Here is a 115,343-nt window from a genome sequence, read left to right as displayed (position 1 = left end):
GGCGTTGCCGGCACGTGCCCAAGCCGTCTTATCCACATGCCTAAACCCGTCCTGCTTCGCTCTGGTTTACTGACGGCGGCGCTTGAAGAATGGCGGTTGATCGTCTCCAGCGTCGTCAGGGTCTTGCGACGGCTGGCTTTCGAAGATGTCGAACTCTGTCTTCTTAACGTTGTCAAAGTTACGATCGTTAGCCGGCTTATTTTCTTGGTGCTTAGCCGGTTCGCGACGCAGATCCCAGTTGCCAAACGGATCGTCGTTCTTTGGAGCACCTTGTGCCTTAGGCGCGTCAGTTTGTGCCTGAGCGGCCTGAGCACGCTTGGTGCGCTTGGCTGCTTCAGCACCGTCGATCCCGGTCGCCACAACGGTCACGACAACAGAATCGCCGAGGTCTTCGTTGATCGACGTCCCAAAGATGATGTTGACGTCATTGCTTGCCGCTTGGGCAACGATTTCAGAAGCGTCTTGCGCTTCGAACAAGGAAAGGTCTGGGCCACCGGTGATGTTCAACAGCACCTGCTTGGCCCCTGCAATCGACACTTCAAGCAGTGGCGAAGAAATCGCCTTCTTGGTCGCTTCGATCGTGCGGTTTTCACCGTTAGCAGTCCCGATTCCCATCAATGCAGACCCTTGGTTGGCCATAACGGTTTTGACATCAGCAAAGTCCAAGTTAACAAACCCTGGGCTGGTGATCAAATCAGAAATTCCTTGCACGCCTTGGCGTAAGACATTGTCTGCAGCATGGAAGGCTTCCATCATTGGCGTCTTCTTATCAACGATTTCGAGCAACCGATTGTTGGCAATGATTACCAAAGTGTCAACGTGCTCTTTAAGATTGGCGATACCTTCCGCGGCGTTTTTGGCACGGCGTGGCCCTTCAAAAGTGAATGGCCGTGTGACGACGCCAACGGTCAACGCCCCCATGTCCTTGGCGATTTTAGCGACCACCGGTGCCGCGCCAGTCCCAGTGCCGCCACCCATGCCGCAGGTGACGAAGATCATATCAGCGCCTTGCAAGGCCTGTTGGATTGCCTCTTCGCTTTCTTCAGCGGCCTTTTGCCCAATTTCAGGCGTTGCGCCGGCACCTAAACCGCGTGTCAACTTGTTGCCAAGTTGAATCTTGGTTTCAGCGTTTGAATTAGATAAGGCTTGCACATCGGTGTTGGCCGCGATGAACTCGACGCCTTTAACATCTTCTGCGATCATTCGGTTAACGGCGTTGCCACCGGCCCCGCCGACGCCAATCACCTTGATTGCGGCGCCTGTATCATTTTGTGCATCAAGTGAGAATTCCATTGTCGTTCCTCCTAGAGTTCGTGGTTATTCGAAGAAGTTACCGAAGAAGCGCCGCAGTGCACTTGGCTTCTTCTCAGCCGGTGAATCTTCCGCGACCGGTTCTTCTGCCGGTGCGGTTTCATGGGTAACCGGTATTGCTGGTGTTGGCTGCGCTACAGTCCCAGTCGGTAACACGCTACCAACCAGCAAATCGATATCCGTAAGGCCGCTGGCGTACTGAATCAAGCCCAACGCCTGTGTGAAGGCCGGATGCCGCAATCCCATTTCACCTGGGATATAGCGGCGTACCGGCGCCGAAAAAATATCTTGCGCCAAGTCAACAATGCCGGGAATTGCTGTCGTGCCACCGGTAATCACGATGCCACCAGGCAGATCCAAAGCGTTAGCCTGTTGCAACGCACCGTTGAGACGCTTAAAGATCTGTCCCAAACGCGCCTCGATAATTTCCGAAAGATATTTTTCGGAGATCATGACCGGCTCAGTTTTGCCCACCACGGTGACTGGGAAGGTTTCGTCCTCACTGGTTGCCAGCGAATCCGCGTTGCCATAATCCCGCTTCAACTTCTCAGCATCTTTGAACCCAGAGTTCAACACCACCGAGATGTCTTTGGTCACATATTCGCCGCCTTCTTGATCAACATAGGCGAACTTCAATTTGTGGTCGTGGATGACCGCAGCGGTACTTTGACCGCCACCGACATCGACCAACACCGTGCCAAAATCTTGTTCCCCGTCGCTCAAGGCAACTTGGGCAGAGGCCAGTGGGTTGATCACCACGTGGCGGATCGTCAACCCGGCCTTAGCCAGCGCCTTTTTGGTATTATGTAACACCGTCTTCGGCACCGTGAACAGGATCCCGTGCATCTCAAGCCGCACACCAATCATGCCACGCGGGTCTTTGATGTCGTCGAAGCCATCGACGATGAACTCGGTTGGTGAAAGCTGCAAGCTTTCACGCTCCGGGGGTAGGTTGCGCACCAACGCAGCGGCCGCAACGGCCTTCACGTCAGCATCTGTGATTTCTTTAGATGCATCTCCCACCGCGATCATGCCAGTGACAGATTCGATCTGCAACAGGTTCGCAGGCACGCCCACGACCACTGAATCAATCTTGATACTTGCTTTTTCTTCTGCTTGACTCACGGCTTGGCGGATTGCTTGCACCGCCTTGTCGATATCGACGATCACGCCACGGCTGAGACCGGCGGAACGCTGACTACCCACACCAATAATGTTCATCTGACCTTGAATATACTCGGCGACAATGACTTTTATTGAGGTGGTCCCGATATCAAGTCCAACGTAGATGTCTTGATTTCCCATGACGACGGAACCTCCTGGACTGGAATTAATTAACTGATTGAAAACGTAATACTGGTTTGATTTTACCACACAAAGCCTTGTCACCTCACTAAATCGAAGCAAAGATTAAGGATTTTGCGTGTTTACTTGTATGGGACGAAAAATGCGCCAACTTCTAAGTCAATTTTACCCTTCTTCGACACATCCGCCAACAGCTTCGGATAATACCGGATCTTTTGACCAACCGTCCGTGAATCCGCCACCACTAAGTTGCCATCGGCCATCGAGATCGTGATCTGGTATGGATTAGCCGCCCCACGCGTCGCTTTCACCTCAGACACCCCACGCCGGACCGCGGTGGGAAATTTGGCGACGGTTCGCGCCATCTTGAACGCCTCTTTGCGCGTGAAGCCGGTGAAGATCGGATAGGTGCTCTTGGGACTACTTGTTGCAGTCTTCAACACTTGCCCGCTGGCTAACAGCACATGATAGCTGCCGTGCTCTTGGATATAGCTGAGGCTAGCAAATTCATGTACCTGCAGCGTGATCTGGTTGAAAGCGTGAACGTGCACCGTCACGTTTTTGACCTGCGGCAGGGCTTTGGTGATCCGTTTTTCGACCCGGTTACGATGCAGCATCAAGTCGATCACGACCTGCGAATGGCCAAGCTTGCTGGCACTGATCACGTCTTGTGCCGGCAGGGTGTTTTCACCACGGACAGACAGCTCACCGACCTTGGATAACGGCGACACCATATACAGCATCAAGATGACGACGATGGCCAAGGGCGTCAGCAACAACGCGAGGTTGCGGCGCCGGCGATGTTGCCGCGTATGCGCCACCGTCGGCAATGGCAGATGCCTTTTGGGAGCGGCTTTTTCAGCATGTTTGGCCTGATAAGCCTCCCAAGGCGTCAATGGATCTTGTTTTTTGTCGGGCTTTGAAAACCACGCCATCATGTCACCTCGCTCTCTTCGTGGCAAAAAATCAGTGCTTGGCCGCGATCGCTTCTTGCATCAGCGCGATCAGCCGATCAGCGGCATCTGGTACCCCGAGTTGTTTGGCGGCGCGGGTCATTTCGACTAAACGCGCATCATCGTGCATCAAATCAACGACCTTGGTGGCAAACGTCGCATCAAGCTCGCTTTCCGGAATCACCAACGCCGCGCCGGCCTTGGCCAAGCTAGACGCATTGATGAACTGGTGGTTGCCCGTGACGTTCGGACTTGGAATCAAGATTGCCGGGATTCCCAGCGCTGTCAACTCCGCGATCGAAGTCGCCCCAGAGCGCCCGATCACCAGCGCGATGTCTGGTAAGATCGCTGGCATGTCGTCGACATAAGGGACGACGCGGACATTATCCGGCAACTCCCCGACTTCAGCCTGAATCGTGTCAAAATGCCGGCGGCCGGTGACAAACAGCGTCTGGAAGCGGGCCTTGGCGAATGCGGGCAACGCGTTGACAGCCGCCTGGTTGATCATCGGCGCGCCTCGTGACCCACCAAAAATCAACAGTGTCTGGCGCTTAGGATCTAACCCAAAGTCAGCCAAACGGTCGTTAGCCCGCAATCCCGCCACTTGTTGGGCGCGGGGGTTGCCGACTTTGGCGACTTTACTGGCAGGAAAACTTGATGCCACTTCGGGAAAAGCGATCCCGATCTTGTCAACATAGCGGGCCAAAAAGCGGTTCGTTACGCCAGCAACCGAATTCTGCTCGTGAATGACGGTCGGAATGTGCAACCGGGCGGCTTCGAACAAGATCGCACCAGAAACATAACCACCGGTGCCGACGACCACATCGGGCTTAAAGTCACGCAAGATCTTCTTGGCCTTGCGTAATCCGCTGATGAACTCAGTGACAGTTTTGACGTTTTCCAGACTGAGACTGCGCTTGAAACCTTGCAGCTCAATGGTGTTAAACGGGATCTTGGCGTTAGGGACGATGCGGCTTTCGAGCCCGCGCTTGGTGCCGATGTACAACACGTCATCTAGTAGGTCACGCTTTTGCAACTGCTCAAGTAAGGCCAGCGCCGGGTAGATGTGCCCCCCGGTGCCGCCACCAGAGACGATCACTCGCATCTTAGACTTCCTCGCTTTCTGCCAGTTGCTTGATCGCGTCGATGAAGACATCGCCACGAACCTCGAAGTTCGGGAACTGATCCCATGACGCCGCGGCGGGTGACAGCAAGATGACGTCGCCAGGCTGGCTGGCCTTATACGCTAACGGCACCGCCGTCTTAACGTTGTCGGTTTGCTGGTAAGGAATGCCGGCAAGTTTTGCAACTTCATTCATTAACGGCGCGGTTTCCCCGAATGTGATCATGGCATGAACATGCTTTTTAACCAAGGGTACGAGATCATCCATTGGCAGATGGCGATCGAGTCCCCCTGCCAGCAAGACGATTGGTTGAGCAAAAGCGTTCAACGCGACACTAGCCGCCTCAACGTTGGTGGCCTTGGAGTCGTTATAAAACTTGCGCTGATTGACTGTTTGGACATATTGGATCCGGTGCTTGACGCCGGTAAAGCGCGTCAGTACCGCCACGATCGCAGCGTTATCGACGCCGGAAAGCTTAGCAGCTGCGATGGCGGCCAAGGCATTTTCGATGTTGTGAGTACCTGGGATCTGCATCTCTTCTGCCTTCATAATGCGCTCGTTATCAAAGCACAACCACCCATCTTGTAACATCGCGCGGGCCCCAGCAACGCCGGTACGAGAAAACGGCACGATTTTGGCTTTGCTTTGCTTGGCCAGCTCTTGCATCTCTGGCAGATCCCAATTCATGATGAAAAAGTCATCTGCAGTTTGGTTCATCGTGATCCGCATCTTGGCCGCCACGTAGTTTTTACGGTTACCGTGCCAATCCAGATGGGCCTCATAGATGTTGGTCAACACCGCGATGTGCGGATGGAGCTGATCGATCCCACAAAGTTGGAAGCTGGACAGTTCAGCGACGATGGTATCGCTTTTGCCTGCTTTTTGGGCAATGCGACTGGCCGGAATCCCGATGTTGCCGGCATCATAGGCGGTTTGCCCGGCCTCGTTGAGCATCAACCCGATCAGTGTCGTCGTCGTGGTCTTGCCATTAGAGCCGGTGACGGCGATCCAGTTACTTTCAGAGATCTGATAAGCGAGTTCCGGCTCGGTAATGATCGGCAAATGAAGTTCCTGGGCCCGCTTGACCATCGGATTGGTGTAAGGAATCCCTGGGTTTTTGACCATCAATTCAAAATGCTCATCGAGCAGCTCGATTGGATGGTACCCAGTGATGACCTTGATGCCGTCAGCCAACAAGGCTTGGGCGTCTTTGTTGTCATCGAATTTCTTCTTATCGTTCACAGTCACTAACGCGCCAAGCTGATTGAGCAGCCGGGCCGCGTTGACCCCGCTCATCCCCAAACCTAAAACCAGTACTTTTTTATTCTGATACGTCTTGATATCCAACATTGCCCTTACTTCTTTCTACAAGAAAATGATTAAATACAACGCGCTTGCGACAATTCCAACCAGCCAGAAGGTGATATCGACCCGCCATTCAGACCAGCCCAACATCTCGAAGTGATGATGGATCGGACTCATCTTGAACACCCGGTGGCCGGTGGTTTTAAACACTGCCACTTGAATGATGACACTGGCGGTTTCACAAACAAATACCAGCCCGACTAACAAGAGCGACCACTCACGATTCAACAAGATCGCCACCGTCGCCAGCATCCCGCCTAAAGCCAAGCTACCAACATCACCCATGAAGATCTGGGCCGGTTTGTGGTTATACAGCAAAAACCCAATCATCGCGCCGATAGTAACCAAGCAAACGATCAAAACATCTACCCGACCGTCATGAGCGGCAATGATGGCATAGGTGCCAAACGCAATCGTTGATAAACCGCCAACGAGACCATCCAACCCGTCGGAAAGATTCACCGCGTTGGAGAAGCCCACCAGCCACACGATTGCAAATATCACGAAGAACCACAACGCGTTAACTTCGCCGATGAAAGGTACCGGAATGCCATGACTGAAACCGTCGTGCAAGTAGGCGATCACAACAACGATCGCACCGATAATCTGCCCGAGCATCTTCTGCCAAGCACGCAAGCCTTGATTTTGATGATGAAACAACTTCACAAAATCATCGATGAAACCTAAGATGCCGTACAGGAACAAAATAAACAGCGCCACCCAGACGCTAGTTGTCAGCGCATGCTGCCAGATCGCCGTTGCGATCGCTGCGATGATGATCGCAAGGATGAAAACCACCCCGCCCATCGTCGGTGTCCCGCTTTTTTTCGCATGCCAGGTTGGCCCTTCCTCGCGGATCATTTGGCCTTCTTTTTTGAATCGCATGTAGCCGATAAACAACGGCAACACCATCACCGTGATGGCAAAAGCCGCCACCATCGGGATCAACATTTGTGCTAACTGCATGATATGCCCCTTTGAATAGATTTATGTTGCTATATGTTATTGTTGGGCAAATTGGATCGTGACACTCTGGTCACCAAGCAATGCGCCTGCCTTCAATGATTGTTGCGTTGCATATCCTGAACCCGTTAGTTTGAAGTTTTTGCCCGTCAATTGTTGCAATTTTAACACATCGCTCTTAGACCAGCCAGACACGTCAGGCATCGTCATCGCGCCATTGGTCAACAAAACCACATGCGCGTTTTTCAAGGCATTGCCACCGCTGGTCGGTAACTGTTGCACGACCCGCGTACCGGTGCCGACCACCGCCGCTTTGAAACCGGCATTAGTGAGCTTTTGCTGGGCGGTCGCCAGCGCATCGTTAGTAACGTTGGGCACCGTCGCGGTTTCATCGGTAGTTGATGCGACACTATTACTCCCATCGAGCGCCAACGCCCGCGTCATCATCGGCTTGAAAATCTGGGCCATGATCGATTCAGCGGCTTCAGTCAGCTTTTGCGGCTGCTTCATCGCAATGTATAAGACATACTTCGGATTTTTGGCTGGTGCCATGCCCATGACGGAGAAGATATAGTTGCTGTTGCCGTTAAGGTAGCCGCCACCATTGCTCGACGCGATCTGCGCCGTCCCGGTTTTGACCGCCAAGTCAACGCCTGGCATCTTGTACGCCGCACCGGTACCATAGCTGGCGTTGACGACCTCTTTCATCGCCGAAATCACTTGCTCAGCAGTATCAGCACTGATTGGCTTATTGACCACTTGCTTGCCATAACGCGTCGTTTTGCCTTGCTTGTTCACGATCTTCGAAATGATCCGTGGTTTGACCATCTCACCGCGGTTGGCAATCGCCGTTGACGCTTGCATCAGTTGCATCGCGTTGACGTCGATACTCTGGCCAAAGCTGGCCATCGCGGAATCGAGGTAAGAACCAAAATCAAAAGTGCCGCTGGTTTCACTTGGCAAGGCAATCCCTGTCTGCTGACCGAACCCAAACTTGCGCAGGTATTCCGAAAATACCGTCGCGCCCATCGTCTGTTCGATCTTGACCATCCCGACGTTACTAGAACGCGGGAACGCCTGACTCAGCGGAATGGTCCCCCAATTGGTCCCATTCATGCTGGTCGACCAGTCGCGGATCGTTGTGTCTGCGACTTTCACCGTCCCTGATTTGTAATATTGATTAGGATGATAGTTGCCGCTTTGGATCGCACTAGCAAGGGTGAACATTTTCATGACCGACCCTGGTTCGTAGTTATCTTCCACCAAGATGTCACGCCACATTGAACTCATGCCTTCACCGGTGCTGGGGTCGAAGGTCGGCCGCTGTGAAGCCGCCAATATCTCCCCGGTTTTAGGATCTTCGAGCACCGCCAGCAGCGACTTGGGCTGATATTTGGTGGCGACATTCGTCATCAGTGTTTCCAGATAAGTCTGTAGGCTCGGATCGATTGTTGTATAGATCGACCCACCGTTGACGGCCGCTTTAGTCTTCACTTTGGATTCTGGCAATTGATAGCCATAAGCATCAGTTTGCGAGCTACGGTAGCCGTTAGTCCCCTTGAGAATGCTATTGAACTGCTTCTCCAAGCCCATCACACCCACCAGTTGGTCGGTGTCGCTTGCATGCACGGCCGGTTGCGCCAGTCCGATCACATGCGACGCGAAGATGCCATTGGGATACAGGCGCGATGGCGAATCCGTAAAGTTGATCCCAGGCAGTTTTTCGGCCTGAATCGCCTGCTTTGTCGCCAAGCTCAGTCCAGTGCCGGCGGTGCCAAACTCAACTTGGAACGTGTGGCTGTTTTTAGGCGTCAAAATTGCTTGGATCTTAGCTACAGACAGCGGTAAATATTTAGCCAACACCTTGGCCGTTTTTGCTTTGTCTTGCACGTATAGCTTCTTCTTGCCACTGACATAGTTGTGGTCGACCACGGCATAAATCGTATAGGTATTCGAGTCTTCTGCGATCACGCCGCCGTCGCGGTCATAAATCGAGCCACGTTTGGCTTTAAGGACCGTTGATTTACTGACGACCTTTTGCCGATATTTGCTCAAATTGGCCGAATCGATCTTCCCGCCGGCGGCAATATACGCAAAACGACAGCCAAACGCAACCAACCCCAACACCGTGAGCCCCATCAGTATGATGCCGAAGCACCGACGGTTACGGGTCGGATGAATCGCTTTTGTCTGTCGTTTAGAGGTTGATTTCGCCATTACTTGTTCACACGCTTTATGTTGCCTTCGATCACCGTCAGGCCATGGGCCTTCGCAAAGTTATTCAATCGATTCGAGTTAGAGAGTTCACCAATGGTCTGCTTGAGATCAGTCACGTTTTGATTTTGAGTCGCGATCTTGGCTTGGACATCTTGATATGTACGGTTGCTGTTTGCAAGCTGATTTTGGCCGCCAAGATAAAACAGACACATGACCGTCGCCAGGATCCCGCAGGCGCACACGAGCAACTTTTCAAACGGACTAAAGCTTGTGGCCTGCGGTTTAGCTTCTGGAATATGTTGAGGTGTTTGAACCGGCGCAGTCGGCGTGGTCGGTGTCGGCTGCGGTGCGAGCTGTCGGGCTGTATTATCAAGCATTAGCGTCCCCTCCTTTGGCAATTCTTTCGATGACGCGTAATTTTGCGCTATGTGCGCGATGATTATGTTCGAGCTCTGCTTCTGATGGCAAGATCGGTTTGCGACTGACCAAGCGGTAATCCGGCTGCAGGCCTTCAGGAATCACCGGTAAGTCACGCGGCAAATCTTGAATGGTCGTCAGCTCTTTGAACATCGTCTTGATCAGCCGGTCTTCGAGCGACTGGAAGGTAATCACACTGATGCGACCACCAGGCGTCAACATCTTCACGGCTTGGGTGAGACTTTCTTCCAGCGCCCCGAGTTCATCGTTAACGGCGATCCGCACCGCTTGGAAGACCCGCTTGGCCGGATGGCCGCCGGTGCGTCTCGCCTTGGCCGGGATGCCTTGTTTGATCAACTCGACCAGTTCAAACGTGGTTTCGATCGGTTGCTTGGCGCGCGCGGCTTCGATCTGGCGGGCGATAGATTTGGCAAACTTCTCTTCCCCATAACGGTTGAAGATCCGGACCAAATCATTGAACGGCCAGTCGTTAATCACCGTTTTGGCAGACAATGCCTGGCTTTGGTCCATGCGCATGTCTAACGGGGCATCGAAGCGATAGCTAAAGCCTCGCTTGGAGTCATCAAACTGCGGTGACGACACGCCTAAGTCGTACAACACCCCGTCAACCTGGGCAACCTGTTCGTCAGCTAAAGCGGCCTGCAGGTTGCGGAAGTTGGTGTGGATCAGGTGTAAGTTCTCAGGCATCGGCACCATCGCTTGGCGAACCGCCGCGATTGCTTCTTCATCTTGATCGAATGCATACAACTGGCCGCTTGTCAGCTGCCCCAAAATCTGGCGTGTGTGCCCGCCGCGCCCGAGCGTGGCATCGACATACACCCCATCTGGGCGAATCGCAAGGTTGGCCGCTGCTTCGTGGAGCAGCACAGTTTCGTGAGTGAATTCAGTCATGATCACAGTCCAAAGTCAATTAGATTTTCAGAGATATCGTCGAAGTCATCTTCGGCTTCTTCGGAATATGCCGCCCAACGTTCAGCGCTCCATATTTCGATTCGCGTGGAGACCCCAATCAAGACACACGCTTTGGTCAACGCCGCATGTGCGATCAGGTTGTTGGGTAAGTTGATTCGCCCTTGCTTATCAAGCTCGCACTCCGCCGCTCCAGACAGGAGCAGGCGGGAAAACGTCCGAGCACTTTTTTTAGCAAGGGGTAATCCGGCCAATTTTTCTTGTAGTTTTTGCCACTCTGATAATGGATAGCCGAAAAGGCAACCATCCATGCCCCGGGTCAGCACAAATGCGGGACCGAGCGCTTCGCGAAATTTCGCAGGAACGATCAGTCGACCTTTGGCATCAATGCTGTGATGAAACTCACCCATGAGCATGGGATCACCTCCCAACGTTGATTTTAGTCTACCACAATCCCCCACGTTCCACCACAACAACCCCCACATTCCCTTAACCGACGTTAAAATTTTAACAATTGTAACAAAAAAGCCCCTACAACGCTGTGGTTGCAAGGGTTTGTCCATGTGGATAATTGTGGGGTGGCGTCCCTATTTCGAGAAGAAAATCGCCGCTAGCCACCAGCAAGTGGAGGCGATGGTCAGGACTCGAGAAAGCCAATGCCAATAGCGGCGAAACAGTAGATCATGCTCATCGATGATCACGAGCCAAGCGACCAAACCACCGCTCACCGCAGCCGCCAGTAGCACCCACCATAAGTAATCGCCGGCGGTAAACTGCGTCAATTGCCAAATCGCCACAAAATTGATGAAAGTCAGTAGAAAAAAGCAAAAATCTTTCCGATAATGTGCCTTGCTGATCAGGACTAACAACAAGCCCCACAACACTATCGGAATGCTGATTGCTAGGATCCGAATCATCGCACACCGCCTTTTGCACGTTTGCCGTGCCGTTCTTCTTTAATCATACCGGTTTTTGGTCAAAAGCAAAAGCCGTAGCGATTTGATTTGCCGCATCTTTAAGAAACGGGTACACTATAAGAAAACATGGCACAAGGAGGTCTCTCGGCTAATGAAGAAAGAGCGCACCAAATTCTGGTGGATCACCCATATTGCCGCATGGGCAATGCTCATCGTCACCATTTTGGGTGCGATCCTGGGCTCCGTGGCAGCATTCGGGTAACTTAATAGAGACACAAACAGGCACGCCACAAGGCGTGCCTGTTTGTGTTTGCGCAAGAGCACTTCTTCACGATCTTAGTTCAGAGGATCGGCGCCAGCAATCGGGCGAGTTCTGCCCCCAGCTGCTTGTAGCGCGAACGCTTCAAGACGGTCTTCAGCTGATATGGTGTGGCCTTGGTCAAGTCTGCCGAAAATAGTTCCTGAGCTTGTTTGGCCAGCTGCTCATCATAAAGGAAGGCCGTGATCTCGAAGTTCAGCTTGAAGCTGCGGATGTCAAAGTTGGCTGTACCGGTGGCCAAGATCTTGCCATCAACAACGAAGGTCTTGGCGTGCAAAAAGCCGTCTTCAAAATAAAACGCCTGCCCCCCACCAGCAACCACGCGATCAATATAAAAACTCGACGCCGCAGCCATCAGCGGCTGGTTAGTATGGCGCGGCACCATAATCCGCACGTCGATGCCTGCGTTAGCGGCGAAGATCAGCGCATCAAGCAGACTCTCGTCGGGTACAAAATATGGCGTCTGAATCCAAATACTTGATTTAGCCATCGCGATCAGGCGCAGATAGCCGAGTCGCAGGGTGTCGTAATCTTGTTCCGGGCCGCTGGCCACAATTTGCATCGTTGTCTTTCCGTCATCCTTAGCCGGAGGGAAATAGTTCTCTTGAAAATGAACCTTTTTGATTTTTGCCGTCGTGTTCCAGTCTGTGAAAAATCGTGCCTGGAGCACTGCGACGGCTTGTCCTGTCAATCGTAATTGGGTGTCTTGGCGGATGGGCAAATGCCGTGGTGAGTTCCCGATGTCAAAACCGCCCATGTAGCCGATCTTGCCGTCGATCACTGTCAGCTTACGGTGATTGCGGAAGTTGATCCGGGGGTTCAACCGGGCGGCACGCGTCGCAAAAAACGGCGTGACCTGGCCGCCGGCGGCTTCCAGTGGCCGCCAAAAGCGCGCGTTTAACCGGTGGGAGCCGAAAGTGTCATACATCACCCGCACTCGCACGCCGGCTTGGGCTTTGGCGACCAGCAAATCCCGCAAGTGCAACCCAATGGCATCTGGTTCAATCGTGTAGGCTTCCAGATGCACATGGGACTCAGCGCTGGCGATATCTGCAAACAACGCCTTGGTGAAGCGCCGGCGTGAGGACTCTAGCGTCACCGAGTTCATTGTCGTGATCAAGGCACCATCGATCTGCAACAGCGTTCGTACCAGCTCTGGTACCCCGGCAGCTTGCTGCTGACCAATCAATCCGGAACCGACGTTAATCGCTTCTTGTTGCGAAGCCACCATCTTATCGATCCCCAGACGCTGCTGGGTCGCCAGCGCGTTAAGCTTGTTGGCAGACAACTTCCGGCCAAAAATCCAGTATAAGAGCAACCCCACCACTGGTAACAGGAGCAACACCAACAGCCACGCCCAGGTTGCGGCAATGTCTCGCGGCTGATAAAACACGGTGATCATGGCCAAGATTGCGTTGATCACGACCACTGCCACGCCGATCCCCAAGAACCACATCGGCCATTCCTCCTTTCACCAGACTAAAAAAGTGTACCGCTCAGCGATACACCTTCATTTTATCATAACCGATCAGTCGGCACCTTCACCAAACCACTTGTGCTTGAGCTTAGCCATCGTGCCGTTTTTCTCAAGGGTCTTGAAGCCTTCATTGATCTTGGTCTGCAATTCTGTATCAGATTTGCGCATCCCCACAGCAAAGGCTTCAGAATCAAAGCCTTTGGAGGTCAAAATCTTGTAGCTCGACGGGTCCGGCTGGTGCGCGACATAATACCGCGCATAAACTTCATCCATAAAGATCCCCTGAATCCGTCCCGCGTTGAGATCCAAAAACGCATTGGTGAACGTATCGTATAACACCGGGTCTTGGCCTTTGATATATTGCTTCAAAAGCTTGGGCTTGGCGTCTAAGGCCGCCGCACCACTAGAACCGGTCTGCACCCCGAGCGACTTGCCTTGCATGTCCGCAAACGAGTTGATGTGATCTTTGGTCTTAGTCACCAACAACTGGTGGTTGACTAGGTAGTCGTTCGAAAAAGCGACTTTTTGCTCCCGTTCCGGCGTCTTGGAATAGCCGTTCCAAATCAAATCGATGGTTTGATTCTTGATCTCGGTTTCTTTCATCGACCATTCGATCGACTGAAAGTCTGGCTTGACGCCGTATAACTTAAACACCGCCTTGGCCAAATCGATATCAAAGCCTTCAAGCTTCCCGCTCTTCTGGCGAAAACCCATCGGCACAAAGGAATCATCAAGCCCGATCACGACTTTTTTGGTTTGCTTGATCCGCGGCCAGGAATTCTGCTCCGCTCGCCTTGCACAACCGGTAGCGCCCACGGCCAAAACCGCAATCAGCGCGACCAGCGTTAATCTTAACCAGCGTTTCATTGCGCGTCACCGCCCAGCTTGTTGACGGTGAAGGTCGTATCCGCGACTTCTTTGGCGAAATCCATGTCATGGGTAACAACCACTTGGGTCATGCCGTCTGCCTTGAACCGGTTGACCAGCTTAGCAACGCTGTGGCGCAAGTTGGGATCCAGCGCGGAAGTTGGCTCGTCGTATAACAAGATCTGCGGGTTCAACGCCAACGCTCTGGCGATGGCGATCCGCTGCTTTTGCCCGCCAGACAAGGAGTAAGGATAGGCATCGGCTTGTTCGGATAGTTCCAGCTGTTCAAGCAGATTGCGCGCCTGCTTTTCCGCTTCTGCTGGGGCAATTCCTGACAGCGTTGGTGCCAGCGTGATGTTGCGCAACACGGTCATGTTTGGGAACAGCTCGAAGCCTTGGAAAACGACCCCAATGACGCCGTCTTTGCGCAACTGCTGAGCGGTGGTCGGCTGGCCTTCCCAGATGAACTCACCAGAATCTTTATCGATCAACCCGGCGATGATCCGCAACAGGGTCGTTTTGCCGGCACCAGACGGACCGACGATGGCAAGGGTCTTGTGGTCTTCAATCGTGACATTGATGTCGGCGAGTACCTGCTGGCCGTCGAACGACTTATTGATATTTTTCAGTTCTAACATAGCACTTGCCTCCTAGCGGTAATACGAGAACGACTTCTCGACTTTCTTCTGAGCCCAGGTCAACACGGCGGTCATGACTAGGTAGATCGCGGCAACTAAGACCAGCGGTACCAAGGTGACATCGCGCGCGGTGGCCACGTTACCGGCACGGAGCAAGTCGCCCAAGCCGATGACATAAACCAAACTGGAATCCTTGACCAAGTTGATGATTTCATTCCCCATCGAAGGCAACACGATCTTCAAGACTTGTGGAATCACCACGTAACGCAGGGTCTGCCAGCGCGTCAGGTTCAAGACTGTCGCGGCTTCAAACTGCCCTTCTTCCACGGCGCCAAAACCGCCACGGAAGATTTCTGCAAAATAAGCGGCGTAGTTCAAGATGAACGCGAAGATCGCGGCGTTGAACCGGTCAAACACGATCCCGATCAGCGGCAAGCCGTAGAACACAAAGATCAGCTGTAATAGCAGCGGCGTGCCTCGGAACAGCCACACATAGGCGGTCAACAGCCAGTTGCCCAGTTTGCCCAGCCAGCTCTTGGCCTTGTGGATCAAGCCGACCGACAACAGCATCCCAAGTGGAATCGAGCCGATCAACGTCAGGAAGAACACGCTCAGCGTGGTTTTCACGCCAGCTAATAATGCCGGTAAAATTTCGAATATGTAGTGCATGGTATACCCTCCTCTAAACAACGTGCCGCAAAACCGCAACGACAAAAAAACGTCCACTCATACAAATAATGTACGAGAGGACGCTTCGTGCGTGGTGCCACCTCACTTCGCCACAGCATCACCACTGCGGCCTCAGGTGGTTGAAAAACGCTGTCCGCAAAAAAAGTCCTCAAACAGCCTAAGCTGTTTGAGGACGACTTGAATGCCGCGGTGCCACCTCATGTTCGTTGCTGCCTCACGACACCAACCTCATTGTGTTTTTCAACCACGGCGATAACGAGCCAACCGGCACGACCTACTTCATTCAGCCATGCACTCGTGGATGTGAGGCCCTGAGACGACCACCTGGCTTGCACCATTCCAGGTTCGCTTAACATCGTGACTCAGTCCGTTTCCACTCAACGCATTGAATTATTATGGGACTAACACTAATCAATTTTTAATCGATTGTCAACCCCCTACCGGTAATTTTACCTCGCGGTCGCTGTCCGGCGGCGTAAGCATTTTGTGCTGGGTAGACCAGTAAGCTGTCGTGTGTGGGCAAAAGCGACTCCAGCAGGCTTCAATCTGTCGTGGAGAGGGTGCTCGGCGGAGCTAACTTGGCCGTGCCGGCCAAGTGGATCTCCACCTGTGCCTTGCTGTAAGCGACAAGTCGCTAACAGCAATCTCACCACGTCAGATTGACCTGCTTCCGTCACTTTCGCCCACACCCTAGATTCTGCGTATCAGAATAATTTAGCATGGTGGTAAAACAAGTTTCTCGTTGATCATAATTCTGTCCATGGAATCCACAATACATATCCCATGCAGACAATTATCTTTGAAAATTTGCACCATGTTTAGCACGTTGAGTGGATGTTTATATTCACCCGGGATGTGAGTCCGGAAGGAGGAAGTGGGCTAGTGGCGCGGAGGCGGAAATGGCAGTATGCAGTGACAACGCCAACGCCTGTGAGACAGCTCTGCTGGCTTACCGGTGTTGGCGTCGGCAATTTTGAAGACGCGAAACGGCTTCGAAATTAGTCGTAAGACTGCGAAGCAGGCTGCAGACGGCCGCACAGCATACTGCCATTTCTGCCGTAGCAGAGCTAGACGCTTCCTCCTAGAGGACGGCCGACACACTTACGTTGCCGGACAACGATTGCTTAGCTACGATGGAAGAGACGGGACCAGAAGCCGACTTTCTTTTGTTCGAGTTTCATTAAAGGTACGGACTCACCTAACAGACGGCGAGCAATGTTACGGTACCCGCGGCTAGCGAGGTTGTCGGGATCCATCACGACGGTTTCACCTTTATTTGACGTGGCGATAACATCATCGTCATCGATGATGATACCCAACAAATCGATACCAAGGTGCTGGGTGATCTCATCGACATCCATCGAACGGCCATCGTCCATCATGTGCTGGCGGATTCGATTGATCACAAGGCGTGGCGGATAAACCATGTCGCGTTGTTCCAGCAACCCAACCACTCGATCAGCGTCGGAAACTGCACTGATTTCTGGCGTCGTGACGACGATTGCGCCGTCAGCGCCTTCCACGGCGTTGCGGAAGCCTTGTTCGATCCCCGCCGGCGAGTCCAAGATGATGAAGTCGAACTCTTCTTTCAGCTGCGTGACGATCTCTACCACTTGTTCCGGCTCTAGCGCATCTTTTTCTGCGTTTTGGGCTGCTGGCAACACATATAACAAATCGTCAAAGCGCTTGTCTTTGATCAACGCCTGATGCAACTTTGCGCGCCCGGTGGTGACATCGACAATGTCATAGATGATCCGGTTGGACAATCCTAAAACCACATCAAGGTTACGTAACCCGATGTCAAGATCCAACAACACCACCCGCTTGCCTTGAAGTGCCAAGGCTGTCCCGATGTTTGCACTAGTGGTCGTCTTACCGACGCCACCTTTACCTGAAGTGACAACTAATGCTGTTCCCAATTACAAGTCCTCCAGTTTCCGGAAAAGTTTTGGTCGCATCTTCGCTAAGGCGTCGATCGACCCATGTTCTAAGATATGTAGATCGTTAATATAGCTCAACGTCTGCGCGTTGTAATCGTTGGCGTCGATGATTTCTAGCGTGTCAGCGATCCGAATCTGTCCGGCGTGACTGATATCACCAGCGATCACCGCCCCGGTGTCCCCATTGGCACCGGCGATCAACAACCCTTCGACCGACCCCATGACAAAAATGCTACCGGTGGCTTTCAACGTTCCGGACCGGTGTAGTACCCCGGCAAATAAAACGTCTCCCGTATACTCAAGCAACTGGCCTGAGCGGATGATGCCACCGACGAGATGGATACTCCGTGCCCGCAACCGTGCGCGCAACGTCGCCCCATCTTCGACCGTCGCTTGAATCGCCTTGATTTCAAAACGTGAGAACCGATCGAACACCCGTTGGATCTCTGTTCTTTGGTCCGCAGACAACAGCCGGTTACCTGTGGTCAACAAGAAATCGACTTGCCCTTCTGGGGTGTCTTGGGCGAGCTTTTGGAGTAATTCTTCCAATCCCCCCAAGATGTCCACCCAGCTAGCGGTGTCGGCCAGCTGTAGCTCAAAGCCGTCCTTGCGCCCCTTCAAAATCACTGCATCCACACTCTCACCTCACGATACGGGCAACGCCCGCTATTAAAACACCACCGGCAAGCCGGTGGCATTCACTAACTTCTTCTTAAGTTTATCAATAATCGGCTCAAAGGCAAATAAACAATCGCAAAGCCAATCAAATTCACCACCAACGATGGCCCCAAATGTACGGCCACTAGTTGGGTGATGCTGTCAGGCCCGTAGCCGATCAACTCATTCATCGCATAATTTGCAACGGAAAAGATAGTCACCGAGATAACGACCAACGAGCCCACAAACAGCGGCGCCCGCGGGACGAAGCCACGCAACTGAACCGCGATATAAACGATCAACGGCCAGATCAAAGCATTAACGCCTAAGATCCCAGTATAAACGATATCAAACAACAAACCGAAAGCCACCGCGTAAACCACGATGTATTTTTCTTCCGGCAAAAAGATCACCACCATCAACATGGTAATCAACGTGAGCTGAGGCACCCCGGAAAACTGGGCGGTCAGCAGCCATTGGCCAAGCACAAGACTCAAGACGCCATCTAACAACAACGCGACGAACAAGAGCAAGACGACCCAACCATGACCGGTGAAAGGACGTTGAGTCTGCATGATTTCCTCCTTAACATCAACAATGAAAGGCGCTACCGGTTACTTGCCACCGTCCGGGCAATCACGGTAACCACGCTCAAGTCGTCGAGGTTAGCCGCCGGTTTGAGATAAACCGTATTGGCGAGTCCATAATCGTCTTTTTTGATCGTTTCGACCGTGCCAAGCAACAGGCCCTTTGGCGTCGCCCCACCAAGTCCGGAAGTGACGACTCGCTGGCCTTTTTTGATGTCTTTGTCGGTATTCAACTGACCCAAGATCAGATAGCCGGTTTTTTGTTGATAGCCGGTAATCACCCCGTTGATGGTCGCGCCATTAGCGGTTGTGACCTGTGCAGCAAAATGATCGGCAGCTTTGTTGTCAGTCGACAGGATCTCGACTTTCGCCGAGGTTTTATCAACTTCGATGACGCGACCAACGACCCCAGAGCCCGCCATGACTGGCATGTTCTTCTTGACGCCGGCGCCTTGACCCTTGTTGATGATAACGATGTTGCGCCAATCACTCGGACTACGTAGCATCACCGAGGCGTTGATCTGCGTGTAATCTGTCAGCGTCGCGTCAAGTTTCAGCTGCTTTTTCAACGCAGTGTTTTCCCGACGTAACGTCTGTGCCTGCACCTTCGTCTGGGCGAGATCTTCGATTTGAGCTTTGAGCGTTTTGTTCTCGCTGTATGCATCAACCAAATCGTCGATGTCATCTAAGCCGCCCTTGATCCACTGCGCCGGGCTGGTCACGATTCGCGCGCCGATGCCAACGACATCGTTGCCAAGCTGCTGGATGACCGGCGGCGTGCTCCGTTTGTCGCGCACGGCAACGGAATACGAAACAAGCCCCAGACTTAACAGCAGCGCAACCATGACCACGATTAGTTTTTTATTCGAGAAGAACTTGTTCATGTCACACTCGCTCTCATTATTTCATTATCGATGCCACTATTTTACTCGCATCGCTTATGATTCAGCATTACCTAAATTGTACCCGCTAATGCCGTTACGGGCAATTCATCAAACGAAATCGAGACGCTTTCTTAACCAGAACCATCGGAATTAAAAATGGCCGACCGCTCTGGCCGGCCACTCAATCTCAGTGCTTTTTCAAGACTTCGATGTTCTTCAAGGATTCCCCGGTACCGATCGCGACACAATCCAGTGGATCTTGGGCGATGAATACGGGCACTTGCGCGGCGTCGGAAATCACCTCTGACAGATGCTTCAACATCGCACCGCCACCGGTCAAGACGATACCGTGATCGATCACATCGGCGGCAATTTCAGGAGACGTTTCTTCGAGAGTCTCCTTAACCGCATCGATAATCGCCAACACGATTTCGTTGATTGCCGTTGCCACATCCACCGCCGTTACTTCGACAGTTTTTGGCAGGCCGGTCAACAAATCACGGCCACGAATGGTCATCCCATCAATTTCTTTGGCCCGTTCGATCGATGCGGAGCCGCACTGCATCTTAACATCTTCAGCCGTGCGTTCACCGATCAACAGGTTATAGTTTTGGCGGACGTATGAGATCACAGCCTCATCCATCTTATCGCCAGCCATCCGAATCGACCGGCTGGATACGATTCCGCCTAAGGAAATCGTCGCGACATCAGTCGTCCCGCCGCCGATATCGACAACCATCGACCCAGTCGGATCCATGACAGGCAACCCGGCGCCGATCGCAGCAGCGTAAGGCTCTTCGATAACAAACGCCTCTTTGGCCCCAGCAACTTTGGCCGCATCGATCACGGCGCGCTTTTCAACTTCCGTCACACCGCTAGGAACACAGATCATCACTTGCGGATGGGTGCCAGTGCCACCGAGGGCTTTTTCCATGAAATATTTCAGCATCGCGGCAGTCGTATCGTAATCAGCGATCACGCCGTCTTTCATCGGGCGAATCGCGGTGACGTTAGCCGGGGTCCGGCCGATCATTGCCCGGGCTTCTTCACCGACAGCAATAATTTCGCCACTTTGCGTGTTTTTGGCGACGACAGAAGGTTCGTGCAAAACGATCCCCTTGCCATCGACATACACCAAAGTATTGGCGGTGCCGAGATCGATCCCGATATTTTTAGCTCCTAATCCAAACAAGATGTTCTCTCCTTCAACGCGTTTCTGTAATGTGGTCTCTCAGATTATAGCACAAGTGGCAACGGCTTCCACGGCTGACACGTCAGAATCCTTGAGAAGCGGCGATTATTTGAAAAAATTTAACCCTTCATCGTTTTGTGCAAATGAGTGGTAAGTGCTTTGCCCGATCACCAAATGATCTAAAACGCTCACTCCGACGACGACCCCGGCTTCAATGAACCGTGCCGTCACCGAAATATCAGCGACGCTGGGCTCAGGATCGCCGCTTGGGTGATTGTGCGCCAGCACCAGATAGCTGGCGTTAACCCGCAGTGCCTTAGTGAACACAACCCGCGGATCGGCTTCAGCCGCACTCATACCGCCTAGGGCCATGGTGGCCTGTTCGATCACCGCCAAGCGCGCATCAAGAAAAATCGCGATGAAGCGCTCTTGCTTGATGCCACGCAACTGCTTGACAAGGCGCGACCCGATCTCGTCGATCGTCTTCACCTCACCATAACGCAAACCTTCTTGGGCGCTGACGCGCAGACCCAATTCCAAGCTCGCGATGATTCCAACAGCTTTGCTCAACCCGATGCCTGAGATCGCCGTTAGCCTCGCGCCATCCGCGTGATCCAGCCGAGCCAAATGCGGATATGCCGCCAACAAGCCAGCAACCGTGTTGGCTAAGGGCACCGTCTGGCTACCACTGCGCAACAAAACCCGCAGTAATTGCTCATCGCTCAGGCTACCTGCGCCGTGTTCAAATACCCGTTCATACAAATGCTCATGCATACTTTTCACCTCCACTAATAGATTTGCAATCTATCTGCGGAGGGCACATCTGCACACAGCGCCGGCTTAGCTCAAACGGCGCCTAAAACCAATGTCTTGACGTTACATCAGCGCCTGGCGGACCGCCGCGACCAAGTATAAAGACCCTGTGATGACAAGCGGCTCGTCGGCGTGATCTTGCCGGTATGCGGCCAAGGCGGTTTGCCAATCCGCAAAGTGCCTGACATTGGCCGGATAATCTTTGGCCGCGGTCGCCCGCGGGGTGTTCGGCACAGGGACCAGCCACAGCCGGTGAGTGCTACCAACGAGTTCAGTTACCATCGTGTTGACATCTTTGTCCTTCAACACCCCTGCCATCACCGTCACGGAGCGATTTGGAAACAGCTCTGCCAGCGTCTTGACCAAACCGCCGACGCCTTGTGGATTATGGGCACCATCCAAAATAATTAGCGGGTCGCGACTGATTTTTTCCATCCGGCCTGGCCAGGTGCTCGCGGCCAAGCCGGCTTTGATCATCGCGTCGTCCAAAACTAAGCCGGCCCCAATCGCAAAGCGCTTGGCAGTACGAATGGCGACCGCCATGTTGGCAGGCTGATAATCGCCCATCAGCGGGATCGTCACATCTTTTAACCAACCATCCGCGTCTTGATAATCGAAGGTCTGCCCCCAATCAAACACCCGCGCGTGGGTCGCGGCTAAAGCCTTCGGATAGGCATCCCAAACACTGTGGGTGACAGCCACCCGCGCTGCTACAACTGTTGTCGCTGCTTGCGGCAAGGCGCCGGTGACGACAGGCACGTTTGGTTTAATGATTCCCGCTTTATGTGTGGCGATGCTTTGGATCGTGTTGCCCAACAGCGCCTGGTGATCCAGCCCCACGCTTGTGATTACGGCAACTTGGGGCATGATGACATTCGTGGAATCTTCTTTGCCACCGATGCCGACTTCGATGACTGCCACGTCGACGTTGGCGTCGTGAAAATAAAGCAACCCCAGTGCCGTCACAAATTCAAATTCGGTCACGACAAATTCCGGCTGTTTTGCCTGGATCCCCGCAAGTGCGGTAGCAACACGAGTCGTCAATGCCGCCAGCGTCACGTCTGGGATCGGTTGGTGGTCGATCATGAAGCGCTCGTTAAAGCGCATGATGAAAGGCGACGTGAACAAGCCCACGTGCAACCCTGCCGCCTCTAGGATATGAGCCGTGACGTTAGCAACGGACCCTTTGCCGTTGGTACCGGTCACATGAATGTAGACCTGCTTGGCTTCTGGATGGGCAAGTGCCGCCAATAATGCGTTGATCCGATCTTGGCTCCCGTCTTTGGCCAAGCGAGGTAAAGCATGAATAAATGTCACTGCCGTTTGATAATCCATAGGTGCCTCCAAGTGCGAATTAGTTTCATTATACCGCAATTTTCAGCAAAAAAAGGTGAGCACCAGAACTCGTTTTCACGCGTTCTGGTGCTCACTGATAACTGCTTAGAAAATCACGACTGGTGTTCCCAGCGGTACCGCCGCATAGAGTTTAGCCATGAATGCAGGGGGATTGTTCACACAGCCATGCGAGCCGTGGGTCTTATACCACCCGTTACCATACTTCTTCTGCCAAGGCGAATCGTGTAGCCCAACGCCGGTATAATCGACTGGCATCCAGTAGCTCACAGGACTGGCATAACTCGACCCGTCATCGTTTTTGCCGGTGAGGGTTTTGTTGCGGACCTTGTTCCAGACAAAGTCGACCCCTTTAGGCGTATCTTGGCCGGGCTTGCCGGTATCGACGGCAGTATCTAAGACGAGTTTGCCGTTTTGATAGAAATACTCGTGTTGGTTGGTGATATCGACTTCAACGTAGGTGTTACCGATATCGGTACCATCGCTGTGATAGCCAGATCCTGACCAGGCAACTTCTTTGGTGAAGTCTTGGCCTTTTTTGATGGCTGCGATCAACGCCTTGGTCGTTGAATCTTGCTGAATCGTCCAGCCATAAGTCCCACCAGGCACCTTCACCGTGCCGCGCTTGGTCGACTTGAATGTCCGCGTCTTACCAAACGTGTTATAGGTGCTGGCCAGCTGCGCGACGTATGCCGCCACTTTAGCTTGATCGACCTGCACGCCGTGATCATAGCTCAACCAGCTTTGTAAAGTGCCGGTCGGGATTGTGAGCGTGTGGTTGGTGATCTTCACCTGGGCCTTGATCTGGGCGATCTTAGATAAATCGGTCGCGGCCTGCTTCAGGCTCGAGGCACTGGATGTCACCTTAGGCTGCGCATATGTCGGGGCGATAGCAACGACTTTTTTATCCGTGCTGACCGCCTTGGTGACCGCCGCCGTGAGCTTGGCAGGATCGATTTGATTCCCTGCTTGTTCTTTTTTGACAACGAACTTGCCATCAACCGCAACCACCTTGGCATCAACTGGCGCTTGCCGGGTTTTGTTGAGCTTGGCCGCCAGTTGCTTGGTGTAACTACCTAATTGGGTGTTGCCACTGGTCAACGTCGCCTTATCTTTGCTGGAGGCCAGCACAGTCGCAGACAGGCGCCAAGGATTTTGGGCCTTCATCAGCTTCTGCAGTGTCGTCGTGAAATCTTGCTTCAAGCCGAGCTCACTACCAGTCGCCGTTGCCACGGTCTTGCCGTTGTCTTGCAACGCGACCTTGCTGTTGGCGAAATGCCGTTTCAACGTCTGATCAGCGGCAGAAACCGTCTGCTTGCTGACGTCGACACCTAGCACCTCGGTCTTTGGCAAAAACCGCGTTTTGTAGTGATGGCTCCGTCCGGCGTAGGCACCGAAAGCCACGACAGCCACGGCCAACACGCCGAACAACCATACACGTTTTGTTTTCATGAACATTTCACTCCTTGACTGCAAGTCAGCAACGGCTCATCTGGCCTAAATTATAGCACAACGCAAGCATAGCCGTAGAATATGAAGATTCTGCGAAAACACTGGTTGTTGCGCGCCATGACAACCCTTATCCAAACGCCGTGGCCCGCGATCTTCCCCATAATACAATTAGTTTAAGAAGATCACAATTATTTTGTTGCGGTCAATTTGCCGTCAATCATTTCATAGACATGATCGGCCATCGCCCGTAACCGCTCGTCGTGGGTGACGATCACGATCGCCTTATTGCGCGTGTGCGCCAAATTCGCCAAAAGCTCACCGACTTGTTGCACGCGCTGGCTGTCAAGTGCCGCGGTGGGTTCGTCTGCCAAAATCACTTCAGGGTCAGGATACAGCGCCCGCGCGATGGCGACGCGTTGCTGTTGCCCACCTGAAAGCGATCCAGGATACGCATCGACAAAATCGGTCAACCCCAGCGTGGTCAATAGCTTGCTGAGCGCATCTGCGTTGAGGTTGCCGGTTTTCTTGACCTTTGTGACTAATTCAAATTGTTCTTTGACCTTCAAAAACGGCAACAGATGATACGCCTGCAAGACAAATCCGATGCTGGCCAGGCGCAACTGCTCACGCGCTTTGGTGCTGGCTTGGGCCAGCTCGACGCCAGCGACTTGAACGCTACCTGAAGTCGGAGTCAAGAGGCCGCCGGCAATCGTCAAAAGCGTGCTTTTGCCGCTGCCTGAAGGGCCTAAGATCAGGTTCACTTCACCGGCATCGGCGGAAAAAGAGACGTCGTGCAAGACATGGACGCGGCTTTTTCCGCTACCAAAAAAATGCTCAACATGCGATACGACTAATTCACTCACGGATTATCCTCCAATCACACTGACAGGGTCAACCGCCAGCACCGACCGCACCGGGATCACGGCGCCCAGCATCGCGATGACGATCAACGCCGCCGCCACGGCACTCAATGCCGGAATTAAGAAGCTCATCGGCACCGCCGCCGGCATCGCTAGCGCGGTAGCAACCGTCAACCCGGTGCCAATGACAAGCCCGACGAGCACCATCACCAGCGCCTGACTGAGCGTGCTGTTCACCAGCAACTTGCCCGGCATCCCTTGAGCCCGCAACACGGCGTAATTTTGCCGCTTCTGCATTGTCAAGATATATAAGAAGACTGCGATCACGATCAACGAGATCACCATCAAAAAGCCGATCATCAATTCAAACGTCATGTTCTGCGCGGTATACCCCGGCAGCTTCTGAATAAACGCGTCTTGAGAATAGGTGTGCTGGTTTTTTCCTGCTTGCAAATCGGCTTTGGTTGATACGATCGCACTGGCGCGCACGAAGCTCGGGGCGTTTTTGAGCGTCGTCCACGCAGACAACTGACCGTAAAGCACCGGCGCCACGCTCAGCTTCGCGTTTTCGGTGAAGCCGACGATCCGATACGCATGGGACTGGCCGTTGAACTTGACGGTGTCCCCCAGGGTGTACCCCGCGTCTTTGAAGGCCGTATCAGCCACCAGCTGATAGCGGTTGGTCGCCAAATGACCGCTTTGGAGCTTGATCTTTTTGGCGACAAACTGCTTGTTGTCCAAACCAATGAAATAGCCAGAAACTTGGGCATGGCCGCTTTGCTTGGCAACCACCGGTGCTTGACCGATGTACGCTTGGCTGGCCGGCAGCGTCGCCTTCGTGTCGGCCTTGGTCAACAGTGATTGCGACAAGCTGCGATTGGCATCTTTGTTCAAGGCGATACTTTGCATGTCCCACGACTTGATCGCGTCTGTGTTTTGATTCGCCAAGCCCAAGGCCAGGCTGGTCAAGATAAAAATCAAATAGCTGATCAACACGATCATGGCGATGATCAGACTATAGCGCAATTTTTCTTTGCGCATTTCTTTCAATGCGAGATACATACTCTCTCCTTTGTTATGCCAGTTGCTTCAGCACCTGGTGGAGCTGGTCAAGGCGCGCCTGCGCGGATTCAGGATCGACCAGCGCCGCGCGGATCGTTTCGTGACAAAGCACTTTGATCGCCCAGGCTTTGGGATCGTCAGCTACCGGAGGCTCGGCCGCCGTCAAGATCCCTTCATTATGTAAAAAATGTTGGCGCAAAAATGGCAGGTAGTCCGAATCCTGAGCCCCGGTGACAAACGCCGCTGTGGCTTGATAGGCATTCTCAAATCGCGGCAGGTGGCTGTGCACGGCTACCATTACCTGATGGAACAGATACCCATAAGCGTCTTCGATATCATCAAAATATTTATAAAAGGCCCCGCGCGCGATGCCCGCCTCGCGCACGATCCGTGCCACCTGGGCTGTCGCCACAGGATACGCGGAAAATTCCTTGAGCAACGCCGCTTCAACGCGTTGCTGCTTGGCCTTATCCAGATTTCTAAAAGTTGTTGAGACCAATCCTTATTCCTCCAAACAAAAAAGTGACACCGTGTCAATATGCATAGTATAGCGCAAAGTGACACCGTGTCAATGAATTTATTGCAATTAAATTTATCGCTTGTCGCTTGTTCACGATCGATCAAGGTAATGAGGGTGACAGGACAATTGCTGGTTGCTGAAATCCTTGCTTCCGCTTACACTAAAGCTATTCAAAGGAGGCTTCACCATGGACGAACGCGCACACCCACTGATCACGATCACAGATATCATTTGGAGCTTCGACACCACTACCCAAAGCGTGGACGTCTTGCTTGTGCGGCGCAGTGACGCGCCGTTTGCGGGCTACTGGGCACTGCCTGAAACGGCCATGCAAAGCTCGGAAGGCGCCCATCAAGCGGCCTTGCGTTTGGTCCGAGAAAAGATTGGCCTCGAGCTGCCGGCTGTGCATGCGGAACAACTCGCCACCTTCACGGCTCCTGAACGCGCACCAGGGGAACGCGCCCTTTCACTCAGTTACATGGTGTTTTTGCCTACCCGCCCGCAGTTGATCGCCGGCGCCGGGGCCAGCGACGTCGCCTGGTTTACCCTGCACGCCCCAGAAGCCGCGCGCTTCAGCTTCACACATGGCAGGTTGCGATTCACGACCTTGCATCCAGACGAATATCTGCACAACAAAACGCCTGCCACCAGCTTGGCCTACGACCACAACTGGATCCTCACCGTTGCCTGCACCCGGATCGCCAATAAGCTAGACTGGCAACCGACCATCTTGTTGATTTTGGGCCACGCCTTCACGCTGAAACAAGCCCGAGGCGTTTTTGCCACCTTTGGCCAATACGAACCGGATAATTCCAATTTCTTGCGTGACCACCGGCAACTGCTCACCCCGGTCGGACGCACCGCGACTGAAGGCCCGGGCCGGCCAGCCAAGACCTATCGCTTGACAGTGTAAAGACTGGGGTGTAAGCTCATCTCCATAACCGAATAAAAGTCGTTAATACTTTTATCGGCAAGGAGGAAAATTATGCACACACCCAAGCACTTATTATTGATCGTCGGAACCGCTTGGTTATTCGACGCCATGGATGTCGCCTTACTTTCATTCATCATGCCGTTGCTGAAAAGCGAATGGCAACTGTCTTCGACTCAGCTAGGCCTGGTCGGCGCGATGACATCCGTCGGAATGATCTTCGGGGCGATTGCCTGCGGGCGCCTAGCAGATACGTTTGGGCGCAAGCACGTCTTGATGGGCACCTTGATCTTATTTTCTGCAAGTAACCTCGCCTTGGCGTTCGCGCCAAACGTCGCTTGGTTCATGGTGATCCGCTTCATCACCGGAATCGGGTTAGGCGGCGAGCTGCCTGTTGCCGCAACGATGCTGGCCGATCATTTTACCGGTGTCCGCCGCTCACAGATGCTGGTGCTCGGAGATTCATTTTGGGCATGGGGTTGGATCGTTGCAAGCTTGATCGCGTACTTGGTGATGCCGGCATTCGGTTGGCGGATCGCCGTTGCGGTCACCTTGATTGCGGCATTGTACGCGTTCATCTTGCGTGAGCATCTACCACAAGAACCCGTGCACCAAGCTAGTAAGCACACCCCGTTCAAGGAATTGCTCCAGCCACAACACGCCAAGCCCTTGTTCACCTTGAGCATCATGTGGTTTATCGTGATGTTGACTTACTACGGGATCTTCTTATGGTTACCGAGTGTTTTGACGATGCGGGGCTTTTCAATCGTCAACTCGCTGGGCTACACCCTGGCGATGAGCGTCGCCCAGCTACCCGGCTATTATCTTGCCGCTTGGTTGATGGGCAAGATCAGCCGCAAGCTGATCATGGGCATCTACTTGCTTGGGACGATCGGTGCCGCCTTGGTTTTTGGCACTGCCAACTCCACGGCGATCATCTTAATCGCCGGTGCGGCCTTGTCTTTCTTTGATTTAGGCGCTTGGGGCACGCTGATTGCGTTGACTCCTGGCCAGTTTCCCCAAGCCATTCGTGGCACCGCCATGGGTTGCGCACAGTCGGTCGGCCGTATCGGTGCGACCATCGGCCCTTTCTTGGTAGGCTGGCTGTTTGATGCCGGCATCGGCATCCACGGCGTGTTTGGCATCTTTGTTGGAATGTTGTTAGTTGCACTCGTCGTGTTGCTTGTCGGCGTCAAGGACTTCAACGTGCTTGATGACACCCAAACAACTTCGGAGGCCCCTCATGCCGCTAAACTTTAATCAAGTCAAAACCAGTCTTCAGACCTTCATTGATGAAGATCTCGGCACCGGCGATCTCACCGCCAGCTTATTGGCCGGCCGCACTGCCCATGGCACCTTCTTGGCCAAAGGTGATGGCGTCGTCGCCGGCTTGCAACTGCCTGAATTTATCTATCAGTTGCTCGGTGGGCAATGGGATTACCAGCCGCTCGTCGCCGAAGGTGCCAAAGTGGCCGCCGGTACGGTGATCGCAGAGGCGTCTGGGGACATGGACATCCTGCTGGCGGCTGAGCGCTTGAGTCTCAACCTAATGCAGCGCATGTCTGGGATTGCGACTGCCACCGCCGAAGCCGTGGCGACGCTGGACGATGCCAACATCCAGATCCTCGATACCCGCAAAACCGCCCCGGGCTTGCGGGCCTTCGATAAATACGCGGTGCGTGTCGGTGGCGGCGTCAACCACCGCATGGGGCTTTACGATTGCGCGATGCTCAAAGACAACCATTGGGAGGCCGTTGGCGATCTCGGCACCGCCATTACCCAGCTGCGTCGCGTCCTCGGTCCGACCAAGAAGATCGAAGTCGAGGTGGAAACCGAAGCCGAGCTTCACTCGGCGATCAAAGCCCGCGCAGATATCATCATGTTCGACAATCAAAGCCCCGCCACCGTGCAGGCTTGGCAAAAACAGGTCCCGGCTGGCATCTTGACTGAGATTTCAGGCGGCATCACCCTCGCCAACATTCATGATTACGCAGGCACTGGTGCAGATTCGCTGTCCCTCGGCTTTTTGACCAACAGCGTCACCAACCTAGATATCAGCTTCAATCTCGACTAAGCCTTGCCGCGACTAAAAAAGATCCCGTCCAAACCGATTATGGTTTTGGGCGGGATCTTTGTGATTCTCTAGTCTGGTTATTTGAGCAAATATGGCTTATCAAATTCTTCGTCGTAGCTGGTCAAGATCTTCGGGCCGTCGTTGGTGATGACGATCGTGTGCTCAAACTGCGCACAGTCAGAACCGTCAGCGGTCACATAGTATTCCCAGTCTTCGTTAGGAACTTGCTTGGCGGCAATCTTCCAGGTGCCGGTAGTAATCATCGGTTCGATGGTGATGGTCATGCCAGCCTTGAGCCGCAAGCCGTGCCCCGCTTCGCCATAGTGTGGCACGTTAGGGCTTTCGTGCATGGTCGGCTGGATGCCGTGGCCAATCAATTCGCGAACGTCGCCGTAGCCGTTTTCGTCTTCGGTGAAGTGTTGGATCGCGTAGCCAACATCGCCAAGCCGGTTACCGACTTGTGCCTGGTCGATGCCCAAGTACAAGGCTTTTTTGGTGATGTCCATCAGCTTCTGGCGCTTGTCAGAAACCTTACCAACCGCATAAGTGCGGCAGGCGTCGGACATGTAACCTTGCCAGTTCACAACCGAATCCACGGCAACAATGTCGCCTTCTTGAAGGATCAAGCCCTTGCGCGGGATCGCATGCGCGACTTCATCGTTGATCGAAACACAGGTAGCGTAGTTGTACCCTTCGACGCCTTTTTCTTCAGCGACGGCGCCGTGCGACTCGATCCATTCGTTAGCGAACTTCTCGATTTCCCAGCTGGAAATTCCCGGCCGGATGATGGTTTCAAGCTTCTTGTACATGTCGCCCAAGATCTTACCGGACTTAGCCATGCCTTCGATTTCTCGTTCTGATTTAAGCGTGATCAATGTGTGCACTTCCTATTTAAAATTGTCTTCGTTCTTCAGTGTAACACAACTGCCATTAATGACAACAAAAGTCGCTCCTGGCGCGGTTTTCAAGCCTATTTCACAGAAGCAACATACTGCTTGAGCCCACTAAGCAATGGTGTGTGCGTCATGAAGCCAAAGGCGTTGATCTTGTCAACATTCGCATAAGAATCGCGGATGTCTCCTTGGCGGGCGTCTTGATAGGTCGCGTTAAGCTTCTTGCCGGTGATCTGTTGCAGGTCATCAGCGACTTGTTGCAAGGTGGTTTGCTTACCGTTAGCGATGTTGAAGACGTCTGCGCGCGCTTCTGGCGTATGCAGCAGGCCGATGATAGCAGACACCACGTCGCCAACAAAGACGAAGTCGCGCGTCTGGCCGCCATCCCCGAAGAACGTGAACGGCTTGTCGTTGATCAAGGCGTTCAACAGGATCGACAACACGCCGCTGTATGGGGATGCCGGGTTCTGCTTAGGCCCAAAGACGTTGAAGAACCGTACGGTGACAAACGGCAGGTCGTACAGCCGGGCATAGTTGATGATAGCCCGCTCGGTGGCATACTTGTCGACAGCGTATTGTGTCAGCGGATTCACCGCCATGGCTTCTTGCTTTGGCAAGGCGGGATCGTCACCGTAAACCGCCGCAGAGCTGGCGAAGAACAACTTTTTGAGCGGAATGTGTTCCGCGCGGATCGTCTCGATAATGTTCAGGTTTGCTTCTTGGTTGATCTCGTGGGTGTAATATGGGCGGTCAACGGAATCAGCGACTGAAGCGATCGCCGCCAGCAAAACGATATAGTCAAACTTCTCGTTGCGCACCAAATCACTCATGAAGGCGTGATCGGTGATGCTGTGTTCCAAGAACCGCACCTTGTCAGATTGCGGCAGGTTTGACTTCAACCCCATCGATAGATCATCGACGACCACGATTTCATTGTCGCCTAACACCAGCTGATCCACCAGGTTAGAACCAATGAAACCGGCGCCGCCAGTGACTAAATATTTTGCCATTTGAATTCCTCCTGAATGCGCCGAGATAACAGCGCCAGTTGCATACACATTATTCTACCATATTCCACAAGTCACGCCGCATGCAACAGGTAGCCGTTCGGTCAAGATTTTGCTATAATGGCGTGAAAGCACGTTAAGAAAGGAAGTTTCGGCATGGTCAAAGCAGCAATTGTATATGCCAGTATGACTGGGAACAACGAAGAAATCGCAGGCATCGTTGAAGAGGAGTTTGAGAAATATAACGTCGAGGTCGACACCACCGAGGTAAGCCAAGCAGACGCTGAGGATTTCGAAGACGTCGACATCTGTGTCGTCGCCACCTACACCTATTCAGATGTCGGCGATGGCGTTTTACCTGACGAGGCGGTCGATTTCTTCGATGACCTCAAGGAACTTGACCTCACCGGCAAGGTTTACGGGACCTGTGGCTCAGGCGACAGCTTCTATGATGACTTCTGCACCAGTGTCGATGACTTCGCTAAGGCTTTTGAAGCCACCGGTGCCACCAAAGGCGCCGAATCCGTCAAAATCGATCTGGCCCCAGAAGACGATGATATCAAGGCGCTGGAAGCCTTCACTAAGGCTTTGGTCGACAAGCAAGCCAGCCTATAATTAGAAGAAGCATTAGCAAACGTCGGGACAACCCCACCTGCGGGTAGGTTGCCCCGGCGTTTGCGTTTCTGCGCGAAACGCTTAATATAATTGAAGCCGATTTCAGAAACCACGTGCACAATTCAATCGGACGATGTATACTCTGGATAAAGGTAGGTGTTCGATATGCTTTATGATTTTAAAGCAACGCTAGAAAATGGTGAGACATATTCACTCGATCAATATCGCGGCAAGGCTTTGGTGATCGTTAATACCGCCACCAAATGCGGTTTCTCGCCGCAGTTCAAACAACTCGAAGAATTATATCAAAAGTATCAAGATCAAGGCTTGGTGGTGCTCGGCTTTCCGTCCAACCAGTTCAAACAAGAACTCGCGTCCGGTAGCGAAGCGGCAGAAGCCTGCCGCATGACCTATGGTGTGACTTTCCCGATGCACACCATGACAGTGGTCAATGGCGACAATGCAGATCCGCTGTTCAAGTATCTCAAGCACGAAGCGCCAGGCGCTTTGGGCGAGTCCATTAAGTGGAACTTCTGCAAGTTCTTGGTCGATCGTGACGGTCAAGTCGTCGAACGCTTCGCACCAAAAACCAACCCAGAAAAAATGATTCCTGCGATTGAACAAGCACTTCAAGTCGCGTCTAAATAAACACCAAAGGCCCGAGAAACTGGTTAGTTTCTCGGGCCTTTGGTGTTTTTTAGTGTTGGCTTAACGCTTTTGGTACTGGCGCTCTTGCCCTTCCACGCCAGTCAGTACGAAGTCGCCGGCAAAATAATCAGGGTCTGCTTGATAATCTTCAGCGCTATATGGCACCTTATCTTGGAACACGTGCTCGTATTCAGTAACGCTCAGGCGCTTGCGGCCGTCAAGCAACTCACGGTGAGCGGCCGAGTGTAACTGCTTTTTGAACCCTTCGACCAACGTCGCGGAGAAGAACTCTCCCACGGCGCCCGACCCGTATGAGAACAACCCCAGCCGATCGCCTGCGCGCAAACTGTCATCCAGTTCGAGCAAAGACAACAGCCCCAAGTACAGCGACCCGGTGTACAGATTACCCACCCGTCGTGAATACTGGATGCTGGCGTCAAAATGCTGCATCAACTGGTCTTGTTGGTCTTCGGCTGCCGTTGGTAAGACCAACCGCAACGCTTTAAGGCCCATCTTTGTGTAAGGCAAGTGGAAACACAACGCCTTGAAATCGGCAACGCGACGGCCAGACTCCTGCTGGTACTGCTGCCAGACCTTCTGGAAAAAGTCGAGGTACTGTTCGGTGGAATACTTCCCTTTGGCAAGTGCCAGGTCGGTGTATACTGGGCGCCAAAAATCCATGATTGACTGACTGCGGTATACCGAATCATCGGCCAAGGCCAAGATCCGCGGTTCTGTGCTGACGATCATCGCCACTGCACCGGCACCTTGTGTGACCTCACCGCCGGTCGCTAACCCATAGCGCGCGATGTCAGAAGCAATCACCAGTGCCTTTTTGTCAGGATGCGCAGCGACAAAATCACGCGCCATCATCAGTGCTGCCGTCCCACCGTAACACGCTTCTTTCAACTCGATGGCCCGGGCCCATTCACTCAAACCAAGCAACTGCTGAATATACAATGCTGCGGCTTTTGAAGAATCGATGCCGGTTTCAGTTCCCAACGCGATCAGCCCGATCTTGTCGCGGTCTTCTGCCGTTAAGATTTCCGCGGCTGCTTGGGCGCCCATCGTCACGATATCTTGGCTGCCTGGAGCCACGGCTTGTTGATCCTGGCCGATACCGATAGTGTATTTGTCAGGCTCATCACCTCTAGCCTTGGCCAATTCGACCAAGTCCAGATAAAATCCCGGTGTCGCCATGCCGATCTGATCGATTCCAATTGTCACGATGTCTACCCCTTTTGTTTTCTGATTTGTGCCAACAAGGCTTGGGCGGTAGCCAGATCTTTGTTGGCGTTTTGCAACGCCGCCGCCACCGCCTGAATCTCGTCACCTTGCGCCCCGGCCTGCATCGCCAGCGCATTGGCTTGAAGCGCCATGTGCCCTTGCTGAATGCCGGGCCCAGCCAGTGCCCGTAAAGCGGCGAGGTTTTGGACTAAACCCAATGCCGCCAAAACTCGCTGGAGCGTCGCCACATCCGTATAGTGGCCGAGACGCTTGGCCGCCTGGGCCGCTGGTAGCGCAGAGATCGCACCACCGACCACGCCGACCGGCAACGGGAGTGTCAACTGCCCACGCAACCGCTCATCTTCGATCTGCCAGGTGCTCAGGCCCCGGTATTGACCGGCGCTTGCCGCGTATGCGTGCACCGCGGCCGCGACTGCACGGGTATCGTTACCAGAAGCCAATACGCCGGCTTGAATGCCGTTCATGATGCCTTTGTTATGTGTGACCGCACGCGCGACATCCACTTGGGCAAGCCGCGAGAGCTGGGCGATACGGTCAGCCACTTCAGCGCCGGTGCGTCCTTTGGTAGCCACAGCCGCCACAGGAATGGCGACTTTAGCAGTCGTCAGCTGTGTGCTGGCGTTACTCAAAATCGCGACCAAGGCAGGCTGATGCAACCACTCCCCGATCACCTTAGCCAAGGCCTCGCAGATCGTGTTCACGATGTTGGCTCCCATGGCTGCCTGCGTGTCGATGGCCAAAGTCACTTTCAGGAACTCAGCCACCGACGTCACGGTCACATTGCGCAACCCGCCGCCGCGACGAACGATTGATGGATGGGCGGCTGTAGCCGCGGCTTGCAACGCAGGGATTTTTGCCGTGATCAAGGCCGCCGCCGCAGGCACATCTGCCACCTCGGCAAAAACAATCTCGCCTTGCACCAAGTGGGCTGTCGTGGCGGTCTGGACGCCACCGCCCATGGCCGCCAACCGCGCGCCGTTAGATGCCGCCGCAATCACGGAAGGCTCCTCAGTGCTCATCGGGACCTGATAAGTGACGCCGTCGACAAGTAGATTACGGGCGACACCCAGCGGTAAAGCAAACTGGCCAATCTGATTTTCGCTCAACGCTGAAGCCACTCCGGCAGGCAACACCGAATCTTGTTGCCAAAAGGTGGCATCTTCAGGCGTCAGGTAGCCTTCTGCCACCAGTTGCTTCAACCGTCCGGCGGCGTCTTGTTGATAAAATTTCATCCGCTTCTCCTATGCCCGCAACTGCATGGCAACCCCTATGCCACCACCGACGCAAAGCGCTGCGACGCCGGTGTGTTCCTGCAAACGCCGCAGTTCGTGTACCAGCGTCACCACCAGCCGCGCACCGCTGGCCCCTAATGGATGGCCTAAAGCGATGGCGCCACCTTGCGGGTTCACCCGAGCTGGGTCGATACCAAGATCACGGACGACCGCGACGCTTTGGGCGGCAAACGCCTCGTTCAACTCAAGCGTGTCGATATCATCAATAGCGGTATCGGTCTTGGCTAGCAGCGTTTCGATCACCCGCTTTGGCGCGTACCCCATGACCCGAGGCGCGATGCCACCTTCAGCGTAGCCATCAATTGTTGCCAACCACGACAAACCCAGCTCTTTTGCTTTGGCTTGGGTCATCAAAATCAACGCCGCGGCGCCATCGTTGATGCCACTGGCGTTACCAGCAGTGACGGTACCGTTGCTCCGAAATGACGGGTGCAACTTTGCAAGCTTCTCTGCACTCGTGTCTGGACGCGGGCCTTCATCTTGAGTGACAGTGATCTCCCCGCGGCGGCTCGCCACCGTTACAGGCGTGATCTCGTCACTAAAATCGCCGTTTGCGATTGCTGCAACGGCTTTTTGATGTGACGCCAGCGCAAAGTCATCTTGTTCCTGACGGGAAACTTGATACTCTGTCGCAACGTTTTCAGCCGTGATACCCATGGGTTCGTTGCTGAAAGCATCCGCCAACCCGTCTCGCATCATTCCATCAACGAAAGACACATCCCCGAGTTTCTTGCCAAAGCGCATGTTCGGCGCGTAAAACGGCGTCTGACTCATGTTTTCAGTACCACCAACCAACACGATCTGCGCGTCTCCCATGGCGATTGCGGCTTGGCCGAGACGGATCGCCTTGAGGCCGCTACCGCAGACTTCATTGACGGTCATCGCGGTGCTTTCGGGACGCATTCCGACGCCCAGCGCGATTTGGCGGGCAACGTTTTGACCAGAATTTGCTTGCAAGACATTGCCAAAAATCGCCTGATCGATGCTTGCCGGGTCGATTCCTGCCGCTTGGATCGCGGCTGCCGCAGCGTGTTGCCCTAACTCAACGGCAGAAAGTGAACTGAGCGCCCCGCCAAACTTACCGATGGCAGTCCGCTTGGCGCTAACGATTACGATTGATTCCATGCTGTCCTCCAAGTGTGCCGGTATGCCGGCTGCGACGAAATTGTACTCAATCATTATACGCGATTGACTCGGGTTTGGGTAACTACCATAAAGAATTCTTAAGCCTCACTGGTAGGCATCAACGCGACCAAAAATAACATGGCACCAAAAAAGGCGTGGGCTTAACGCCACACGCCTGATCAGCGGTTATGATTGCAACGTCACGCCCACGGTTTCGACATGATCGTCTTGATAGACGAAAACCGCCCCGAAGATCCCCGGACGAGTCTCCCACCCTAGGATCGGTGCCCCGGCGAAAAACAGGCGCTTAGCCTCGGTTTCTGCCACCACCGATTCTTTGGCAAATACTGTCACCCCAGAAAGTTTGGTTTGCAACGGCGCCCCCGTGCGCGAATCAAGCAGATGGTGATATTGCTTGCCGTCGACGATCAAAAACCGCTCGTAGATGCCGCTGGTAACCGCTGAACACGCCGGTAACACCACACGGCCGAGCTCGACATGCCGCTTTTGTTGCGGATCTTGGACCCCAATCACCCAACGGCCGTCTTGCCGGCGGGCGGAATCCCCGACAAAAAGCAGATTCCCGCCCAGATCGATGATGCCACTGGCGACGCCATACGCACGCCAGAGATCCGCAACGCGATCGGCGATCTCGCCTTTGGCGATCCCCCCTAAGTCGAGTTCCATCCCGGATTTGGTCAAAAACACCGACTGTTCGGCATCGTTTAAGACGACATCAGCGGGGTCGATCAGCTGGCGGCGTTGCGCGATCGCTTCAGCGTCCGGCACGTGCGCGCCTTCAAAACCAATCGCCCAAAGCTTGACCAGCGGCCCGATCAACGCGTTGAAGCCGAAATCTTCACGACTGGCGGCAACGGCGCGACAAACCAGCTGATAGGTCTCGTGCGACACCCTCACTGGCTTATCGCCGGCAGCATGATTGATTGCCATCACCTCGGACACCGGCCGGTTGACCGTCAGCCGATCTTCGTATTCCACGATCAAGGCACTCGCCGCATCCAGCGCACTATCGCTGGTTTCGCCAAACGTCGTCAAGGTGATCGTCGTCCCGAGACCGTGGGTGATCTTAATCCGCTTGGTGGTTGCTAAACTCAATGTTCTGAAGCCCCACTAGTGGCATCTGGTTGGCCGGCATCGCTCGCAGGTGCAGCTGGCTGGTCGGTGTCGGTGGCACTTGCCCCACTGGCGGCGTCAGACTTACCAGCCGGTTCCGTGGCGGCACCTGTGGTTGCGCTGGCACCGCTGGTGGCATCGGTTTGGCTGGCGCCGCTAGTGCCGTCGCTGGCCCAGGCGCCTTCTTCATAGAAGTTCAAGATGTGCTCGACAGAACCGGTGAACTCGATGGTGCCCAGATAAGACCCGTCAACATCGCGTAATGCATAATATTGGATCAACACGCGGTGGCCGTGCATGACCAGCGGCCGCGAAACGGAATCTTGGGACCCGTCTTTGAAGGAATTGATGATCTTCATCACGATCGGCAATGCCTTAGGCGGATGGCATTCCTCGACGCTTTCTCCGAGTTCGCGCGGTGAACGCACGTGTTCGCGATTCGGCTTATTGGAAAACCAGGTGAAATGATCGGTGTGGTCGATCAAGTCGATTTCAAACGGAATCGTTGAAAAGATCTGTTGCACCTCGCGGAAGCTCAAGCGTCCGGTTGGAAAGTTGATGTACGCGTCGTCTAAATATGGTTTGTTGATGCCCATGTCAGAATCCCCCGTTTCGATTTGTTCGATGAAGTTCATAAAGTTGACAAAGTATCGCTCCAGCTCGCGTTGCACTGAGGCAGAAGTGACGTTGCCATCGACAAACACCTTGGCCGCATTCCCGATCAACATTTCATTGCCAGACAGTGTATACGAATCACAATCCGGTGACGCCAAGATCTGGCGCAGATGTTCTTGCGCGCGAGAAGATGCCTGTTCCCCGTAGCTGGCCCCAACGATCATCGCCGGTTTGTGGCGCAAGACATTGGAACGATACGACAGCCACTCGATGGCAGACTTTAACGCCGCCGGGATAGAGTGGTCGTATTCAGGCGTCGAAAAAATCACCCCATCGGCCAACTGCACGGCTTTTTTGAACTTCCAGATGGCCATATCGGGCTTTTTATCAACAGAAAATGCCGGCAGCTGATCGATTTCCACAATCTGGATGTCGGCCAGCTGGCTGAAGTGTTTTTGCATATATTGGAGCAACGAGCGGTTGTAGGAAAAATCCGCGTTGGTGCCAACAATCGCCGTTAATTTCATTGTCCGTCTCCTTCCTTGCTAGCGGCATAAAGTTGATGCATCGCTACAAAATCTTTGAATTGCTGGTAGCAAAGCGTCAAAAAGTCGACCGTACCGGTGTCTTTAAGTTCCCCGTCGGCATCAAACGCCTCGTCTGCGGCGCCGAGCAAAAACTCGTTGCCGGAAAAGACTTGGGCGTTGACCCCTGGTGAGTCTAAGATCTGGCGCAGGTGTAGTTGCGCGCGGGAAGAGCCTTGCGGATAGATCGACGCACCCACGATCATCACCGGCTTATCTTGGAACGGATGCAACCGGTAAGATTCCCATTCAATGACCGATTTCAGCCCAGAAGGCACACTGTGGTTGTATTCTGGACAACCAATGATGACCCCGTCGGCAGCTTCGATCGCTTGGGCGAGCGCGACGGCGGGTTGCGGATCTTCTTGCGGATGGTTTTCATTGAACATCGGGAAATCGAGGATATCGATCACTTGAATTTCGTCATCGGCAAAATGGCGATGCATATACTGTAACAATTTGCGGTTGTATGAATGGGCGGCGTTGGAGCCGACGATTGCGACAAATTTCACATTAATCACTCCTTATTGTCAGCGGCGGCAACTCAATTGATGAAGTTGCCAATAAGCAAATTGTAACCGATTTAACAAAGATTGCAATCACTGATGATTGCGATTCACTGTCTCTTATCGCCTTCATTCTTGGCATTTTCTAAGATACCGTAATGAACGCCTTTTCAATTGCAACACAAAAGTAATTGTCAATCGCTTCATAATTCTTTAGAATGAAAGTTGTGATTAGAATCACGCTTACATATAATTTTGGAGGAAAATTTTTACCATGCGTAAAACTAAAATCGTTTCGACCCTCGGGCCAGCGTCCAATGATCTCAAGACCATCAAGGCCTTGATCAATGCCGGCGCCAATATTTTCCGCTTCAACTTCTCGCACGGCGATCACGCCGAACAGCTCGGCCGGATGAACTTGGTCAAGCAAGCGATGAAAGAAACTGGCGTTAAAGTTGGCTTAATGCTGGACACCAAAGGCGCGGAGATCCGCACGACCGCGACCACAGACGGTAAAAAAGTCGAGTATGCCACCGGCGACAAGATCACCTTGTCCATGAACACCGGCAAGCTCAGCCAAAAAGGCGCCGTCGACATTACCTACGGGGGCTTGTACGATGACGTCGAGATCGGCCATCACGTCTTGTTCGACGACGGCTTGTTAGACACCGAGATCATCGCTAAAAATCCCGACAAACGCGAATTAACGCTGGAAGTGCAAAACCCAGCAGCGCTGGGTTCTAAAAAAGGCGTCAACTCCCCTGGCGTTTCCTTGCAGCTCAAAGGCATCACCGACAAGGATAAAGACGACATCCGCTTCGGGGTCGCCCAAGGCATCAACTTCATCGCGGCCAGCTTTGTCCGCAAGGTTTCTGATGTGCAAGAGATCAAAGACGTGCTCAAAGAAGTCGGTGGCGAAGACGTCTTGATCATCCCCAAGATCGAATCTCAAGAAGGCATCAACAACGCCGATGATATCCTCGAAGCCGCTGACGGGTTGATGGTCGCCCGTGGGGACATGGGCATCGAGATCCCTTATGAAGAAGTGGTCGCCGTGGAACAAGAATTGATTCACAAGTGCAACCTCGTCGGCAAGCCGGTCATCACCGCGACGCAGATGCTCGATTCCATGCAAGAAAACCCGCGGCCGACACGTGCTGAGGTGACCGACGTGGCCTTTGCGGTGTTGCAAGGCACCGACGCAACCATGCTTTCTGGCGAATCTGCTAACGGGGATTACCCTGTCCAGTCTGTCCACACGATGGCTGTCATCGACGAACGTGCCGACAAAATGCTACCCAAGCACAGCCCTGTGCTCGATGAACTAAAGCAAGCTGGCTCAATTACCACGACGACCGCCATCGCCGCGGTCACAGCAGCTGAGCGCGTCAATGCTAAAGCCATTATCGCCTTAACTGCCAGTGGCTACACCGCCCGCCAGATTTCCCGCTTGAAACCAGTTGCCCCGATTCTGGCTGTCACCTATGACGAGCGTACCGCTTCCAGCCTGTTGTTATCTTGGAACGTGACGCCAGTCGTGTTCGACAAAGGCAAAGAATTTGAAGCCTTGGTCGCAGAAGCCGAAGCCAAACTGGTCGCTTCGGGTGAGCTAACTGCCGGCGACGTGGTGGTCATCGTTGCCGGACTGCCGCTGTATGAACCAGGCTCCACCAACAACGTGATGTTGCGACGTGTCGCCGACTAATATCAACAAAGCGCCTGCCACAATTGTGGCAGGCGCTTTTACTTTGCTCAGCTTTGTTCCTGCTGACGAAACCGCTTCTTGAAGAAATCATGGAGCTTGCCTCTAGAGTGATGTAGATGCCCTGTGAAATATTCAGCGACCAACGCATTGATCACCGCCCCGATCAACAGCAACATCGCACTGAAGTTGAGCCACAATAGCAACACCATGAAGGTCCCGATCGTCCCGTAGGAGCTGAACCGGGCACCAAAATAGCGCATATAAAGCGAAAAGCCTTGCGCGAGCGCCAACCAGGAAACGATCGTGAACACCCCGCCGGGAAACACCGTCCACATTGCGATGCGAGCGTTGGGTAAGAAATAATCGAGGACAAAAATCACGACCACCAACGCAGACAGCGTCACCGGCCAACGTAACGTGTCGAAGGTGCTCAACCAACCATCTGATAATCCTAAGAGCGGCACTAACCATTCGAGAAACTGGCGGCCGAAGGTAAACGCGATCATGACTAGCCCTAACAGCAAAACCAGCGAGAAGATCATCAGCATCGATAACAAGCGCTGGACGATAAAGTTTGATCGCGGATTGACCCCGTACGCCTTATTGAACCCGTTTTTCAAGCCGTTGACGCCCAAACTCGCGGCCCAAAGCGTCCCGATCGCCCCGATGGACAACGCCGACCCAGAAGTTGAATTAAGGAGGTTATGAATGACAGGATCGATCCAACCCATGATCGATGCGGGTACCACCTGTTCGAGGTAGTCGCTCACCCCATCATAACTCAGCCCAAAAAGTGGCAACAAGTTTCCCAGCAGGATCAACATGGGAAATAACGATAAGAGAGAATAAAAGGCGAGACTGGCTGCCGTAGCGCCAAGTTCAGCATCCCCAAAGCGGCGGATGGCCAGCTTCAAAAACTCACGAAACTTGACACGTTTGGGCAATACCTTGTTAGCTAATGGGATCCGTGTATCTGCCAACACCTGGCGCTCATCGTCGGTCAGCTTCATGGTGTGATCGGGTTGCGGACGTTTTAAAACCCACCGTCGCTTCGCGCTCATGACGCCTTCCTCCTTTAACGTCAAAAGGTGGGTCATTGCCCACCTTGAAGACCTAATACGCTTTAACAACATTGCCACTGGCATAAACGAAATACATGTGGATGGCAACGCTTGAACCATCTGCTTGCGTCTGATACAACCCGACTTGATAAGCTGGGACCCCGTTGTAATCGGTCGAATAATCGATCACACCCACATTGTCGACACGTCCGGCAACGGCGTTGGGATTCTGGGCGAGGTATGCTTGCATGGTTGCGACCGCCTTTTGCTTCGCGCCGGCGCCGCTTGTGGCCGCTTTGCTTGAAGAAGCGGCACGGCTAGAAGACGAGTCACTCGCGGCTGACGCATTAGAAGCTGCCGCTTGCGAGGACTGGCTGGCAGCAGCTGTTTCGGCGCGGCTGGCTGACGCAGACTTGCTGGCAGCGATCATGCTGGCGCTAGCGGCCCGTTTACTTGAAGCAATGCGGGCGCTGTCACGTTTCTTGGTCGTTTTCTTGGCCGGTTTATGCGTGCTCGCCGACGACTTTTTACTCGACGACACGACTTGGATTTTCGCCGGGGCGTGATGCTTGGTGACAGTCGACTGCCGCGCCGCACTAGCACCGATGCCAAAATGCGGCAAGACCCGATCGTAAGCCAGCACCGCCGCTAACAAAACCACCACCACGACGAGTTGCCGCCGCGCAGAGCGAACAACAATGACCATCCGCCGCTCACGCGTGCGCACATATTCTTTGCGCGCCGCCGCAGTATACCGAATGTAGAAGCTGATCAAAACGATCACCAAAAGCGCCACTAATGCCAATTCACGCACTAGCATATTATGTAGCAAACTGACCCCCATAATTGCGACCCTCCATTGATTACGATAGGCTAATTATAGCAGTGTGGCATGCACACGGCCAACTCTCTGGCGAAAAAAAGCCGACGACGCGATCAAAAAAGACCCGCCCCAGGCCCACGGGTTTCAGGACTGTGACAGATCATCGTTGTTATCAGGATTTAGTCGAGCAGTTCATGAACTTGAAAAGGTAGTGGCTCGATGGCTGCTTTTTGCCATTGACCCTTCAGCGCATCAGTGTCGACACTGGCATCGACCAACGCGATACCACAATCTCCGCCACCGGCACCGCTAGACTTTGCCGCCCCGCCGGCACGTTCTGCTAGATCACACATTTTTTGGAGAATTGGGGTTTCGATCTCAACCCCTGACAAGCTGGCTAAATGGTTGAGTAATTGACGGTTGGCACGAATACCGGCTTGAATTGCCGCCAAGGAATGCCTGCGGAAGCCTTCAATTAAGCCTTCAAGCGTGTTGCGGCTGGCCGCTAAAAACGCCTGGTATTCGTCGTGCTGCTTTGCTTGAGCGATGGCAATCTTGTCCACCAAGCGGCTGGTCGAAGCCGGCGAGCCGGTCCAGCCAATTAACAGTTGCATGTTAGCCGGCGCATCGAGCAATTCGATCGACAGATCTGGCCAGTCCATCTCAAGCAACTCGGAAAGCGAATGTTCTCGCCGTTCGGCCGCAAGCCACGCCTTGTCAAAGGAGCGATAAGCGATCCACCCGCCATAAACGGACGCGGCAATGTCACCAAGGCTCCCGTTGCCTTGGATGTCCAAGTGTGCGATCGCAGCGAGTTTGTAGATTTGATCTTTGGACATATGCAACTGATAGAACTGATTCAACGCCTTGACGGTCGCCACAGTCACCGCTGCAGAAGAGCCCAGCCCATATTTTTTCCCGTCGGTAGCATCAAGGTCGGAGTCGACATCCATGTTATAAAGCGATAACGGCTTGCCTAACTCACGCGCGTAAATCTCGGTGCAACGGATTGCACTCAAGATATAGTGAAATGGGTTATCGCGGTTATCAAAAACCATCTCATCACCGTTGCGTTGCCAAGTTAACGAATTCTCCTGGTACTGCTTTGAGTTGATGCTCCCATACGTGTCGGCGACTTCCACTGTTACCGTCACGAATTGATTTAAAGCCACGATTACCGCGGGGTACCCAGTTTCCACCACCGCGTATTCACCGGCAATATAAAGCTTGCCTGGCGCCTGCGCTGTTACCAATCCATCAGAACCCTTCACCAAAATTTTTCAGACCGTATCACGATCTTGTGCGCTATGATTATACGTCCAATGGCGGATAATGTCTCATCCCACCCACAACCGTAACTAATTCTTGAGAAACGCACCTTATCTATTCTATTCATCTTGAATCGGAAAAACAATAACCAATGTTTTCTGAAAAGGTGCTTGGATCTATCGCTTCATGCTCATGTTTTAGATAAGTCGCGCTGACACCACGAAAAAGCGCAAGTCAACGCACACGATGACTTGCGCAATGCCGATATGTTTGTGTCCCACCAATCAACCCACGAGTTCTTGATTGATCTTGATCTGCTTGGCGTCGATTGAAAAGCGCTTGTTGGCGATAAAGTCATGAACAACGGCCTGCAAGATGTCCGTCATCTGGCTCCGGGTCAATTCGATGAAACCCGGTGCCATCAAGTTGCAGATCCCCGTCGCCACAATCCACAAACCAGTCAAGGTGTCCCGGCGGCGCTGCGGATCCAGCTTGACTGCCGGTGCGTAATCATTGAACCGTTTGAGGGCGGTCGAAAACGCAAACTCGCGCATCTCAGCGACACCAAAATGATCTTCGACAAATACCGCACGATAAAGCATCCGGTTTTCCAAAGCAAAATCGATATAGGCCAACCCCAAGTCGACAATCGGATCATCTGTGTATCGGCGAGACACTTGATTCGTCAGTTCGGTTTTGATTCGTTCCATCACCGCAGACTTCAACTCCCCCATTGAGTTGAACTCCAGATAGATTGGCTGCGTCGAACAGTTCAAATGCCGCGCAATATTACGCGCCGTGAAGCTCTTGAAGCCTTCTTCGACGACGAGTTGATAAGCTGTCTCTAAAATCTGCGTTTCTGTGATTGACTTTCTGCGAGCCATGCGGTTCCCCCACTTTCATACTGTTTACCCCAGGATACTTATAATGTTATTTTACCAAAGCATCACGAAAACGCAATCATTAATGTTTAGAAAAACACATAATCCGCTGAGATGCGCTTCACCTAGATAAAATGACACCTTGTTCACCACCGTGGTTTGTCCTGCTGCAGGGCCCAAATGTTATCTGGTCGCCTTCATTAAAGTACCAGCTAACGCGGACCACGCAACAAAAGTCATCAAAAAAGCAGCCACATGGCTGCTTTTGTTGAAACTATTCCGCTCGCAAGGCGATCGCGGCATCTTTTTTGGCCGCCATCCGGGCAGGCACATGGCCGCCTAAAATCGTGAGGATCGTCGAAACAATCACCAAGATCACCGCGTGCAGCGGATTCAAGACGGCAACGTTGCTCAATCCTGTGACCCCGACAAGCAAAGAATTAATTGGGAAGGTCAATGTCCAAGCGACGACGACCCCGAAGACACCAGCCCCGAAGCCTAAGATGAACGTCTCCGCGTCAAACACCCGCGTGATGTCTTTCTTCCGTGCCCCTAAGGCCTTCAGCACCCCAATTTCTTTGGTGCGTTCCAAGACGCTGGTGTAGGTGATGATTGCGATCATGATCATCGAGGTGACCAGACTGATCCCGGCAAAGGCAACCAAGACGTAGGTGATGGCATCCATCAACCCACCCGTCATGTCAGAAACTGTCCCTGCCAGATCGGTGTAAATGACCTGGTCAGCCTTCGCTTTGCCTTTGTTCCACTTGTCAAGATATTTCAAAACCTTGTCTTTGAGCTTAAAACTAGACGGATAGATCTGAATCGACGTCGGGGTACTCGAACCACCCAAGCTCGTCAGCAGCGTGCCGCGCGTGGCGGCATCCATGCTTTGGCCAGTAATCACGTTGGCCTGACTGCTCTTTTGAGCGGTGACGATCGCCGAGTTTTTATTGGCGTTCAAGACCTGTTTGGTCAACGCGGCGCTATACGCCACCCCACTCGCCAACAAACCATCAGAATTCTTGGACTTGACCCGCACGATCCCGGAAACAGTGAGCGTCTTAGTGTTGGCCGCAGACGCAGCTTGGTCCAAATTTTGCGTTGGCATGAAGGTGCCAGTCGGAAGCTTGGTGTAATAGTTGTTGTTGGCAACGACCTGTACCTTGGTGCCGACCAAGTCGCCAAAGTTGAGTTTTTGGCCTTCCTTCGGAGTGTAGCCCAGGTTCTTCAGCGCGTTGATATCAATGGAGTTATCCTTGTTGACGACTAAAATGATGTCAGTCGTCTTCGTCGGGTACTTCCCTGCAATCACCTTGTAATAGGTTTTCAAGAAACTTTGACCACCGTTGCGGTCGATTGGGTAAACCGAACCTCCGACGCCGGTGGAAGCCGCCATCATCGACGAGTAATCGACACTCTTAGAATCAGGGTTAGCTGTCGAGAAGGTGACGGCTTTATACTTACCGTCAACTTTACGGATCAGGTTCATCCCCGTCCCGTAAGTCACAGCTATGTTCTTAGCATCTTTTTTAGGCACCTTGTTGATGTAATCTAGATACTGATCGGTGAGTTTGTTGGTGTGTTGCGCTTTTTCTGCGTCAGACTTTTCTGCAGTCAGGTGGTTTGCCTTAGAAAAAGTTTTGGTCTTGGTGCCGGTCATCATCGAACTGGTATCCGTACCGGTTTGAGAGATCGTCACCGGCATCGATGCCATCGCTTCAGATTGGGTCTTATCGATCTGCTTTTGGAAACCGTTGGACAATGCCAACACGACTGCAATCGAGATGATCCCAATGCTAGAGGCAAACACGGTCAAGAACGTCCGCCCTTTTTTGGTGCGGATGTTGTTAAAGCTGAGCTTCAACGCTGTCCAGTAACTCATCTTGGTGTGGTTGAGCTTGAACTGATCATCTTGGCCAGCCTCAGCGAATGGATTGGAATCATGTTGGATCTGGCCGTCAGCAAACTCGATCACCCGATCCGCATACTTCTTGGCGAGATCAGGGTTATGTGTCACCATCACGACCAGGCGTTCTTTGGACAGGTCGCGGATCAGCTTCATAATCTCTTCTGAGGTCTCAGAATCCAGCGCCCCAGTCGGTTCGTCTGCCAGCAAGATTTCAGGATCATTGGCGATCGCCCTGGCGATCGCGACTCGCTGCATCTGCCCCCCAGACAGCTGTTGGGGGCTTTTGTGCATATGTTCTTTTAAGCCAACACGGATCAAAGCATCCTCGGCTCGCTGGCGCTTTTCCGCGGCAGACACGCCTGACAGCGTCATACCCATCTCGACATTATCCATGATTGACAGGTGTGAGATCAGGTTATATGACTGAAAAATAAACCCGACCGAATTATTCCGATAGGCATCCCAGTCAGCATCTTTGAAGTCTTTGGTCGACTTGCCTTTGATCAACAGATCCCCGGAATCGTAGCGGTCCAAGCCACCAATAATGTTGAGCATCGTCGTTTTACCAGAACCGCTGGGACCCAGGATCGCGACGAATTCTTGTTCACGAAAGGCTACCGAAACATCGTCTTGCGCCTTGGTGGTGGTGCCACCCACGTGATAATATTTCTTAATGTGTTTGAGTTCGAGCAAGTAGCGTCTCCCCTTTTTCTCCGCAGCATCCGCCGCGTATACTTGACAAAAGATAAGTATGCGGACATACTTATCTTTTGTCAATTGTTTGGACACAATTCAGTTAAAATGCGACTTAAGGCTGAATTGGCAACCAAAAAGGGGGATGGCGATGGTACCGCAAGATAATGTCGAATTGTTTGGGCAATTATTTGCAACCTTGGCCCAAGGAGTGTTACAAAACCTTTCTATTGAAGAACTCGATCTTACCCCACAACAAATCATGACGCTGGTGATGGTCTACTCCCATGAAGGCGCGAGCATGAGCCGCTTGACCACTCTGATGGGCACCACTGCACCCCAACTCACGCGCACGATGCAAAGCCTCGAAACCAGGTACTTGGTCCGCCGCGAGCACAACGTCGATAACCGGCGCGTCGTCAACGTCTACCGCACCACTGCAGGCGATGCCATCGTTGAAGCTCACATGCGACGCGTGCAAGCCCGCATTGCCGCTCGGTTAAAGGACCTGTCTGCCCAAGACCACCACCGTCTCGATGCGGATATGGCAGATATCATCAGTCTTTTTGCCAAAATCGGGATCGTTAGTCTCAAACCAAAGCCGCTTTCAAAAATGTGAACACAAACAAGCGTTGCAACCGCACGCTCCTAACCAGGAGGCGCAGTTGCAACGCTTGTTTAGTCTGATTAGACCTTGGCCAAAGCCGCGGTGACGCTTCGCCGCATCGGGATCGAAGGCTGGGCGCCCAGGTGTTGGATGGCGAGGGCTGACGCCATGCTGGCATAGCGCACCGCGGCCAGCACACTGGAGGCGTCTGGTTGCAATTCCGCGCTGAAAGCCCCAATAAAAGTGTCCCCTGCTGCCGTCGTGTCGACAGGCATCGCCGCAAAGGCTGGCACCAGTGTGTGTAACCCAAGGCCAGAAATATAAGCGCCTTGCTCCCCAAGGGTGATGATGACGATCTTGACGCCATGCTTATGGAACCAGTCTGCGTTGGCTTGCCAATCAGCCTGGGTACGCACCGGCAGACCGGTCAAGGCGGCACTTTCGGTTTCGTTGGGCACGATGATATCAGTCGTCGTCAACAAGTCAGGCCTCAACGTCGCTGCCGGCGCTGGATTCAACAGTGTCAAACTGTTCTGGGCACGCGCCTGCTTGAAGGCTTCAACGATCACAGGTTGTGGGACCTCGAGTTGCGCGATCACGATATCGCTGGCTGGAACGGCGATGTCTGCCGGGACGAGGGCAAAGTTGGCCCCGTGCTGGATCAAGATGGAATTCTCTCCGCCGGCTTGAAGCAAAATATAAGCCTGACCGGTGGCGGTGTGTGGTTCAACCTTGACGGCAGTGGTGGTGACACCAGCGGCTTGCAGTTGCTGCAACATAAACCGCCCATCATCGTCTTCGCCGACCGCGCCGCAAAACTGGACCACTGCCTGGCTACGCGCAGCGGCAACGGCTTGATTGGCACCTTTGCCACCGGCTGCACGCGTGGTACGACGCACGGCCAAGGTCTCGCCCGGTTGCGGCAAGCGCGAAATTTGCAAAATATGATCGACGTTGATGCTCCCGACGATCGCGATTTTGTTAGGCATTTGCTCATCTCCTTTTAATCCAGCATAACATTTTCTATGTTATCATTTGGGCTATTGTGGAAAATTAAGGGGGTAATCACCATGTCAAAATCAGTGCGTCGCACCATTGCGATCTTGATTTTCAGCGAGTTCTTGATCTGTCTGGGAATGAGTCTGATCTTCCCTGTGATGCCTTTCATCAAAAATAGCCTCCATCTCAGCGCAACGGATATGGGGATCATGTCATCACTATTCGCGCTGACGCAGTTCATCAGCTCCCCTATCATCGGTAGGTTGTCGGACAAACTCGGACGCAAACCGATCCTGGTCGTGGGCTTAGCGTTGTTTGCGCTGTCTGAAGCCCTTTTTGCGTTAACAAACCATCTCTACATGTTTGATCTGTCGCGGATCATCGGCGGCTTGTCTGCCGGCATGTACGTACCTACTGCCCAAGCACTGGCAGCCGACGTCACCGACCACCGGCAACGCGCCAAAGTCATCGGGTGGCTGTCGGCAAGTCTGTCTGGCGGCTTGATCTTGGGGCCTGGTCTTGGCGGTATGCTGGCCAACTACGGCTACAAGGTGCCGTTTTGGGTGGCGGCCATTTTCGGAGCCTTGGCCTTGGTGGCGCTGATCGTCTTTCTGCCAGACGACCGCAAGCTGGTCGCCCATCGCGACGTCCGCCAACGGCCAACCAGCACTGCCAACTGGAAACAAGTGTTGACCGGGCCGATGCTGATGCTGTTCATTTTGATCTTAGTTTCCAGTTTCGGGCTGCAAAGCTTTGAAAGTATTTATTCGATCTTCGTGAATGAAGTCTTCCATTTTACCTTGAGCGATATCGCCTTAGTGTTGACGCTCAACGGTATTATCTCGTTGATCCTGCAAGTCGTCTTCTTCGATCGCATCGTGATCTGGTTGAGCGAAATTGGACTGACGCGCATTAGCTTCCTCGCCAGCGCCTTGGCCGTGTTGTGGATCAACTTTGCCCACGCCAAATGGGCGGTCATGGTCGCCACACTGATCGCCTTCACCGCCTTCGATTTGTTGCGGCCGGCCATCACGACGCTGTTGACCAAACAAAGCCGCGACAATCAAGGCGTGATCAACGGGTTGAACCTCAGCCTGACGTCGATTGGGAACATCGCCGGACCGCTAATGGCAGGCGCGTTGCTCGACTGGAACTACCATATTCCTTACGCGGTGGTCGTGGTATTCCTGGCGGCCTCGTTTTTAATCACATATGCCGTAAAATTAAAATCAACCCAATAAAAAACCACTGGCCTTCCCGATTGCTCGGAACGGTCAGTGGCTTTATTTAATTATTGGGCGTCGTAGGCTTTCTGGAACAATGCTACGATCTGGTCTTTGGTGGCCTTGCGTGGATTGGAGAAGGCGTTATCGTCTTTCAAGGCGTTTTCCGCCATCAGCTCGAAGTCTTCAGGCTTGGCCCCAATGTCTTTGATCGAACGCGGGATGCCAACGTCTTCAGACATCTGACGCATGGCTTTGATCGCCAGCTCAGCAGCATCGCGCGTAGACAAACCGTCGATGTTTTCACCCATAGCGACTGCTAACTCCGCGAAGCGCTCAGGGCAAGCGATGATGTTGAATTCTTCAACCACCGGCAACAACAAGGCGCAGCAGACACCGTGTGGCGCATCGTATTGGCCGCCAAGTTGGTGCGCCATCGCGTGCACATACCCAAGATCAGCGTTGTTGAAGGCCATCCCCGCCAACATCTCGGCTTCGACCATGCCGCTGCGAGCATCAAGATTGTGGCCGTTGGCGACGGCTTCACGCAGGTTCTTTTCGATCAGGCGAATCGCCTGCAGGCATTGGCCATCGGTGATCGCGTTGCGGTTGGTGGAAACATATGGTTCGATGGCCTGAACGAAAGCATCCATCCCGGTCGCTGCGGTCAGCTTGGCAGGCACGTCGAGTTGCAGCGTGGGGTCGTTGAAGGAAACCAGCGGAATGTTCCGCCAAGAAACAACCACGAACTTCAGATGAGTCTCTTGATTGGTGATGACGCAGTGGCGCGTCAGCTCGCTACCGGTACCGGCGGTGGTGTTGACTGCCATCAACGGTGGCAACGCGTTTTTCAAGGTTTCGATGCCAGCCAAGGCGGTGATGTCGTCGCCGTTGGTCAAAATAATCCCAGTGCCTTTACCGGTGTCATGCGCGGAACCGCCGCCGACGGTGATCAGACTGTCACAATTTTCGGCCAGATACTGCGCCTTGGCAGCTTGAATGTTGTGAATCTTCGGATTTGGTTCGACTCCTTCAAAAACGGAATAAGTCACGCCAGCAGCTTTGAGTGATGCCAGCGTCTGGGCGACAGGACCGTTTTCGACTCCGGCCAAGAATTTGTCCGTGACGATCAGCGGATGCGTCATGTTCAGCATCTTCGCACGTTCGCCGATCTTGGCGATGACCCCCGGTCCAAAGAAGTTAACACTCGGCATTAAGAAATCAAAATTTGTTTTCATAGCGGCAATCACCTTTCGTTTTTTGATTACGGTTTCATAGTACGTGACTGTGTTCACAAACACAACGGACAGATTTAGGAATCTGTCCGTTGCATTCACAATGCCATTAACCGATTAACCAAAATGCCGATGGCTGCCATCACCCCGATAACCTTAGCCAGCAGGACGTTGAACTGGACCCAACTGGTCAAACCTACAGGTGCGAAGAAGTGCAAACCGAAAAATACAATAATCAACAAAACAATCACAAGTGGTAGTCCAACCCAGGTGTTGCGCAGATCTTGACGCGAAAGGCTCGCACCAAACGTCAAGAGCACTGCCGCAACCAACCATCCCAACACCCATGGCCAATCAGGTGTTGGTGCCACCTCTCCTAATTTCTGCCAAGAGACACCGGGAAACCACGCGTGTTTGCCAAGTAGTAGCAAGAAGCTCCCGATTCCCCACAGCGGTGCCGCGCTCGCCAAAGCCACACCTAGTCGTTGCCACCAGGAATGACGGTTATACCGGAAACTCACATGAGCGGCGGAATTGGCATCAGGACGCAGTGAAAATTGCGTCACCTGCACCCCAAAAAGCAACCCGACAAGCGCGTGGAGTGTCTCATGAACAAATATTCCCGGCCGCATCAGCCACAGTTGAAAGTTGGCCTTACCAGTGCGGTTGACGACGGCTTGCACAGTTTGACTGTTCAGCCAAGACAGCCCGACGCTTGCGGCGATGACGAGGCCTAGCGTCAAGCCCACGGTCATGATAAAAATTGGCATCTGTTCTCCTTCTTGCCAGCTACGATGCACCTGGCCGTGATGATAGTCCCAGTTAACCACACATTTTGAGGAGTTGCATGAGATCGGCGGTTTCTTGAACAATATTTATGCTACTATATAGTCAAAATCAATCAGGGGGCACATACAACATGAACGTGATTTTTCACATCGACGATCAGGCCAAATGGCCGACGTTACTCAGCAACGTCGAACATTTTCACGAGTGGTTGCTCGCACAAAGCGACAATTCGACAATGGAGGTCTTGATCAACGGTGAAGCAGTTGAGTCTGCAGTGACCGGCTCAGACATCGATCTGGGGCTGCTGGCGCGCACCGTCAATATTGTTGTGTGTGCCAACTCCTTGCACCAACGCAAGATCAGTGAAAACCAGTTGCAAGATGGCCTAACCACCGTACCTTCCGGCGTGGTAGAGCTCGCCCAGCGGCAACACCACGGTTTTGCGTATATCAAGCCTTGAGCGTGGTGGATTCACGACCCGCCAGCCAATCATCCACGCAAAGAAGCCTCGTCGTTTCCGACAAGACTTCCGCGTGTTAGCTTTGGGGCATTTCTTCCAAGCTATCGCCTTCCAGCCGACACTGGAAGGCATTTTTTTGCGAAAAAAACACCAAGATCGCTGTAAAAACAGCGTTCCTGGTGTCATTGATACCCCGCGTTAGACCTAACATGCAGTGAGAGAGACTCGAACTCTCTACCTATGGTTTAGGAAACCATTGCTCTATCCAGGTGAGCTACCACTGCGGACTAATCCATTATACGGGGTAAAGACGCCGCTTGCAAGATTACGCCTGCGTGTAGCTGGCGGCGATTTGATCGAGCATGGCGATCATTTGTTTCTTGCGGCCATGTCCGAGTAACAACACCATCAGTTTCTGGTTCCAATCACGTACGGTGCTGGTGAACTTGCTTTCTTCTTCATAGGTCACTTCGACATTGCCGTCTTGGGTTTCTTGAATACCATAAGAGACGATGTACTTGCCACCGACCATGTCGGTTTCAAATGCATAGGTGCGATTGATGACGTTCTTGGTGATCTTCACCCGCGCTTGCACCTTACCCATCGGCTTACGGTACTCATAACCTTGCAAGGCCTGTGGTTTCAGCATTTCGCCGGTATTTTGCTTGATGTCATAGAGCACAGAGTCGATCACCTTGGTGTAAAAATACGCCGCTGGCACGGCCAATGTTCGCTTGATTTTCAATTCGATTCCCCCCGGAAATGCTTACTTCTTCGGTTTACGCTTGCCTTTGTTCTTCTGGTCGCGCAGGCGCTTCTTCTTGTGCTTAGGTTTAGGTTGCGGCTCAACGACCGCCGACTTGGCCAACGCAGGCTTACGCGGCGCCTTGACGGCCACCGGCTTAGCAGTTGCAACCGGTGTAATGGCCGGCTCCTCCTTGCGCTCAGGGGCCACTGTCGTCAACTTGCCGTCGACTAAGTACCCGCGCCGGATGTCATATTGTGGCACCAGCTTCTTGAGATCGCGGCGGTCGTGATCATCCCCTAATGTCACCACATACCCGGTCGCGCCCATGCGCCCGGTGCGTCCGGCACGATGGATATAAGCTTCTGCGCGCTTAGGAGCGGCATAGTTGACAACGGCGGGCAACTTCTTCAAATCCAAGCCCCGGCCTGCCAAGTCAGTCACCAACAACAATGTCACCTTGTGCTTACGGAAAGCCGTCAAAGCATTGGCGCGGTTGATCGAGCGATCATTGCGTGACAACACGGCGAATTTCACCGCCTGATGGTGCAAGATGCTGGCGACTTTTTCCAGCGTGCCGTTGTTGTTGAAAAATACCAAAGCCTGAAAGTCGTCGAGGTGAGCCAGCGCGCGCAACCACTCGACCCGGTGAGCGTTATCGGTTTGAACAAACAGATGTTGCACGGCTCCTTGCGTGTGGTCTTGTGCCCGCACGTCGATGGTCTTGACTTCGATGCCAAACCACTTGTCCAATTCGTTGAACATCGAACTGGCCGTCGCAGAGAAAAAGCTCATCTGTACGTCGGCCGGACTGGCCATCGTCAGCGCCCGCACCTGGTCTAAGCCAGGCTCGCGCAACAGCTCGTCGGCTTCATCGACGACGATCGTCTGCAAGCTGTGCAGCTTCAGCGTTCCGGCGTTTACCAGTTCCAAAAGCCGGCCGGCAGTGCCGACGATGACTTCAGGATGCTTTTTCAATTGTTCTTTTTGCCGCTTGACGTTGGCGTTGCCGGTCACGCCGACAATACTCAAATCAACGGCCTTAGCGTATGGTTGCAAGACGTTGCGTGTCTGGATCGCAAGCTCTTGAGACGGCGCTAAGATCAACAGTTGGATGCCTTCTCCCGGCATCAGTTTTTCCAACAGCGGCAGGCCGAACGCCAGCGTCTTACCGGAGCCGGTCGGAGCCAGGCCGATGACGTTTTCATCGGCTTTGAGCGGTGCATACACCGCTTGTTGGATCAAGGTTGGGTCACCGAAACCGGCGGCCTGCCACAAAGGGCGGAATGGTTCTGCTATCAAATTGTTCTCCTATTCTGGATCGGTGTCATAGTGTAAGTTGCTACCTGCACGCAAGTCACCCATCACCTTGTGCACTTGCTTGGCCAACGCCCACTTCATGGCAAAAGCGCCCCGGTGGTCGGTGGTGAGCGCCTTGGCGAAAAATGTCGCCTCTTCTGTCATCGGGTTGGCCGCATGCAAAACGCTCAAGTCTTGCACCTGAGACCCGGTGTGTAGCCGCAGGGAATTGAGTTCGCCCGGTGAATCAAAGCTTAAGGTGTCCCGTCCGAAGTAAAGCTCGGAATCGGCCTGCGAGTTAGTGGTTTTGCCCATCCGCAAGACGACGTCGAAGTCCTTGTAGTTCAGCTGAGCCACCCCATCGCCGTCGACGCCGCTAGCCAATAGGTGTGGCAGATACGTCGCGTGTTGCGGTTTGCCGAACCAGGCCACCGCGGCATAAACCAGATAGATCCCCAGATCCATCAAGGCGCCGCCGGCAAACTTGGTCGAAAAAATATTGGGTTGCTCGCCTGCTAGATAGGCATCGTAGCGCGACGAATATTTCATATAATTGAGCGTCGCGCCGCTGATATGGTGGGTAAACAGGTAGTTCGTAATCACCTGGAAGTTGGGGTCGTAAAGATGTCTGGCGGCTTCAAACACCATCGCGTCTGGATGGGCGTCAAGCGCTTCTTGAATCGCCGCCAGCTGGCTGGAATGCGTCACCATCGGCTTTTCGACGATCACGTGCTTGCCGGCATCGAGCGCCTGCACGGTTTGCTGGGCGTGCAGGCTGTTGGGGCTGGCGATATACACCACATCGATATTACTGGCCAAAAACGCCGCCATGTCGGTAAAAGCCTTGGCTGGTGCCGTATCTGCGATGAATGCCTGCGCAGTGGCTTCGTGGCGAGAATATACCGCCGCCAAGGTGTATTGTTCAGTACCCAAGGCCGCCTGCACGAATTGCTTGGTGATCCAGTTAGTGCCGATAATTCCCAATTGCAACATCTACAACTCCTCCTTCGCATGCTTTGTCTCTATCATAACAAAATTATGCTTGCCTTGTCGCAAGAACGTCAACAAATTGCAATGCCCCAGAAGTACCTTACGCTAATGGTTCGTGCTATGATGATTACGATAGAACAAATCCTTATCAGGAGGTAAGCTGATGGCGATAAATTTACAGCGCTTCATGCGCACATTAACGCAGATGGTCGATCACCGCACTCACAAAGCGCCCCACAATCCTGCCTTGGATTTGGCGCAATTGTTCACCGGTGATTATGGCTTTCTCGATGAGCAGACGCAAAAAAGTCATCAGCTCAGCATCAGTCCTGAACTCGACATCAAAATCGATGGCCAATCTCTGCCAGGCCAGGTGACCGGCATCACAACTGACAAGCTGACATTTCTAGATCATTACGGTTACCAACTGATCGTCACTAACGGCCCTGATGGCCCAGAATCGGTTTACGATGAAGCCGAAGACACAACTTATGCCATTGCGGCAACCGCTGATTCGGCTGACACACCTGCCGCAGATGAAACGGATTAGCATTATGTTAAACAAATCAACAGACCTCTGACCAAAACCAATTTTAGGTTTTGATCAGAGGCCTGTTTTTGAATTGATTATTCCAGTCGCTGTTTTGCCGGCTGTGGGACTTTGGATGCAGGGACGGCTTCCCAGCTCGTCACGCCTTTGTTCGCATTGTAAGTGAGTTTGAGATAAGCCCCGAGGCGCAGCGGACGCGCTTTGTTGGCGTTAAACACCAGCTTTTTGGCCGCACCACTTGCCGCATAACCGGTTTGGGCGTAACGATAATCGACGTACACGTTGCCCTTGGCATCTTGGGGCGCGATCTTGGTGCCAACGGTGGTGACCTTGGTGTAATACGCCGTGCCGCCATAATTCATGGCGGTGAAAATCTTCAAGCCGCCAAACACGATCACCGCAAACATCACGATGCCGATCAAAAATCGCTTCATCCTTTTCACCTCAACTCTTAGTTCGTCGCCAACTTAGCAAAATCTGCCCGGCTTCCTATATAAACAGCGCTGGGATACGCCTGATCCCCTGAGCCATGAGGGAGCTTGGCGTCTGCGTATTCCCAAAACTGTCCGGACTTTGGGCGCTTGTCGCTGATCACCCAACGCGGGCTGGTCGGCGTGGCCTGTTTGACGCTCGCCAACACACTAGGCTTGCCCATCAACACCACCGCACAACCATACTGGCGTTGCAACAGTGTCACAAAGATCTGCACGCGCTGGGCGGCATCTTTTGGCGGATTATTCGCGTAGGTGCCGTAATTGGTCAGATAGATCCCAACCGGCAGGCTGCCGATATTGGTTTGCACGTGATCGATAAAATTGGTGGCTTGGGCTTGTGGCGTCGAATCAAAACTGAAGTAATGGTACACGCCCACTTTCAACCCTGCCGTTTTGGAATAATTCGAGGCAAAATTGTCATCGACGAAACTCGCCCCTTGCGTGGCTTTCAGGTAGATAAAATTAGCGCCGCCTTTTTGCAAACTATCCGCATCAATGACGCCGAGCGTTTGATCCACGCGCACCCCCATGACCGGATAGCGCTGAGCACTCGGGCGCGGGTTGCGGTGTAACCACCACCAACCGCCACTGATCAGCGCGATCACAACGACCACCACTGCGCCTGTGAGCACCCAGCGCCGGCGTCGCTCGTATGTGTCCGCATAAATGGGACGTTTTGAACGCATTCTTTTCACCTCCGCCATTCCCATATTGTAGCGCACCTGACGCTGGTTTAAGTGACAAAATTGTCACTCAGCAAATGCGACTTAAGGCCGATGCCGTGTAACCGGTTACGATTAGAATTGCCTTAACCACCGATATCGCCTAAGATGAAGGTAGTTAGCAACGCTGTCGACGTTGTTCAAAGGAGGATCGTCATGTTAGATGAGCGCTTGATCAACACCCGCTTCACCTTACCCAAGGCATCGAGCGGCGAAATCGTGTTATATGGGATCCATTATCATTATCGCGTTGCCGATGCCACCCCAGCCGGGCACACCGTGGTCGTTGTGGCCGTTGGGGCTTTGGGATTGACGGTTCGCGGCGCGGATAAACAACTGGTTTATTGACGCTTGTTAAGTGTCCATGAGGAGGAAGCAAAATGTTTTCAATTATAATCGGGATCGTTGTGATCCTATTGATCTTAGTCGTCGGGGTGATCTTATTCACCAGTGTCGCCATCATCCATACCGGTGAAGTCGGGATCGTCGAACGGCTCGGGAAATACGTCCAAACGCTTGAACCAGGCTTTCACGTGGTGCCGCCGCTGATCTATCGTATCACCGAAGTCGTCAACATGAAGCAGATTCCGCTGAAAGTCGACGAACAAGAAGTCATCACCAAAGACAACGTCGTCGTACGAATCTCAGAAACCTTGAAGTATCACATCACCGACGTCAACGCCTACGTTTATCAAAACAAAGATTCTGTGCTGTCCATGGTCCAAGACACTCGGGCCAATCTCCGTGGCATCATCGGTAACATGGACCTCAACGATGTCTTGAACGGCACCGAAACCATCAACCAGACCCTTTTCTCCCAGATCGCTGAAACCACCGCCGGCTACGGCTTGAACGTCGATCGGGTCAACATCGACTCGATTCAAGTCGACGCCACGATCCAAGAATCCATGAACAAGCTGTTGCGCGCCAGCCGTGAAAAAGAAGCCAACATCATGGAAGCGGAAGGCCACAAACAAGCCGCCATCGCCAAAGCCGAAGGGGAAAAGCAATCCTCGATCCTTGAAGCGGAAGCCAACCGTCAGACGCAGATCTTACAAGCTCAAGGACGGGCTGAATCCCAACGCCTGTTCGCTGCTGCGGTCAAAGACCAGATCGATTCCATCAATTCCGGCTTGGTCAACAATGGTGACCTCTACTTGAAATACAAGAACATCGAGGCCTTAGAAGAATTGGCCAAAGGTGACAGCAACACCGTCGTCTTGCCAAGCACCGCCGTCGATTCACTGGGCCAGATCCCAGCCCTCGGCCAACTGCTCAAGACCACGCAATCTAAGAAATAAGCAATCAAAATGGCGCGTTCCCCTTTTTCAGGGAGCGCGCCATCTTTTGATGTCAGGCGAAATCCAGGACTTGATCGACGGGATAACGCGCAGACTTCATCTCATCTTTGCCATCCGGGGCGGGCTTGCCGATCGCGATGGCCATCACCGGCACGTACCGCTCAGGATCCAGGCCAAACAACTTAGCCGCCTTGCTGGCATCATAGCCGCCGATCGGGTTGGCTTCATAGCCATGCGCCCGGGCGATCAACATCAATTGCATCGCGGCGACTGAACTATCCACGGTCGAGTCCATCACCAGCATCTGCTTATCCGCAGCTTCATACATCGGTAGGAAGGTCTTGAGCACCTCGTCGCGCTTCTCCGCAGTGATTTGGCCGTTTTCGTACGCCTTGTTCCACAGATCCCGGTAAGACTTGTAGGCCAAGGTGTCCCCGAAGATCTGCACCATCGCGGAACAACTCTCAAGCTGCGGCGTGTTGAATTTCATGAAGTACTGGCGCAACTTGTCCTTGCCGGCGTCGTCATCGACCACAACAAAATACCAGGCCTGCAAGTTGCATCCAGACGGGGCCGTAATCGTTTCTTGGATCATCTGTTGCAACTCGTCCCGCGGGATCTTCACACTCGGGTCAAAATCACGCACCGATTCCCGTTTCAGTAAGACGTCCCCAAAATCGTTGTTCACAAAAGCCATCGCTATCATCCTTTCTGCTCACTAATTCACTTACAAATATTATTGTAACCGTTTTACGCTATTTTTAAAAGGTGCAATTGAGTTGCTACCAATCCAACCACACACTCGCTGTCCGGCAACGTAAGTCTTCTTTGGGATGTGTTTGGGATAGTGGTATAGGTCGGGTTTGGTGTGTTCCGGCCCTTGAGATGGCTGGAACGGTGCGAGGCGCTCGGAAGCTAACTCGGGCCTCCACACACCAAACCCTGACGTTAGCGTCCTGTGTCACCAGAAGTGGCAATTTTCACGAGAATAGAAATAGACCGGTGGCCGACAATATGTCTAGTTAAGAATAGATTAGTTGGATCGTGTTGTCCGTTACACGATACTATCCTGATACGCAGAACCTAGGGTGTGGGTGAAAGTGACGGAAGCAGGTCAATCTGACGTGGTGAGATTGCTGTTAGCGACTTGTCGCTTACAGCAAGGCGCAGGTGGAGATCCACTCAGCAAAGCTGAGTTAGCTCCGCCGAGCACCCTCTCCACGACAGATTGAAGCCGGCTGGAGTCACTTTCACCCGCACCCGACCGCGATTGGTCTACAATCAACTACACACTTACGCTGCCGAACAGCGACAGTACGAGAAAAGAACACCGACATCAGCTGGAATAATCCAGTAGTGGTCGGTGTTCTTTTGTGAGAAGTCTAGTGATTACGGCGATAGCGGCGGACGGCGCGGATGCCTAGGCCAATGGCAATGACAGCGGCAGCGATCGCGGCGATGATGAACGCGAGGCTTTGCCACCAGCGTTTATCGTCGCTGAGGCGCACCTTCTTGGCCAGCGCTTGCGTGTATGGCACGCGGTGGCCCGTCACCAATAGTCGATGCGAGTTGATGCCATACGGCGTACAGGTCATCAGCGTCGCGATATCGCGCCCGGCTTCGATTTTTAGCACCTCAACGTTATCCGGTTTGATCACTTGGATGCGATCGACCTTATAAGCCAGGTGCTTGTCTCCGACCGTGATAATGAAGCGCTGCTTTTTTTTGACCTTTTCCAAATCTGTGAAAAGGGTCTTCGTTGGCAGGCCGCTGTGTGCGGAAATCACCGTGTGGGTGTTCTTGCCACCGGTCGGATAGCTCGTGCCAGGCAACACCGTTGCACCACTTTGGAGCAAGGTTTCGTTGGTGGCATCATACAACGGTACATTCACATTGATGCTGGGAATCGTTACCGCCCCGATCAAGTGTCGCTGCAGGTATTTTTCCGACTGCGAGATCTTTCCAGAACGCTTGAACACATCCGCGTTGGGCACCAGCCCGTTTTTGGCCAGTGCTTCATTGTCCGCTTTGCGTTGCGCGGCTTGTTGCTTCGCGTTGCGTTTCGATCGTTCTTGGTCGTTTTTCACCCGCACCGCCACGATCACGTTGTTGACCGCGTTGGCCACGAAGGGATAGGCGAAGATGGCGAGGCCGGTGAAAAAAATCACGATCACAAGGATATCACCCACCAAGCGCTTCTTTTTGCGTTTTGCCATCCGTACCTCCTTCAGTCATTATGCTTGACGACGTTTCTTCTGGTAGACAACCGCGGTCCCCATTGCCGCCAGCCCGATCACAACGAAGACTGCGATCCCGGTAGAACCGGTGATTGGCAACGGCACATCATCCCTGGAGTTATCAATTTCTGTACCATCGATGTCACTGTCACCTCGCGCACCATCCTTGATGGTGAACGAGGTTTCTTTGTTAGCAATCTCATACCCCGTCGGCGCCTTGGTTTCGTAAAGGACATAATTCCCTTCAGCTAACCCTTCGAGTTGAATAACCCCTCCTGACCCAGATTCAATGACGGTCGCCTTATTTGGGTCGTTGGTCCATTCAATGTCAGATGGGTCATATTTACCGTTATCCCCTTTAATGTCGAAAATGGCATATTCATAGTTGTCCTCTTTACCTTGGCGGAGGATAAATTGTGCCCCTTTCAGTCCTTCCTTTGTCTTTGAGTCGACCTTCTTGAAGTCATGGGCCCCAGTTTCGACTGGTGGCGGGGTGTCCTTAGAGATGCTTTCACCATGCTGGTTCGTGAAGATCCCGTAGAAGGTGTTATCAATATCCTTGTACGCAACCGCTTGATCATTGATCGTCATCGTGTAACGGAATTCAAGTCGTTTACCAGCAATCTTTTCTAAAAGCTCGCGGGTATCGGGATCATTGACATCAAGTTCATAGTAGAACCCAGCATATAAATCACCGACCTTGTTTGTCAGTTCACTGTTCAATTCATCTTTCAAGTTCGCCCAGTTAGCGTCGTTGGAGGTGAGATGCTTCGTAGCAACGGCATTAAACTCGGGTGTAATTGGGATCCACGTGCCATCGTCACCATAGTAGCCGATAGCGTCGATCTGCTTGAGATCTGTCCCCGTCGTACTCATCGTATCCAAGAATCGTAACGTGGTGTGTCCATCGAGAACAGCCGGAATCGGACTCGTTGAGGTATAAGAAATGTCATCCCCGACTTCAAAGCTGTACGCCTTGCTGTCATCGTTCAAATCCACCGGGTTACCTTTATCATCGGTTCCCCATAAATTCTTTTGCACCCCATAGTTTTTGGCATACAAGGTCACCGCATCTTGTTCAGCTAATTTAGCGGTCATCCCCAAGATGAACGGTGGTGACATCATGAAGTCGGCGTTGGCATCGCTTGCATTTTCCTCGAACAAGTAGATGCTATCCAACGCGTTGCCATCAACTGTCGTCTTCTTTGGTAAATCAGCGATCGTGGTCAACCCATCGGCGTTAGTCGCCGCTGTGGTGCCTGTGAGCGTTGCTTGACCCACCAACGTCTTCCAGTTATCCGTGATATAATCCATCACTTTTTGGTTGTCGTCCAATTTTTGATCTATTTTCACTTTGTGGAACAACTCAGTGATGTTGTAATAGTTGAAGGTGACGTTTTGTAAGCCTTCGACACCAGCCATCCCAGGTAGTGGTGACCCATTGTTTTCAATCTGGCGGCCATCGTAGAGCTTCATCTTATACAAATTAACATCAAACGTTGGACTGTTAACATCCTTATTCACCTCGGCCGCACGCACGGAGTCAGTGTTCGTCGCGACGACACTCAAGGTGGTCAGCGCCATGGAGCATGTCATCATCCCGGCAAGCAGGGTGCGGGTAAGCTTCGTGTGTGTCATGTTTTATCCCCCTATAGGTGTGTTGTGAGTCGATTAATGGTGCGCTTGGCGCTTGTGCCACAGCAGCCAAGCCAGTAAAATCAGCGCCAGCCCCACGGCGACGCCTAACCAAGTGAATGCTGAACCCATGTTAGGCAACAGGCTGGTTGGAGTCGATCCCGGGGTACTTGGTGTTTGAGAACCCGGACTCGGGGTGGTTGCGGTCGTGCCTGGTTTGGTCGAATCCGTGTCCGGCAGCTTTGGCTGTTGGTAGTTGTACACGCGCGGTTTACCTTTGGCGATCGTTGCGGGCTGCACGACGCCCGATTGGGTTTCGTCCATCGCCTCGCCGTTGATTAACACCGGCAAAAAGTTACCGTCTTCGTCGTACCAGGTTTCTGGTACCTCCACCTTGACTGGTTTGTCGAGTTTCTGGTAGCCGTCAGGCGCCTTCAACTCTTCAAAGTAATAGGTGCCGCTTGGCAAGAATCGCTCGCCGGTATTCACCAGCCCATCTTTGTCAGAGGTGAACAAGTTGACTTTAGGATCGGTCAGCGGTGTGGCTGATTGTACCCAGCTGTTTTTCAAGTCGGTTACTGGCGCCATATCCAGATACAGCTTGTTGCCCGCTTCATCGAGGCGATATAAGGCGAACACTGCGCCTGGCAGGCGGACCTGTTTGCCGTCGAGTTGTACCCCATACTTGAAGAAAAACGGGTCGCGCACATAGCCGACGTTTTTGGGATAGATGTGCAGTTGATCGAGCTGCTGGTCGTTGACTGATACTGGCAAATTGATCAGAATCGGACTCGCCTTCTTGGTCAAGTCGACGTTCAGCTCTGCTTGTGGATCCACACTGACTTCAACAATCAGATAAGCGGCATAATCGCCGTCATGCCGGGTTGGAACTTGAAGCTGACCAACGCCATCTTCGGTGCCAACGGTTTGCGTCTTAACCTTACCAGTCAATTGTAGCTGGTATTTGGTCGCCATTGCCAACGCGGCTTTGTGTGACATCTTGGCGAGCCGCTGGGTGAATTCCGCCCGGGTTTCATCGGATTCTTTGGCCTGATCATATAGCGTCGTCGCGTCATAGATTTCAAAATTCACGCCGTTGAGGCCAAAGGATTCATCCCCTAAGGTCACCTCCTGTCCTTGGTTGTCATACTGCCACTCATCAACTTGCGCCAAGCGCGCATCACGATAGATCCGCTTGTGCAAGGTGATGGTCGTGTTCTCGGCGGCGTGGGTCTGGTTGGCAGTGAAGAAGGCTGGCACGGCGAAAATTGCCAGCGCCAAAGCGAGTAACAAGCGTTTAAGCATCTCCTCGCACCCCCTTTTTGCGAACCAGCCAGATGCCCCCGGCGACACCCATCAGCAACAGCGCTAACGCCAGGTAGGCACCAATGCCGCTGCCACCGGTGACCGGCAACTCAGTCGTATCCGGTTCGTTGGTGATGTCAAACACCACGCGAGCCTTATCGTCAGACATTGTGATGCCCCATTGTTTTTCAGTGAGATCATCCCCGGAATACGCCACCTGGTCTATGGTTCCGTTAGGCTTCAAGGTGAAACTGAAGGTCCCGTCGAGTTTCTTAAAACCGGTTGGGGCGCTGATTTCGCGCAGCGTATACGTGCCTGGCTTGAGCTTGTGATCAAAGACCAAGGTCTCATCGGTTTTTGATGTCCCAGTCGCCACGGTCTTGCCATCGGCTTCGACGACAAATTCGGCGCCGTTTAACCGCTGACCACTGGTGCTTTGTTTCAACAACTCGAGGGCATATTCTTTGTATTCGTTGACGATTCGGTTGTTCGTCAGACCGCTTAACTTACCGTCATTATCGATTGTCACCTTGATCGGTGCGATCGGTTGATACCCAGCCGGTGTCTGCATTTCCTTCAGCCAGTAGTCACCGGGTACAACCTTGGTGAACTTAACTTCACCATTGGCTGTGGTGACGTTAGAGCGATAGATTGCTTCGGCGTCGTCTTGATTGGCGAATAAGCCAAACTGAACGCCGGACAACGGCTGGTTATCGCTGTCGACCTTGTTAAAGCTGACATCGAATTCCGGGTTATCCGGTTTGACCGTTACGAAGACTTCGTTAGTTTCCTTGGCGTATTTTTCTTCACCCTTGGCGTCAAGCATCTTGACGGTCGCCGAGTTGGCCATGGTTTTTTCTTCATCGATGTTGCTTGGTTTATAGTTACTTCTAACTTTCACCTGAACACTGAAGTAACCTGACTGGAACGGAATATTCATGACATCTTTGCTGACCAAGGTCACCTTGATCTTCACGCGACCAGCCACTTCACTGACTTCGATCTTACTGCCGTTTTGAGATTGACCATTCGGGAAAGATGTCAACAGTTGCGGTACCGTTCGTTCACTCTGGGTTTCGTTGAGGACCTTGATGTCGTTGACACTGTTGTTTTCCAAACGCATGCCAGCAGGCAAGGTGTCTTCGATGATGATTGTGTTTGGCCGGCTGATAACTTCTTCAATCACGGTATAAGTTTCTTGATTGATGTAGTAGAACATCGTGTCACCGGCTTCAGCAATCTTGTCGATATTAGTGGTATGCAGACCGTTATCCGTGTAGATGTCGCCTTTCTTCTGATCGGCATTCCCCCCGCCTTCATTAGCAGATTGCGTGATCGATTTGTTGTTCTTCAACGCCGGAATCTCAAAGCGAGCGGTCCCAGAGGCGTTCGCTAGCCATGTTTCCTGAGCATCGGAATACGTTCCCCGGCGATAGTTGAAAGTCGTCCCAGTCAAGGCAAAAGAAGCTGCCCCATCACCAAATGTTGGTGCACCGAGCCAATCGGCCCATTCATAATTAGGGTCGATGGTTTCACCTTGGTTCCAGTTCCCCCATTTTTCTGAGGTATAAGCTTGAATCTCCCCTGTCGTTGGCCAGGAATAATTCGCAAAGCGGTTTTCATCCGATGGCACGAGGCTATTGCTACTCAGATATTTCTGCGCCACCCCAGAATTATCAGAAACGATAACGTTGGAGTTGCCGCCACTGGTTGGTTGCACAAATTCCCCTGGATTCAAGGAAGTGAACGTCAGCATCGGCTTTTCAACGCTTGCCACTTCAACAAAGTTCACAGCCCGCTTGGTGTCACCGTCTTTGTAATAGAAGGTCACTTCCCAATCAAACTCGCGGATGTTGGCCAGCGAGACACCGGAGTAGAAGTTGTTGGAAAAGTCGATCCCGACGCGATTCGCCGCGTCGCCTGACCACTCAGCAAACCGTGGGACAATGTTTTTGACCGTGACATACGCCCCGATCTGAACATCGCCTGAGTTTGTTTGCACATAACCGACATGACTATAATCCAGCGTAATCGTCGCTTTCTTGGCGATCTCATGAGAATTCATGATGATGGCTTCGGCTTCTGAACCAGTTTGATAGTCAGTCGAGATCATGTTCTTCATCGCATCTTCGGAACCATACTTGGAAAGTCCAGCCCCATGTTTCTTGCTGTACGTCGAGAACTCACGATCCGCCAGTCCATCAACGCCAACGTCCATCGACGCTCTAGCACCTAAGGTCAGAATCAGATTGGTCGCGGCCAATGGATTCGCCTGTGATGGTGGAGTCACGATCTTGGCGGCGTTGGTTGTGGTTGCCAGTTTCAACTGCACGTCATACTTAATCGTGTCGTCGATAGTTAAATCGAACTGGCCTTGCTGGGCTGCTTGTTCTTCTGAAGTAATGGCTTTGCTCAGCGTCACGTCAAGCTGTGCACTTTTGCGGACACCCGCCAGCGCCAGCTTCAGCTGATCGCCATCGCGAGTAGCCTTTGCGGGATCGCTGACTTCTTTCACCTGCCAGCCTTCCGGAATGGTCAACGTCCGGACGCGGTTGGCAATGGCAAAAGAAACCCGGACAAGCATCTGCTTGGCGTCGCGATCGTGATAAAAGAAGATCGCGTCATTGGCGACTTTGGCGTTACTCCAGCTTGCTTGTTCGCCACTTGCCAATTCAATGGTCTTCAACGCCTCAACTTTTTGCTTTGGTGTCTGTGGATCGACGGCCGGTGCGGCTTCTTCTGCCGGCGTTTGCATTTTGGCGGTGTCGGCTTCACTTGCCTGCGTTTCATTAGCTTCTGGTTTAGTGGCCTCTGCTTCGGCAACTTCTGGTTCGGTTGCAACTGCTTCATCTGCCACCGATGCTGCTTCCGGCACTGGCACCGTCACCGCGTGCGGACCTGACATGGTTTGATCGAGGAGATCAGTGGTTACTTCAGGCGTCGCGGGTTGGACGCTGGCAGGATCAGCAGTGGTCGCCACCTCCTTTTCTTCATTCATCTGCACTGCCACATGAAGCGTTGGCTGGTCGATACTGGTCTTGAACGTCAGCTCGCCGATGGCTTGTGGCGAATAGGCTTTTTCGATCCACCACTGATTAGTTGCCACATCATCTTTGGCTTGCATCTGTTGACCAAGTTCATTTTTCTCTGGCGCGAGACGCTTTTCACCAGCTTCATCAGTCGAAACCCGTAGCTTAAGCGCTCGCTTCAGTTCGCTTTGGTGCCGATCATAGGCTACCTTCCAAGTGATTTGTTCACCCGTCACGGTGCCTGAAACCGCCACTTTCAGTTCCTGGTTATCGATGATCGTTTCTTGTTTCACTGGCTCAGCATGCACCTGACGGCCACCAAGCAACGTGCTGAATTGAACAAACAGCAACAAGAAGACCATCGCCCCATTGATCAGTTTGCGTTTCATCCGTTTCCCCCTCTTCACGAGAAGCCGTGTTAGGCAACGATTCTATGCGCTATCAAAATATTTCATCCAGCCCCTCCTTTAGCAAATCCTAATAGTTACTCATCGATCTATATTAACCATATCGGATTGACCCCGGCCAAAGAAATCATCACATCTGTTATTTAAAAAAATAATTTTGAAAACAGCACCAAATCCTCCTTTAACTGGTCATTCATCATTTCTTCACAATTTACGCACATAATGGTTAGTGGCTATGCACAAGTAGAAAGGATGATCGAATTTGGATGAAAAGCAGCGGGAAACTTCACCTTGGCGGCGCAACCTCACAATTTTGTGGGGCTGTACGTTTGTTGCCGGCATCGCGTTTTCCGAGATCATGCCCTTCATGTCGTTATACGTGGGTCAACTGGGCGATTTCAGCAAGGCCCAAGTTTCCTTTTATTCCGGAATCGTTTATGCCGCCACGTTCTTGGTGACGGCGATCGTCAGCCCGATGTGGGGCGCCTTGGCCGACCGCAAAGGCCGCAAGATCATGTTGATCCGCGCGGCTTTTGGGATGGCTGTCGCCATGTTTTTGATGGGGCTGGTCACCAACGTCTGGCAGCTGATCGGGCTGCGGGCGCTGCAAGGCCTGTTTTCCGGTTACATCTCTAACGCCCAGGCGCTGATCGCCTCACAAACCCCGCGCGGCAACTCCGGCAAGGCGCTGGGAACGCTGGTCACCGGCTCGACATCAGGCATGCTGATGGGGCCAATCATCGGCGGCGCGTTGGCTCAGTTCTTCTCGATCCGGATCACCTTCGTCATCACCGCCGGCTTGTTGCTGATTACCGGGCTTTTGTCTGCGTTCTTGGTCAAGGAAGACTTTGTTCCGATCCCGCCGCGCCCGAAAAGCGCCCACCAAAAAGGGTTGCTTAGCGGCTTGCTCAGCCAGTTTGCCAATCCTAAGCTGATCGTCATGTTGCTGTTTTCCACCTTGTTCGTCCAGCTAGGCAACACCTCGATTGCGCCGATCATCAGCTTGTATGTCAAAGAGCTGATGCACAACACTGGTGCCGTCGCTTTGGTCGCCGGCATTATCGCGGCGCTGCCAGGGATCTCAAACATCTTGGCGGCTCCGCGCTTGGGTGCGTATGGCGATCGCCACGGCAGCGGTAAGATCTTGGTCGCCGGCTATTTGTTCGCGGTGCTCGTGTATTTGCCGCAAGGCTTCGTTACCGGCGTCGTGATGCTTGGCGTTTTGCGCTTTTTGGTCGGAATCTCCGACGGGGCGCTGTTTCCAACGATCCAGACGCTCTTGACCAAAAATTCCCCGACCTCTGCCACTAGCGCGATCTTCTCTTGGAACCAGAGCTTCCAGGCCTTGGGCAACATGTTTGGGGCGCTGCTCGGCGGGACACTGGCCGGCGTGTTTGGCTACAACGTCGTCTTCATCTCAACGGCCGCCTTGTTGCTAATCAACTTCTTGTTGCTGTGGTTCACCCAGCCACAGTTGCGCCGTGGTCGTTCGTAACCACACAAATAAGGCTCCTGGCAAAACCGCAATGGTTTTGTCAGGAGCCTATTTATTTTGACATCAACGTTGCCAATCTTTGAAAAATCGCCAGCCGATCCGCCCCAGCACCCAGGCACAGGCCACGTAAATCGCAACAAGCACCAAGACGACCCAGTGCCACTCGTGCTGCCGGACCACGGCGATCACCACCAAGACGCTTGCCAGCACGGCGATCGCCGCCACCAGCCAACAGACCACGACAATTACCAAGACCACCCCGCGCTCCAGGCGGGTCGGCCGCGCGGAGCTGAACACCTTGGGAATCAGATAGATCCCGCCCAGCACCATCACCCCCAGCGCGATATTTAAGAGGATCGTCAAAAGGCTTTTCCCCCCTTTTCTCAGTTTAATTCTCGAGCCCCGAAAGCGCCCCGACGATTTCTGGGGCTACGTCTGCATCTCGCAAACGGCGCTTTTGCTCACTCTGCAACAAAACCAGCACCCGCAAACAGACACGCGCTTGCGGCACAAACTGCAGCCGCTGAGGTTGCGACGCCGCCCAATCAAGTAAACTGTAGCGTCCGGCGAGCTGCTTGAGCTTGGCCGGACCGTACCCGAGTTCATCGGCCAACGTCCACAGTTCCTGCATGCGCCATCTGTTACCGCGTCGGATCAGCGCCACGCGACCTCCAACGCAAAGCACCCAGATGACATACCCGCCGAGTTTCAATTGCCATGCATCAGGGTTGGTCAGCGAGAATAAGTAGACCGCAAAGCCGCCAAAAATAGCCAGGTTCGCCAACCATTGTAATGTGCGTACTTTCATGACGATGCCTCCAAGACTGGCCTAGTGATACAACGTCTGCTGTTCTTCTTGATGCGGCGGGTTCTTGCTTGGCAACACCGTGATGACAAATTCAGTCAGCGACACGGCGACGATCAACAGCGCCCCGATGAGATTCGAATCGTCAACAGCGTTCCAGATCGAACCGGCGACCGCCAGCACCTGCAACAGCAAGTAGATCCCCCAATGCACGCCGGCATCACGAAACCGCCGCACCGACAGCGCGATCCCGGGGATGATGGTCGCCAATGCATAGACAAAAATCACCAAGAGACTGCCGATCATCAAGGCGACCTGCCCACCGTGCAGGTCGCCCGTGGAACCGCTAAGTAATTGCCCGATCGAGCCAAACAGCGAAACCAGCAGGATCAGCATCACACCCCAAGTAATCAGGATGTTCCACAACTGAAACCACCAATACTCCCGCCGGGTGCTGCGGCCGGTGAAGTTCACATAGTTCTTGAAAAAAGCGCCAAACGCCCGCAGCCCCCCGACGCCGTAATAGCGATTGCCCGTCGCCGCTGCCAAAAATTCATCATCTTCATGCATGATTGCCCCTCCATTCTCCGTCGTTCCCCTACCCTAAATATAGCCAGCCGGTCGCCGTTTGCCAACGAACACTTTTGTCACCTCACCCCAAGGCAACAAAACCGGATCGCCAGCAGACGATCCGGTTTTTCGATTATAGCCGCGTGACTTTGACGCGCTCGTCGGCAAATTCCCGCGGTGCGTAGGCTTGGGTGCTTTGACCCAACACAATGCCACACGTCGGCGTGAAGCCTGCCGGCAACTGCAGCTTGGCCAGCAGCTCTGGCGTCTGATCGATCGCAGCCACGGCTCCCCAGATATAGCAGTAGCCGACGTTTTGATCAACGGCGGTCAGCGCCATGCTGTGGGCAATGATCGCCGCACTGGAATAATCCGCGTTGCTTTTGCCTGAAGCGGAAACCAACACAAACACCGGTGCGCCATAAAGCATCTGCGCGCCATGGCGATGGAAAGCGTCGCCACAAGCTTTTTCGACGTCTGCTAGCAATTCAGGACTTTGAATGACCGTCAGATGATAGTTTTCAAAACGCCCCATTGCTACCGGCGCCTGTTGGGCCGCGTGCAAGATTGCCTCAAGCTGCGCGTCGCTCGGCTTTTCACCGGTATAAGCCCGCTGTGACTGCCGGCGGTTGAATACGTCTGCTAGTTCCATCTCAAAAACCTCCTCATTAATTATGGTTCTATCATAGCACTAATGCCGATCGCTGACCGGCTGGCGACAAGCGTGTGCCGTCCGCAGCAAAAATGCCGCGTACCGGCCAAACACCGTCGCCACCATCAGCGTCACCACACCCCACTCAAGCCACTGTGCCCCCATCAACAACGCGCCCGGCCACCTGCTAGGCAACAAGACAGCGTTGTATTTGGTGATGGCCGTCGCGGTGATCGCCACCGGAAACGTGAACGCCGCGATGCTCGGGGCAAAAGGCAAACGCAAGGTGTGCCGGATCGCGATCAAGGTGCCCAGATATAAGGCCTGCGAAAAAAGCAACAGCCCGCCGGCAACGATCGGATTCGGGTCGGCCACCACGCTCAGATACGCGGCCAGACACAGGCTCGCCGGCGCACAAACGATCGTCACCAACGGCTTGGCCGGCGTCGGTAGCGGCACTTTAACCAACCGCACCATTACGATCGGAAACACGAGCGCATAAGTCATCAACGACGCGATCACCATCGGCACCCCTAGCGCTGGAGCAAACTGCGGTGCCGTCACCGCGATGACGCCAATCCCCACGAAGGTCACAAACCAGCTGGGCATCACCATCGCCAAGCGCTTGGGGGCCTTGAGCAGATGATGCCACCCGAAGTAAACCATGATTGCTAAGTGGCCAACAACCGCCACCCACCATAAGCCCGTCACCAGTTGCGCTGGCAACCCCAGCGCCTGCAAGCACGTGCAGATCAGCATCGTTGCCATCGTCAAGTTGGGCAACACAGACGTCACCACTGGATCTTCAAGTGCTGTCTTGACCGATCCCGGGGCGACAACGAATTTGGCCATGACCAGCAACCACAGCCCCATCGCCAAGCCTTGGCATAACAGCCAGCCGCCTTGCCAGGCCACCGTGTGATAAATATTGCCCAGCGATGCCAATCCCAACATCAACCCACTGATCGGCAGCGGGAGCCTTGCCAAAAACGTCTGCATCCTAACCTCCATGGTGAATCCGGTTTCAAGCCCTTTAACCAGAATACGCATCTCATCAGGCTTTGACAAGGCCTTGACCGCAAAAAAAGGCCTCTGAAAATTCAGAGACCCTACCTCGTTACAATTAACGTGTCAGTACCGTGACGCTTTCGATCGACGTCGTCTGCGGGAACATGTCCACAGGCTGGGTTTGCTTGGCTTGATAACCAAACTCGCCTAACGCGACAATATCACGTGCCAAGGTCGCCGGGTTACAAGACACGTAAACCACTTTGTCTGGCAACATCTTGCCGACAGCAGACACAAACTCCGGCGCCAGGCCTTTGCGTGGTGGATCGACCATCAAGACATCCGCGTGCAGACCTTCTGTCGCCCACTTGGTCATCACGTCTTCGGCCTTGCCGACCAAGAACTCGGTGTTTTTGGTGCTGTTGAGGCTCGCGTTGACCTTGGCATCGTGCACCGCTTCAGGAACGACTTCGACGCCGTAGACCTTCTTGGCGTGTTTGGCCATGGACAAGGAGATCGTCCCGATCCCAGAATACGCGTCGATGACGGTTTCTTTGCCGGTCAGTTCTGCCGCATCGATCGCCTTTTGGTACAAGACTTCGGTTTGACGCGGGTTGACCTGGTAAAACGACAGCGGACTGATTCGGAAGGTGCTACCGAGCAGTTGGTCTTCCAGGTAATCGTGGCCAAACAGCGTGCGCGTCTTCTTGCCCAAGATCACGTTGGTCTTGCGGTTGTTGAGGTTGAGCATGATGCTTGCTGTTTCTGGTAAGGCCTTGGTGATGCCCATGACGATCTCTTCAAGATTGGCGACTGCCCAAGTCGTGCTGACCAGCACAATCATCAGCTGCTTGGAGAAGTAGCCGCGCCGCACCATGATGTGACGGATGACGCCGGTGTTGGCGACTTCATCATACGCCGGAATGTGATATTCCCGCAGCAAGTCGCGCACGACCAGCACGGCCTTGTCGATTTCTGGATCTTGGATATAAAAATCTTCCAGCGGCAGCAGCTCGTGGCTGCGACGCTTGTAGAAGCCGGTCGTCAACACGCCGTTGACGTTGCGTACCGGGATCTGGGCCTTGTTACGGTAGCCGTATGGCTTGTCCATGCCAAGCGTCGGTAAAACGTCGATGTCCAAATGCGATTTTTTGAACAACTGGACGACTTGGTTTTGCTTGAACCGCAGCTGCGCTGGATAAGCCAGGTGTTGCAGCGGCGCGATGCCGGTTTGCGCATAAGCCTTGGCCTTAGGTGCGACGCGGTCTGCAGACGAAACGAGTAATTCGTTCATCCGCGCAAACGCATATTTTTTTTCTGCCTTGATGACATGTGCTACGACTTTTTCGCCGGGCAAGGCGCCATCGATAAACAACGGATAGCCGTCGACTTTCGCGACCCCCATGCCTTCATAGGTCAGGTCTTCGATGGTAACGGTCAATTCTTGATTCTTTACAACTGGAGTTTTAGCCACAGTGGTCTCCTTTTATTCCGAGTTAGTGCCAACACTTGACACTAACAGAAAACGCGCCTAAACACAACAGCAAAGCGCCCAAGGCGGACGCCTTGGACGCTTGCTTTAGTTACCGATCTTGCCGTTGCCGTTCACGTCACTTTCAGAAATATTTTCAACTTCTGCGAGGTAGCCGTCTTTTTCTTCGATGTCATCAGCGATATTCTTGCTGGGAATGGCTTCGACGTTGGCAAACATCTCGATATGTTGACGCAGATTCTGGAAGCTCATCGGTGCTGAGCCACCATAATCCCCGTCGAGGTTGACCTTGAGCTCTTCGCCGTCTTCACGTGTGACGGTGAGGTTTTGCGTCTTGGTGTAGATAATATTGGGATCGTCGACATGCCGGCCGCCGCTCAAGACCTTGCCCATCAGCTTGATGTATTCGGCGAGATTGGCCGTTTTAACCACGATCAAGGAAAACTTGCCGTCACCCAAGCTAGCATCAGGCACGATCTGTTCGAAACCGCCGATCGAGTTGGTCATCGCCAGCAAAAACATCGATGCCGGCCCATCGTACACGCCGTCATCATATTCCAGATGGATTGGAAACTGCTTGATTGCCGGCAACATCTCAGCACCCTTCATCAGATAGGCGAAGTAGCCAAAGATCGATTTGAATTCGCTTGGCACCGCATAGGTCAGCTCGGTCAACAAGCCGCCAGCCGCGATGTTCATGAAGTAGTGCTTGTTGGCCTTGCCAATGTCCATGCGCAACGTCTGGCCTTTGGCGATCACCTTCGCCGCCGCCACTGGATCTTCCCGCGGAATCTGTAGCGCCCGGGCGTAATCGTTGGTGGTGCCGGCAGGGATGATTGCCATCTTCGGCCGGTGCCGGTGCGGCGCAATGCCATTGACGACTTCGTTGATCGTGCCGTCGCCGCCGGCCGCAACGATCAGATCGAACCCGTCTAGCGTCGCCCGCGAAGCCTCTTTTTTGGCCGAAAACGGCGTTGGTGTCGTCTGATAGGCACTCGCTTCGTAGCCGGCTTGTTCGAGTATGTTCAGGATGTCAGCGACGTTGCGCTTCATGCCTTCATTTCCAGAAGTCGGATTATAAATCAATCGTGCACGTTGGGTCATCTTCTAAGTCCTTTCACACAGCAATATTCTAGCATTCATTATGAAGCAAATCCCCGCAAAAAGCCATATCCAAAACAATCGCGCTCACACTTATGTCGTCCGGCAGCGTAAGTGTAGTTAGGTTGGTGGTGAGATAGTGGTATAGGTCGGACGGGGTGCGCTGCGACAGGAGATGGCTGGAACGGTGCGAGGCGCTCAGGAGCTAACTCTCCGCTTCGCGTCGAGGGGATCTCCTTCGACGCCTTTGTTGTAAGCGGCAAGCCGCTAACAACAATGCCGCGCCTGAGCCATCTCCTGTCTCCGCACACCCTGTCCTTACATTTGCGTCCTAAAACTTCAAAGTGGCGGTTTCCAAGATTGTGGAAGGCGGATAGCGAATAGTGATACTAGTTGTGAATGGTCTATTCACAGTCGAATGAATCGACCCGCTTGTCCGTTACACAAAATTATCCTGATACGCAGAATCCAGGGTGTGGGCGAAAGTGACGGAAGAAGGTCAATCTGACGTGGTGAGATGGCTGTTGGCGACTTGTCGCTTACAGCCAAGCGCAGGTGGAGATCCACTCAGCGAAGCTGAGTTAGCTCCGCCGAGCACCCTCTCCACGACAGATTGATCCTGCTGGAGTCGCTTTCGCCCACACCCGACAGCTTACTGGTCTACCCAACCCCCAAGACTGACGTTGCCAGACAACGACAGTATAAAAAACCGGCACGGACTTGAATGCAGTCCGTGCCGGTTGTATTGATTAGCGTTTCTTGATTTCGGCCATCAAGATCTGGTTGACGACTTTCGGGTTGGCTTTCCCGCGGGTCTGCTTCATGATGTTACCCACCAAGAAACCGATCGCACGGTCTTTACCGGCCTTGAAGTCATCAATACTTTGCTGGTTGTTGTCCAAGATCTCGGTGATGATCGGCGTCAACTTGGCGGGATCAGACAACTGCACCATGCCCTTGGCCTCGACCCAAGCCTTCGGGTCGGTGTCGTTTTGGATGATTTCCTTGAAGACCTTCTTGGCGATCTTGCTAGAGATCGTGCCATCTTTGATCAAGTTGATCATGGCGGCCAGGTGTTCAGGGGTCAAGGCAACGTCTTTGAGTTCGAGGTGTTCCGCGTTCAGGTAGCCGGACACTTCGCCCATCAGCCAGTTGGAGGCTTGCTTGGCATCGGCGCCGCTGGCAACGGTGGCTTCAAAGAAGTTGGACATTTCCAACGTGTTAGTCAACACACCGGCGTCGTATTCTGGGATGCCCCATTCGCTGACATAACGTTCACGCCGTTGCGCCGGTGCTTCCGGCAGGCTGGCTTGGACGTCGTCGATCCATTTCTGGGAGACATGGACCGGCGGCAAGTCTGGTTCTGGGAAGTAACGGTAATCATCCGCGCCTTCCTTGACCCGCATCAAAATAGTTTCCTTCTTGTCGACATCCCAACGCCGCGTTTCCTGACGGATCTGGCCGCCGGCGCGCAAAACTTCTTGCTGGCGCTTTTCTTCGTAGGCCAACCCGTCGCGAACGTGGTTGAAAGAGTTCAGGTTCTTGATTTCGGTCTTGGTGCCCCACTTGTCGCTGCCGATCGGCGAAACGGACAAGTTGGTGTCGACACGCATGGACCCTTCTTCCATCTTGACGTCAGACGCGCCGGTAAACTGCACGATCTGGCGCAGCTGTTCGAGGTATTGATAGGCTTCTTCAGGGCTAGCGATATCTGGCTTGGAGACGATTTCCACCAGCGGGGTGCCTTGCCGGTTCAAGTCGACATAAGAATAGCCGTCTGGTTCATGCTGGTTTTTCCCGGCATCTTCTTCGACGTGAAGCTCGGCGATCCCGATGCGCTTCTTTTTGCCGTCGACTTCGATTTCAACCCAGCCGTTGGTCGCCAGTGGCTGTTCGGCCTGGGTGATCTGGTAGGCCTTGGGGTTATCTGGATAGAAGTAGTTCTTCCGGTCAAAATGCGTGTACTCGGCAATATCAGCGTGCAACGCCAATGCCACCATGATGCCGTAGCTGTAGGCGCCTTTATTGATCGACGGCAACACGCCGGGGAAGCCCCAGTCGATGACGTTGGTCATGGTGTTGGGCTCTGCACCGTAAGAAACTGGCGATGGCGAGAACATTTTGGACTTGGTCTTGAGTTCAACGTGGACTTCCAGCCCAATCGTGGTTTCAAAATTCATTATTGGGCACCTCCTGGGATCTGGTCCAGATAATCATTCGTCGCTTCAAACGCATCAGCGGCCTGGTAGATCGTCGCTTCATCGAAGTGCTTCCCGATCAGCTGTAGCCCGACCGGCATGCCGTCGACAAAACCGGCAGGAATCGAAGCGGCTGGCAAGCCGGCGAGGTTCACCGGAATCGTCAAGATGTCGTTCATGTACATCGTCAACGGATCGGTGACGTTTTCGCCGATGCCAAACGCGGTGGTCGGTGTCGTCGGCCCCATTACCAAATCATAATCTTTGAAGACCTGATTGAAGTCGTCGGAGATCAATGTCCGCACTTGCGCCGCTTTCTTGAAGTAGGCGTCGTAAAAACCGGCAGACAGGCTGAACGTCCCGAGCATGATCCGGCGCTTGACTTCAGCACCAAAACCTTCAGAACGCGACCGCACATAAACATCGGTCAAGTTCTTCACGTCCTTGGCGCGGAAGCCGTAACGAATCCCGTCAAAACGCTGCAAGTTGGAGCTGGCTTCAGAACTGGCGATGATGTAATAAGCCGGTACCGCATATTTGGTGTGTGGCAACGACACCGTCTCAACGGTTGCGCCGAGTTTGCGGAACTGTGCGGCGGCTTTTTGGATGGCGTCGGCAATTTTCGGATCGACCCCTTCGCCTAAATATTCTTCAGGCAAGGCGATCTTCATCCCCTTGATGCTTTGGCCAATCTTGGCGGTGAAGTCTGGGACGTCTTTTTCAGCAGAGGTGCTGTCTTTTTCGTCGTGGCCGGCGATGACGTTCAGCACATGGGCGGAATCCTTGACGGAACGGCTCAGTGTCCCGATGGCATCGAGGCTCGACCCGAAGGCGATCAGTCCCCAACGCGACACGCGGCCGTATGTTGGCTTGACGCCGACGATACCGTTGAACGCGGCTGGCTGGCGGATCGAACCACCGGTATCAGTGCCCAGTGCAACCAGGACCTGTCCGGAAGCAACGGCGGCGGCGGAGCCACCACTGGAGCCGCCAGGAACCTTGGTGTGGTCCCAGGCGTTTTTGGTCGTCTTGAACGCAGAGTTTTCTGTCGAAGAACCCATGGCAAATTCATCCATGTTCAGCTTCCCGACGTTGATGGCCCCGGCATCTGCGAGCTTTTCAACAACGGTGGCGTCATAGACGGGCACGAAGTTTTCGAGCATCTTCGACGCCGCCGTGGTCGTCAGGTCTTTGGTCACAATGTTGTCTTTGATCCCGATGGGAATCCCGGCCAGCGGCTTGTCGGAAGCGACGCCTGCCTGGTCGATTGCTTCGGCTTGAGCCTTGGCGCCATCTGGATTCAACGTCAAAAAGGCATCGATCTCAGGATCGATCTGCTTGATGCCCGCCAGCGTTTCTGCCGTCAGCTGGCTGGCGGTGATGTCACCGGCCACCAACTTGGCGTGCAAGGCATCGATATCTGTCTGGAAATAATCCACGCTAGTCTTCCTCCTTGTCGATGATAGCAGGCACTTGAATCAACGTTCCCTTGCTGGTCGGGACGTTTTTGAACAAGTCCTCTGTTGGCGTGTTGTTGACCGCCTTGTCTTCACGCATCACGTTTTGGAGGTGAATGCTTTGCGTCGTTGTGGCAACGCCTGTGGTATCGACTTCTTCAAGTTGATCCACCATGTTCAAAATGTCGTCGAGTTGGGCTGTGAATTGTTGCAGTTCGTCTTCATTGAAGGCCAACCGTGCCAATTCAGCAACGTGAGCGACGCTTTGCTTCGTAATCATCGAATCCCCGCTTTCTTACTTAAACTACCCATTAGTTTACCATTCTTTGCCGACACGCGGTAGCACGCGTGCCAAATCCATTCCCGTCAAAACAGCGCCGGTGCCGCACGCCCAAATTCGGGTTTGCGACATCGGCGCATGGGGTCAATAACTGCTGAAGACGTGCGTGTAGAAGGACTTCTCGCCGGAATTGCGGGCAACAAAAGCCTGCATCCCCGCGGTCGACTGGATCTGGATCTCGATCTTCGCGCCGTTTGGCAAGTCCTTGGAGGCCGTCGTCGCCACATATTGCGTGAACGACTCGATCTCGGTTTCCCCATAGAACTGCGTGTTGATGGTAATGTTCATCCCCGTTAGCTGACCAGATTCATAATGCGTCTGGGCGGTGACCCCGGCAAGCGTCGGGAAGAAGTTTTCAATCTGGTCGGAGAAGTTGGAGAAATCGTTGGCGACGGTAGTGTTGATCGCCTTTTGGTTTTCCACCACAGGCAACACTTGGTTTTGCTCGTTGATCGTCTTCCACTTATTCAACTTGGTGCCAGAATCAGACGTCACCGAGGCAAAAAAGGTCCCGCCAACCAGCGAATCTTGATCCGCGTTCTTGTACAAAGCGACCACGATCGGCACGCTGTTGCCAACGCCAGACATCTTCCGGACCCGCGCGATCACCTCTTGGGCCATCTGTTTACCTTGCTTTTCCAGCGTGGCGGTGTCGATGTGCGTCGAATACGTCGCCCCATATTGTTGCTTTTGGTAGTTATAGTATTCGTTCATTCCCAGCGCGATGGAAACGCCGCCGATCTTCATCGAGTTGCCAGACGTCACCATGTAGTCTTGTTCGAGCATGGTCGCCAAATACTCAGGCGCCTTTGTTTGATAATCGGTGATGGTCGCACCGCTCTTGCCATTCTTGTATTGACTCGGGTTCAGGCCGGTCGGGTTATCGGCTGACTTGCGCGCCAGCCAATTTTTCGCCGTGGCAGTCGACAATAGCTGGCCTTCTTCAAACGAATACTTGTTGGTTGGAAAATGCGTCATGGAAATCGACTGTAGGCCGCTTTCCATCGACTTGATGTTGTAGGTATTGCTTCCTTGCGTGTTGGTCGAGATCGTTAAGCCGCGTGCGGAACTGGTTTGATAGCGGCCGTTTTTGATCACGCCTTGATACATGCTGGAATCCACCGTCCCGGTCGTCTGATACTTACTGTTGGCGGTACCAGAACTGTTAGTGCTCGTCGAATCTGAACTAAAGCTGAGCTTCCCACAGCCTGCCAAGACGATCACCAATGCGGCTAACGCACCGAATGCCAGATGTTTCTTCATCAATTATCTTCCTCACTTTGCATCGTTTCTAATAACGCCGCCTCATCCATCACAGGGACAGACAGGCTTTGCGCTTTGGCCAGCTTGCTGCCAGCCTTGTCTCCAGCCACCAGCCAGTCGGTTTTTTTGGAAACCGACCCGGTGACCTTGGCGCCCAGTGCGGTCAACAGCTTAGCCAGCTCTGGCCGCGAGAATTCAGCGAACTTACCTGTAATCACCACCGTCTTGCCGGCAAACGCCCCACTGGTTGCTTGCGGCTGGCCGCTCGTGTAGGCGAAGTTCACCCCGGCCGCCCGCAATTCATCTAGCAGCTGCTTGGCACCGTCAGTGGCAAACCAGGCCGCCGCGGATGCCGCGATGATCGGCCCGATCCCATCGACTTCAGCGATGGCTTCCGGCATCGCCTGTTGCAAGGCATTGAGATCACCAAAGTGGGCAAGCAACAACGTCGCCGCCTTGCCGCCGACGTGCCGGATCCCTAAGCCAAATACTAAGCGTTCTGCAGAGTTTTGCCGACTGTTGGCGATCGCTTTTAAGAGATTATTAATCGACTTTTCCTTGAACTTGTCTAGTTGGCTGAGCGATTCCGCCGTCAATTGGTAGAGATCTGCGACATCTTGGACCAAGTTGCGCTCAAGCAGCTGGGCGATGATCTTCGGGCCGAGCCCGTCGATGTTCATCGCGTTGCGGGAAGCAAAATGTGTCAGCTGCGACGCGACTTGCGCCGGACAGCGCGGGTTGATGCAGCGCAAGGCCACTTCGTCGTCCAGGTGCACCAACGTTTCCCCACACGACGGACAGGCCGTTGGAATCGGCGCCGGTTTGCTGTCGGCGGCGCGCTTAGCAACCACCACCCGCGAGACTTCCGGGATGATGTCACCGGCTTTGTGCAACATCACGTGATCGCCGATGCGCACATCTTTGGCGCGGATCTGATCTTCGTTGTGCAGCGTCGCCCGCGACACAGTGGTGCCCGCCAGTTGGACGGGATCCATCACGGCCGTCGGCGTCACCACGCCGGTTCGCCCGATTGTCCATTCGATGTCGCGAATCACCGTTTCGGCTTCTTCCGGCGGGAACTTATACGCGATCTCCCACCGCGGCACCTTCACCGTGTTGCCCAACTGGGCCTGCAGTGCCAAGTCGTTGACCTTCACCACGATCCCATCGATACCGTAAGCCAGCTGGTCGCGATCTGCGGTTTGGGTCGTGATGTAGGTATCCATCGCATCGAGATCTGACGCGACGATGCTCGACGGATTGGTGGCAAACCCGAGGCGCTTAAGAAAAGCCAACGCTTCATGTTGCGTCGTCACCCCGTAACGCTCCGGTGCGATCACCGTGTACATGAATGTCGCCAGCTGACGTTCTTTGGTGATGGCGACATCGAGCTGGCGAAGGCTGCCGGCCGCGGCGTTGCGCGGATTGGCGAACACGCTCTGGCCGGCCGCTTCGCGCGCGGCGTTCAGCTTGGCAAAAGCGGCTTTGGGCATGTAACACTCACCGCGGACTTCGATATCCAGCGGTTCCGGCAGGGTCTGAGGGATGTCTGGGATCGTACGGACGTTTTTGGTGACGTCTTCGCCGATGTTTCCGTCGCCGCGCGTCGAGCCTTGCACCAGCTTGCCGCCTTCATAAACCAAAGACAGCGACAGGCCGTCGATCTTCAACTCAACATTATATGCCAGTGGCTGCTCGACGCCGCCTTCAAGCCGCGTCGCCCAGTCTTGCAACTCCGCCAGCGAGAACACGTCGCCCATCGACAGCATCGGGACAGGATGTGGGACCTTAGGCAAGTCGTTATCGATCTCTCCGCCGACTTGTTGCGTCGGAGAATCGGCCGTGATCAAATCGGGGAACGCCGCTTCTAGTTCCTGCAGGCGCCGGTAGTTTTCATCATAGATATGGTCTTCGACACTGGGGGCGTCATTCGTGTAATATTCCGTCCGCCACTGATTCAGCTGATTCACCAATGCCGCTACGGCTTGGTCTGCTTCATCGTGTGTCATCTCTGCAACTGGCTTATCGGCCACGAGAATTTCCTCCTCTTTATCTTGTTATAGCTTCTTGATTGGGGCAAACGCCGCGAGCAGGCGCTTGACGCCTTGGGCCGCAAACGCGATATCGAGCTCTTGATCATCGCCTTGGCCATTGACCTTAACGACGGTGCCCACACCCCACTTGCGGTGTTCGACCTTGTCGCCTGCCGTCCAGCTGGTTTTGCCCGCGGCGGTCGTCGGCGCCGCCGAGTGGTCGGCGACGACCTTGGCCTTGGTGCCGACCGGATGCTTGCTGTAAGTCGGGGTCACCGCCCGCTGCGTGCGGTTGATGAACGGAATGTCCGACTTCACCTGGGTGCCGCCGGCGGTTTCCATCAGCTCCGGTGAGATCTCGTCGATGAAGCGGCTAGCCGGGTTATTTTGGCGCTGACCGTAAAGCATCCGCGCAAATGCGTTGGTGAGATACAGCTTCTTTTGCGCGCGAGTGATCCCGACATATGCCAGGCGGCGCTCTTCTTCAAGCTGGGTCTCATCCATCGCCGCACGACTCAGCGGAAACAGGCCTTCTTCCATGCCCACCATGAACACGACCGGGAATTCCAGCCCCTTAGCGGCATGCAGCGTCATCAAGGTGACCTCTTTGGCGTCGTCGTCTTCGGTGTCTTGATCCGACAACAGCGCCAGATCGGCCAAGAAGTCGACGAAAATATCGCTGTTTTCATCTTCGGGTTGATAACGCGCGTCGAACTGGCGGGTCACGGATAATAGTTCGTTCAAGTTGTCGATCCGCGTGTCGGCTTCCACCGAGTCGGCGGCTTTCAACACCGGCAGATAGCCGGTTTCATCCAAGATGTGTTCCATCATCTCGGTGATCGTCCACTTGGAACGTTGCGCCGCAAGCTTTTGTAGGGTGGCGCCGAATTCTGCCAGGCTTTTGCGTGCCTTGCCAGACACCGGCGACAGCTCCGCGTTGCTGGCCGCTTCTAACAACGACCAGCCGTTTTGAGCGGCGAAGGCTTCGAGTTTCTCAACAGAAGTCGCTCCGATCCCACGCTTAGGTTCGTTGACGATCCGGTTGAAGCTCATGTCATCTTCGGGATTGACGACCAAGCGGAAATAAGCCAAGGCATCGCGAATTTCCTTGCGGTCGTAGAACTTGTGGCCACCGACCATTTTATAAGGGATGTTAGCTTTAACGAAGGCTTCTTCGACAGACCGCGATTGCGCGTTGGTGCGGTAGAGCACGGCAAAATCGTTATAGTGCCAGTGGTTTTTGGCGATGCCGGCTTCGATCTGTTTGATGATGAAATAGGCTTCGTCGGTTTCGCTTTGGGCGCGGTAATAGGTGATCTTGTCGCCCACCGGATTTTCCGTCCACAAAGTTTTCACCTGGCGCTTTTGGTTGTTTTTGATGACGGCATTGGCGGCGTCCAGGATCGTCTTGGTCGAGCGGTAATTTTGCTCCAACAAGATGACCTGGGCGTCTTTGTAGTCATCTTTGAAGTCCAAGATATTTTGCATGTTGGCACCTCGCCAGCCGTAGATGCTCTGGTCGGCATCCCCGACGACGCACAAGTTGCGGTAGCCTTCTGCCAGCAAATGTACCAGCTGGTATTGGGCTTCGTTGGTATCCTGGTATTCGTCGACATGGATGTATTGAAACTTACGCTGGTAGAACTCAAGCGTTTCTTGATCTTGCTGGAACAGTTGGATAGTCATCATGATCAAATCATCAAAATCCAGCGCCTGATCGCCGCGCAACCGCTTCTGATATTCCTTGTAGACCTCGACCACGATTTTTTCAAACGGACTCGCGGCATTTTTGGCATAGTCGTCTGGTGTCAGCAGGTCATTTTTAGCGCTTGAGATCGTCCCCAAAATCGCCTTGGGATCGTAGCGCTTAGGATCAAGATTCATGTCCGCCAAGATGTGCTTCACCAGGGTCAATTGCTCGGCGGGATCGGCGATGGTGAACGCGCGATTCATGCCGAGTTTTTCGATGTCGCGGCGCAAGATGCGCACGCACAGCGCGTGGAACGTCGAAACCCACACGTCGCGGGCGACTTCTTCATCCAATAAGCTGCCAACCCGCTCTTTCATTTCGCGAGCCGCCTTGTTGGTGAAGGTGATCGCCAAGATCCGCCACGGGCTGACGTTTTTTTCTTCGATCAGATAAGCGATCCGATGCGTGAGCACCCGCGTCTTACCGGACCCGGCGCCTGCCATGATCAAAACGGGGCCTTCCGTCGCCAGTACCGCCTCTGTTTGCTTGTCGTTCATGCCGTCTAACATTGGTGCAGTCGCCATTGAATTTGTCGTCCTTTCGCTTCTTCCAGATTGCTTGCGACGCCATATCGCCATCGCGTAAACTGTGGAAAGTATACCAAAAAAACACCTGTTTGGACAGGCGTTCTCATCGGGTATTAAGGCGTCAACCGGCTAGCTTCCTAGCCGCTTTTCACCCTCAAGTTTTTGAATTTCAGAAATATCTTGCGTGACCTCGAGGCAACCGAGATACTCCCCTTCAGGATCACGGATGGCAAAGTAGCGGATATAGATCATTGATTCATGATGCAGGTTGATCCAAAAATCTGCGTGGTCTTCTCGGCCTTCGTGAAAATCACGCAAGATTTTCTCGACTTTGTCCACCGACTTAGGCGGATGGCAATCTTTCACCAGTCGGCCGATCACCGCCGTCGTCCGCGGGAAGACGCGTTCGCCGGAATCGGAGAACCAGCGCACCGTGTCGGTCGCATCGACAAACGTCAGATCAAGCGGCAACACGCGCAAAACGTTGGTCAGTTCATCCAGATCCAGCGAACCGGTCGGTAACAGCACCCGCGCCGGATGCACGCCGTCGATTTCGATGCGACCGGAATCCGATTCACTGGTGGCCGCACCAAACACCGCCGGGCCGCGATGGCGCTTAGGCTTGTGGACTTTGGGCTTCTGCACGGAAATCGACGGCACGTGCTTGTCGTTGTCGCCGTCTGCGGTTTTGGCCCCGTTGAGCTTGGCCAGCGTTTCTGCCGGCGCCACCGGCATCGGGGTCCCTTGGTGGATTTCTTTGAGCACGTCGCGGTCGGTTTCGCGCTTCGGACGCTTAGACGCAAGGTCTTGGCTAGTCGCCAGCTCTTCTGCCATCGCGTTGAGTTCCGCCGCCATTTTGGACGGCTTGGGCTTGACCGCCAGCTCTTCTGCGGTCGGCTGCCACGGTAGCGGCTGCGCAATCAGGGTGTAGCCGATGGCGTCAGATTCGCGCTGGATCATCGCCCAATCTGCGGCGGAAAAAACTTCTAGGTCCATCGGCAACATGATCTCTTCTTCTTTGAAGACCATCTCGTCGACTTCTTTGGCCGCCTTTTCGATCGCGGCTTCGATGTCGTATTTATCCGGCAGTGGTTCGCTGGTCACCAACGCCAACGCGTCTTTGATCCAGCCGCGGATCTCGTCATCGACACCCCACATGACTTTTGGCGGCGCCGTGATGCCGTATTTGGTCATCAGCGGAAAGATCAAGTTCTCTTTGCGCAGGTAATGCTTGTCGATTTTGGTGAGATCTTGCAAGGCGTTTTGCAGCCGCTTCAAGAGTTCTGGGTCGCTGCCGGCTTGTTGCCACTTCTTGAGCGTCGGCAACAGCTCGTCGTTGAGCAGCGACATCAACACCGTGTTCTCCAGCTTCAGCACCTGCACCGGATGCCCGGGAATATCTTCAGTCGGGGTCTTGGTGTCGTTATTGATCTTGCCGCGGAACACCGCCGCGTGCACGTTGCACAGCGTCTGAATCTCCATCGGGTTGAGGCCCGTTGAGATCAATTCACGCTCAGCGTTAGTGATCTCCGACACGTCGACGCCATCAAAGGTGGCATCAAAGATCTTCTTGGCTTCTTCAAAGGAGCCGCCATCGTGTAGCATCGACAAGATCTGCACAATTTTTTTCTGCCGGTCAACGGCATGGGTTTCACTCATGATCAACTACCTCGAATCCGGCTTGCGCCAATGTCGTCGTCAGATCTTCTAAGGCGATATGCTTCATTTTGGCGCCTTTGGCCAAGGTCATGAAGCGGCCAACGGTGTTCAGCAGCTTCGGGTCGGTCACACCGTCCAACCCCATCGCCACCATCACAGACACGATGTCAGGATGGGCGGTGACCAATTCACGCACTGGCGTCTCAAGCGAAATTTCAGTCATGTGGCTACTTCCTTTCACCGGTGCGCCTGGGCACACCAAATTCTAATAATAACCTCATTATACCATCTCACCTTAAAAAATCAGTATCTTGCTTGTGCGTAGATGTGTTTCTGCTAACCTTTTTAACCGGTTACACTGGCGACGCTTGCGCGTGACTTTGCTGGATTCGGGGTGTACATTAAAGCCAAGCATGTCTAGACAGATCAACAATTCGAATGCCAAGGAGTGATAGCAATGCATGAAGTTCCAGAAACCATGGCGGAAGCCGAAGCCCTCGCGACCAAGTTGTCCCTACCAGTCGACCAGGTCATCCAGCGCGGCTTGCAGAACTGGGCGCAACAATTATTAGATGAAGGCATCGAAGGCGGCTATATGACCGCCAAGCTCGAAGCAGACGGCCTGCATATTTTCGACATCAACAACCAGCCGCTGTTGACCGTCGATACCTTGACCAGCGCGCCGTTGGTGGCCCGTTTCAAAACCGAATCTCACGCCACCTTGTTGCTGATTCAGACCAAGATCCGCGCGTTGTTCGACACGAATCAGTTGCATTAACCCAAAACAGGAGCGCTATTCGCCAATTGATGGCCGGTAGCGCTCCTGTTGTTTAGCGTTTGCAATCGCACCCATTGGTTAGCAAGACGCACTAACGCCATGAAACGCCGCGCGTGCCGTGGCTGGTATTTATGGGTAACTCAAATAAGCTGTTTTGCGTTCATTTTTTTGTTTAGGTGATTTTGGAGGAATCACGCACATAAAGAAGCATCCTGGTTTGGTCAATTTTGACAATGAGTGTCATCAAAATTGACCGTGTCTGTCTGCGACTGGCGTGTACGATCTTCCTTTGCTGAGGGAGCTACGCAAGGCAACGGCATCGCCTTGCTTCGCTCTGTGTACCGGCCACAAGCCACGACGACGCGGTCTTAACCAAACGACCCCCTTAGTCCTACGTTTGCGTTGCACCGCGTTTCGGATCTCGACTCATAGACAAGCTTCACTTGTCACCAAGTGGTTGTGCATTCACTTACACCGAAATCGGCTGCTGTTACACTAGCCTGCTATCATCTGGTGTTAGAGAGCCAGCCTCCTAGGATCAGAAGACCGCGAACGGTCGCACTGGTGTGCTTTGGAAACATGAAACATCCGAAGGACCGGCCAACAGTTGCCCCTTCCCAACTCCACAAACGATTGTCTCACGGATTGTAAGCGGTGGTGATTTTTTTGACTCAGCAAATTTGGCGATTATTTTTTCAGACTGGTAGCCGCAAACACTTGATTGAATTCCGCCATTAGTTTTTCTGGTGCGATCGGGATCTCTTGCAAATAGGCGTATAACGCGTAGGTCGTCACCGCGTCATACACCGCCCCGTGTGCCAAGATATCCAACCCCAGATAGCCACGATATTTGGACAAGCCCACATCGGGCAAGCCCGGCATTGGCCCAAACCCCTTGGCCAGATCAGCGACATCTAACAAACGCCCAGGCGTCGCGTACAGACCGAATTGCCGCTGCATCACTAGCAAGTCGCCGCCTTTGACGGCAAACCCTAAGAGTGGGTCTTTGCCAATGAAGTTTTGAAACTCTGCCAACGCCGTGGTTGCCGGCCGCCCGTAGCGCGTCAGGAGTCCGGTGTGAATGCCTGTCAGCGCCTGTGAACGCCGGTTTAGCCTTGACCCTCGGGGGATCTGCACGAAACAATCGAATGTGTCGACGATTTTGCCAGCGCGTACTTTTAACGCCCCGATTTCCGTGGCGAACTGGCCTTCTTGCTTGTTGCCACTGGAAAACTCCAGGTCAAAAACGGTATAGGCATCAGGCCGTCCGGACAGCTGTTTCAATATCGGCTTTTGCTTGGTGAATGCTGGTGCTGGCGTCTGCGTCCAATGCCGGCGACGCAGGCTCTTGGCCCGCGCCAAGACATCGTTTTGCAACCCGGCCTCGGCCCGTCCAGTGCGCGGATGCGCCACGTCGATGACCAAGTCTTCCATGTGGGGCTCGCTACTGAACGCGCGCGACCAAGGTGCCAACATTGGCGCAGGCGCCCAAGCCACCCCGGCGCGGTCGAGCATAGCTTGCGTTTCTTGCGCCACTGCCCCGTGTAATTCGAGATGCACCGGGTCTTGATCAGGCGCCAGGTGCAGCTGATGGATGATACCGGCATACCCTTGCAGGTGGTTGTACAACGCCCGCACCAATGGCCATTCAGGCACCAGACTTTGCGGCAGTTGGGCGGGATCACGCAAGGCAGTCGTGTACGTGCGCAACAACTTACGGATCAGCCAATCGACAGGCTTGCCGACTGGTGGCACAAGCTCGATGGTCGCCGTTGCCGTCAGTCGCGGCCATAGCGGCGCACTCGCGGCTGGTTGATCTTCGAGCGTCAGCGTCTTCGGCCATAACCCTCGCAAATCAAGCGTCTGCGTCGTTAAAGCGATCTGAGTCTGCGTGCCGCCGCCAACTGCCGCCAGCGCCTTCAATGCCCCCAGCAGTTGCGGTTGCCAGTCTGTTGTATAAAGCGCCTGCAGCGCTTGTCTCAATTCGTCCATCTCGTCCTCCTTGTCACTTGCTCCATTCTACCGCAAACCCCAAGGGAAACAAAAAAGGCGAGACAGATTCGTCTCACCTCATCCACTACCTATTCACTTCTTTTGTTCTTTCAACAGCGCCCGTCGCTGAGGACTGACCCAAGTCCCTGAGCCTTTGCCCAAGATCGTCTTGAGCGCCGGCACGAAGGTCACTGCAATTGTGATCGGGTTAACCATCCAAAAAAACAGCATGTAAAGCGGCGCAAATTCCAGATACTTCAACTTAGCCGCATGGTGATCGAGGATCAGTGCCACCAATAGTTGCAAAAATCCCGCCAGCATCTCAAACGTCACGAAGATGAACGACATCGCGATCGCGTGCCACAGCCGCTCATAGTTGCCGGTAACCAGAAAGTACACGCAGTTAGCGGCAAACAGCAAGGTCGTCAGGATGAAGAAAAACGACCACAAGATCGACAGCGTCGAATCGACAAACATCGACAGCTGGTAGCGGTGGCGAATGGGGTGTTTGACAAACTTCTTGATGTTGGTCAGCCACACCTCCGTGCCACCTTGCGCCCAGCGCTTGCGTTGTTTGAACAAGTCGCCGACAGTTTCAGGCACGTTCATGTGAAAAACGATGTTCGGCGCAAACCGGGGTACCGCCCCGATCATCTGGTGATCCCAGGCGATCGAGATGTCTTCTGTCGCGCGGTTTTGACGGAAGCCGCCAACAGACACCAGAAAGCTCTTGCGATACATCGTGTTGGCGCCGGAATAAGCGTACATCGAATCGTTCACCGCCGCTTGGCTGCGCTTGATGACCCCCACGATGCTTGAAAACTCAACGGTTTGCGACTTGCAGATCAGCTTGGTGCGATTTTGAACATCCATGTTGGCTGTCACCGCACTGGTGTTGATATCTCGGTCGTGAATGAAGTAGTTCATGTACTTCATCAAGGCGTCGGGCTCAGGAACGGTGTCGGCATCGTTGCTAAGGATATATTCGCCTTTAGCAAAATACATCCCGATGTTGAACGCGTGCGCCTTACCCTTATTCTTTTCGATCGTGATCAGCCGCAACCTTGGAAACTCGTGTTGCAGCCGCGTCACAATGGCTTCGGTGTCGTCGGTCGAGCCGTCGTTCATCACCAAAATCTCGTAATTCGTGTAATTGAGCGCGGTAAATAAATACCTGATCGTGGATTCGATCATGATTTCTTCGTTGTGGGCCGGGATCATGATCGTCACTAGCGGTTGCTTGGCGACCGGCAACTGCTGCCAGTCGTTATCTTCGGTGTTTGGCCGCAACCAGCGATAGCTCAGCGACCCGAAGAACCAGAAGAACGAGCCGATGATCGGATACAGGCACAACACCAACAACGCCGCGGTCGCCACCGTGCCCCAAGTCGTGCTTTCAAACAGGTGGTCGATCATGACTGGCGCTCCTTTCGCTGCTTATCAAACAGGTGTTGAAACTCGTCGGTGTCGAGGTTTTTGTCAGGCGTCACGTGATAAGTTTTGACATTTTCACGAAAGCTGGCCGGCCCAAAACGTTCATCCATGAACTGTTCCAGTTCGGTTTCACGCTCTTTTTGGCTGATCGGGTCAAACGTCGGCCACTGTTCCACCAGCCGATCGCGCTTGCGCACCTGGATGATCGTCATTGAAACGGTGAAGATCAGCGCCACCGCCGCCAGAAACAGCAAGATCACCCCGATAAAGCGGATCTCAAAGATGCCTTCGCCATAATGCCAAAACGGCTTGATCTTACCGGTTTTGACGCCGTAATAACTCACGGCGGTAATCACCATCGGCACGAACACGCAGAGCCAACCCAAGATGGCTACCAGTGTCTGGCGAAGCTTCAATAACCAATGCCCGTGCTCATAATAGGCGTCGGTATAAAGCTGCTGCTCAGTTGAATTTTGTTTGGCCATCTTCGCCACCTCCTTGTGCACCACCGGATCGCTCGGCCGGCCAAAATGATACCCTTGGCGTAACCCGATGTTGAGCTGTTCGGCCAAAGCCTCGTCTTGTTCATCTTCAATGCCGGTCAACACCAGCTGCATATGTTGATGCTCGGCAAACTGTCGCCAAGACTGCAAGTTAAGATCCAGCCATTCGTTTGGGTTGGTTTTGCGAAAGGCCCGCATCGAACATTTGAGCGTGTCGATCACCCCGACCATCCAGCCGATACTTTTCATATCCGCACTTTCAGAACCAACGTTATCGACTTCAAACTTCATCCCGTATGTCTGCCCGCCACGGATATGCCGCAAAAACGTCGGCTTGTATGGATAGCGCGTATTGGGATCCAGCTTCATCTCCACCGCGAGCTTCATCGGGGCAATGTTGGCGATCGCCCAGCGCACGAAGTAGTCGAACTCCGGGCTGATGATCTGGGAATAATCCAGATTGATCGATAACTGATAGGCTTTTTGCGGCAACGACTGAAACGTCGTCTCCAATAGCGAGATCACCCGTTGCAGCGGCAAGGTCTCTAATTGTTGCGGCAGGCGCCAGCTCCCATCAGGCTGTTTCTGGCGCAACAAACATTCGTAACCGGTGATCTTTTGCTCGGCATCAACGGTCGGTTGGATGAAATAGCGCAACTCGAGTTCTTTTTTCCCGAGGTAGTTGTTCGAGCGCTTGCGTGAATGGTAGAAATACACGCACACGACGACCACCGCCAAGACGAGCAAGGCGATGGCTGTCCAAAACAGCCAGAATTCCAGCGTCCTTAACATGCTTTACACTCCCTTAGTCCTCACCAAACCGCGATAAACGCGATATGCCGCCACATGATCCCAAAGCGCCAGAAGCAACAACACGATCACGACCCAAAACGGCACGCTGGTTTTCAACCGCAACCAGCCGTGCACCCGCGTGACCGGGATCGTGAGCGTTGCCAAGCCCGAAGCCGGCATCACGCGCGTTGTTGGTTTCAACAGGCGATACCCAAACGGCGCCCGGATCGGAATGTTGTGCCCAGTAGCGACTTCTTCATAGACGCGATAGACCCGGTGACCGTCATCGACATAGCTGATCGTGATCCCTTGTTTTTGGGCCTGCACGGGAATCACCACCCGCTGGTTGGCCGCAGCCGTCAACCGGTATGTCGTCGGCGCACTCCCCAAAGTGCGATAGCCGGCGGTCCCGGCGCGGTGAATATCGACAGTTTGCCCGGCGGCGCCACTGATCGGCTCTGTCGCCACGGTTTGCTTACCAGCTTGAAAAACCAACAACGCCTTAGCCTGCTTGGCCACATGAATCACCAGCGACTGGTCAGCCGCCGCGGTGAACGTGTACGCCTTAGGATTGCCAGAAGCGGTGATATAGCCAGCAACCGAAGCGTGTGAAATATCAAACGTCGTGCCGATGTTCCCGGAGATCGGCTCGGTGCCGACCTGTTTGCCGCTGGTATCGATATAGCGCAACGTAGCGGTACGCATCTGCGTGGCCGCGGCAACTCGCTGGCCTTTGATCAGATGCTGGCCGCGAGAATAAGCACGCACCAACGCCTGATAGAGATGCCAGCCCCAGGTGTGCTCGACGGCAGAATAACGCTTGAGCGGCAGTGAATTGTCGACCGTGACGGTATCCAGGTGGTAATAAGCGGCCATCCAAGCGTTGAACCAGCGTTTCTTCGGGTTCCCATTGGCGACATACGTCGATTGCCAATACTGATTGCGGTCGGTGTATACCGGCGCCATGCCAGGAACCGCGGCGTGTTTAATGTCGTGTTTGGCGTCATAGCGGCAGATCGCATCCCCATTAGCCCAAGTCTGATACGACCGATAATTCGATTGCACCGCCGCTTGAAAACCTGGGATCGCATAAACGCCAAGGCACAGGGCCAACAACCCCGGTAACAGGCGGCTGATCCAGGTACCCGCTCGCAAGCGTGCGTGGTCTTGCGCCAACAACAGTAGCGCGATGATCAGATACAGATTCGGCCCGAAAAACACCCGGCTGAGGATCTGTGGCGACACGATCAGCGCCACGATGCCCAAGATGGCGCCAAGCGCATACAGACACCCGGCCAGATACTCACGATCCCGGCGCCATAACAGCTGGTGGCCGAAGGTGTGATGCTGCCAGCCGAGGTACACGAGCACCCCTGCTACCAGCAACAACAGCCAGCCAGAATATTGCCCCGTTTCAGCGAGCAGCTTACCGATCTGAAACTGTTTGCCGCGCACAGCGATCTGATTGACCCCTGAAATCAACACGATGTAATAGCCAAACCCGGCGGCGATCCCGCCTGCCCACTTCCAGCCAAGCTGTGACTTCTGCCAGTCAAACAAAGTAAAGGCCAAAGCGATAAACACTGTGACCGGGGCGGCGTTTTCGTTGGTGGCGCCGGCAAAAAAGCCTAACACCGACATGCCAACGACCATCAAGCGCGGATGCTTGGCGTGGTAGTTGAATCGATACGGTAACAAAAAGCTGAGATAGATCAGCGCCACCCAAAGATAGTTGAAAGCCCCAGATAACCACAAGATCGTGGTGCCGTAATCCGGCAAGCCAACCCACATCAGCGCATAGGTCAACGCCAAGAAGCCGACCCGGATCCGTTTTTTGCCAAAGACATGCAGATTCATCAAGATCCCGACCAGCACAAACACCGCCGCGCTGGCAACGTTGAACACCGCTTTAGGAAACTGCATCGCTGTCATCACCCCTGCGTGCGCAACGAAGCGACCGTTGTAGATCCGCGTGTGGTTTTGCAACGACAACAGCAAATCCCAAAGGTTATGGATGCCACGCAGATGGTGAGGCCATTCGCCTTGATAGAAAAAATGATATAAATAATCATCGCCGGAATAGCCGCTCACGTCATACAGCACCTTCATCAATAAGAAGACGCCGACGCAGAGCACACAAAAACCAGCGAACCAGAGAATTCTGTTGACTTTACGATTCACGGAATCGTCCCCCAAACTTGTGTCAACATTTGTTGTATAGTAAATAATATCACAATATCAGGCTTAATCGTGCATCTTAAGATGAAAAGATATAGCTTTTTCATCTAGTGTCGCAAATAAAATAATAATTGGTCTACCATTTCCGATGCTTGTTTATCCACCATTGCCGACATACTTTGAGAATTGGTATAGGCTCAGCCACAAAAATAGCGCTACCCCACACCTTGAAAAGGTCGTCAGGTAGCGCTATTAAGCACCCAGAGGTCGCTAGTCGCCTAACCCGATGCGATCAAAGATCTCATCGACATGGCGCAGATGGTAATGATAATCGAAGGCGTCATCGAGTTGGGCTTGGCTCAAACGCTCAGTGATCTTCGGATCGGCTTCAAGCAACGGCCGGAAGTCGCGGTGCTCGTCCCACGCTTGGGCAGTTTTGGGCTGCACCAGATCATAGGCGGCTTCACGCGAAAGCCCGGTTTCGATCAGCTTGAGCATCACCCGCTGGCTGAAGATCAACCCGTGAGTCTTGTTCATGTTAGCAATCATGGCGTCTGGGAAGACGTCGAGATTTTCGATAATCGTCGTGAAGCGATGCAAGATGTAGTCCAGCAGGCCGGTGGCGTCTGGCAACATCATGCGCTCCGCAGAAGAATGCGAGATGTCACGTTCATGCCAAAGGTTGACGTCTTCCAAAGCCGGGATGCTGTAACCGCGGATGATCCGCGCCAACCCAGAAACATTCTCGGAACCGATCGGGTTGCGCTTGTGTGGCATCGCGCTGGAACCTTTTTGCCCGGCGTTGAAATGCTCTTCGACTTCGTGAACTTCAGTGCGCTGCATGTGGCGCACCTGGGTGGCAAACCGCTCAACGGAAGTCGCGATCAAGCCCAGCGTCTGAATGTAACGAGCGTGCAAGTCTCGCGGCAATACCTGCGTGGAGATCTCTTGAGCCCGGATCCCGAGGTGTTCGCAGACATACGCTTCGACTGCTGGCGGCGTGTTGGCGAAGGTCCCGACCGCACCGGAGATCTTGCCGGCTTGCACTTCATCGGCCGCTTCATCAAAGCGCGCCAGATCACGCTTCATCTCTGAATACCAGTTGGCCACGACCAACCCGAACGTCGTCGGTTCCGCATGGACACCGTGGGTCCGCCCCATCATGACGGTGTGTTTGTACTTCTTGGCCAGAGCCGCCAACGCACCAGTCAATGCTTCGATATCTTGACGCAAGATTGCATTGGCCTGCTTAAGCACATACCCTTGGGCGGTATCGACAACATCAGTCGATGTCAGACCAAAATGCACCCACTTCTTCTCGTCTCCTAAAGATTCAGAAACCGTGCGAGTGAAGGCCACGACATCGTGCCGCGTTACGGCTTCAATCTCGTGGATGCGATCAACGGTGAAGCTGGCGTTTTGGCGTAGCGCCTTGACGTCTGCTTCTGGAATCTCTCCTAGCGTTGACCAAGCTTCCGCAGCCAAGATTTCGACTTCCAACCAAGCTTTGTAACGGTTCTCTTCGGTCCAAACTGTCGCCATCTGCGGGCGGCTGTAACGGTCGATCATGTAAGCGTTCCTCCTTGAGTTAGACAATAAGCTTTCAACGTGTTACCTAAGTTTAAATACGTTCACAAGAGGTTAGAGGCGAAAATAATCTGTGGCATTAATGGTTTGCGTGATCACATCACGATCCCCCACCACCGCGATTTCGCCGATCTCGTCGGTGTCATCGGTATCCGGATAGAAGCGGAACTGCCAATCCGGTTTGATCTGGATCTGGGTCATTGCCGCTGCCCGATCATCTTGCCGCAGTGGCAACAAGGCCCCGCCTTGGACAAGGTGTACCTCCGGCAACGGCCAGCCAAACAGCGCGCGCAAGTGCAGGTAATACGGCGAGATGCCTGTCGTTGCCGTCAACACATGACCGTTGATCTGGGGACCGGGGAACAGGCGCTTGACGTACAGCGTCAAACTGCGCGTCATGAACAACTCGATACCAAACACCCCAGTGTAGTCGAGCTTGTCAGCAAGCACCCGCGCGATCCGCTGAATCTCGGTTTGCACCGCTATGCCGCCGGTCGCTGGCACTACCGACGCCTTCAGCTGATGATGTTCGAAGCGATTCTCCACCACCGGCATCACCTGGATATGCTCGCCGGCCTTGGCGACCAGCACCGAGTATTCGATCGGCTGATCGAGCCAGGCTTCTAAGACATACGGGCGCTGTTGCAGGAGCTGTTCAGCCCGATGCACGTCTTCCGGCTGGGTCAAACGCAGCTGCTGGTCGACACCGATGCCTTTTTGGATCGGCTTGAGGATCGACGGAAAGCCCACAGTTTCCACCGCCGCGGAGATATCTTTCGGCGTGACGACCTGCGCGTAAGGCAAGATATTCATGTTCAGGTCATCAAGGTACACTTTTTCCAGATACCGGTCTTGGGTGACGCTCAAAATGTCGACACCGGAAGGCAACTGACTGCGCCGAGCGATATTGGCCAAGGTGGTGCCGTCGACGTTCTCATCGACATACGTGATGATCTGCGCCAGATCGACCAGCCGTTGCAACGCTTTGACGTCGTTGGCATCCCCTATCAGCCGCATATCCGCAACATCAAACGCGATATCACCATCGGCCGGGGCCAACACGATGGTATGCATCCCCATCCGCCGGGCCGCCAATGCGAGATGATAGGCCCGCACGCCGCCACCGATAATACCGACGATCGCGCCAGGTTTAATAAATTGAGGCATAAACTGACCTCTTTCTGCGATTATGATTCATCGTCTTTTTCGTTCAATCCATCTTCTGTTTCAAGCTCCGGTTGCGGCGTGTGGGAATTAAAGATCCAGTTCAACAATACCGCTGACACACTCGCCATCAAGATCCCGGAACCAAAAAGCAACTGCAACGTTGCCGGCAATGCCTGGACGATCTCAGGTTGGGTCGTGACGCCCAAACCCAAACCGATCGAAATCGCCGCCACCAGCAGGTTCTTATCATTGTGAAAATCAACCTGTTGTAGCATCCGGATGCCTTGCACCGCCACCATGCCGAACATCACCAGCATGGCACCGCCAAGCACCGGTGAGGGAATGATCGTCGCCAAGGCGCCGATCTTAGGCAATAACCCCAACAAGATTAAAAACAGCGCAGAAAACATGACGGGCTTGCGCGTCTTGATGCCAGACAACTGCACCAACCCGACGTTTTGAGAGAAGGTCGTATATGGGAAGGTATTGAAGATTCCGCCTAACAACACCGCCAGGCCTTCAGCCCGGTAGCCTTTTTTCAGATCAACTTGTTCGATCCGCCGGCCGACGACATCCCCCAAGGCGAAAAACACCCCGGTGGATTCGACCATCGATACCAGCGAGATCAAAATCATCGTGACGATCGAGCTCCATTCAAAATGCGGCACCCCAAAGTAAAACGGCGTTGGCACGTGAAACCAGCTGGCCTGGGCGACCGGGGCAAACGATACCATGCCCAAGAACCCAGCCAAGACGGTGCCACCGATCAACCCGATCAAAATGGCGATGCTACGAACGAAACCGCGACCCCAGACGTTAAACGCCAAGATCAACAACACGGTGAACGTCCCGACCGCCAAGTTGGCCGTCGATCCGAAGTCTTTGGCCGTCGTGCTGCCGCCACCAAGATTCTGGAAGGCCACCGGAATCAGCGACAAGCCGATCACGGTGATCAGCGTGCCAGTCACCAACGGCGGAAACAGCTTGCGCAACTTGGCAAAGACGCCAGAAATCAAGAAGACAAAGATCCCAGCGGCGATGATCGCGCCGTACATCGTCTGAAAATCAAACTTTTGCCCGATCAAAATCAACGGGGCGACCGCCTGCACGGCACAACCGAGCACGACCGGCAACCCGATGCCAAAAACCTTATTAGCAAAAATCTGCAACGCCGTCGCGACGCCGCACATGAAGATATCGATCGAAACCAGATAGGTCATCTGGGAGCTCGTGAAGTGTAGCGATGCCCCAATCAAAATCGGAACCAACACAGACCCGGAATACATCGCCAACAGATGCTGGATCCCCAATACCGCAGCTTTTGGAGCGGAGATGTCTTGCGCCTTCATTAGTCCTCCTTTTCGAATTCGACTTGGCCGTCCACAAAACGGCTGATCCGCGCCAGCGAAACCGTCTTGATGTGACGCTCATCGAGCAACTTGCGGCCTTTTTGGAAACTCTTTTCGATCACGATCCCGACACCAGCCAGCGTCGCGTTCGCCTGGCCAATGATATCGATCAAGCCTTCGACCGCCTGCCCATTAGCCAAAAAGTCATCAATGATCAACACGGTATCATCGGCGTGTAAGAACTTCTGGGCAATCGCGATCTGGTTGGCAGTTTTCTTGGTGAAAGAGTAAACCTCTGCGGTAAACAGGTCGTCTTTCAATGTCAACGACTTGTGCTTACGCGCGAACACGACCGGAACGTGAAACGCCATCCCCGTCGCTAACGCAGGGGCGATCCCTGAGCTTTCGACCGTGAGGATCTTGGTGATCTTGGTGTCTGCAAACTGCGCGTGAAACTCGTTACCTAACGCTGTCATCAAATCGGGATCGATTTGGTGGTTCAAAAAATTATCCACCTTCAGTACTTCTGTCCCGAGCACCTGACCATCCTTTTTGATCCGGTCTTCAAGTAATTTCACCAGTATCCACATCCTTTTTTTATTCGTCAAATTTCACAAATTTTAACACAAAAAACGCACTTGAACAACCGGATAACCGATAATCGTGTGCCTTTTTCGTGCTTTTGTTCGGGTCGTTTGTTTGGGTTTAACCGCATTAGGCACGCACAGTCAGCCCTGTAATCCGCATATTTCCACAGTGCAAATAAAAAACCCGATTATTCGGGTTTTACGAACATTAATTGTTTGTTGTATCGTAACGATCCAAATGCCAGGTTTTGATCAGTGCGATCAGCTTGCTCGGGTAATCAGGATCGGTCGCATAGCCATCGGTTTGTAGCGCCTTAGCCGCTTCTTGATAGGTCTTGGCGGCCACGACATCGCGGTATTGCGCGGCATTCCAGCGCGTCCCGTTCACGAACAACAACGCGTGGGCCTTCATCGACGCCTGGTCGCTGGGATACACCGCAAACCGGGCGTTGACCGTCTCCCACTTGCCGTTCACATACTCTTTGGTCGTCATCACCTGACTGGCCTTGGGGTCGTTGGACTTGATGCCAAACAAATTGTGGTAATCGACCGCCAAGCTACTTTGGCCCCAGTTAGACTCCAAGATTGCTTGCGCCAAGGTGATGCTAGGCAAGATGCCATATGTGGTTTGCAACTCTTGGGCATAAGGGGCCAGGCGCTGGATGAACGCCTGCTTGCTCGATTGGGCCTCAGAAGATTGGGTCTCTTCACGGCCGGTTTGGGCGGCCAGGCGTTGGCAGCTCACCACCAACACACTCACGGTCAACACGAGCAACAGTACCCAGATCACTGCCGGCAGTCGTGGTTTACGATGTCCTTTGCGCCGTCGCGCCATTCAATCCCTCACTTTTTAGGCGCGTCAAGTTGATCTTGCGCCCAGGTCAATAGGTCTAACTGTTCGGTTTGCAGCTGTTTAGCCACCTTGGTTGGCACCACAAAATCGAGGATATCGACCAGCCCGTGCACGCCGTAGTCTTGCCGCAGTTGCAGGTGCACGCTGACCTCATCGCCGCCGCGCGGTTGCTTGACGTAGCTGGTAGTGAGGTTCGGGCTCTTCAACCATTCCTTGGCGATCAGCATTTTGGCGGTCTGGTAGCGCTCGGCCAAACTCCCGGCTTCAGGCGTCGTCGTCTGCATCACCGCGAGTTTCTGGGCCAGCATCCATTCATAGTCTGTGAATAAGTAGCGCAGCTGTTCACGCTGTTTAGGCAACAAGGCCGCCTGGTTGGCCAAGATTGCCGCCGTGGGAATGTGCATGACCGACTCTAACACCTTGGCGCTGCCGTCGCGCTGTTGCAAAACCAACGCTGCTAATTCAATCAATTGCGTATCATCCAACACAGTCACCTCCATATTTTATGATACCATGTCCCAACTTGCGATACCGCGTTGTTAACGATTTTTAATCAATCTTCGCCAGACTAAAAAAGCCACGCCTGGGGTTGACCACGCGCAGCTTTTCGGTTGCTCACAAAGCTTATATTAGTCTTTATTGACGTTAACGGCTTGCGGGCCACGATCGCTTTGTTCAACTTCGAAGGTCACACCTTGGCCTTCTTCAAGCGTCTTGTAGCCATCGCCTTGAATGGCGGAAAAGTGGACGAAAACGTCAGAACCGTCTTCGCGAGTGATAAAACCGTAACCTTTTTCAGCGTTGAACCACTTAACTGTACCATGTTCCATGAGAACAATCCTCCTTGCGCATGTTGCGCGAATCATAATATTGCATTTTTCTGTTTGGTCTAAGTGGAAGAAGTTCAGGAACCTAACAACCACACCATTCAAAAAAGTACAAATTAAGTTTAACATGCTGTCAAGACGGCATCAAGAAAGACGCTCGAGCGATTTGGCGATAACGGGTGACGCTAGCAATTCAACAAAGTTTACGCTAGGATGAATGTAAATCTTACTTTCGGAGGCCAACTTATGAAGAAGCTGTGGATTCCTTTGCTCGGCTTGGCGCTGCTGTTGAGCGCCTGCACGCCGCGTTTTGATCAAAAGAGCCAGCTCAAAGATAACAGCACCACGGTGATCGCCCAAGTGGCCGCTGAAAGTCGTGCCATTCAGACCATCAACACTCAGGTCGGCGACTTCCCGGCCACCTTCACACAGGCTTATGGCGCCAACGCCAACACCGATTTTCAAAACACCGGCGCCGTCAGCGAGTTGATCACCAAGCGCGAAAACGCCTACCAGAAGCTGGAAAAAGCGCAAAACGAATTAGAAGCCGCCACCAACCGTCTGACCAAGATTGCCAACCAAAACAGCCCGGACCTGCCCAAGGCCGAGGTCCATCAAGTCTTGACGACGTTGCGGCTGGCCAAGCTCGACCACAAGACATTTGACGCCTATTACAAAGAACTGACCAGCGCCGAAGATGAATTCTTCAACAACGTCGCCGCAAACGCAAGCGATAAAGACAGCATTGAAGACGCCTTGACTCAGCTCAATCAATACGATAGCTCCTTGAGTCAACAAGCCGATATCGTGCAGGCCAACCTGCAATCCGTCACCGCAGACGCCCAAGCCTTACAAAAAGCCGTCGCCAAGATGCCATAACCCAAAAAACAAAAGCCGTGCGCACTTTGCGCACGGCTTTTTTCAATGTTCACGTTAGCGTTTGAAGCGCATGAGCACCTGCCCGAGCAACGGGACAATGATCCCTGCCATCGTCGCTTCGGCAACGGCGTTGATGGCAAGCGCTGCGATCAACAGCCAGCCGAGGTTGCTGGCGTCAGCACCGGCTACCACCGCGTTAGCGTTATGGGCGAAGAAGACCCAGGTCAAGGCAATCACCAAACTCGTGTTAGTCAACGCCCCGGCGACGCCGGCACAAACCATTTTGATGGTCGCAATCACATCGCGTTGGTGGGACTTGGCGATGTGGTTAAAGATCAAGGCCGCCACGATCCCGACCATGATCCGTGGCAAGATCGCGATCAGCGGATTGCGGAACAACAAGATCGTCACGGGATCAGTCGCGTCGGTGTAAGCTTTGATCAGGCTGATGACACCCCACAAGGCACCTAAACCGGCCCCACCGCGGACACCAAGCAACACCCCACCTAAAATAACCGTCAGATGAATCGTCGAGATCGCCGGCCAGGCGGGAAAGATCCGGATGTAGCCGATCATCGGAATATAGGCTTGCATAATAATCAACGCCCCGAGAATCCCCAGAATGCTGATTGTGTATGCGGAGCTTTTGCGCGTCATGTATTTCCTCCAGTCGCGACGATCAGTCTGTCGACGGGCGATTCGGGTCAACTTCACCTTCATGGACACGTTGAATGATCGGCGCAAGATATTTTTTTTCAGCTTCGTGCCGTGCTGCCACGGCGTCTTTGAAGTCAATGAATTGCTTATTCAAGACCAATCGTCCTTTGAGAAACAACCTGGCATTCCACTTGGCGGTTTGGCGATCAAACGACACCCCGATCACCCCAGAACGATTCGTGGAACGCAGCTTCGTCACCGCGGCGAGGTTGACCCCTTCGCTATGTTGAAATTGGCCGCGCTGACCCATCTGCGCGCGCGTCTTGGGATTTTCCATGATCGCTTTGCGCATATATTCGCGCCGATAACACCCACAGCTAGTCGTCGTGCCTTTGCGCAACCGATACCCATCGACGACCGTGGTGTTGCCACACGCACACCGACACAGCCACCGCGCGTTACCGTTTTTGGCGGCTCCAGCATATTCCACAACGGTCAGGCGTCCAAACGTTTGGCCTGTAAGATCCATTTGCTTCATAAGCTCACACTTCCTTGTTGACGTTTTCCCCACTCATATATTGACCGATGGCATAGTCGTTTGTCAAGGAAGTTGCAATCGGCAAAACCTGATCAAATCATCATTGTAAGCGCAACAAGGGTTTGCGGCTTACACTAACCAAAATCATGTCACGCGATCGGTTTTTCGCTTATTTGATTGGTTATTTGCTCGAAAGCCACAACCCCACCAGCGTCAGCGCGGCACCGCAAAGCAGCGACCACGTCAGCGGCTCGTGGAGTATCCATGCGGAAAACAACAAGGTCACGACCGGCACCAGATAGATGTAAACGCTGCTTCTCACCGTACCCAGGCGCTTCACCGCGATATTCCACGTGACAAAACACAGCGCACACGCGCCTAACCCCAGATACAAGAAGTTGCCCAGGTTGACCGGTTGTAACAACGTCGCTAACTTGAGGTCGACGCCAACCCCCAATGCCAGCGGCACCATAAACACCAGCCCGTAAAAGAACACGTGCCGTGTCGCCACAACCACGTCCGTGGCGATCTCTCCGATCTTGGTGGTCAAGATTGAATACACCGCCCAGGCCAACGCCGCCAACGCTGCCAGCGCGTCGCCTAACAGCCCGCCATGCCCAGACCCAGGATTGCTGATCAACATCACCCCGCTGATGGCAACGACAAACCCCAGATAAAACCACAGACTCGGGCGCTTGGACTTCAAGAACAGGGTCGCCAACAACGCTGTGAAAAAAGGTGAAATCGTGACGATGACCCCGACGTGGCTCGCGGTCGTTTGCGTCAAGGCGATATTTTCCAGCAGATAATACACCGTGATGCCAGACAAGCCGGCGGCCACAAACCACCATTCTTGCCGCGGCCGCGCCAGGTGCAGCCTTTTCGGCCGGCAGAGCCACAACGCCGCATAGCCAAGCACGAAGCGCGTCAGCAAGATCGTCACCGGCGAGAAGCTGACCAGCAAGAGCTTCGTTGATACAAACGTCGTCCCCCAGATCAAAATGGTCATACTGGCAGCAATGTGCCCGCCTAGCTGTCGTTTGTTCAATATTTTCACCTCTTCACAAACATAAAAAAATCCCTCAGCTTTTCAGCCGAGGGATTATTGTTATTAATTGATTCTCGATGCGGGTAAGAAGACTCGAACTTCCACGGGCTAAAACGCCCACAAGATCCTTAATCTTGCGCGTCTACCAATTCCGCCATACCCGCATATCTCAATCAAGCACAAGAAATAGTATACGGTCTGAGCCCGCTGGCGTCAACTGTTTTTTGGAAAAACATGTTATAATTCACTCACAAAGGAGTGATCATGATGATTCGCCTCGCCACCACTAAAGATACCGCGGCCATCGCGGCCTTGTACACTCAACTCACCGCGGAAATGGCCGCCCTCGCCCCGGATGTGATCAAACCGCTCGACCAGCCGGCAACGGCCTATTTTCACGACTATTTGCAAGAACCCAATGCCGCGATCTGGGTGGTTGAAGAAGCCCAACAACTCGTCGGTTTTTCGTTGGCGGTTGTCGCCGCGACCAGCAACGAACCCGAGGTCGTCTATCACCGCTTCGCTTATTGCATCGATTTGTTTATCGACGCCACCTGGCGCCGCCACGGGTTTGCGACGGCTTTGATGGCCAAGGCTTTTCAATGGGGCCAAGACCACGATTGTGAATTTCTCCAGCTGAACGTCTTAGGCGCGGATACCGGCGCCCGCCGCTTCTATGAAGCGCTGGGCTTTTTGCCGCAACAACTCACGCTCACCAAGTCCTTAAATCAAGCGTAACTGTCCGCCACAGCGACCACAAGTAAACCGAGTGATATTGATCCGGCGTTGTCGCAAAAACAGCTGTCCGCATCGCTGGCACTGATAGCGGTGCTTGGCGGGTTTGGGCAAGGCCGGTGCAAAGCGCGACCCACCGACCCGGCCCAACAGTTGCTTAAAATCGGCGTCTTTGTGCTGATAGCCGCGCTGGGCACGGTAGAGATGATAGTGACACAGCTCGTGTTTGATGATCGCGATCTGTTGTTCAGCCGAAATCGCGGCAAATAAGTGCGGATTAAAGTCGAGATGCTGGTCTTGCAGGTGGAATCGGCCACCAGTCGTCTTCAGCCGGGCGTTAAACCGCGCGATATTGAGGAACGGCAGCTTGAAGCCGGCCAAAGAGACCTGCTCGACCAGTGCTTGTAGTTCTTGATCTGTCATAGATTCCTTTCTAAAAGAGATGTGCACGACTCCGAATTCATCAAGTCGCGCACATCTCTATTTGCTTGTCTTAATTGTTGTGCGTTTAGCCAAAATACGTCAGTAGGTCTTCGCGCGTCAGTTCGGCCTTGGCCGCCGCGTCATAATCCGCGACAATCCGGCCGGCCGACAAGATCACCAGGCGATTGCCATATTGTAAGGCATCCCCGAGATGGTGTGTGATCATCATGCAGGTCAATTTTTCGCGCGTGACCAGTTTGTCTGTCACTGCCATGATCGCGTCGCTAGTTTTGGGATCCAACGCCGCGGTGTGTTCATCCAGCAACAAGAGCTCCGGCCGCAACAGGGTCGCCATCAACAGACTAAGCGCCTGCCGCTGGCCGCCAGAAAGCTGCTCTGTCGGCTTGTTGAGGGCCTTTTCCAGGCCGTTGCCGGTTTGCGCGGCCAACGCCGCAAAATGCGGCAGCTGCTGGCGCAAGCGTCTTGAGCCTAGCGTCAAACGTTGCCCACGGCGAGAAGCGAGGGCGAGGTTTTCTGCCACCGTCATTCGCGGAGCGGTGCCCATCTTCGGATCCTGGAAGACCCGAGCGATCAACCGCGCGCGCTTTTCCGGTTTCTGGCGGCTGATGTCTTGGCCGGCAAGTGTGATCGTCCCACTGGCCAGCGGGATATCGCCGGTGACGGCGTTAAATAGCGTGGACTTACCTGCGCCGTTAGTCCCCAAAACACAGACGTAATCGCCTGGTGCAAGCGTCAGGTTGATGTCTTGTAGCAGCGGCTTGACGTCTGTATCAACGGCAACATTCACCGCGACGTTGTGTAAGCTTAACTGCGCGTCAGTCATGTGACACCACCCCTTTTTTCAATGTCCGGCGGATCCGCAGGCGATGATCGATCTGCGGTACCGTAATTGCAAGCGCCAGCACGACCGCGGAAATTACCTTGAGATCGTTGGCGTTGAAGCCGAGCTTCAACACGACCAACAAGACGAAGCGGTACAAAATGCTACCTAACACCACCGCCACCAGCCGCTGGCTCAGCGTCAATTCGCCAAACACGACTTCGCCGATGATGATGGCGGCCAGGCCGATAACGATGACCCCGATGCCCATGTTGACATCAGCGTAGCCGTTATTTTGCGCGAGCAAGCCGCCGGCCAAGCCGATCAGGCCGTTGCCGACGACCAGCCCCAACAGCATCTGGCGGTCTGGATCGATGCCCAGACTCCGCGCCATGTCAGGATTGTCGCCGGCAGCGATAAAGGCCTGCCCGATTTGCGTGTTCAAAAACAAGATCAACAAGGTCACGACCACGATCGCGACGATGCCGCCGATGATAACCGAGTCAAAATATGGCGGCATGTCTTGCAACCACTTAGCGCCGAACAGATTCGGTTGATTCAACAGGCTCAGGTTCGCCCGCCCCATCACCCGCAAGTTGATTGAAAACAGCCCGGTCATCACCAAGATCCCGGCCAACAGCACCGGAATGTGCCCTTTGGTCGTCAACAGCCCGGTGATTAAACCTGACAGCATCCCCGCCAGCAAGGCAAACAAGGTCGCCACCAGCGGTGAAAAACCGTGCGCGATCGCCGCTACCGCCACCGCCGCGCCAAACGGGAAGGTGCCTTCGACGGTCATATCCGGAAAATCTAAGATCCGGAAGGTCAAAAACAACCCGATCCCCACCAGACTATACAATAGCCCTTGGCCGATCGCAGATACCCCTAAACTCATCGAATCACCTCCCCATTTTTTTGTGCCTCTTGGATCACGCTGTCTGGCACCGTGATGCCAAGCAGCTTGGCTTGCTTCAGGTTCAAGATCAGCTTCCCAGTTTTCTCAAAATGGATCGGCGTCGTGGCCGGCTGCGATTTGCCAGACAACACATTGGCAACCATCCGGCCGGTTTGCACCCCGAGTTCATACTGGTCTAACCCGATCGTGGCCACACCGCCTTGTTTGACCATGGTGTCGACGGTCGGAAACACCGGGATCTGCTTGGTGTTGGCGACTTGGACCAGCGTCTGCATCGCGCTGGCGATGGTGTTATCCGTGGGCACAAAAATGGCGTCCACCTGCGTCACCATCTCGCCGGCGACTTGGTTCAAGTCGTTGGTCGAGCTGATGGTGAACTGTTTAACTGTAAAGCCGGCTTTTGGCGCCAGCTCCCCTACCATTTTCGCCTGCGTCTGGGCAGAGTCATCACTGGATGTCGAAATCACCCCCAGGGTCTTGGCCTGGGGCATCAAGCGGTGAATCAGCGCCAGTTGCGACTGGATCGGCGCCTGATCGGAAACCCCGGTGATGTTACCGCCGGGATGCGTATTTGACTGCACCAGCTTGGCGCCTTTGGGATCGGTGATCGCCCCGAGGATGATCGGGGTCTTTTTGGTCACATCCGCCAGCGCTTGGGCGGCTGGGGTCGCGATACCGACCATCACCGCCGCGTTTTCATCAGCGAACCGTTCAGACATCGTCTTCAGGTTGCTTTGATCGCCTTCCGCGTTTTGAAAATCGACTTTGACATTTTTGCCAACGGTGTACCCGTTTTGCTTCATCCCGGCGATGATGCCGTGATGGATCGCGTCGAGCGCCGGATGGGTGGTCAACTGCAAGATCCCGACAGTCGGCGTGGCCACCTTCTTAGCTGACTGGGGTTTGCCGGTCACGACGAATGCCGCACCAAGAAACACCACTAACGCCGCAATGAGTGCGAGCATTCGTTTCATGAATCTACCCTCCCGACTATGCCATCAATGAAATCTTTTGAATGTATTTCATCAACCGCGTCGTGGCCACATCCTGATCAGCTTCCGCTTCAGAAAAGGCTTCCTCGTCAAACGCAGATGGGTTGTCATGAAGGCTAGCGACCATCGCCGTGCAGCCATCGACAAAATCAGAAAACGCCGCCGTCAACAGCTTGTGGTTGCCCATCAGCTTCGCGGGAACCTTCACCTTTTGCAGTTGCGTCAGCATCTGTTGATAATGCGTCGTCCCGTCAGCAAACAGCGTCTTGATTGCCGTATAGTCGGCGCCATCAAAATCTGCCATGCTGCCGTCCAGCAGGGCTTTTTTGAGTTCTTCGAATTTCGGACTCATCTTATCTTGTTCCGCTTCTGTGTCGGTGACGACTTGGTTGATCAATTGTGCATAACGTGCAAACTTCTGTTGATTTTTATTCATAAATAATTCCTCCGCTTCTTCTATTTTACCCCAGAAACCCAGGCCTGGCTACGCGCAACGCAAAAGGCGCCGGACGCCCCTTTAATAAAAGGAGTGCCCGACGCCTGATGATTGTGCTTAACGGTGACGCAAACGTTGGAAGAACTTCACGACTTCGACGATGATGATGATTGACACCCCAGCGCCGATGACGACCGCCCATTGTTGCCAAGCCAACGTCGTCACATGGAACAGACCGTTGAAGCCCGGTACCAAGATGGTGAGGGCCAGCAACAGAAACGATACCAAGATCGCCAGGTTGAACGCCTTGTTGCGGAACAGGCCTACCGTGAACAGACTTTGGTGGATCGACTTCACATTAAACGCATGGAAGAGTTGGATCAAGCCCAAGGTGACATAAGCCATTGTCAAGGCATCCGCGTGCATCGCCGCATTGGCGGTGTGGATCGGCCAGGTGATCCCGATATAGTAAACCCCTATCGTCAACAGGCCTTCTAGTAGCCCTTGCCAGATCACTGCTTGGCCGACGCCACCGGAGAAGAAGTTCGACTTCCGGCCGCGCGGTTTCTGCTTCATGATCCCAGGTTCAGTCGGTTCGACCCCTAACGCGATGGCTGGGAACGTATCTGTCACCAGGTTGATCCACAAGATGTGCACCGGTGCAAGGATATCCCAGCCCAGCATCGTCATCATGAACAAGGTCAACACTTCGCCCAAGTTGGCCGACAGCAGATACTGGATACTCTTTTGGATGTTGGAGAACACCTTACGGCCTTCTTCGACGGCTGTGACGATCGTGGAAAAGTTATCATCGGCCAAGACCATGTCTGAAGCGCCTTTAGACACTTCCGTCCCGGTGATGCCCATCCCGATCCCGATGTCAGCAGCTTTCAGGGCTGGCGCGTCGTTGACGCCGTCGCCAGTCATCGCGACGACCTTGCCACGTTTTTGCCAAGCATTGACGATCCGGACTTTGTGTTCCGGCGCAACACGGGCGTAAACCGCGTACTTGTCGACATTGCGATCGAATTCATCATCGCTTTGTTCGTCGAGCTGCGCACCGGTGATTACCGCTTCGTCGTCGCCGGGTTCGATGATACCCAGCCGCGCCGCGATGGCTTCGGCGGTGTCTTGGTGGTCCCCGGTGATCATCATCGGCCGGATGCCGGCGTCTTTGGCCGCCGCCACCGCATCGGCTACTTCAGGCCGTTCCGGATCGATCATCCCGACCAGCCCGGCAAACACCAGATCGTGTTCGACAGTGTCGGAATCGACCGTCACCGGCAAGGTGTCGAGATACTTAAACGCCATGCCCAGCACCCGCAGTGCCTGAGTCGCCATGCCTTTGTTGACCGTCAAAAGTTCTTGGCGGTCGGCTTCGGTGAGGTCTTGTTGGCGCTCACCAAACGCCAACTTGGTCGCGCGTTTGATCAATTGATCCGGCGCGCCTTTGGTAGCAACCAAGAAACGCCCGTCGGCAAGCTGGTGAATGGTCGTCATCAGCTTACGCTCGGAATCAAACGGTACTTCCGCCACCCGCGGCCATTTGGCCAGCTCTGCGGCCAGATCGTACTGCTGCTTCTTGCCATAGGCGACCAGCGCGGTTTCCGTTGGGTCCCCTAACAGCGTGCCGTCTTCTTGGATCTTGGTATCGTTGGCAAAATTCATCACCGTCATCAGCGGGTTACCGCCGGCAATGCCATCGGCCGCGTCGTGCAGCTGGCCGTCATAATAAACTTTTTCGACGGTCATCTTGTTCTGCGTCAGCGTCCCGGTTTTATCCGATGCGATGATTTCCGTCGAGCCCAAAGTTTCCACCGCCGGCAGCTTGCGGACCAGCGCCCGGCGCTTGGCCATCTTCTGGGTCCCCAGCGCCAAGATGATCGTCACGATCGCCGGCAAGCCTTCAGGAATCGCGGCCACCGCCAGCGAAATCGCGGTCAAAAACATTTCCGGCAGGCTCGCGGCGTGACGCCAGATCCCAACGCCAAAAACGATTGCCGCAATGATCAAGATCATGATGGTCAAGGTTTTCCCGAGCTGACTCAAGTTGGCTTGAAGCGGCGTCGTCGTTTCTTCTGCGGCGTTGATCATGCCGGCAATGCGACCCACTTCAGTCACCATCCCGATGGCGACCACGACCCCAACGCCGCGGCCGTATGTGATGTTGGCGTTCATGAACGCCATGTTCGTGCGGTCGCCGATCCCGATGTGATCGCCGGACAAGGTTTCAGCAGTTTTTTCCACCGGCACCGATTCGCCGGTCAAGGCGGATTCTTCGATCTTCAAGTTGGCGGATTCGATCAAGCGCATATCGGCCGGTACGACATCCCCGGCTTCGACCAAGACGATGTCGCCGACAACCAGTTCAGAACTGGGAATCGTCACCACCTGGCCGCCACGTCGGACATGCGCATCTGGCGTGGCCATCTCCGCCAAGGCATCGATGGCTTCTTCAGCCTTGCTTTCTTGAAACACCCCGAAGATCGCGTTTAAGATCACCACGGCCAAAATGATCCCGGCGTCTGCCCATTCATGGACGATGAACCCGGCGATCAAAGCCGCCACCAGCAGCACAATGATCATGAAATCTTTGAACTGATCCAAGAAGCGCTGAAGTAGCGTTTTTTTCTCGCCTTTGGCCAGGCTGTTAGGGCCATTTTGCTCAAGGCGTGTCTTGGCCTCTTGCACAGACAACCCGGTTTGGGTATCGGTGTGGAGCTGTTCAACAACGGTTTGGGCTGATTGCGCGTATGCTGGTCGTTCGGTCATATCAATTCCTCCTTAGTGGTTGCGTCCGCCTGGGTAAAAAAAGAGACCCACGGACTGCGGCTGCAGTTCATAAGTCTCACTAATTAAGGCAACACCAGCTATCAACTTGTTGGTGATGTTGCCGCGGCTGAACCGCTAGTTACTCCCTTATGTGACAAGTTTAGTATACCTGAACACCAGTACGGGACGCAAGCGTTTTGCCGCGCCTATTTCCAAAAATCATCAAAAATAGTTATCGGAAGATGACGTTTGTGCTGAGAGCGCTGGTACCAGCCTTCGATCGTTTGGGCGGCATGGTCGCTGACCTGCTTGCCTTCTAAGTAATCATCGATGTCGCGATAGCTGACCCCGAGCGCTTCCTCATCTGGCAAGGCCGGCCGGTCTTCTTCCAGATCGGCTGTCGGTGCTTTTTCATACAAGTGAGCCGGCGCGCCAAGCGCCTTCAACATTGCCGCGCCTTGGCGCTTGTTCAACCGCCAAAGCGGCGTGACGTCGGCGCCACCGTCACCAAACTTGGTGTAAAAGCCGGTGACGGCTTCTGCAGCATGGTCGGTGCCGACAACAACGCCGGCGTTGGCCCCAGCGATCGCATACTGGGCGATCATCCGGGCCCGTGCTTTAATGTTGCCTTTGTTAAAGTCTGACACGATCAGGTCGTTGGCTTCCACCGCCGCTACCATCGCATCGACGCTTTGTTGAATGTTGACCCGCACGGTTTTGTCCGCGTGCATGAACGCAATGGCGGCCATCGCGTCGGCTTCATCGGCCTGTTCGCCGTATGGCAGACGCACGGCAATGAACTGATAACTGTCATCGCCAGTTTCTGCGCGCAACTCTTGCACCGCTTTTTCGGCCAGGGTGCCGGCAAGCGTTGAATCCTGGCCGCCGGAGATGCCTAATACCAATGTTTTCAATCCGGCATAGTGGCTTAAATAAGCCTTCAAGAAATCAACCGAACGACGGATCTCCGCCTGCGGATCGATCGTGGGTTGCACGTGAAGCGCAGAGATGATTTCAGCTTGTAATGGACGCATATTGTGGTTCCTCCTTAAACGCATGTACTCGATTCATCATACGCCTTTGGCCCGGCCGCACGCAACGCTTGCCGTCAGCAATGCTGACAACGCGCAAGCTAAAGCGTCGGCAAGGCAGGCTTGCTGAAGTAATAGCCTTGAAACAGCTGGATCCCCAGCGTGTCATGTGCGTAGGCCACTTCGTCCGCATTTTCCACGCCTTCGAGAATGAAATCCAGATGCGCGTCTTTGGCGACCTCGGTCCAAAACGCGATCCGTTCGCGCATTTTTGCTTGATCGTTGGTTTGGCGCAGGTTTTGCATCGCAAACTTGACGCCGTCGACATACGGCAACAGGTCTTGCACCACCTCGTAAGAGTTATCGCTGCCGACGTCATCGATATCGATCCGCACGCCGTTGGCCCGGTAGATCGCGGTGATCTTGCGCGTCGTGGCAAAATCGGGCACGTCGGTGATCTCGACAGTCATCTCATCGGGCCCTTCGTCACTGCGACTGAACGCCGTCAGCTTTTCAGCGACTTCTTCCGAGCTGAACTGTTTAGTCGTCAGGTTGATCGCCAAACGCCGGGTGCTCGACACCGCCAACGCCTTTTGCATCAGGCTGATCTGGGTTTCCGCCGAGATGTCAAACATGTCTGGCAAGACCCAATGATCGTGCTCGTGATCAAATAGGCGTAATAATAACTCGTTGCGATAACGCTCGGGCCGGTCGTCGCCGTCGAGTCGCATGATGCCTTGGGTGAAATAAGAATAAGTGGCGATCAGATCATGCGTGGCACGCGTGTGAATGGTCTCGCCTTCCACCGTGATCGTGTCCCGGCCGGCATGTTTGGACAGATACAGATTATCATCGGCCCGCTTATAGGTATCATCGATGGTCTGATCGCTGTCTCGACGCGCGGTCATCCCCATCGAAACCGTGACGGCAATGTCGGCGCCTTCGTATTGATAATGCGCCTTGCGCACCGCATCCCAACAAGCGGTGATGATCGGGATCACGGCTTCCGGTTTTTGATTGGGAAAAACAATGTTGAATTCTTCCCCACCGGTGCGATAGATCTGATGGTTGTCGCCATACTGCGCCAAGACGTCAGACAGTGTGGTCGCCACCCCGATCAAGACCTCGTTGCCTGCCAGGTGCCCGTAATGGTCATTGATCTGTTTAAAATGATCAATGTCTAACGCCACCAACGACAGCGGCCGCCTGTCAGCCCTGGCATGATCAAACATCTGGGTGAGATCGCGTTGATACAGCGAATAGGTCTTGGCATTGGTCAACTGATCGTAATTGGCGATCTGCCGCAGCCGTTTGTTGTGGAGCGCCGCATCGTGTTCTTGAATCCAAAGTCCTGCCGCCATGCTGGCCACCAAGATATACATCAAGATGCACCGCACCATGATAAATACGCGGTCTTGCGGCGCGGAAAATGCCGGCAACAGCACCCAGAAAATGACGCCGGTATAAGTAAACACCCCCATCGACGCCCACAGGTGATGGCGGATCTGTTCGTGCCACAAGCGCATGACCACGATACCGATGGCAAGCAGCACCAGCGACAAGGCAAACGTCGGGTGGGTCCAGTTGGCACTGTAATGCATCGTCCAGACAAGCAACAACCCGCCAATGCGCACGGCCAGCTCGCCCCAAGAGATCCCGTCATCCAGCAACGGGAAAACCAGCAAAAACAAACCCACATTGTGAAACATCACGCTGTTACTACCGACTAGATACCCCATCATATGTAAGATCAACCCGGTTCCAAGCGACAACGCCATCAAGCCAATCCGCGCGATCCAGCGCTGAGTTTTTGACCGCGGCGAAGCAAACGCGATCCCGTAAATATTTTGATAATGGCCGACAAACCCTGAGGTGAAAAACACCGCCACCAACAGCTGGGCAAACCACAACATCCATGGCACCTTTTGCAGGTGCATGACCATCGTCAGATGGACCCCAAGCATATCCATTGTCATTTTCCCGCCCTCCAATCTGGTTACAGGATACGCCAAGTCTACCTGATTGTATAGACACCCACACAAACGAAAAACCCCGACCACCACCTGCAAAACAGGCTGATCGAGGTTTTCACACGGCAGCATCCCTAACGCATCGTGTTAGGCTTGGCGCCAGTTGACTTTTTCTTTGATGCGGCGGATGATTGCCATCTTGTTATCCCAGGCCGCTTGGGACAAGTCGACCGGATAATCTTGCGGGTTCAACACGCGGGTGTATTCATCCCACAGCGATTCAACACACTTCATCGCAAACTCACGGATATCGACCAAGGCCGGCAGTTGATAAACCAGCTCGCCTTGATCAAAAATCGTCTGTAACAGCGGCCGCGCGTCAAAATCGCGTACGGTTTTGTTGATGTAGGTGAAGTTGGGATGGAACATGTACAACGAATCCAGACTTTGGACGTCTTCATAGGCCAAAGCGACATAGTCCCCTTCGGATTTGCCGTTGGCATGGCGCGTGATCCGCCAGACTTGTTTCTTCCCAGGCGTCGACACCTTTTCCGCGTTGCTCGACAGCTTGATCGTGTCGGCCATCTCGCCGTGCTCGTCTTCGATCGAAACCAGCTTGTACACCGCGCCCAAAGCCGGGTGGTCGAAGGCGGTGATTACCTTCGTGCCGACGCCCCAGGTATCGATCTTGGCGCCTTGCATCTTCAGGTTTTGGATCGTGTTTTCATCCAAATCGTTGGACGCGACGATCTTGGTGTCGGTGAAACCGGCAGCGTCGAGTTGTTGGCGCACGCGCTTGGAAATATACGCCATATCCCCGGAATCGATCCGCACGCCTTGGAAGTCGATCTTGTCGCCCATTTCCTTGGCCACGCGAATCGCGGCCGGCACCCCGGAACGCAAGGTATCGTAGGTATCGACTAAAAACGTCACGTCGTGGTTGACCTCAGCGTAGGCCTTGAACGCCGTGTAGTCGTCTTGGTACGCCTGCACCAGCGAATGCGCGTGGGTCCCAGAAATCGGGATGCCGAACACCTTGCCGGCTCGCACGTTGCTAGTCGCGTTGAAGCCGCCGATGAACGCCGCGCGGGTCCCCCACATCGCAGCGCTGGTTTCTTGCGCACGCCGGGTACCGAATTCCATCAATGGGTCATCCCCGACGACTGCGCGGATCCGCGCCGCCTTGGTCGCCACCAGGGTCTGGTAATTCACCATGTTCAAGATGGCCGTTTCCACCAGTTGGCCTTGGGCAAGCGGGCCTTCCACCTGCAAGATGGGTTCGTTATTGAACACGAGATCCCCTTCGACTGCAGAACGCACCGTTGCGGTGAATTTCAAGTCGCGCAGATAATCCAGGAATTCTTGCGGGTACTCGGTCACCTCTTGGAGATAAGCGATGTCGGAATCGGAAAAATGCAGATCCTGCAGATACTTCACCACGTGTTCCAACCCGGCAAACACTGCAAAGCCACTACCGAACGGCAAATCGCGGAAGTACACTTCAAACACCGCTTTTTTCTCGGCAATGCCTTGTTTCCAATAGGTATACATCATATTCAGTTCGTAAAAATCGGTGTGGAGCGCGAGTCCGTCATCTTTGTATGTCATGTCTCTACCTTTCGTCTGCGTAATTACGCAATGGCAATAAGTTTAATGGCTCTATTCTACCTCGTTGGCCGCGCAAGCGCAAAAGGACTGTGATAAAAGGCGGTTTTCGTCTATAACCCTGGATTATTCACCTCGGTATTTGGGACATGAAATCGCATCTGGCCGGTCTGAAAGCAACGTTTGGAGCGTTGCGAATACTGACTGAGCGGAGAAGTTGGTGATCGATGCACCACGAACAGACCGA

At 53.7% G+C, this 115,343-nt stretch carries 106 protein-coding genes, 2 tRNA genes and 1 pseudogene; 17 read left to right on the top strand and 92 right to left on the bottom strand.

Going from position 1 to position 115,343, the window contains the following annotated elements:
• Positions 1-341 precede the first annotated feature (341 nt).
• The 11 genes and pseudogenes from ftsZ to ACYVRB_RS03205 form a co-directional block, all read right to left on the bottom strand.
• Positions 342-1,293: pseudogene (ftsZ, locus tag ACYVRB_RS03255) on the bottom strand (cell division protein FtsZ); the annotation flags it as partial.
• A gap of 24 nt (positions 1,294-1,317) precedes the next feature.
• Positions 1,318-2,616 (bottom strand): cell division protein FtsA, encoded by a 1,299-nt coding sequence (ftsA, locus tag ACYVRB_RS03250; protein ID WP_461213507.1) that lies wholly within the window; start codon positions 2,614-2,616, stop codon positions 1,318-1,320.
• A gap of 122 nt (positions 2,617-2,738) precedes the next feature.
• A complete protein-coding gene (locus ACYVRB_RS03245; protein ID WP_461213506.1) occupies positions 2,739-3,551 on the bottom strand; it encodes a cell division protein FtsQ/DivIB in 813 nt (270 codons plus the stop codon).
• 31 nt (positions 3,552-3,582) lie between these two features.
• Positions 3,583-4,674 (bottom strand): undecaprenyldiphospho-muramoylpentapeptide beta-N-acetylglucosaminyltransferase, encoded by a 1,092-nt coding sequence (gene murG / locus ACYVRB_RS03240; protein WP_461213505.1) that lies wholly within the window; start codon positions 4,672-4,674, stop codon positions 3,583-3,585.
• Between the two features lies 1 nt (position 4,675).
• The gene (gene murD / locus ACYVRB_RS03235; protein ID WP_461213504.1) at positions 4,676-6,043 is read right to left on the bottom strand and encodes a UDP-N-acetylmuramoyl-L-alanine--D-glutamate ligase; all 1,368 of its coding nucleotides are present in this window, start codon (positions 6,041-6,043) and stop codon (positions 4,676-4,678) included.
• 15 nt (positions 6,044-6,058) lie between these two features.
• Positions 6,059-7,024 carry a phospho-N-acetylmuramoyl-pentapeptide-transferase gene (gene mraY, locus ACYVRB_RS03230; RefSeq protein WP_461213503.1) on the bottom strand — a complete coding sequence of 322 codons (966 nt, stop codon included), beginning with the start codon at positions 7,022-7,024 and terminating at the stop codon, positions 6,059-6,061.
• A 36-nt stretch (positions 7,025-7,060) separates the two neighbouring features.
• On the bottom strand, positions 7,061-9,238 hold the full coding sequence (locus ACYVRB_RS03225; RefSeq protein WP_461213502.1) for a penicillin-binding protein: 2,178 nt from the start codon (positions 9,236-9,238) through the stop codon (positions 7,061-7,063).
• Entirely contained in the window at positions 9,238-9,615 is a 378-nt protein-coding gene (gene ftsL2, locus ACYVRB_RS03220) for a cell division protein FtsL (RefSeq protein ID WP_461213501.1), read from the bottom strand. Before ftsL2 ends, ACYVRB_RS03225 begins: the two co-directional genes overlap by 1 nt.
• Positions 9,608-10,567, bottom strand: coding sequence for a 16S rRNA (cytosine(1402)-N(4))-methyltransferase RsmH (gene rsmH, locus ACYVRB_RS03215; RefSeq protein WP_461213500.1), 960 nt, complete (start codon positions 10,565-10,567; stop codon positions 9,608-9,610). Before rsmH ends, ftsL2 begins: the two co-directional genes overlap by 8 nt.
• Positions 10,568-10,569: 2 nt before the next feature.
• Positions 10,570-11,001: a division/cell wall cluster transcriptional repressor MraZ gene (gene mraZ / locus ACYVRB_RS03210; protein ID WP_461213499.1), complete on the bottom strand. Its 432-nt coding sequence runs from the start codon at positions 10,999-11,001 to the stop codon at positions 10,570-10,572.
• Positions 11,002-11,172: 171 nt separating this feature from the next.
• Positions 11,173-11,502 (bottom strand): hypothetical protein, encoded by a 330-nt coding sequence (locus ACYVRB_RS03205; RefSeq protein WP_461213498.1) that lies wholly within the window; start codon positions 11,500-11,502, stop codon positions 11,173-11,175.
• A gap of 151 nt (positions 11,503-11,653) precedes the next feature.
• On the opposite strand from ACYVRB_RS03205, the gene ACYVRB_RS03200 reads away from it, so the two are divergent.
• Positions 11,654-11,764, top strand: coding sequence for a DUF4044 domain-containing protein (locus ACYVRB_RS03200; RefSeq protein WP_461213497.1), 111 nt, complete (start codon positions 11,654-11,656; stop codon positions 11,762-11,764).
• 79 nt (positions 11,765-11,843) lie between these two features.
• Here ACYVRB_RS03200 and cls read toward each other — a convergent pair whose 3' ends face one another.
• From cls to ACYVRB_RS03125, 15 genes are all read right to left on the bottom strand, one after another.
• On the bottom strand, positions 11,844-13,277 hold the full coding sequence (gene cls, locus ACYVRB_RS03195; RefSeq protein WP_461213496.1) for a cardiolipin synthase: 1,434 nt from the start codon (positions 13,275-13,277) through the stop codon (positions 11,844-11,846).
• A 72-nt stretch (positions 13,278-13,349) separates the two neighbouring features.
• Positions 13,350-14,165 carry an amino acid ABC transporter substrate-binding protein gene (locus ACYVRB_RS03190; protein WP_461213495.1) on the bottom strand — a complete coding sequence of 272 codons (816 nt, stop codon included), beginning with the start codon at positions 14,163-14,165 and terminating at the stop codon, positions 13,350-13,352.
• Entirely contained in the window at positions 14,162-14,803 is a 642-nt protein-coding gene (locus ACYVRB_RS03185) for an amino acid ABC transporter ATP-binding protein (protein WP_461213494.1), read from the bottom strand. The genes ACYVRB_RS03190 and ACYVRB_RS03185 overlap by 4 nt, the downstream gene beginning before the upstream one ends.
• Positions 14,804-14,815: 12 nt before the next feature.
• A complete protein-coding gene (locus ACYVRB_RS03180) occupies positions 14,816-15,472 on the bottom strand; it encodes an amino acid ABC transporter permease (RefSeq protein WP_461213493.1) in 657 nt (218 codons plus the stop codon).
• Positions 15,473-16,617: 1,145 nt separating this feature from the next.
• A complete protein-coding gene (gene minD / locus ACYVRB_RS03175; RefSeq protein ID WP_461213492.1) occupies positions 16,618-17,412 on the bottom strand; it encodes a septum site-determining protein MinD in 795 nt (264 codons plus the stop codon).
• Positions 17,413-18,069: a septum site-determining protein MinC gene (locus ACYVRB_RS03170; RefSeq protein WP_461213491.1), complete on the bottom strand. Its 657-nt coding sequence runs from the start codon at positions 18,067-18,069 to the stop codon at positions 17,413-17,415.
• Positions 18,070-18,134: 65 nt separating this feature from the next.
• Entirely contained in the window at positions 18,135-18,665 is a 531-nt protein-coding gene (gene mreD / locus ACYVRB_RS03165; RefSeq protein WP_461213490.1) for a rod shape-determining protein MreD, read from the bottom strand.
• Between the two features lie 32 nt (positions 18,666-18,697).
• The gene (mreC, locus tag ACYVRB_RS03160; protein ID WP_461213489.1) at positions 18,698-19,561 is read right to left on the bottom strand and encodes a rod shape-determining protein MreC; all 864 of its coding nucleotides are present in this window, start codon (positions 19,559-19,561) and stop codon (positions 18,698-18,700) included.
• Positions 19,562-19,748: 187 nt separating this feature from the next.
• Complete coding sequence (locus ACYVRB_RS03155) at positions 19,749-20,753, bottom strand: rod shape-determining protein (RefSeq protein WP_461213488.1); 1,005 nt, start codon at positions 20,751-20,753, stop codon at positions 19,749-19,751.
• Positions 20,754-20,858: 105 nt separating this feature from the next.
• Positions 20,859-21,527, bottom strand: a complete 669-nt coding sequence (gene radC / locus ACYVRB_RS03150; RefSeq protein WP_461213487.1) for a RadC family protein — start codon at positions 21,525-21,527, stop codon at positions 20,859-20,861.
• 102 nt (positions 21,528-21,629) lie between these two features.
• Positions 21,630-22,901 (bottom strand): bifunctional folylpolyglutamate synthase/dihydrofolate synthase, encoded by a 1,272-nt coding sequence (locus tag ACYVRB_RS03145; protein WP_461213486.1) that lies wholly within the window; start codon positions 22,899-22,901, stop codon positions 21,630-21,632.
• A gap of 105 nt (positions 22,902-23,006) precedes the next feature.
• Positions 23,007-24,371 (bottom strand): L,D-transpeptidase family protein, encoded by a 1,365-nt coding sequence (locus ACYVRB_RS03140; protein ID WP_461213485.1) that lies wholly within the window; start codon positions 24,369-24,371, stop codon positions 23,007-23,009.
• 188 nt (positions 24,372-24,559) lie between these two features.
• Positions 24,560-25,234: an ABC transporter ATP-binding protein gene (locus ACYVRB_RS03135; protein WP_461213484.1), complete on the bottom strand. Its 675-nt coding sequence runs from the start codon at positions 25,232-25,234 to the stop codon at positions 24,560-24,562.
• A 3-nt stretch (positions 25,235-25,237) separates the two neighbouring features.
• A complete protein-coding gene (locus ACYVRB_RS03130; protein WP_461213483.1) occupies positions 25,238-26,293 on the bottom strand; it encodes an FtsX-like permease family protein in 1,056 nt (351 codons plus the stop codon).
• Positions 26,294-26,306: 13 nt separating this feature from the next.
• On the bottom strand, positions 26,307-26,792 hold the full coding sequence (locus ACYVRB_RS03125; RefSeq protein WP_461213482.1) for a TetR family transcriptional regulator: 486 nt from the start codon (positions 26,790-26,792) through the stop codon (positions 26,307-26,309).
• A 208-nt stretch (positions 26,793-27,000) separates the two neighbouring features.
• On the opposite strand from ACYVRB_RS03125, the gene ACYVRB_RS03120 reads away from it, so the two are divergent.
• From ACYVRB_RS03120 to nadC, 3 genes are all read left to right on the top strand, one after another.
• Positions 27,001-27,726 carry an NUDIX domain-containing protein gene (locus tag ACYVRB_RS03120; RefSeq protein ID WP_461213481.1) on the top strand — a complete coding sequence of 242 codons (726 nt, stop codon included), beginning with the start codon at positions 27,001-27,003 and terminating at the stop codon, positions 27,724-27,726.
• 72 nt (positions 27,727-27,798) lie between these two features.
• Entirely contained in the window at positions 27,799-29,004 is a 1,206-nt protein-coding gene (locus ACYVRB_RS03115) for an MFS transporter (protein ID WP_461213480.1), read from the top strand.
• A complete protein-coding gene (gene nadC / locus ACYVRB_RS03110; protein WP_461213479.1) occupies positions 28,988-29,818 on the top strand; it encodes a carboxylating nicotinate-nucleotide diphosphorylase in 831 nt (276 codons plus the stop codon). Before ACYVRB_RS03115 ends, nadC begins: the two co-directional genes overlap by 17 nt.
• A 77-nt stretch (positions 29,819-29,895) precedes the next feature.
• Here the strand turns inward: nadC and map are convergent, their stop codons facing one another.
• Together map and ACYVRB_RS03100 are read right to left on the bottom strand one after the other, a co-directional pair.
• Positions 29,896-30,693 carry a type I methionyl aminopeptidase gene (gene map, locus ACYVRB_RS03105; protein WP_461213478.1) on the bottom strand — a complete coding sequence of 266 codons (798 nt, stop codon included), beginning with the start codon at positions 30,691-30,693 and terminating at the stop codon, positions 29,896-29,898.
• Between the two features lie 95 nt (positions 30,694-30,788).
• On the bottom strand, positions 30,789-31,721 hold the full coding sequence (locus tag ACYVRB_RS03100) for an NAD-dependent epimerase/dehydratase family protein (protein WP_461213477.1): 933 nt from the start codon (positions 31,719-31,721) through the stop codon (positions 30,789-30,791).
• Between the two features lie 153 nt (positions 31,722-31,874).
• On the opposite strand from ACYVRB_RS03100, the gene ACYVRB_RS03095 reads away from it, so the two are divergent.
• Both ACYVRB_RS03095 and ACYVRB_RS03090 read left to right on the top strand, forming a co-directional pair.
• A complete protein-coding gene (locus ACYVRB_RS03095; RefSeq protein ID WP_461213476.1) occupies positions 31,875-32,333 on the top strand; it encodes a flavodoxin in 459 nt (152 codons plus the stop codon).
• A 165-nt stretch (positions 32,334-32,498) separates the two neighbouring features.
• The gene (locus ACYVRB_RS03090) at positions 32,499-32,981 is read left to right on the top strand and encodes a glutathione peroxidase (RefSeq protein ID WP_461213475.1); all 483 of its coding nucleotides are present in this window, start codon (positions 32,499-32,501) and stop codon (positions 32,979-32,981) included.
• 60 nt (positions 32,982-33,041) lie between these two features.
• Here the strand turns inward: ACYVRB_RS03090 and ACYVRB_RS03085 are convergent, their stop codons facing one another.
• From ACYVRB_RS03085 to ACYVRB_RS03060, 6 genes are all read right to left on the bottom strand, one after another.
• Complete coding sequence (locus ACYVRB_RS03085; RefSeq protein ID WP_461213474.1) at positions 33,042-34,208, bottom strand: hydroxymethylglutaryl-CoA synthase; 1,167 nt, start codon at positions 34,206-34,208, stop codon at positions 33,042-33,044.
• Positions 34,209-34,213: 5 nt separating this feature from the next.
• Positions 34,214-35,461, bottom strand: coding sequence for a hydroxymethylglutaryl-CoA reductase, degradative (locus ACYVRB_RS03080; RefSeq protein ID WP_461213473.1), 1,248 nt, complete (start codon positions 35,459-35,461; stop codon positions 34,214-34,216).
• A 9-nt stretch (positions 35,462-35,470) separates the two neighbouring features.
• Positions 35,471-36,646 (bottom strand): acetyl-CoA C-acetyltransferase, encoded by a 1,176-nt coding sequence (locus ACYVRB_RS03075; RefSeq protein WP_461213472.1) that lies wholly within the window; start codon positions 36,644-36,646, stop codon positions 35,471-35,473.
• Positions 36,647-36,832: 186 nt separating this feature from the next.
• Positions 36,833-37,762, bottom strand: a complete 930-nt coding sequence (locus tag ACYVRB_RS03070) for an FAD:protein FMN transferase (RefSeq protein ID WP_461213471.1) — start codon at positions 37,760-37,762, stop codon at positions 36,833-36,835.
• The gene (locus tag ACYVRB_RS03065) at positions 37,759-38,922 is read right to left on the bottom strand and encodes an NADPH-dependent FMN reductase (protein WP_461213470.1); all 1,164 of its coding nucleotides are present in this window, start codon (positions 38,920-38,922) and stop codon (positions 37,759-37,761) included. Before ACYVRB_RS03065 ends, ACYVRB_RS03070 begins: the two co-directional genes overlap by 4 nt.
• A complete protein-coding gene (locus tag ACYVRB_RS03060; RefSeq protein WP_461213469.1) occupies positions 38,919-39,491 on the bottom strand; it encodes an NADPH-dependent FMN reductase in 573 nt (190 codons plus the stop codon). The genes ACYVRB_RS03065 and ACYVRB_RS03060 overlap by 4 nt, the downstream gene beginning before the upstream one ends.
• 268 nt (positions 39,492-39,759) lie before the next feature.
• Between ACYVRB_RS03060 and pyk the strand changes: the two genes are divergently transcribed.
• Complete coding sequence (pyk, locus tag ACYVRB_RS03055) at positions 39,760-41,190, top strand: pyruvate kinase (RefSeq protein WP_461213468.1); 1,431 nt, start codon at positions 39,760-39,762, stop codon at positions 41,188-41,190.
• Between the two features lie 47 nt (positions 41,191-41,237).
• On the opposite strand, the gene ACYVRB_RS03050 is transcribed toward pyk, so the two are convergent.
• The 5 genes from ACYVRB_RS03050 to ACYVRB_RS03030 form a co-directional block, all read right to left on the bottom strand.
• Positions 41,238-42,200, bottom strand: a complete 963-nt coding sequence (locus ACYVRB_RS03050; RefSeq protein ID WP_461213549.1) for a YihY/virulence factor BrkB family protein — start codon at positions 42,198-42,200, stop codon at positions 41,238-41,240.
• A 103-nt stretch (positions 42,201-42,303) separates the two neighbouring features.
• Complete coding sequence (locus tag ACYVRB_RS03045) at positions 42,304-43,095, bottom strand: hypothetical protein (protein WP_461213467.1); 792 nt, start codon at positions 43,093-43,095, stop codon at positions 42,304-42,306.
• Positions 43,096-43,253: 158 nt separating this feature from the next.
• A complete protein-coding gene (locus ACYVRB_RS03040) occupies positions 43,254-44,327 on the bottom strand; it encodes a phosphomevalonate kinase (protein WP_461213466.1) in 1,074 nt (357 codons plus the stop codon).
• A 300-nt stretch (positions 44,328-44,627) separates the two neighbouring features.
• On the bottom strand, positions 44,628-45,227 hold the full coding sequence (locus ACYVRB_RS03035) for a TetR/AcrR family transcriptional regulator (RefSeq protein WP_461213465.1): 600 nt from the start codon (positions 45,225-45,227) through the stop codon (positions 44,628-44,630).
• A gap of 271 nt (positions 45,228-45,498) precedes the next feature.
• Complete coding sequence (locus ACYVRB_RS03030; RefSeq protein WP_461213464.1) at positions 45,499-47,829, bottom strand: ABC transporter ATP-binding protein/permease; 2,331 nt, start codon at positions 47,827-47,829, stop codon at positions 45,499-45,501.
• A 151-nt stretch (positions 47,830-47,980) separates the two neighbouring features.
• Between ACYVRB_RS03030 and ACYVRB_RS03025 the strand changes: the two genes are divergently transcribed.
• The gene (locus ACYVRB_RS03025; RefSeq protein WP_461213463.1) at positions 47,981-48,448 is read left to right on the top strand and encodes a MarR family winged helix-turn-helix transcriptional regulator; all 468 of its coding nucleotides are present in this window, start codon (positions 47,981-47,983) and stop codon (positions 48,446-48,448) included.
• A 68-nt stretch (positions 48,449-48,516) separates the two neighbouring features.
• Here the strand turns inward: ACYVRB_RS03025 and rbsK are convergent, their stop codons facing one another.
• Complete coding sequence (rbsK, locus tag ACYVRB_RS03020; protein WP_461213462.1) at positions 48,517-49,425, bottom strand: ribokinase; 909 nt, start codon at positions 49,423-49,425, stop codon at positions 48,517-48,519.
• Between the two features lie 81 nt (positions 49,426-49,506).
• Between rbsK and ACYVRB_RS03015 the strand changes: the two genes are divergently transcribed.
• A complete protein-coding gene (locus ACYVRB_RS03015) occupies positions 49,507-50,676 on the top strand; it encodes an MFS transporter (protein WP_461213461.1) in 1,170 nt (389 codons plus the stop codon).
• A gap of 50 nt (positions 50,677-50,726) precedes the next feature.
• Here the strand turns inward: ACYVRB_RS03015 and ACYVRB_RS03010 are convergent, their stop codons facing one another.
• Positions 50,727-51,896 carry an iron-containing alcohol dehydrogenase gene (locus ACYVRB_RS03010; protein WP_461213460.1) on the bottom strand — a complete coding sequence of 390 codons (1,170 nt, stop codon included), beginning with the start codon at positions 51,894-51,896 and terminating at the stop codon, positions 50,727-50,729.
• A 95-nt stretch (positions 51,897-51,991) separates the two neighbouring features.
• A complete protein-coding gene (locus ACYVRB_RS03005) occupies positions 51,992-52,663 on the bottom strand; it encodes a hypothetical protein (protein WP_461213459.1) in 672 nt (223 codons plus the stop codon).
• A 149-nt stretch (positions 52,664-52,812) separates the two neighbouring features.
• On the opposite strand from ACYVRB_RS03005, the gene ACYVRB_RS03000 reads away from it, so the two are divergent.
• Positions 52,813-53,142: a DsrE family protein gene (locus ACYVRB_RS03000; RefSeq protein WP_461213458.1), complete on the top strand. Its 330-nt coding sequence runs from the start codon at positions 52,813-52,815 to the stop codon at positions 53,140-53,142.
• Positions 53,143-53,352: 210 nt separating this feature from the next.
• Here ACYVRB_RS03000 and ACYVRB_RS02995 read toward each other — a convergent pair.
• The 4 genes from ACYVRB_RS02995 to ACYVRB_RS02980 form a co-directional block, all read right to left on the bottom strand.
• Positions 53,353-53,426 (bottom strand) — tRNA-Arg (locus ACYVRB_RS02995).
• A 41-nt stretch (positions 53,427-53,467) separates the two neighbouring features.
• Positions 53,468-53,887, bottom strand: a complete 420-nt coding sequence (locus ACYVRB_RS02990; protein ID WP_461213457.1) for a DUF3284 domain-containing protein — start codon at positions 53,885-53,887, stop codon at positions 53,468-53,470.
• Between the two features lie 21 nt (positions 53,888-53,908).
• Complete coding sequence (locus tag ACYVRB_RS02985) at positions 53,909-55,186, bottom strand: DEAD/DEAH box helicase (RefSeq protein ID WP_461213548.1); 1,278 nt, start codon at positions 55,184-55,186, stop codon at positions 53,909-53,911.
• A gap of 12 nt (positions 55,187-55,198) precedes the next feature.
• The gene (locus ACYVRB_RS02980; protein ID WP_461213456.1) at positions 55,199-56,179 is read right to left on the bottom strand and encodes a Gfo/Idh/MocA family protein; all 981 of its coding nucleotides are present in this window, start codon (positions 56,177-56,179) and stop codon (positions 55,199-55,201) included.
• A 160-nt stretch (positions 56,180-56,339) separates the two neighbouring features.
• Between ACYVRB_RS02980 and ACYVRB_RS02975 the strand changes: the two genes are divergently transcribed.
• Complete coding sequence (locus ACYVRB_RS02975; RefSeq protein WP_461213455.1) at positions 56,340-56,726, top strand: DUF4828 domain-containing protein; 387 nt, start codon at positions 56,340-56,342, stop codon at positions 56,724-56,726.
• Between the two features lie 77 nt (positions 56,727-56,803).
• Here ACYVRB_RS02975 and ACYVRB_RS02970 read toward each other — a convergent pair whose 3' ends face one another.
• Together ACYVRB_RS02970 and ACYVRB_RS02965 are read right to left on the bottom strand one after the other, a co-directional pair.
• Positions 56,804-57,160, bottom strand: a complete 357-nt coding sequence (locus tag ACYVRB_RS02970; protein WP_461213454.1) for a YxeA family protein — start codon at positions 57,158-57,160, stop codon at positions 56,804-56,806.
• 17 nt (positions 57,161-57,177) lie between these two features.
• Positions 57,178-57,906 (bottom strand): GH25 family lysozyme, encoded by a 729-nt coding sequence (locus ACYVRB_RS02965; RefSeq protein ID WP_461213453.1) that lies wholly within the window; start codon positions 57,904-57,906, stop codon positions 57,178-57,180.
• Positions 57,907-58,098: 192 nt separating this feature from the next.
• Between ACYVRB_RS02965 and ACYVRB_RS02960 the strand changes: the two genes are divergently transcribed.
• Positions 58,099-58,290 carry a hypothetical protein gene (locus tag ACYVRB_RS02960; RefSeq protein WP_461213452.1) on the top strand — a complete coding sequence of 64 codons (192 nt, stop codon included), beginning with the start codon at positions 58,099-58,101 and terminating at the stop codon, positions 58,288-58,290.
• A gap of 32 nt (positions 58,291-58,322) precedes the next feature.
• Entirely contained in the window at positions 58,323-59,243 is a 921-nt protein-coding gene (locus ACYVRB_RS02955) for an SPFH domain-containing protein (protein WP_461213451.1), read from the top strand.
• A gap of 52 nt (positions 59,244-59,295) precedes the next feature.
• Here the strand turns inward: ACYVRB_RS02955 and ACYVRB_RS02950 are convergent, their stop codons facing one another.
• The 5 genes from ACYVRB_RS02950 to ACYVRB_RS02930 all read right to left on the bottom strand — a co-directional run bounded on the left by ACYVRB_RS02950 (position 59,296) and on the right by ACYVRB_RS02930 (position 67,838).
• Positions 59,296-59,940, bottom strand: a complete 645-nt coding sequence (locus ACYVRB_RS02950) for a nitroreductase family protein (protein WP_461213450.1) — start codon at positions 59,938-59,940, stop codon at positions 59,296-59,298.
• Between the two features lie 685 nt (positions 59,941-60,625).
• Entirely contained in the window at positions 60,626-61,459 is an 834-nt protein-coding gene (locus ACYVRB_RS02945; RefSeq protein WP_461213449.1) for a class C sortase, read from the bottom strand.
• A gap of 18 nt (positions 61,460-61,477) precedes the next feature.
• Positions 61,478-63,118: a SpaH/EbpB family LPXTG-anchored major pilin gene (locus ACYVRB_RS02940; RefSeq protein WP_461213448.1), complete on the bottom strand. Its 1,641-nt coding sequence runs from the start codon at positions 63,116-63,118 to the stop codon at positions 61,478-61,480.
• Positions 63,119-63,151: 33 nt separating this feature from the next.
• Entirely contained in the window at positions 63,152-64,420 is a 1,269-nt protein-coding gene (locus ACYVRB_RS02935; protein WP_461213447.1) for a pilin N-terminal domain-containing protein, read from the bottom strand.
• Positions 64,413-67,838 (bottom strand): SpaA isopeptide-forming pilin-related protein, encoded by a 3,426-nt coding sequence (locus ACYVRB_RS02930; RefSeq protein ID WP_461213446.1) that lies wholly within the window; start codon positions 67,836-67,838, stop codon positions 64,413-64,415. The genes ACYVRB_RS02935 and ACYVRB_RS02930 overlap by 8 nt, the downstream gene beginning before the upstream one ends.
• Positions 67,839-68,118: 280 nt before the next feature.
• Here ACYVRB_RS02930 and ACYVRB_RS02925 point away from each other — a divergent pair, with 280 nt between their 5' ends.
• Positions 68,119-69,351: an MFS transporter gene (locus ACYVRB_RS02925; RefSeq protein WP_461213445.1), complete on the top strand. Its 1,233-nt coding sequence runs from the start codon at positions 68,119-68,121 to the stop codon at positions 69,349-69,351.
• A 63-nt stretch (positions 69,352-69,414) separates the two neighbouring features.
• On the opposite strand, the gene ACYVRB_RS02920 is transcribed toward ACYVRB_RS02925, so the two are convergent.
• The 15 genes from ACYVRB_RS02920 to ACYVRB_RS02850 all read right to left on the bottom strand — a co-directional run bounded on the left by ACYVRB_RS02920 (position 69,415) and on the right by ACYVRB_RS02850 (position 86,429).
• Positions 69,415-69,714 (bottom strand): hypothetical protein, encoded by a 300-nt coding sequence (locus ACYVRB_RS02920; protein ID WP_461213444.1) that lies wholly within the window; start codon positions 69,712-69,714, stop codon positions 69,415-69,417.
• Positions 69,715-69,739: 25 nt separating this feature from the next.
• Positions 69,740-70,159: a hypothetical protein gene (locus tag ACYVRB_RS02915; protein WP_461213443.1), complete on the bottom strand. Its 420-nt coding sequence runs from the start codon at positions 70,157-70,159 to the stop codon at positions 69,740-69,742.
• Positions 70,160-70,180: 21 nt separating this feature from the next.
• Complete coding sequence (locus tag ACYVRB_RS02910) at positions 70,181-70,726, bottom strand: DUF805 domain-containing protein (protein WP_461213442.1); 546 nt, start codon at positions 70,724-70,726, stop codon at positions 70,181-70,183.
• A gap of 133 nt (positions 70,727-70,859) precedes the next feature.
• Positions 70,860-71,378: a nitroreductase family protein gene (locus tag ACYVRB_RS02905; protein WP_461213441.1), complete on the bottom strand. Its 519-nt coding sequence runs from the start codon at positions 71,376-71,378 to the stop codon at positions 70,860-70,862.
• Positions 71,379-71,417: 39 nt separating this feature from the next.
• Entirely contained in the window at positions 71,418-72,377 is a 960-nt protein-coding gene (locus ACYVRB_RS02900; protein ID WP_461213440.1) for a TDT family transporter, read from the bottom strand.
• A 124-nt stretch (positions 72,378-72,501) separates the two neighbouring features.
• A complete protein-coding gene (gene rlmD, locus ACYVRB_RS02895) occupies positions 72,502-73,860 on the bottom strand; it encodes a 23S rRNA (uracil(1939)-C(5))-methyltransferase RlmD (RefSeq protein ID WP_461213439.1) in 1,359 nt (452 codons plus the stop codon).
• 105 nt (positions 73,861-73,965) lie between these two features.
• On the bottom strand, positions 73,966-74,982 hold the full coding sequence (locus ACYVRB_RS02890; protein ID WP_461213438.1) for a diacylglycerol kinase: 1,017 nt from the start codon (positions 74,980-74,982) through the stop codon (positions 73,966-73,968).
• A 746-nt stretch (positions 74,983-75,728) separates the two neighbouring features.
• A complete protein-coding gene (gene gatB / locus ACYVRB_RS02885) occupies positions 75,729-77,159 on the bottom strand; it encodes an Asp-tRNA(Asn)/Glu-tRNA(Gln) amidotransferase subunit GatB (protein WP_461213437.1) in 1,431 nt (476 codons plus the stop codon).
• Positions 77,159-78,616, bottom strand: coding sequence for an Asp-tRNA(Asn)/Glu-tRNA(Gln) amidotransferase subunit GatA (gatA, locus tag ACYVRB_RS02880; protein ID WP_461213436.1), 1,458 nt, complete (start codon positions 78,614-78,616; stop codon positions 77,159-77,161). Before gatA ends, gatB begins: the two co-directional genes overlap by 1 nt.
• Position 78,617: 1 nt before the next feature.
• Complete coding sequence (gene gatC / locus ACYVRB_RS02875; protein WP_461213435.1) at positions 78,618-78,914, bottom strand: Asp-tRNA(Asn)/Glu-tRNA(Gln) amidotransferase subunit GatC; 297 nt, start codon at positions 78,912-78,914, stop codon at positions 78,618-78,620.
• Positions 78,915-79,058: 144 nt separating this feature from the next.
• Positions 79,059-80,237 (bottom strand): CamS family sex pheromone protein, encoded by a 1,179-nt coding sequence (locus tag ACYVRB_RS02870; protein WP_461213434.1) that lies wholly within the window; start codon positions 80,235-80,237, stop codon positions 79,059-79,061.
• Positions 80,237-82,270, bottom strand: coding sequence for an NAD-dependent DNA ligase LigA (gene ligA / locus ACYVRB_RS02865; protein WP_461213433.1), 2,034 nt, complete (start codon positions 82,268-82,270; stop codon positions 80,237-80,239). The genes ACYVRB_RS02870 and ligA overlap by 1 nt, the downstream gene beginning before the upstream one ends.
• A 24-nt stretch (positions 82,271-82,294) precedes the next feature.
• The gene (gene pcrA, locus ACYVRB_RS02860) at positions 82,295-84,544 is read right to left on the bottom strand and encodes a DNA helicase PcrA (protein ID WP_461213432.1); all 2,250 of its coding nucleotides are present in this window, start codon (positions 84,542-84,544) and stop codon (positions 82,295-82,297) included.
• Between the two features lie 132 nt (positions 84,545-84,676).
• On the bottom strand, positions 84,677-86,206 hold the full coding sequence (locus ACYVRB_RS02855; RefSeq protein WP_461213431.1) for a DUF438 domain-containing protein: 1,530 nt from the start codon (positions 86,204-86,206) through the stop codon (positions 84,677-84,679).
• Positions 86,199-86,429: a DUF1858 domain-containing protein gene (locus tag ACYVRB_RS02850; RefSeq protein ID WP_461213430.1), complete on the bottom strand. Its 231-nt coding sequence runs from the start codon at positions 86,427-86,429 to the stop codon at positions 86,199-86,201. The genes ACYVRB_RS02855 and ACYVRB_RS02850 overlap by 8 nt, the downstream gene beginning before the upstream one ends.
• A 234-nt stretch (positions 86,430-86,663) precedes the next feature.
• Here ACYVRB_RS02850 and ACYVRB_RS02845 point away from each other — a divergent pair, with 234 nt between their 5' ends.
• Entirely contained in the window at positions 86,664-86,984 is a 321-nt protein-coding gene (locus tag ACYVRB_RS02845; RefSeq protein ID WP_461213429.1) for a hypothetical protein, read from the top strand.
• A 687-nt stretch (positions 86,985-87,671) separates the two neighbouring features.
• On the opposite strand, the gene ACYVRB_RS02840 is transcribed toward ACYVRB_RS02845, so the two are convergent.
• The 11 genes from ACYVRB_RS02840 to ACYVRB_RS02790 form a co-directional block, all read right to left on the bottom strand.
• The gene (locus ACYVRB_RS02840) at positions 87,672-88,976 is read right to left on the bottom strand and encodes a 3'-5' exonuclease (RefSeq protein WP_461213428.1); all 1,305 of its coding nucleotides are present in this window, start codon (positions 88,974-88,976) and stop codon (positions 87,672-87,674) included.
• 93 nt (positions 88,977-89,069) lie between these two features.
• Positions 89,070-90,392: a glycosyltransferase family 2 protein gene (locus ACYVRB_RS02835; RefSeq protein WP_461213426.1), complete on the bottom strand. Its 1,323-nt coding sequence runs from the start codon at positions 90,390-90,392 to the stop codon at positions 89,070-89,072.
• Positions 90,389-91,705: an EAL domain-containing protein gene (locus tag ACYVRB_RS02830; RefSeq protein ID WP_461213425.1), complete on the bottom strand. Its 1,317-nt coding sequence runs from the start codon at positions 91,703-91,705 to the stop codon at positions 90,389-90,391. The genes ACYVRB_RS02835 and ACYVRB_RS02830 overlap by 4 nt, the downstream gene beginning before the upstream one ends.
• 3 nt (positions 91,706-91,708) lie before the next feature.
• On the bottom strand, positions 91,709-93,886 hold the full coding sequence (locus ACYVRB_RS02825) for a DUF6056 family protein (protein ID WP_461213424.1): 2,178 nt from the start codon (positions 93,884-93,886) through the stop codon (positions 91,709-91,711).
• A gap of 267 nt (positions 93,887-94,153) precedes the next feature.
• Complete coding sequence (gene purB / locus ACYVRB_RS02820) at positions 94,154-95,452, bottom strand: adenylosuccinate lyase (protein ID WP_461213423.1); 1,299 nt, start codon at positions 95,450-95,452, stop codon at positions 94,154-94,156.
• A gap of 72 nt (positions 95,453-95,524) precedes the next feature.
• The gene (locus ACYVRB_RS02815; protein WP_461213422.1) at positions 95,525-96,637 is read right to left on the bottom strand and encodes an ATP-grasp domain-containing protein; all 1,113 of its coding nucleotides are present in this window, start codon (positions 96,635-96,637) and stop codon (positions 95,525-95,527) included.
• Between the two features lie 20 nt (positions 96,638-96,657).
• Positions 96,658-97,986 (bottom strand): nucleobase:cation symporter-2 family protein, encoded by a 1,329-nt coding sequence (locus ACYVRB_RS02810; RefSeq protein WP_461213421.1) that lies wholly within the window; start codon positions 97,984-97,986, stop codon positions 96,658-96,660.
• On the bottom strand, positions 97,986-98,564 hold the full coding sequence (locus ACYVRB_RS02805) for a xanthine phosphoribosyltransferase (protein WP_461213420.1): 579 nt from the start codon (positions 98,562-98,564) through the stop codon (positions 97,986-97,988). Before ACYVRB_RS02805 ends, ACYVRB_RS02810 begins: the two co-directional genes overlap by 1 nt.
• Before the next feature lie 217 nt (positions 98,565-98,781).
• Complete coding sequence (locus ACYVRB_RS02800) at positions 98,782-99,408, bottom strand: glycoside hydrolase family 73 protein (protein ID WP_461213418.1); 627 nt, start codon at positions 99,406-99,408, stop codon at positions 98,782-98,784.
• A gap of 8 nt (positions 99,409-99,416) precedes the next feature.
• The gene (locus ACYVRB_RS02795) at positions 99,417-99,911 is read right to left on the bottom strand and encodes a hypothetical protein (protein WP_461213417.1); all 495 of its coding nucleotides are present in this window, start codon (positions 99,909-99,911) and stop codon (positions 99,417-99,419) included.
• Between the two features lie 144 nt (positions 99,912-100,055).
• Complete coding sequence (locus ACYVRB_RS02790) at positions 100,056-100,256, bottom strand: cold-shock protein (RefSeq protein ID WP_461213415.1); 201 nt, start codon at positions 100,254-100,256, stop codon at positions 100,056-100,058.
• Positions 100,257-100,499: 243 nt separating this feature from the next.
• On the opposite strand from ACYVRB_RS02790, the gene ACYVRB_RS02785 reads away from it, so the two are divergent.
• Complete coding sequence (locus tag ACYVRB_RS02785) at positions 100,500-101,132, top strand: YkyA family protein (RefSeq protein WP_461213414.1); 633 nt, start codon at positions 100,500-100,502, stop codon at positions 101,130-101,132.
• Positions 101,133-101,186: 54 nt separating this feature from the next.
• On the opposite strand, the gene ACYVRB_RS02780 is transcribed toward ACYVRB_RS02785, so the two are convergent.
• From ACYVRB_RS02780 to ACYVRB_RS02765, 4 genes are all read right to left on the bottom strand, one after another.
• The gene (locus ACYVRB_RS02780) at positions 101,187-101,789 is read right to left on the bottom strand and encodes an ECF transporter S component (protein WP_461213412.1); all 603 of its coding nucleotides are present in this window, start codon (positions 101,787-101,789) and stop codon (positions 101,187-101,189) included.
• Positions 101,790-101,811: 22 nt separating this feature from the next.
• Positions 101,812-102,327, bottom strand: coding sequence for an alcohol dehydrogenase (locus ACYVRB_RS02775; RefSeq protein ID WP_461213410.1), 516 nt, complete (start codon positions 102,325-102,327; stop codon positions 101,812-101,814).
• Positions 102,328-102,508: 181 nt separating this feature from the next.
• Positions 102,509-103,375, bottom strand: coding sequence for a DMT family transporter (locus ACYVRB_RS02770; RefSeq protein WP_461213409.1), 867 nt, complete (start codon positions 103,373-103,375; stop codon positions 102,509-102,511).
• A gap of 78 nt (positions 103,376-103,453) precedes the next feature.
• Positions 103,454-103,539, bottom strand: a tRNA-Leu gene (locus ACYVRB_RS02765).
• Between the two features lie 100 nt (positions 103,540-103,639).
• On the opposite strand from ACYVRB_RS02765, the gene ACYVRB_RS02760 reads away from it, so the two are divergent.
• A complete protein-coding gene (locus tag ACYVRB_RS02760) occupies positions 103,640-104,113 on the top strand; it encodes a GNAT family N-acetyltransferase (RefSeq protein WP_461213408.1) in 474 nt (157 codons plus the stop codon).
• On the opposite strand, the gene ACYVRB_RS02755 is transcribed toward ACYVRB_RS02760, so the two are convergent.
• The 9 genes from ACYVRB_RS02755 to ACYVRB_RS02715 form a co-directional block, all read right to left on the bottom strand.
• Complete coding sequence (locus ACYVRB_RS02755) at positions 104,099-104,533, bottom strand: SprT family protein (RefSeq protein WP_461213407.1); 435 nt, start codon at positions 104,531-104,533, stop codon at positions 104,099-104,101. The genes ACYVRB_RS02760 and ACYVRB_RS02755 overlap by 15 nt on opposite strands.
• Before the next feature lie 85 nt (positions 104,534-104,618).
• On the bottom strand, positions 104,619-105,377 hold the full coding sequence (locus ACYVRB_RS02750; protein WP_461213405.1) for an ABC transporter ATP-binding protein: 759 nt from the start codon (positions 105,375-105,377) through the stop codon (positions 104,619-104,621).
• Entirely contained in the window at positions 105,370-106,269 is a 900-nt protein-coding gene (locus ACYVRB_RS02745) for an ABC transporter permease (protein ID WP_461213404.1), read from the bottom strand. The genes ACYVRB_RS02750 and ACYVRB_RS02745 overlap by 8 nt, the downstream gene beginning before the upstream one ends.
• Positions 106,266-107,264, bottom strand: a complete 999-nt coding sequence (gene trpX / locus ACYVRB_RS02740; protein ID WP_461213403.1) for a tryptophan ABC transporter substrate-binding protein — start codon at positions 107,262-107,264, stop codon at positions 106,266-106,268. The genes ACYVRB_RS02745 and trpX overlap by 4 nt, the downstream gene beginning before the upstream one ends.
• 16 nt (positions 107,265-107,280) lie before the next feature.
• On the bottom strand, positions 107,281-107,718 hold the full coding sequence (locus ACYVRB_RS02735) for a hypothetical protein (RefSeq protein ID WP_461213402.1): 438 nt from the start codon (positions 107,716-107,718) through the stop codon (positions 107,281-107,283).
• A 117-nt stretch (positions 107,719-107,835) separates the two neighbouring features.
• Positions 107,836-110,490, bottom strand: a complete 2,655-nt coding sequence (locus ACYVRB_RS02730) for a cation-translocating P-type ATPase (protein WP_461213401.1) — start codon at positions 110,488-110,490, stop codon at positions 107,836-107,838.
• A gap of 206 nt (positions 110,491-110,696) precedes the next feature.
• Positions 110,697-111,524: an ammonia-dependent NAD(+) synthetase gene (gene nadE, locus ACYVRB_RS02725; RefSeq protein WP_461213400.1), complete on the bottom strand. Its 828-nt coding sequence runs from the start codon at positions 111,522-111,524 to the stop codon at positions 110,697-110,699.
• Positions 111,525-111,622: 98 nt separating this feature from the next.
• Positions 111,623-113,497, bottom strand: coding sequence for a diguanylate cyclase domain-containing protein (locus tag ACYVRB_RS02720; protein ID WP_461213399.1), 1,875 nt, complete (start codon positions 113,495-113,497; stop codon positions 111,623-111,625).
• 141 nt (positions 113,498-113,638) lie between these two features.
• On the bottom strand, positions 113,639-115,099 hold the full coding sequence (locus ACYVRB_RS02715) for a nicotinate phosphoribosyltransferase (RefSeq protein WP_461213398.1): 1,461 nt from the start codon (positions 115,097-115,099) through the stop codon (positions 113,639-113,641).
• Positions 115,100-115,343 lie beyond the last annotated feature (244 nt).

Source organism: Lacticaseibacillus boliensis (genome assembly GCF_054784775.1).
This window is presented reverse-complemented; position numbering and strand designations above follow the sequence as displayed.

Excerpts from the sequence above, each read along its gene's own strand:
- ftsA (WP_461213507.1), bottom strand. The coding sequence starts at position 2,616 with ATGGGAAATCAAGACATCTACGTTGGACTTGATATCGGGACCACCTCA.
- ACYVRB_RS03245 (WP_461213506.1), bottom strand. The coding sequence starts at position 3,551 with ATGGCGTGGTTTTCAAAGCCCGACAAAAAACAAGATCCATTGACGCCT.
- murG (WP_461213505.1), bottom strand. The coding sequence starts at position 4,674 with ATGCGAGTGATCGTCTCTGGTGGCGGCACCGGGGGGCACATCTACCCG.
- murD (WP_461213504.1), bottom strand. The coding sequence starts at position 6,043 with ATGTTGGATATCAAGACGTATCAGAATAAAAAAGTACTGGTTTTAGGT.
- mraY (WP_461213503.1), bottom strand. The coding sequence starts at position 7,024 with ATGCAGTTAGCACAAATGTTGATCCCGATGGTGGCGGCTTTTGCCATC.
- ACYVRB_RS03225 (WP_461213502.1), bottom strand. The coding sequence starts at position 9,238 with ATGGCGAAATCAACCTCTAAACGACAGACAAAAGCGATTCATCCGACC.
- ftsL2 (WP_461213501.1), bottom strand. The coding sequence starts at position 9,615 with ATGCTTGATAATACAGCCCGACAGCTCGCACCGCAGCCGACACCGACC.
- rsmH (WP_461213500.1), bottom strand. The coding sequence starts at position 10,567 with ATGACTGAATTCACTCACGAAACTGTGCTGCTCCACGAAGCAGCGGCC.
- mraZ (WP_461213499.1), bottom strand. The coding sequence starts at position 11,001 with ATGCTCATGGGTGAGTTTCATCACAGCATTGATGCCAAAGGTCGACTG.
- ACYVRB_RS03205 (WP_461213498.1), bottom strand. The coding sequence starts at position 11,502 with ATGATTCGGATCCTAGCAATCAGCATTCCGATAGTGTTGTGGGGCTTG.
- ACYVRB_RS03200 (WP_461213497.1), top strand. The coding sequence starts at position 11,654 with ATGAAGAAAGAGCGCACCAAATTCTGGTGGATCACCCATATTGCCGCA.
- cls (WP_461213496.1), bottom strand. The coding sequence starts at position 13,277 with ATGTGGTTCTTGGGGATCGGCGTGGCAGTGGTCGTGATCAACGCAATC.
- ACYVRB_RS03190 (WP_461213495.1), bottom strand. The coding sequence starts at position 14,165 with ATGAAACGCTGGTTAAGATTAACGCTGGTCGCGCTGATTGCGGTTTTG.
- ACYVRB_RS03185 (WP_461213494.1), bottom strand. The coding sequence starts at position 14,803 with ATGTTAGAACTGAAAAATATCAATAAGTCGTTCGACGGCCAGCAGGTA.
- ACYVRB_RS03180 (WP_461213493.1), bottom strand. The coding sequence starts at position 15,472 with ATGCACTACATATTCGAAATTTTACCGGCATTATTAGCTGGCGTGAAA.
- mreD (WP_461213490.1), bottom strand. The coding sequence starts at position 18,665 with ATGCAGACTCAACGTCCTTTCACCGGTCATGGTTGGGTCGTCTTGCTC.
- mreC (WP_461213489.1), bottom strand. The coding sequence starts at position 19,561 with ATGAACAAGTTCTTCTCGAATAAAAAACTAATCGTGGTCATGGTTGCG.
- radC (WP_461213487.1), bottom strand. The coding sequence starts at position 21,527 with ATGCATGAGCATTTGTATGAACGGGTATTTGAACACGGCGCAGGTAGC.
- ACYVRB_RS03145 (WP_461213486.1), bottom strand. The coding sequence starts at position 22,901 with ATGGATTATCAAACGGCAGTGACATTTATTCATGCTTTACCTCGCTTG.
- ACYVRB_RS03140 (WP_461213485.1), bottom strand. The coding sequence starts at position 24,371 with ATGAAAACAAAACGTGTATGGTTGTTCGGCGTGTTGGCCGTGGCTGTC.
- ACYVRB_RS03130 (WP_461213483.1), bottom strand. The coding sequence starts at position 26,293 with ATGTATCTCGCATTGAAAGAAATGCGCAAAGAAAAATTGCGCTATAGT.
- ACYVRB_RS03120 (WP_461213481.1), top strand. The coding sequence starts at position 27,001 with ATGGACGAACGCGCACACCCACTGATCACGATCACAGATATCATTTGG.
- ACYVRB_RS03115 (WP_461213480.1), top strand. The coding sequence starts at position 27,799 with ATGCACACACCCAAGCACTTATTATTGATCGTCGGAACCGCTTGGTTA.
- nadC (WP_461213479.1), top strand. The coding sequence starts at position 28,988 with ATGCCGCTAAACTTTAATCAAGTCAAAACCAGTCTTCAGACCTTCATT.
- ACYVRB_RS03100 (WP_461213477.1), bottom strand. The coding sequence starts at position 31,721 with ATGGCAAAATATTTAGTCACTGGCGGCGCCGGTTTCATTGGTTCTAAC.
- ACYVRB_RS03095 (WP_461213476.1), top strand. The coding sequence starts at position 31,875 with ATGGTCAAAGCAGCAATTGTATATGCCAGTATGACTGGGAACAACGAA.
- ACYVRB_RS03090 (WP_461213475.1), top strand. The coding sequence starts at position 32,499 with ATGCTTTATGATTTTAAAGCAACGCTAGAAAATGGTGAGACATATTCA.
- ACYVRB_RS03080 (WP_461213473.1), bottom strand. The coding sequence starts at position 35,461 with ATGAAATTTTATCAACAAGACGCCGCCGGACGGTTGAAGCAACTGGTG.
- ACYVRB_RS03075 (WP_461213472.1), bottom strand. The coding sequence starts at position 36,646 with ATGGAATCAATCGTAATCGTTAGCGCCAAGCGGACTGCCATCGGTAAG.
- ACYVRB_RS03065 (WP_461213470.1), bottom strand. The coding sequence starts at position 38,922 with ATGAAATTAACGGCGATTGTTGGCACCAACGCGGATTTTTCCTACAAC.
- pyk (WP_461213468.1), top strand. The coding sequence starts at position 39,760 with ATGCGTAAAACTAAAATCGTTTCGACCCTCGGGCCAGCGTCCAATGAT.
- ACYVRB_RS03050 (WP_461213549.1), bottom strand. The coding sequence starts at position 42,200 with ATGAAGCTGACCGACGATGAGCGCCAGGTGTTGGCAGATACACGGATC.
- ACYVRB_RS03045 (WP_461213467.1), bottom strand. The coding sequence starts at position 43,095 with ATGGGGGTCAGTTTGCTACATAATATGCTAGTGCGTGAATTGGCATTA.
- ACYVRB_RS03035 (WP_461213465.1), bottom strand. The coding sequence starts at position 45,227 with ATGGCTCGCAGAAAGTCAATCACAGAAACGCAGATTTTAGAGACAGCT.
- ACYVRB_RS03025 (WP_461213463.1), top strand. The coding sequence starts at position 47,981 with ATGGTACCGCAAGATAATGTCGAATTGTTTGGGCAATTATTTGCAACC.
- rbsK (WP_461213462.1), bottom strand. The coding sequence starts at position 49,425 with ATGCCTAACAAAATCGCGATCGTCGGGAGCATCAACGTCGATCATATT.
- ACYVRB_RS03015 (WP_461213461.1), top strand. The coding sequence starts at position 49,507 with ATGTCAAAATCAGTGCGTCGCACCATTGCGATCTTGATTTTCAGCGAG.
- ACYVRB_RS03010 (WP_461213460.1), bottom strand. The coding sequence starts at position 51,896 with ATGAAAACAAATTTTGATTTCTTAATGCCGAGTGTTAACTTCTTTGGA.
- ACYVRB_RS03005 (WP_461213459.1), bottom strand. The coding sequence starts at position 52,663 with ATGCCAATTTTTATCATGACCGTGGGCTTGACGCTAGGCCTCGTCATC.
- ACYVRB_RS03000 (WP_461213458.1), top strand. The coding sequence starts at position 52,813 with ATGAACGTGATTTTTCACATCGACGATCAGGCCAAATGGCCGACGTTA.
- ACYVRB_RS02980 (WP_461213456.1), bottom strand. The coding sequence starts at position 56,179 with ATGTTGCAATTGGGAATTATCGGCACTAACTGGATCACCAAGCAATTC.
- ACYVRB_RS02975 (WP_461213455.1), top strand. The coding sequence starts at position 56,340 with ATGGCGATAAATTTACAGCGCTTCATGCGCACATTAACGCAGATGGTC.
- ACYVRB_RS02970 (WP_461213454.1), bottom strand. The coding sequence starts at position 57,160 with ATGAAGCGATTTTTGATCGGCATCGTGATGTTTGCGGTGATCGTGTTT.
- ACYVRB_RS02965 (WP_461213453.1), bottom strand. The coding sequence starts at position 57,906 with ATGCGTTCAAAACGTCCCATTTATGCGGACACATACGAGCGACGCCGG.
- ACYVRB_RS02960 (WP_461213452.1), top strand. The coding sequence starts at position 58,099 with ATGTTAGATGAGCGCTTGATCAACACCCGCTTCACCTTACCCAAGGCA.
- ACYVRB_RS02955 (WP_461213451.1), top strand. The coding sequence starts at position 58,323 with ATGTTTTCAATTATAATCGGGATCGTTGTGATCCTATTGATCTTAGTC.
- ACYVRB_RS02950 (WP_461213450.1), bottom strand. The coding sequence starts at position 59,940 with ATGGCTTTTGTGAACAACGATTTTGGGGACGTCTTACTGAAACGGGAA.
- ACYVRB_RS02945 (WP_461213449.1), bottom strand. The coding sequence starts at position 61,459 with ATGGCAAAACGCAAAAAGAAGCGCTTGGTGGGTGATATCCTTGTGATC.
- ACYVRB_RS02940 (WP_461213448.1), bottom strand. The coding sequence starts at position 63,118 with ATGACACACACGAAGCTTACCCGCACCCTGCTTGCCGGGATGATGACA.
- ACYVRB_RS02935 (WP_461213447.1), bottom strand. The coding sequence starts at position 64,420 with ATGCTTAAACGCTTGTTACTCGCTTTGGCGCTGGCAATTTTCGCCGTG.
- ACYVRB_RS02930 (WP_461213446.1), bottom strand. The coding sequence starts at position 67,838 with ATGAAACGCAAACTGATCAATGGGGCGATGGTCTTCTTGTTGCTGTTT.
- ACYVRB_RS02915 (WP_461213443.1), bottom strand. The coding sequence starts at position 70,159 with ATGAAAGTACGCACATTACAATGGTTGGCGAACCTGGCTATTTTTGGC.
- ACYVRB_RS02910 (WP_461213442.1), bottom strand. The coding sequence starts at position 70,726 with ATGCATGAAGATGATGAATTTTTGGCAGCGGCGACGGGCAATCGCTAT.
- ACYVRB_RS02905 (WP_461213441.1), bottom strand. The coding sequence starts at position 71,378 with ATGGAACTAGCAGACGTATTCAACCGCCGGCAGTCACAGCGGGCTTAT.
- ACYVRB_RS02900 (WP_461213440.1), bottom strand. The coding sequence starts at position 72,377 with ATGCAGACGTTTTTGGCAAGGCTCCCGCTGCCGATCAGTGGGTTGATG.
- ACYVRB_RS02890 (WP_461213438.1), bottom strand. The coding sequence starts at position 74,982 with ATGACCCAACGTGCACGATTGATTTATAATCCGACTTCTGGAAATGAA.
- gatB (WP_461213437.1), bottom strand. The coding sequence starts at position 77,159 with ATGAATTTTGAAACCACGATTGGGCTGGAAGTCCACGTTGAACTCAAG.
- gatC (WP_461213435.1), bottom strand. The coding sequence starts at position 78,914 with ATGATTACGAAGCAAAGCGTCGCTCACGTTGCTGAATTGGCACGGTTG.
- ACYVRB_RS02870 (WP_461213434.1), bottom strand. The coding sequence starts at position 80,237 with ATGAAGAAACATCTGGCATTCGGTGCGTTAGCCGCATTGGTGATCGTC.
- pcrA (WP_461213432.1), bottom strand. The coding sequence starts at position 84,544 with ATGGCGACTGCACCAATGTTAGACGGCATGAACGACAAGCAAACAGAG.
- ACYVRB_RS02855 (WP_461213431.1), bottom strand. The coding sequence starts at position 86,206 with ATGAGTGAAACCCATGCCGTTGACCGGCAGAAAAAAATTGTGCAGATC.
- ACYVRB_RS02850 (WP_461213430.1), bottom strand. The coding sequence starts at position 86,429 with ATGACTGAAATTTCGCTTGAGACGCCAGTGCGTGAATTGGTCACCGCC.
- ACYVRB_RS02845 (WP_461213429.1), top strand. The coding sequence starts at position 86,664 with ATGCATGAAGTTCCAGAAACCATGGCGGAAGCCGAAGCCCTCGCGACC.
- ACYVRB_RS02840 (WP_461213428.1), bottom strand. The coding sequence starts at position 88,976 with ATGGACGAATTGAGACAAGCGCTGCAGGCGCTTTATACAACAGACTGG.
- ACYVRB_RS02835 (WP_461213426.1), bottom strand. The coding sequence starts at position 90,392 with ATGATCGACCACCTGTTTGAAAGCACGACTTGGGGCACGGTGGCGACC.
- ACYVRB_RS02830 (WP_461213425.1), bottom strand. The coding sequence starts at position 91,705 with ATGTTAAGGACGCTGGAATTCTGGCTGTTTTGGACAGCCATCGCCTTG.
- purB (WP_461213423.1), bottom strand. The coding sequence starts at position 95,452 with ATGATCGACCGTTACAGCCGCCCGCAGATGGCGACAGTTTGGACCGAA.
- ACYVRB_RS02815 (WP_461213422.1), bottom strand. The coding sequence starts at position 96,637 with ATGCCTCAATTTATTAAACCTGGCGCGATCGTCGGTATTATCGGTGGC.
- ACYVRB_RS02810 (WP_461213421.1), bottom strand. The coding sequence starts at position 97,986 with ATGAAGGCGCAAGACATCTCCGCTCCAAAAGCTGCGGTATTGGGGATC.
- ACYVRB_RS02800 (WP_461213418.1), bottom strand. The coding sequence starts at position 99,408 with ATGGCGCGACGGCGCAAAGGACATCGTAAACCACGACTGCCGGCAGTG.
- ACYVRB_RS02790 (WP_461213415.1), bottom strand. The coding sequence starts at position 100,256 with ATGGAACATGGTACAGTTAAGTGGTTCAACGCTGAAAAAGGTTACGGT.
- ACYVRB_RS02785 (WP_461213414.1), top strand. The coding sequence starts at position 100,500 with ATGAAGAAGCTGTGGATTCCTTTGCTCGGCTTGGCGCTGCTGTTGAGC.
- ACYVRB_RS02780 (WP_461213412.1), bottom strand. The coding sequence starts at position 101,789 with ATGACGCGCAAAAGCTCCGCATACACAATCAGCATTCTGGGGATTCTC.
- ACYVRB_RS02775 (WP_461213410.1), bottom strand. The coding sequence starts at position 102,327 with ATGAAGCAAATGGATCTTACAGGCCAAACGTTTGGACGCCTGACCGTT.
- ACYVRB_RS02760 (WP_461213408.1), top strand. The coding sequence starts at position 103,640 with ATGATGATTCGCCTCGCCACCACTAAAGATACCGCGGCCATCGCGGCC.
- ACYVRB_RS02755 (WP_461213407.1), bottom strand. The coding sequence starts at position 104,533 with ATGACAGATCAAGAACTACAAGCACTGGTCGAGCAGGTCTCTTTGGCC.
- ACYVRB_RS02750 (WP_461213405.1), bottom strand. The coding sequence starts at position 105,377 with ATGACTGACGCGCAGTTAAGCTTACACAACGTCGCGGTGAATGTTGCC.
- ACYVRB_RS02745 (WP_461213404.1), bottom strand. The coding sequence starts at position 106,269 with ATGAGTTTAGGGGTATCTGCGATCGGCCAAGGGCTATTGTATAGTCTG.
- trpX (WP_461213403.1), bottom strand. The coding sequence starts at position 107,264 with ATGAAACGAATGCTCGCACTCATTGCGGCGTTAGTGGTGTTTCTTGGT.
- ACYVRB_RS02735 (WP_461213402.1), bottom strand. The coding sequence starts at position 107,718 with ATGAATAAAAATCAACAGAAGTTTGCACGTTATGCACAATTGATCAAC.
- ACYVRB_RS02730 (WP_461213401.1), bottom strand. The coding sequence starts at position 110,490 with ATGACCGAACGACCAGCATACGCGCAATCAGCCCAAACCGTTGTTGAA.
- nadE (WP_461213400.1), bottom strand. The coding sequence starts at position 111,524 with ATGCGTCCATTACAAGCTGAAATCATCTCTGCGCTTCACGTGCAACCC.
- ACYVRB_RS02720 (WP_461213399.1), bottom strand. The coding sequence starts at position 113,497 with ATGACAATGGATATGCTTGGGGTCCATCTGACGATGGTCATGCACCTG.
- ACYVRB_RS02715 (WP_461213398.1), bottom strand. The coding sequence starts at position 115,099 with ATGACATACAAAGATGACGGACTCGCGCTCCACACCGATTTTTACGAA.